Annotated in this window: 88 protein-coding genes, 7 pseudogenes and 1 other annotated feature (1 of these 96 running past the window's edge); of the genes and pseudogenes, 45 read left to right on the top strand and 50 right to left on the bottom strand. The window is 60.4% G+C overall.

The genetic code is table 11. The annotated features are described in order from the left end of the window. Positions 1-175: 175 nt before the first annotated feature. Positions 176-340 (top strand): annotated as a pseudogene (locus tag C5L12_RS15360) (IS3 family transposase); the annotation flags it as partial. Further along, positions 339-683: pseudogene (locus C5L12_RS15355) on the top strand (IS3 family transposase); the annotation flags it as partial. The pseudogenes C5L12_RS15360 and C5L12_RS15355, both read left to right, overlap by 2 nt. Continuing rightward, positions 388-503: a sequence feature (AL1L pseudoknot), on the top strand. (Overlaps the previous pseudogene by 116 nt.) A 109-nt stretch (positions 684-792) precedes the next feature. On the opposite strand, the gene C5L12_RS15350 reads toward C5L12_RS15355, so the two are convergent. Next, positions 793-1,923, bottom strand: coding sequence for an FAD-dependent oxidoreductase (locus C5L12_RS15350; RefSeq protein WP_105372911.1), 1,131 nt, complete (start codon positions 1,921-1,923; stop codon positions 793-795). 732 nt (positions 1,924-2,655) lie between these two features. Between C5L12_RS15350 and C5L12_RS15345 the strand changes: the two genes are divergently transcribed. After that, on the top strand, positions 2,656-3,948 hold the full coding sequence (locus C5L12_RS15345; RefSeq protein ID WP_105372910.1) for a hypothetical protein: 1,293 nt from the start codon (positions 2,656-2,658) through the stop codon (positions 3,946-3,948). 18 nt (positions 3,949-3,966) lie between these two features. Here the strand turns inward: C5L12_RS15345 and C5L12_RS15340 are convergent, their stop codons facing one another. The 4 genes from C5L12_RS15340 to C5L12_RS15325 form a co-directional block, all read right to left on the bottom strand. Beyond that, positions 3,967-4,539 carry a hypothetical protein gene (locus C5L12_RS15340; RefSeq protein ID WP_105372909.1) on the bottom strand — a complete coding sequence of 191 codons (573 nt, stop codon included), beginning with the start codon at positions 4,537-4,539 and terminating at the stop codon, positions 3,967-3,969. After that, on the bottom strand, positions 4,529-5,092 hold the full coding sequence (locus C5L12_RS15335; RefSeq protein ID WP_105372908.1) for a hypothetical protein: 564 nt from the start codon (positions 5,090-5,092) through the stop codon (positions 4,529-4,531). The genes C5L12_RS15340 and C5L12_RS15335 overlap by 11 nt, the downstream gene beginning before the upstream one ends. Next, positions 5,089-5,601, bottom strand: coding sequence for a hypothetical protein (locus C5L12_RS15330; RefSeq protein ID WP_157949056.1), 513 nt, complete (start codon positions 5,599-5,601; stop codon positions 5,089-5,091). Before C5L12_RS15330 ends, C5L12_RS15335 begins: the two co-directional genes overlap by 4 nt. 179 nt (positions 5,602-5,780) lie before the next feature. Next, a complete protein-coding gene (locus C5L12_RS15325; RefSeq protein WP_105372906.1) occupies positions 5,781-6,395 on the bottom strand; it encodes a CGNR zinc finger domain-containing protein in 615 nt (204 codons plus the stop codon). Positions 6,396-6,473: 78 nt separating this feature from the next. Between C5L12_RS15325 and C5L12_RS15320 the strand changes: the two genes are divergently transcribed. Next, positions 6,474-7,400, top strand: a complete 927-nt coding sequence (locus C5L12_RS15320) for a DMT family transporter (protein WP_105372905.1) — start codon at positions 6,474-6,476, stop codon at positions 7,398-7,400. Positions 7,401-7,496: 96 nt separating this feature from the next. Here C5L12_RS15320 and C5L12_RS15315 read toward each other — a convergent pair whose 3' ends face one another. Then, the gene (locus C5L12_RS15315) at positions 7,497-8,531 is read right to left on the bottom strand and encodes a TerC family protein (RefSeq protein WP_105372904.1); all 1,035 of its coding nucleotides are present in this window, start codon (positions 8,529-8,531) and stop codon (positions 7,497-7,499) included. A 453-nt stretch (positions 8,532-8,984) separates the two neighbouring features. Continuing rightward, complete coding sequence (locus C5L12_RS15310) at positions 8,985-9,938, bottom strand: LysR family transcriptional regulator (protein ID WP_105372903.1); 954 nt, start codon at positions 9,936-9,938, stop codon at positions 8,985-8,987. 93 nt (positions 9,939-10,031) lie between these two features. Between C5L12_RS15310 and C5L12_RS15305 the strand changes: the two genes are divergently transcribed. After that, positions 10,032-10,991 carry an MBL fold metallo-hydrolase gene (locus C5L12_RS15305; protein WP_105372902.1) on the top strand — a complete coding sequence of 320 codons (960 nt, stop codon included), beginning with the start codon at positions 10,032-10,034 and terminating at the stop codon, positions 10,989-10,991. 195 nt (positions 10,992-11,186) lie between these two features. Here the strand turns inward: C5L12_RS15305 and C5L12_RS15300 are convergent. Continuing rightward, positions 11,187-11,393 (bottom strand): annotated as a pseudogene (locus C5L12_RS15300) (integrase core domain-containing protein); the annotation flags it as partial. Positions 11,394-11,652: 259 nt separating this feature from the next. Between C5L12_RS15300 and C5L12_RS15295 the strand changes: the two are divergent. After that, entirely contained in the window at positions 11,653-14,424 is a 2,772-nt protein-coding gene (locus tag C5L12_RS15295) for a GAF domain-containing protein (RefSeq protein WP_105372901.1), read from the top strand. Positions 14,425-14,749: 325 nt separating this feature from the next. Here the strand turns inward: C5L12_RS15295 and C5L12_RS28795 are convergent, their stop codons facing one another. From C5L12_RS28795 to C5L12_RS15265, 6 genes are all read right to left on the bottom strand, one after another. Next, the gene (locus C5L12_RS28795) at positions 14,750-14,944 is read right to left on the bottom strand and encodes an SDR family NAD(P)-dependent oxidoreductase (RefSeq protein WP_245422918.1); all 195 of its coding nucleotides are present in this window, start codon (positions 14,942-14,944) and stop codon (positions 14,750-14,752) included. A 226-nt stretch (positions 14,945-15,170) separates the two neighbouring features. Then, positions 15,171-15,575, bottom strand: coding sequence for a periplasmic heavy metal sensor (locus C5L12_RS15285; protein WP_105372900.1), 405 nt, complete (start codon positions 15,573-15,575; stop codon positions 15,171-15,173). Further along, on the bottom strand, positions 15,572-16,018 hold the full coding sequence (locus C5L12_RS15280; RefSeq protein WP_105372899.1) for a hypothetical protein: 447 nt from the start codon (positions 16,016-16,018) through the stop codon (positions 15,572-15,574). The genes C5L12_RS15285 and C5L12_RS15280 overlap by 4 nt, the downstream gene beginning before the upstream one ends. Further along, entirely contained in the window at positions 16,015-16,635 is a 621-nt protein-coding gene (locus tag C5L12_RS15275) for an RNA polymerase sigma factor (protein ID WP_105372898.1), read from the bottom strand. The genes C5L12_RS15280 and C5L12_RS15275 overlap by 4 nt, the downstream gene beginning before the upstream one ends. Before the next feature lie 6 nt (positions 16,636-16,641). Next, the gene (locus C5L12_RS15270; RefSeq protein ID WP_105372897.1) at positions 16,642-17,019 is read right to left on the bottom strand and encodes a hypothetical protein; all 378 of its coding nucleotides are present in this window, start codon (positions 17,017-17,019) and stop codon (positions 16,642-16,644) included. A 51-nt stretch (positions 17,020-17,070) separates the two neighbouring features. Next, complete coding sequence (locus C5L12_RS15265) at positions 17,071-17,577, bottom strand: EF-hand domain-containing protein (protein WP_245422916.1); 507 nt, start codon at positions 17,575-17,577, stop codon at positions 17,071-17,073. A 159-nt stretch (positions 17,578-17,736) separates the two neighbouring features. Between C5L12_RS15265 and C5L12_RS15260 the strand changes: the two genes are divergently transcribed. Then, a complete protein-coding gene (locus tag C5L12_RS15260) occupies positions 17,737-18,162 on the top strand; it encodes an EF-hand domain-containing protein (RefSeq protein WP_105372895.1) in 426 nt (141 codons plus the stop codon). A gap of 92 nt (positions 18,163-18,254) precedes the next feature. Here C5L12_RS15260 and C5L12_RS15255 read toward each other — a convergent pair. Beyond that, positions 18,255-18,445: pseudogene (locus C5L12_RS15255) on the bottom strand (dienelactone hydrolase family protein); the annotation flags it as partial. Positions 18,446-19,030: 585 nt separating this feature from the next. Next, the gene (locus C5L12_RS15250; RefSeq protein WP_157949055.1) at positions 19,031-19,438 is read right to left on the bottom strand and encodes an SH3 domain-containing protein; all 408 of its coding nucleotides are present in this window, start codon (positions 19,436-19,438) and stop codon (positions 19,031-19,033) included. Positions 19,439-19,776: 338 nt separating this feature from the next. Here C5L12_RS15250 and C5L12_RS15245 point away from each other — a divergent pair, with 338 nt between their 5' ends. Continuing rightward, positions 19,777-20,958, top strand: coding sequence for an MFS transporter (locus C5L12_RS15245; protein ID WP_170109100.1), 1,182 nt, complete (start codon positions 19,777-19,779; stop codon positions 20,956-20,958). A gap of 176 nt (positions 20,959-21,134) precedes the next feature. Beyond that, positions 21,135-23,105: a methyl-accepting chemotaxis protein gene (locus tag C5L12_RS15240; protein WP_245422921.1), complete on the top strand. Its 1,971-nt coding sequence runs from the start codon at positions 21,135-21,137 to the stop codon at positions 23,103-23,105. A gap of 196 nt (positions 23,106-23,301) precedes the next feature. Here C5L12_RS15240 and C5L12_RS15235 read toward each other — a convergent pair. The 5 genes and pseudogenes from C5L12_RS15235 to C5L12_RS15215 form a co-directional block, all read right to left on the bottom strand. Next, positions 23,302-24,006 (bottom strand): annotated as a pseudogene (locus C5L12_RS15235) (IS6 family transposase). Between the two features lie 69 nt (positions 24,007-24,075). Continuing rightward, entirely contained in the window at positions 24,076-26,076 is a 2,001-nt protein-coding gene (gene fhuB, locus C5L12_RS15230) for a Fe(3+)-hydroxamate ABC transporter permease FhuB (RefSeq protein ID WP_105372892.1), read from the bottom strand. After that, the gene (locus tag C5L12_RS15225; protein ID WP_105372891.1) at positions 26,060-26,944 is read right to left on the bottom strand and encodes an ABC transporter substrate-binding protein; all 885 of its coding nucleotides are present in this window, start codon (positions 26,942-26,944) and stop codon (positions 26,060-26,062) included. The genes fhuB and C5L12_RS15225 overlap by 17 nt, the downstream gene beginning before the upstream one ends. Before the next feature lie 62 nt (positions 26,945-27,006). Continuing rightward, the gene (locus C5L12_RS15220) at positions 27,007-29,157 is read right to left on the bottom strand and encodes a TonB-dependent siderophore receptor (RefSeq protein WP_105372890.1); all 2,151 of its coding nucleotides are present in this window, start codon (positions 29,155-29,157) and stop codon (positions 27,007-27,009) included. 163 nt (positions 29,158-29,320) lie between these two features. Beyond that, complete coding sequence (locus C5L12_RS15215) at positions 29,321-30,205, bottom strand: helix-turn-helix domain-containing protein (RefSeq protein WP_105372889.1); 885 nt, start codon at positions 30,203-30,205, stop codon at positions 29,321-29,323. Between the two features lie 140 nt (positions 30,206-30,345). Here C5L12_RS15215 and C5L12_RS15210 point away from each other — a divergent pair, with 140 nt between their 5' ends. From C5L12_RS15210 to C5L12_RS29225, 3 genes and pseudogenes are all read left to right on the top strand, one after another. Continuing rightward, the gene (locus C5L12_RS15210) at positions 30,346-31,161 is read left to right on the top strand and encodes an ATP-binding cassette domain-containing protein (protein ID WP_105372888.1); all 816 of its coding nucleotides are present in this window, start codon (positions 30,346-30,348) and stop codon (positions 31,159-31,161) included. 60 nt (positions 31,162-31,221) lie between these two features. Further along, positions 31,222-31,419 (top strand): hypothetical protein, encoded by a 198-nt coding sequence (locus C5L12_RS15205; RefSeq protein WP_105372887.1) that lies wholly within the window; start codon positions 31,222-31,224, stop codon positions 31,417-31,419. 240 nt (positions 31,420-31,659) lie between these two features. Further along, positions 31,660-32,023, top strand: a pseudogene (locus C5L12_RS29225) (IS110 family transposase); the annotation flags it as partial. 212 nt (positions 32,024-32,235) lie between these two features. On the opposite strand, the gene C5L12_RS28790 reads toward C5L12_RS29225, so the two are convergent. Next, positions 32,236-32,448: a hypothetical protein gene (locus tag C5L12_RS28790; protein WP_245422915.1), complete on the bottom strand. Its 213-nt coding sequence runs from the start codon at positions 32,446-32,448 to the stop codon at positions 32,236-32,238. Between C5L12_RS28790 and kdpA the strand changes: the two genes are divergently transcribed. The 6 genes from kdpA (at position 32,447) to C5L12_RS15155 (ending at position 41,989) form a co-directional block, all read left to right on the top strand. Then, a complete protein-coding gene (gene kdpA / locus C5L12_RS15185; protein ID WP_105372884.1) occupies positions 32,447-34,156 on the top strand; it encodes a potassium-transporting ATPase subunit KdpA in 1,710 nt (569 codons plus the stop codon). The two genes, C5L12_RS28790 and kdpA, sit on opposite strands and share 2 nt — an antisense overlap. A gap of 9 nt (positions 34,157-34,165) precedes the next feature. Further along, positions 34,166-36,202 carry a potassium-transporting ATPase subunit KdpB gene (gene kdpB, locus C5L12_RS15180; RefSeq protein WP_105372883.1) on the top strand — a complete coding sequence of 679 codons (2,037 nt, stop codon included), beginning with the start codon at positions 34,166-34,168 and terminating at the stop codon, positions 36,200-36,202. Positions 36,203-36,204: 2 nt separating this feature from the next. After that, positions 36,205-36,771, top strand: coding sequence for a potassium-transporting ATPase subunit KdpC (gene kdpC / locus C5L12_RS15175; protein WP_105372882.1), 567 nt, complete (start codon positions 36,205-36,207; stop codon positions 36,769-36,771). A 10-nt stretch (positions 36,772-36,781) separates the two neighbouring features. After that, the gene (locus C5L12_RS15170; RefSeq protein ID WP_105372881.1) at positions 36,782-39,472 is read left to right on the top strand and encodes a sensor histidine kinase; all 2,691 of its coding nucleotides are present in this window, start codon (positions 36,782-36,784) and stop codon (positions 39,470-39,472) included. After that, positions 39,469-40,158: a response regulator gene (locus C5L12_RS15165; protein WP_105372880.1), complete on the top strand. Its 690-nt coding sequence runs from the start codon at positions 39,469-39,471 to the stop codon at positions 40,156-40,158. The genes C5L12_RS15170 and C5L12_RS15165 overlap by 4 nt, the downstream gene beginning before the upstream one ends. A gap of 433 nt (positions 40,159-40,591) precedes the next feature. After that, positions 40,592-41,989: an MFS transporter gene (locus C5L12_RS15155; protein WP_105372879.1), complete on the top strand. Its 1,398-nt coding sequence runs from the start codon at positions 40,592-40,594 to the stop codon at positions 41,987-41,989. On the opposite strand, the gene ftrA is transcribed toward C5L12_RS15155, so the two are convergent. Then, a complete protein-coding gene (gene ftrA, locus C5L12_RS15150) occupies positions 41,955-42,953 on the bottom strand; it encodes a transcriptional regulator FtrA (RefSeq protein WP_425350793.1) in 999 nt (332 codons plus the stop codon). The genes C5L12_RS15155 and ftrA overlap by 35 nt on opposite strands. A 69-nt stretch (positions 42,954-43,022) precedes the next feature. On the opposite strand from ftrA, the gene C5L12_RS15145 reads away from it, so the two are divergent. Continuing rightward, positions 43,023-43,403, top strand: a complete 381-nt coding sequence (locus C5L12_RS15145; RefSeq protein WP_105372877.1) for a nuclear transport factor 2 family protein — start codon at positions 43,023-43,025, stop codon at positions 43,401-43,403. Positions 43,404-43,432: 29 nt separating this feature from the next. Continuing rightward, positions 43,433-44,032, top strand: a complete 600-nt coding sequence (locus C5L12_RS15140) for a gamma carbonic anhydrase family protein (RefSeq protein ID WP_105372876.1) — start codon at positions 43,433-43,435, stop codon at positions 44,030-44,032. A 170-nt stretch (positions 44,033-44,202) separates the two neighbouring features. Here C5L12_RS15140 and C5L12_RS15135 read toward each other — a convergent pair whose 3' ends face one another. From C5L12_RS15135 to C5L12_RS15100, 8 genes and pseudogenes are all read right to left on the bottom strand, one after another. Next, positions 44,203-44,376, bottom strand: a complete 174-nt coding sequence (locus tag C5L12_RS15135; RefSeq protein ID WP_425350792.1) for a hypothetical protein — start codon at positions 44,374-44,376, stop codon at positions 44,203-44,205. A 300-nt stretch (positions 44,377-44,676) separates the two neighbouring features. Then, positions 44,677-45,606 (bottom strand): sugar kinase, encoded by a 930-nt coding sequence (locus tag C5L12_RS15130; protein WP_105372875.1) that lies wholly within the window; start codon positions 45,604-45,606, stop codon positions 44,677-44,679. A 3-nt stretch (positions 45,607-45,609) separates the two neighbouring features. Continuing rightward, positions 45,610-46,665 carry an ABC transporter ATP-binding protein gene (locus C5L12_RS15125; protein WP_105372874.1) on the bottom strand — a complete coding sequence of 352 codons (1,056 nt, stop codon included), beginning with the start codon at positions 46,663-46,665 and terminating at the stop codon, positions 45,610-45,612. Positions 46,666-46,710: 45 nt separating this feature from the next. Beyond that, positions 46,711-47,531: pseudogene (locus tag C5L12_RS15120) on the bottom strand (carbohydrate ABC transporter permease). 14 nt (positions 47,532-47,545) lie between these two features. Then, positions 47,546-48,481 carry a carbohydrate ABC transporter permease gene (locus C5L12_RS15115; RefSeq protein WP_105372873.1) on the bottom strand — a complete coding sequence of 312 codons (936 nt, stop codon included), beginning with the start codon at positions 48,479-48,481 and terminating at the stop codon, positions 47,546-47,548. Then, positions 48,481-49,812, bottom strand: coding sequence for an ABC transporter substrate-binding protein (locus C5L12_RS15110; RefSeq protein ID WP_105372872.1), 1,332 nt, complete (start codon positions 49,810-49,812; stop codon positions 48,481-48,483). Before C5L12_RS15110 ends, C5L12_RS15115 begins: the two co-directional genes overlap by 1 nt. A 52-nt stretch (positions 49,813-49,864) precedes the next feature. Further along, positions 49,865-50,524 (bottom strand): GntR family transcriptional regulator, encoded by a 660-nt coding sequence (locus tag C5L12_RS15105; RefSeq protein ID WP_105372871.1) that lies wholly within the window; start codon positions 50,522-50,524, stop codon positions 49,865-49,867. A gap of 18 nt (positions 50,525-50,542) precedes the next feature. Further along, positions 50,543-51,427 (bottom strand): dihydrodipicolinate synthase family protein, encoded by an 885-nt coding sequence (locus C5L12_RS15100; RefSeq protein WP_105372870.1) that lies wholly within the window; start codon positions 51,425-51,427, stop codon positions 50,543-50,545. Between the two features lie 251 nt (positions 51,428-51,678). Here C5L12_RS15100 and C5L12_RS28150 point away from each other — a divergent pair, with 251 nt between their 5' ends. Beyond that, complete coding sequence (locus tag C5L12_RS28150; protein WP_157949053.1) at positions 51,679-51,855, top strand: hypothetical protein; 177 nt, start codon at positions 51,679-51,681, stop codon at positions 51,853-51,855. A gap of 126 nt (positions 51,856-51,981) precedes the next feature. On the opposite strand, the gene C5L12_RS15095 is transcribed toward C5L12_RS28150, so the two are convergent. Further along, positions 51,982-52,995 (bottom strand): helix-turn-helix transcriptional regulator, encoded by a 1,014-nt coding sequence (locus tag C5L12_RS15095; RefSeq protein ID WP_105372869.1) that lies wholly within the window; start codon positions 52,993-52,995, stop codon positions 51,982-51,984. 278 nt (positions 52,996-53,273) lie between these two features. Between C5L12_RS15095 and C5L12_RS15090 the strand changes: the two genes are divergently transcribed. The 5 genes from C5L12_RS15090 to C5L12_RS15070 all read left to right on the top strand — a co-directional run bounded on the left by C5L12_RS15090 (position 53,274) and on the right by C5L12_RS15070 (position 58,927). Continuing rightward, a complete protein-coding gene (locus C5L12_RS15090; protein WP_105372868.1) occupies positions 53,274-54,320 on the top strand; it encodes an ABC transporter substrate-binding protein in 1,047 nt (348 codons plus the stop codon). 71 nt (positions 54,321-54,391) lie between these two features. Beyond that, the gene (locus C5L12_RS15085) at positions 54,392-55,213 is read left to right on the top strand and encodes an ATP-binding cassette domain-containing protein (RefSeq protein WP_105372925.1); all 822 of its coding nucleotides are present in this window, start codon (positions 54,392-54,394) and stop codon (positions 55,211-55,213) included. Positions 55,214-55,221: 8 nt separating this feature from the next. After that, positions 55,222-56,472: a sugar ABC transporter permease gene (locus C5L12_RS15080; protein WP_105372924.1), complete on the top strand. Its 1,251-nt coding sequence runs from the start codon at positions 55,222-55,224 to the stop codon at positions 56,470-56,472. 21 nt (positions 56,473-56,493) lie between these two features. Next, a complete protein-coding gene (locus C5L12_RS15075; protein WP_105372867.1) occupies positions 56,494-57,222 on the top strand; it encodes an SDR family oxidoreductase in 729 nt (242 codons plus the stop codon). Between the two features lie 55 nt (positions 57,223-57,277). Next, on the top strand, positions 57,278-58,927 hold the full coding sequence (locus tag C5L12_RS15070) for an FGGY-family carbohydrate kinase (RefSeq protein ID WP_105372866.1): 1,650 nt from the start codon (positions 57,278-57,280) through the stop codon (positions 58,925-58,927). Between the two features lie 164 nt (positions 58,928-59,091). Here the strand turns inward: C5L12_RS15070 and C5L12_RS15065 are convergent, their stop codons facing one another. Both C5L12_RS15065 and C5L12_RS15060 read right to left on the bottom strand, forming a co-directional pair. After that, positions 59,092-61,185, bottom strand: coding sequence for an ATP-binding protein (locus C5L12_RS15065; RefSeq protein ID WP_105372865.1), 2,094 nt, complete (start codon positions 61,183-61,185; stop codon positions 59,092-59,094). Further along, positions 61,182-61,922 carry a response regulator gene (locus C5L12_RS15060; RefSeq protein ID WP_105372864.1) on the bottom strand — a complete coding sequence of 247 codons (741 nt, stop codon included), beginning with the start codon at positions 61,920-61,922 and terminating at the stop codon, positions 61,182-61,184. The genes C5L12_RS15065 and C5L12_RS15060 overlap by 4 nt, the downstream gene beginning before the upstream one ends. A gap of 220 nt (positions 61,923-62,142) precedes the next feature. Between C5L12_RS15060 and C5L12_RS15055 the strand changes: the two genes are divergently transcribed. The 6 genes from C5L12_RS15055 (at position 62,143) to C5L12_RS15030 (ending at position 69,248) form a co-directional block, all read left to right on the top strand. Next, the gene (locus C5L12_RS15055) at positions 62,143-63,165 is read left to right on the top strand and encodes an ABC transporter substrate-binding protein (RefSeq protein ID WP_105372863.1); all 1,023 of its coding nucleotides are present in this window, start codon (positions 62,143-62,145) and stop codon (positions 63,163-63,165) included. A 117-nt stretch (positions 63,166-63,282) separates the two neighbouring features. Then, entirely contained in the window at positions 63,283-64,308 is a 1,026-nt protein-coding gene (locus C5L12_RS15050; RefSeq protein WP_105372862.1) for an ABC transporter substrate-binding protein, read from the top strand. 72 nt (positions 64,309-64,380) lie between these two features. Further along, the gene (locus C5L12_RS15045) at positions 64,381-66,603 is read left to right on the top strand and encodes an ABC transporter permease (protein WP_105372861.1); all 2,223 of its coding nucleotides are present in this window, start codon (positions 64,381-64,383) and stop codon (positions 66,601-66,603) included. Next, positions 66,600-67,661 (top strand): ABC transporter ATP-binding protein, encoded by a 1,062-nt coding sequence (locus C5L12_RS15040; protein ID WP_105372860.1) that lies wholly within the window; start codon positions 66,600-66,602, stop codon positions 67,659-67,661. Before C5L12_RS15045 ends, C5L12_RS15040 begins: the two co-directional genes overlap by 4 nt. 34 nt (positions 67,662-67,695) lie before the next feature. Then, complete coding sequence (locus tag C5L12_RS15035; RefSeq protein WP_105372859.1) at positions 67,696-68,361, top strand: HAD family hydrolase; 666 nt, start codon at positions 67,696-67,698, stop codon at positions 68,359-68,361. A gap of 89 nt (positions 68,362-68,450) precedes the next feature. Beyond that, positions 68,451-69,248 (top strand): inositol monophosphatase family protein, encoded by a 798-nt coding sequence (locus tag C5L12_RS15030; RefSeq protein WP_105372858.1) that lies wholly within the window; start codon positions 68,451-68,453, stop codon positions 69,246-69,248. A 117-nt stretch (positions 69,249-69,365) separates the two neighbouring features. On the opposite strand, the gene C5L12_RS15025 is transcribed toward C5L12_RS15030, so the two are convergent. The 6 genes from C5L12_RS15025 to C5L12_RS15000 all read right to left on the bottom strand — a co-directional run bounded on the left by C5L12_RS15025 (position 69,366) and on the right by C5L12_RS15000 (position 75,832). After that, positions 69,366-70,112, bottom strand: a complete 747-nt coding sequence (locus tag C5L12_RS15025) for a ribonuclease activity regulator RraA (protein ID WP_105372857.1) — start codon at positions 70,110-70,112, stop codon at positions 69,366-69,368. A 21-nt stretch (positions 70,113-70,133) separates the two neighbouring features. Then, positions 70,134-71,297 (bottom strand): mandelate racemase/muconate lactonizing enzyme family protein, encoded by a 1,164-nt coding sequence (locus C5L12_RS15020; RefSeq protein WP_105372856.1) that lies wholly within the window; start codon positions 71,295-71,297, stop codon positions 70,134-70,136. A 30-nt stretch (positions 71,298-71,327) separates the two neighbouring features. Further along, positions 71,328-72,425 carry an ABC transporter ATP-binding protein gene (locus C5L12_RS15015; RefSeq protein WP_105372923.1) on the bottom strand — a complete coding sequence of 366 codons (1,098 nt, stop codon included), beginning with the start codon at positions 72,423-72,425 and terminating at the stop codon, positions 71,328-71,330. 11 nt (positions 72,426-72,436) lie between these two features. After that, the gene (locus C5L12_RS15010; protein ID WP_105372855.1) at positions 72,437-73,324 is read right to left on the bottom strand and encodes a carbohydrate ABC transporter permease; all 888 of its coding nucleotides are present in this window, start codon (positions 73,322-73,324) and stop codon (positions 72,437-72,439) included. Further along, positions 73,321-74,280: a carbohydrate ABC transporter permease gene (locus C5L12_RS15005; RefSeq protein ID WP_105372854.1), complete on the bottom strand. Its 960-nt coding sequence runs from the start codon at positions 74,278-74,280 to the stop codon at positions 73,321-73,323. The genes C5L12_RS15010 and C5L12_RS15005 overlap by 4 nt, the downstream gene beginning before the upstream one ends. A 73-nt stretch (positions 74,281-74,353) precedes the next feature. Then, positions 74,354-75,832: an ABC transporter substrate-binding protein gene (locus tag C5L12_RS15000; RefSeq protein ID WP_105372853.1), complete on the bottom strand. Its 1,479-nt coding sequence runs from the start codon at positions 75,830-75,832 to the stop codon at positions 74,354-74,356. Positions 75,833-76,038: 206 nt separating this feature from the next. Between C5L12_RS15000 and C5L12_RS14995 the strand changes: the two genes are divergently transcribed. The 5 genes from C5L12_RS14995 to C5L12_RS14975 all read left to right on the top strand — a co-directional run bounded on the left by C5L12_RS14995 (position 76,039) and on the right by C5L12_RS14975 (position 80,964). Further along, a complete protein-coding gene (locus tag C5L12_RS14995; protein WP_105372852.1) occupies positions 76,039-76,749 on the top strand; it encodes a GntR family transcriptional regulator in 711 nt (236 codons plus the stop codon). A gap of 54 nt (positions 76,750-76,803) precedes the next feature. Continuing rightward, positions 76,804-77,970, top strand: coding sequence for a mandelate racemase/muconate lactonizing enzyme family protein (locus C5L12_RS14990; protein ID WP_105372851.1), 1,167 nt, complete (start codon positions 76,804-76,806; stop codon positions 77,968-77,970). Positions 77,971-78,031: 61 nt separating this feature from the next. After that, positions 78,032-79,393 carry a mandelate racemase/muconate lactonizing enzyme family protein gene (locus C5L12_RS14985; RefSeq protein ID WP_105372850.1) on the top strand — a complete coding sequence of 454 codons (1,362 nt, stop codon included), beginning with the start codon at positions 78,032-78,034 and terminating at the stop codon, positions 79,391-79,393. Positions 79,394-79,429: 36 nt separating this feature from the next. Further along, positions 79,430-79,756 carry an NIPSNAP family protein gene (locus C5L12_RS14980; protein WP_105372849.1) on the top strand — a complete coding sequence of 109 codons (327 nt, stop codon included), beginning with the start codon at positions 79,430-79,432 and terminating at the stop codon, positions 79,754-79,756. Positions 79,757-79,764: 8 nt separating this feature from the next. Further along, positions 79,765-80,964 (top strand): mandelate racemase/muconate lactonizing enzyme family protein, encoded by a 1,200-nt coding sequence (locus C5L12_RS14975; RefSeq protein WP_105372848.1) that lies wholly within the window; start codon positions 79,765-79,767, stop codon positions 80,962-80,964. A 309-nt stretch (positions 80,965-81,273) separates the two neighbouring features. Here the strand turns inward: C5L12_RS14975 and C5L12_RS14970 are convergent, their stop codons facing one another. Together C5L12_RS14970 and C5L12_RS14965 are read right to left on the bottom strand one after the other, a co-directional pair. Next, positions 81,274-82,110 carry a phosphoenolpyruvate hydrolase family protein gene (locus C5L12_RS14970; RefSeq protein WP_105372847.1) on the bottom strand — a complete coding sequence of 279 codons (837 nt, stop codon included), beginning with the start codon at positions 82,108-82,110 and terminating at the stop codon, positions 81,274-81,276. A gap of 9 nt (positions 82,111-82,119) precedes the next feature. Further along, a complete protein-coding gene (locus C5L12_RS14965; protein WP_105372846.1) occupies positions 82,120-83,316 on the bottom strand; it encodes a Tm-1-like ATP-binding domain-containing protein in 1,197 nt (398 codons plus the stop codon). 133 nt (positions 83,317-83,449) lie between these two features. Between C5L12_RS14965 and C5L12_RS14960 the strand changes: the two genes are divergently transcribed. From C5L12_RS14960 to C5L12_RS14930, 7 genes are all read left to right on the top strand, one after another. Continuing rightward, positions 83,450-84,115 (top strand): GntR family transcriptional regulator, encoded by a 666-nt coding sequence (locus C5L12_RS14960; RefSeq protein ID WP_105372845.1) that lies wholly within the window; start codon positions 83,450-83,452, stop codon positions 84,113-84,115. A gap of 86 nt (positions 84,116-84,201) precedes the next feature. Continuing rightward, positions 84,202-85,455 carry an ABC transporter substrate-binding protein gene (locus C5L12_RS14955; protein WP_105372844.1) on the top strand — a complete coding sequence of 418 codons (1,254 nt, stop codon included), beginning with the start codon at positions 84,202-84,204 and terminating at the stop codon, positions 85,453-85,455. A gap of 166 nt (positions 85,456-85,621) precedes the next feature. After that, positions 85,622-86,467 carry a carbohydrate ABC transporter permease gene (locus tag C5L12_RS14950; RefSeq protein WP_425350795.1) on the top strand — a complete coding sequence of 282 codons (846 nt, stop codon included), beginning with the start codon at positions 85,622-85,624 and terminating at the stop codon, positions 86,465-86,467. Continuing rightward, the gene (locus C5L12_RS14945) at positions 86,464-87,291 is read left to right on the top strand and encodes a carbohydrate ABC transporter permease (RefSeq protein WP_105372842.1); all 828 of its coding nucleotides are present in this window, start codon (positions 86,464-86,466) and stop codon (positions 87,289-87,291) included. The genes C5L12_RS14950 and C5L12_RS14945 overlap by 4 nt, the downstream gene beginning before the upstream one ends. A 2-nt stretch (positions 87,292-87,293) precedes the next feature. Beyond that, positions 87,294-88,385 (top strand): Gfo/Idh/MocA family protein, encoded by a 1,092-nt coding sequence (locus C5L12_RS14940; RefSeq protein ID WP_105372841.1) that lies wholly within the window; start codon positions 87,294-87,296, stop codon positions 88,383-88,385. A 14-nt stretch (positions 88,386-88,399) separates the two neighbouring features. Next, entirely contained in the window at positions 88,400-88,780 is a 381-nt protein-coding gene (locus C5L12_RS14935) for a cupin domain-containing protein (protein ID WP_105372840.1), read from the top strand. Positions 88,781-88,802: 22 nt separating this feature from the next. Continuing rightward, the gene (locus tag C5L12_RS14930; RefSeq protein ID WP_105372839.1) at positions 88,803-89,924 is read left to right on the top strand and encodes an ABC transporter ATP-binding protein; all 1,122 of its coding nucleotides are present in this window, start codon (positions 88,803-88,805) and stop codon (positions 89,922-89,924) included. Positions 89,925-90,087: 163 nt separating this feature from the next. Here the strand turns inward: C5L12_RS14930 and C5L12_RS14925 are convergent, their stop codons facing one another. Next, complete coding sequence (locus tag C5L12_RS14925) at positions 90,088-91,323, bottom strand: glycosyltransferase (protein ID WP_105372838.1); 1,236 nt, start codon at positions 91,321-91,323, stop codon at positions 90,088-90,090. Positions 91,324-91,483: 160 nt separating this feature from the next. Here C5L12_RS14925 and C5L12_RS14920 point away from each other — a divergent pair, with 160 nt between their 5' ends. Next, positions 91,484-92,164 carry a DUF2161 domain-containing phosphodiesterase gene (locus C5L12_RS14920; protein WP_105372837.1) on the top strand — a complete coding sequence of 227 codons (681 nt, stop codon included), beginning with the start codon at positions 91,484-91,486 and terminating at the stop codon, positions 92,162-92,164. A gap of 77 nt (positions 92,165-92,241) precedes the next feature. Here the strand turns inward: C5L12_RS14920 and C5L12_RS14915 are convergent, their stop codons facing one another. The 7 genes from C5L12_RS14915 to C5L12_RS14885 form a co-directional block, all read right to left on the bottom strand. Continuing rightward, positions 92,242-93,450 carry an MFS transporter gene (locus tag C5L12_RS14915; protein WP_105372836.1) on the bottom strand — a complete coding sequence of 403 codons (1,209 nt, stop codon included), beginning with the start codon at positions 93,448-93,450 and terminating at the stop codon, positions 92,242-92,244. A gap of 61 nt (positions 93,451-93,511) precedes the next feature. Next, positions 93,512-94,501, bottom strand: a complete 990-nt coding sequence (locus C5L12_RS14910; protein WP_105372835.1) for an AraC family transcriptional regulator — start codon at positions 94,499-94,501, stop codon at positions 93,512-93,514. 86 nt (positions 94,502-94,587) lie between these two features. Continuing rightward, positions 94,588-96,237: an FAD-dependent monooxygenase gene (locus tag C5L12_RS14905; RefSeq protein WP_245422913.1), complete on the bottom strand. Its 1,650-nt coding sequence runs from the start codon at positions 96,235-96,237 to the stop codon at positions 94,588-94,590. Between the two features lie 46 nt (positions 96,238-96,283). Further along, positions 96,284-97,723: an aldehyde dehydrogenase family protein gene (locus tag C5L12_RS14900; RefSeq protein WP_105372922.1), complete on the bottom strand. Its 1,440-nt coding sequence runs from the start codon at positions 97,721-97,723 to the stop codon at positions 96,284-96,286. Positions 97,724-97,734: 11 nt separating this feature from the next. Then, a complete protein-coding gene (locus tag C5L12_RS14895; RefSeq protein ID WP_105372833.1) occupies positions 97,735-98,751 on the bottom strand; it encodes an amidohydrolase family protein in 1,017 nt (338 codons plus the stop codon). Positions 98,752-98,918: 167 nt separating this feature from the next. Beyond that, on the bottom strand, positions 98,919-99,698 hold the full coding sequence (locus C5L12_RS14890; protein ID WP_105372832.1) for an IclR family transcriptional regulator: 780 nt from the start codon (positions 99,696-99,698) through the stop codon (positions 98,919-98,921). After that, on the bottom strand, positions 99,695-100,065 hold the 3' end of the coding sequence (locus C5L12_RS14885) for a TRAP transporter permease (RefSeq protein WP_105372831.1). The gene runs 1,573 nt beyond the window's last position; 371 of the gene's 1,944 nt are visible here — the last part of the coding sequence; its start codon lies off the right edge, out of view; the stop codon is at positions 99,695-99,697. Before C5L12_RS14885 ends, C5L12_RS14890 begins: the two co-directional genes overlap by 4 nt.

Here is a 100,065-nt window from a genome sequence, read left to right as displayed (position 1 = left end):
CCGCTTAGCTCCATACCGGCCAGCAGTAAATTCCAGACTGCATCAAAGGCCTGATACATGACCGCATCCAATCACACGTTCAAACCGCTCAAAGAAAAACTTGCATGAACGGGGGCATCCATACATGAGCCGGTGGGGCTGCGGACGAAAACTCGGACCGCCAAGGAGGTAGTTCATGTATTCCTACGCAGACAGACTTCGAGCGGTTGAGCTCTATATCCGGCTTGGCAAGCGGCTTAACGCGACCATTCGCCAGCTGGGATATCCCACCAAGAATGCGTTGAGGGGCTGGTACCGCGAGTACGTACAGCATCTCGACCTGCGTGTTCAGCCGGTAGCGTGAGAACCGCGAGCTTCGTCAAGCCAACGAGATTTGCGAAAGGCGTCGGCATATTTCGCGATGGCGGAGCTCGACCGCCCCTTCAAACGATGATCTCGTTCATCAACAAACACCGTGGCGTTTTCGGGGTCGAGCCGATCTGCAGACTGCTGCCGATTGCCCGTCAACCTATCACGAGAATGTCGCCAAGCGCCTGGACGTAGATCGCCTGTCGATCCGCGCCCGCAGCGATATCAGCCTGAAGATCGAGATACGCCGCATCTTTGAGCAGAACTTCCGCGTCTATGGTGTTCGGAAAGTCCGGCGGCAATTGAAGCGTGAAGGCTTCGATGTCGCCCGCTGCAGACCACACGATCTGGCAGATGTTTGAGGCCGAACGCGGCAGTCTCGTCCACTATGTCGGTCCAGTGAGATCGTCACGGTTGGCCGGGCAATGACTCAGGGGCGGGGCCCTATACAAGATGCGGCCGAAACAGCGCCACGACGCTTTCAGGGGCGCCCTCGCCAAAGAACCAGTCCAGATTTTTCGCCGTCAGAGACGCGATACGGGCACTTCGAGGAAAGAGCTTCTCCTCATAGCGAGCAAGGGCCGCTTCCAGGTCGTCCGGCGACGCGACGAGCGCCTCGGCGAGGTCTGCACCGTCATAAAGCGCCAGATTAGCCCCTTCCCCTGCAAAGGGAGACATGAGATGCGCCGCATCGCCCAGCAAAGTCACGCCGGGCCTGCGCGACCAGCGGTGCTCAACCGGCAGCGCATAGATCGGACGGAACACGAGCGCGGTGTCGCTCTCGGTCGCAAGCGTCAGCAAAGGCTCCGACCATCCTTCGAAGTCGACGGCAATCCGAGCCAGGGCCCCCCTGGTATCGGTCAGGTCTATCGACTTCGTCCAATCCTCGGGCTTGCGCAGGGCGATATAGGTATGGAGCGTTCCGTCCGCATGACGATGGGCGAGGATGGCCTGACCGGGCGCGACAGCCATCAGCGTGCCTTCTCCAATTGCCTCGGCAATGGCCGGGAACCGCCGATCCCCATCGAGCAGCATCGTTTCGATGAATGAGATCCCCGAGTAAATTGGCTTCGCATCGGAGACAAGCGGACGAACCTTCGACCATGCGCCGTCCGCCCCCAAAAGGAGATCGGTCTCTACGCTTGTCCCATTGGCAAACGTGGCACGACGGCGGCCTCCCTCCAGAGACGTGACGGATGTCAGCTTGTGCCCCCACTTGATCGCATCGGCCGGGATCGAGTTGATCAGCATCGCGCGCAGATCGCCCCGGTCGACTTCCGGACTCCGGAAAGACCCGTCTCCGGGATGCTCGAACAGAACCGCACCATTCCTATCGACCACGCGTTTGGCGTCCTCACCGGGACGGACGAGACCGAGAAATTTTTCATAAAGTCCTGCGGCCTTGAGTGCGATCTGGCCGTTGTGTTCGTGAATGTCGAGCAGGCCGCCCTGTGAACGAGCATTGGCGGTGGGTTCGGCTTCGTAGATGATTACCGCAATAGCGTGAAGATGAAGAATTCGTGCGAGGGTCAGGCCGGCAAGGCCGGCACCGATAATCGTGATGGAATGACGCATGCAAGCGCTCCTGCAGATAGATCTGTTGCTTCGGGAGACGCTGGTGCGGCCAGGACAAAAGTCGTGACGGACGTATCTGCGACTGTCAGGACCGGCAGCCGATTTTCGCGACGGATGTAATCCTATATAAGCTAATCGGATCACGCAATGACACCGTCAAGTTAACAGGCTGCGGTCAAAAGCCTCGCCCGCCACTTTCGCTTACGCTGCCTGCAGGTGAGCGATTTCATTCCACTTCTGCATGGCTGCGGCTCTCAGTTCGCGATGATGGTCGGACGGTCACCTATCCTCACTGGCAGAGGTTCGCGGGTAGGAGGCCCCTCGATAATTTCTGTACCGAGTAAGGGACGTCCGCCACCCGGCCACCCAAGTACAATAGGAAGGTAGTGGAGCGTAAGAGGCTTCTCGCAACCTCGCCCGGAAAATTCGGGTAACGGAGGAGGCGCCGCTCGCAGCCACTACCTAGTGTTTGAGACGAGAGGAGGTTTGACTGCCGCCTCCCTCACAAAGGCATTTGATCAAGAGGTTTTGGTGAACCTTAGCGTACTGGCAAGGGTTCCAGCCCGGTCCACCAACGAGCGGGCATTCTGTCCAGTGATCAGCAGGCCGTTCTGAACCGGATAAAAGGTGGCTATAAACTGCCTGTCGCCGCGTCCCAAATGGTAATGCGCGCGCTGCATCTTCATGTTCTGAGCCGTTGGCCCGCAGTCAACGAAATGCTATTGGGAACAGATGTCAAATCCTGCTTCGTCGATCGGACTCAGCGCCGGTATTCGAACCGCCCTTCAACTATTGCATCTGACGGCCTCCCTGCTTTGGCGTTTCTGGCCGCAACTGGCGGCGCTCTGGCTGCTGGGGTTTATCGGCAATCTCCTGCTGAACGAGGCCGCAGCCATGATCGGGCGATGGAATTCGCTGGCCGGCCTGTCGGCGCTGGCGTTAGTGGTCCTGCTGAAGCTCGTCGTCGTCGTTGCTTTGTTCGAGACGGTCCGCCGCGGCCTGCCGGCCCTCGACGCGGCCTCGCGGACGCTGACGGGACAGCCGCATGCCGAGATCGAAACGGTTCCCGGCAATTTCGTGAGCGCTCTGGCTCTCACTCTGGTCCCCTTCTTCGCCTTCTACGCAGCCTGGGGTTTTCTGGGCGACACCGTGCGCGACTACTCCCGCCTGTCTCTCAGTCTCCTTCTTTCGGGCGAGGCAGTCGGCCTGCTTGACGTATCGGGTAGCGCATGGCTGATCGCGCCCGTGGTCGTCGCCTGGGCCGTGCGCCGTTTCGCAAAGGCTATGCACAAACGTTCGCGCGCCTCGATATGGCCGATCCTTATCGTGATTTGCGAAGCCAACTGGGCTTTTATCGGCCTCTTCGTCCTCTCTGAATGGGAGGATGACGTTCGAGCCTGGTTCAGCCATCTGCCGGAAACGATGGGCATGCTGCTTGGCTTCCTGACGCCGGTAACAGACGCCGCCGCACAGCAAGCCATTCCGCTGCCTCCAGAATTTTCCCCCCTGCCGCTTCACACACGACTAGTCGGGCTATTCTTCTATTCGCTCTACCCCGTGGTCTGGTTGACGTTCGCAGCTCTTGTCTACGGCTATGACATCCACGGCGAGCGCGCGTTAGGTGAGGGGCGTTTCGCTCGTGCCGTTTCCCGCTGGCAGACGCTGCCGAAATCCGTACGCGACTTCATTTCGCACTTCGTTGAGGGCACACTTAAACGGTATCGCGCCCTCGCCGAGGGCGTCGGCCTCGCGCTGAACTCCGGCATCGTCGCGATCCTCGCCGCCATTCTTGTCTATCGCCTGCTGGATTGGGGATCCGCTTGGGCCTGGTACGGTCTCACGCAGTTCATTGGCCCACATGACCTGTCGCTCTGGCAGATCATCGCGCAGACCATCTCACCCTTCATAGGCACGCCAAGCGAGCCGGGCGAAGGACTACTGGTGACGCCGATCAAGATTTGCCTTCTGGCGGCCACGCTCGAGATCGGATTCGCACAAGGGCGAGAGTGGAGGGGCCGAAAATGAAGGCGGAGCGCCGCGACTTCAATTCAAATCAAGAGCAAAACCGATTGCTTTCGGCCGCAAGGCAGCTGTGCTCAATTTGACCGAGAGGACCGGAACTGCCTCAGCCGGAACCACGAACTTCTCTTCGATCAGGGCAGCATGATCCTTTGGAGGCGGTTTCAGCGACGTGATACCGCAGCCACTTACGGGTTCCCTGCCAGGATCGAGGTCGCGGCTGATATCGTTTGACAGGCTGACGTCGAGCGGCAACCAGCGACGCCCCGTTCCATCCGTCAGGCTGACCTCGCATTGTCCCCAGGCATCACCGATGTCGCGCGTGGCGGTGGCTACCAAGCGAACGATGACAAGTCGCATCTGACCGGGAAGGCGCAGTTTGGCGTCCCGGCCATCACCAAGCAAGCGTACGTTTTCGAGCCGCCACGTCGCGCCTGCGTAATCGAGGTGATCCGGCCCTTGCGTGATATCGGTCTCGATGCGGTGCCTGTAATTCTCGATATTGCGCCAGGCATTGATCACGACGGCGGCAGCGACGAGCGCTGGCAGGCTGGCGAGCGAAAGCCACCACATCTTCCGCTCGCGGTCAAACACCATCTTTGCCAATCTCCAACCTGTCGCGCGAGGCCGTTCCATCGTCTTCGAGAAACACGCCGATCTCGTCCTTCAGTTGTGGATCATATTGCTCCGAAAGCACGAGCTTCATGCCTAGTGTCTCGTCGTCGGGGAGCTCGAAAACGAAAATGCCTGTCGTCGGCAAGCCCGGCTGAACGACTTTCGCCGAGAGAATGCCTGGAGCCTCCCCTGCGCGCCGAGACTGGCGATACGATCGGCCGGAGGCGCCGATGAGGGTCGCTGCGCGAACCGGCATCGTTTCCTGGAAGGCCCGCAGCTCGGCGGAGACCACGATCCAAACTCCGGAAGTCTGCAGTTGGACTGCCCGCCCGAACCGCGTGTAGGCAATCGTTCCGGCCTTCAGTACGCGATGGACCTTCACGCCGAAGGTCGTGCTCAAAACCGTCTCGGTCTGGTGCCCTGTCGTGCGGATCGGCCCGGTCAGCATGGCATAGGGCGGCGTCGTTGCTTGCAACGCCGCGAGGAGCGCAGCGACGGGGACTATTGTGAGGACCATCGGGGCTGGCCGCGTCATGGCTCAATCCCCACTTTGAGGGGCAATGCTACCTCCGCAACGCTGCCCGAAGGAAACCAGCCGGGCGCGGCATAGAGATTGTCCCGCGGTTTGAAGATGGCGCCCTCGATCCGTAGCCGCAAAACAGTCGGTAGCGAAAGTGTCGCCGGAACCTCCCAGACTGCAGTTACAGCTTCAGGCATTCTCGGATGCAAGTCCCACAATATGGCCCGGTCACGCTTCAAATAGTATTGTGGCTTTGATGCATCGTGGACATTGGCGAGCTTGATCAGGTTGCCATAGAGGTTCGAGCTTTCCGCTGAGATATTCTCTAGCATCATCTCGGCGACGATCGCCTTCTTGCCTGGCGATATTCGTGCCCCGTTCGGCATCGCTGCGTCGATAGTGCTTCTGCTGACGGAAACCTTCCAGCGTCCGGCCTCAACCGGCGTCGCCGCTTCCACCTGCGGAATCATGTCGGCTTCGCGCTGCTCGTATAGGGAATATCCTAGGGAAAGCGCTGCGGCCAACAGCCCGCCCGCACCGGCGAGCAGCTTTGTGAGCCAAGCCCTGCTCATCTTCCGCGTCATTGCCGGCTTCGGTCCGCAAAATCGATCATGCCGAGATAGATAGTCGAAGTCTCCCGTTTTTTCGACCCGATGGGTTGTTTTATGCACCGACCCTGCTGCACAGCGGATGTATGCCGGCCCTAATTCTGGGGGTCTGCTTTTCTTCGAAAGCGTTTGACCCTTGCGTGCGTGCCGCAGGTTGCATTGGAACACCAAAGACGGCGCCCGCCCTTCGAAGTGTCGAGAAACAGCCAGCCGCAATTATCGCCTTTGCATTCTCGCACCGGACGGCGCTCATGTCGCCTGATGAGCAGTTCAGACGCCTGCCAGGCGAACAGGTCCACAAGGTCGGTAAGTTCGCTAATCGGCTGCAGCCACTGAAAGCCTTCTTTTGTTTCGAAAAGGCGCTGCCGCGCACGCGCGCGCCTAGCCCTCTCGTGGATAACTGCAAACGGCTTGTCCGGGTAGGGCTGATTGGTGTCTTCCACCACGAAGAGGTCGTATATCGCCTCCCGCAAGCTGATCGCCTCTTCAACTAAGGTTCCTGCTTGTTGCGGCCGCCTCTTAGCAAGTTGGTCAAGGATGACCGCCTGCTTCTCATCGATCAGGCCAACCCGCGCCGCCAGGACGATAAGGTCGTCGCAACACCGCAGCAGGTCAGGGCCCCATCGTCCCCTTCGGCTGTCAACCGTGTTGACGAAGTCAAGAGCCGGATGGCCGCCATTCAGCGGCATGTCTCTCGTCGAAGTCGCCATGTCACCACCGGAACAAGTTCGCCGGCACCTTGTTGTAACGCATGTAATGCATTTAAACCGTTACATAGGACAAGCCCAGTGACATCTGTTGGCAACTTCACCAAGTTCCTCATCCTTTGCCTCGTTTGGGGACTGACATGGATCGCCGTCAAGATCGGCGTCACAACCGTTCCTCCGATGCTCTTTGCCGCGACACGTTTCATCTGCGCAGGGATCGTGCTCCTGGGATGGGGTGCGATCCGGCGCTCCCTGACGCTGATGCAGGGGCAGCACGTAGTTCGGCTGCTCGTCACCAGTCTGCTTATGATTACCCTTTGTTATGGTCCCTTGTTTTGGGGGATGAAATTCGTCCCCTCCGGCACGGCCGCCGTGCTGGAGATGTCATTGACGCCGCTGGCTCTGCTTGTTTTCGGCATCGCGCTGAGTGAGGAGGGCTGGAGCATCGTTCGCTTTGGCGCCATGGTGCTCGGCATGGCTGGACTGGCCGTTCTCTTCGCACCTGCGCTCGCGGCGACCAATGCAGGCTCGTCGGCAGTGCTCGGTCTTGTAGCGGTTGCCTGGGCAGCGATCTCCTCGGCATGGGGATCGGTCCTCGCGCGACCGCTCATATCGCGCTATGGAAGCGTGGTCCTGTCTGGATCGACGACGCTGATCGGCGGTGGCGTGCTGCTCGCAGCTTCCTTCATCATGGAGCCGGATGCCGCGGCCGCCATCGGGACCATGTGGAGCTGGCGCGCAATCGCGGGATGGCTCTTTCTTGTCATCTTCGGTTCCTTGATCGGATACAGCATTTACATGCAGCTCTTGCGGGACATTGGCCCGTCGCGAGCCGGCAGTTTTGCCTTCGTATCTCCGGTGATCGCCGTCGGCGTGGGTGCTTTGCTGGCAGGGGAGGCGATCACCCTGCAGAGCGTCACCGGAATGATCTTGATGATGCTGGCCGCGGGGGGATGCCTATTCGCCGACCGGCTTGAGAGCCTTCTTCTGGCGGCAAGGAAAGCATGAGCGACAAACGGCTGCCGGACCTTCGTTACGGTCCGGCTTCGAAGTTCGAGTCCGGCGCGAAATGCTGTGTCTCGCCAACCGAGCCACCACCTGACCTTATGGTTTAGGGTCTGAGATGCGGGCTGAGCCCTTTGATCCCGCCTCTCTTGGCCGGTCCGGCTCCGGCTCGCTACGTGTTTGCCACAGCGAATACGCAATACCGGCTGCGATCAACGCGAAGGTGACGCCAAGGCTTACCGCAGGCGGGAACTTATCTCCTCCGAGCCAGAAGTCAGCGACGAAGATCTTTGTTCCGATGAACACGAGCACCGCCGCAAGCGCGTATTTCAGGTAGTGGAAGCGGTGCACCATGGCCGCGAGCGCAAAATAAAGCGCGCGCAGACCCAGGATCGCCATGATGTTGGAGGTGTAGACGATGAATGTGTCGGTGGTGATTGCAAAAATGGCCGGCACGCTGTCCACCGCGAACACGAGATCCGCCAAGTTGATCACGACGAGCGCGAGGAACAGTGGCGTCGCCGCAATGACCGGCTTGCCCGTCTTTCCGTCCCGCACACGCGCAAAAAAGCGCTGGCCATGCAGTTCCCTGGTGACCGGTATATGGGTCGAGATGAACCGTACCGCGCGGTTGTTCGCGACGTCCATCGGCTGGTCGCCCGCAAAGAACATCTTCACGCCTGTGAAGATCAGGAATGCCGCAAAGAGGTAGAGGACCCAATACGCCTCATTCACCAGCGCCGCGCCACCGGCGATCATCAGGCCGCGCAACACGATCACAGCAAGGATGCCCCACAGCAGCGCCCGGTACTGGTATTTGGGCGGGATCGCGAAATAGGTGAAGATCAGGCTGATGACGAAGACATTGTCGATCGAAAGCGCCTTCTCGATGAAGAAGCCGGTGAAGTATTGCATGCCGGGTTCAGGCCCGCGCGCATACCAGACCCAAGCCCCAAACAGCAGGGCAATCCCGATATAGAAGGCTGAGAGCTTCAAGCTCTCGCTGATCCCCATTTCGCGATCCTCCTTGTGAAGGACCCCGAGGTCGAATGCGGTGAGCGCGGCGACGAGGCCAAGAAATGCCAGCCAGAACCAGACAGGCGTGCCAAGCAAGTCGGTGAAGAGAAAATCCATTTTGTCGCTCCTCTTGATCGGAAATGATCGGAGCGACCGCACATGACTGTGGCGCGAATGCCGGGCTGTCAGAGCATCGGGATCGTTCCGATGCGGTCCGACATCACGAGGCTTGATCAGCCTCCGCGAGAGGGGCCCGGTCCGCAATAGCCAGATAGGTTTGCATGCTCTTTGGATCAAGGATCGATCGCGAATTTTCCCGACAGTGGCTGCAGCGTCGACGACTCCCCAAAAATCTCGGAGCTGGGTTGGGCCGCATTTCCTGCAATAGCACCTAAACCACGGATGGCGACCGCGGTGCGCTCTATGATGGCCGGGATCGTCCAGACTTGGTGATCGAATATCTTCCGGCCCAAATCCCTTCAACGGCCAGATTTCAGAATGCCTAGATAGATGGTTAGGTCCCCCATTAGGCCGGATGGCGTTCAAACGCACGCTGCTCATTATGGAACGTCAGGCCGCAACATCCACGACATTGCCCCCGTTCGTCGTCAGCATCGCCTCACGGATCTGTTGCCGTAACCATATGCAGCCAAGATCGCTATCCATCTGAAGCGGCCAGACCATTGCGACCGGTGGAAAAGAAAGCGCCAGTGGCACCGGGCTGACCTCAAGGCCCAGCAGCGGCCCGTAACGAAGCGCAATTCGCGATGAGACGGTGGCAATCACCGCTGATGAATGTGCAGTCGCCAATACCGACATGAAATCGGGAGCTGCCGCCACCACTTCCAGTTCTGCACCCGCATGCTCCAGCGCATCCTTGACACAGCCATGCAGGCTGTCGGTTTGCGAGATCACCGCATGCTGTGCTGCCATATAGGCATCAAGGCCCACCGGATTGGAAAGCTTCAGCAAATGCGGATTGAAACAGCACAATACGCTGGACTGATACAGCGGCTCGCAATGGTGCCGTGAGTCCGGTAGATAGCTGCACCCCACAGACAGATCGATGACGCCCGCATCCAGCATCGCGTCGACCTCTGCCGCATCACCTCCGCGAGCCAGAATGCGTATGCCCGGTGCGGTTTCTCGCAGGCGTGCCGTCAGATCGGGCAGCAACAGCAGTTCCACTTCGCTGGAAAGTCCCAGCCGGAACGTGCGTTGCTCGGTGGCCGGATCGAATACGTCCGCCATCAAGACGGCCGCTTGCGCCTGCCGTAGAGCTTGCCGTACCGGACCGGCCAGATTGAGCGCTCGTGCCGTGGGCTTCATCACCTGTCCTATACGGATGAAGAGCTCATCCTGAAACAAGGTCCGCAGGGTCGATATATTGTGGCTCATGGCAGGCTGCTGAATTTTCAGCCGCTGCGCTGCACGGGTGACGCTCATTTCTTCCATCATGGCATCGAAAGCTACGAGAAGATTGAGATCGAATGAACGTAGATTGAAGTGATCGATGACTTGCATAAGTGGTATCGATTTGATTGCTGATCGAGACATCCTTAGCTGATGACGAGGAACTTGCAAGTCACTCCGCACCCTCAATCAAGGATCAAATTTATGCCATCCCGCCGTTCCATTCTCAAAAGCGCTCTGACCGGCCTCGTCGTCGTACCTTTTGTCGTGCCGTCAGTCACTTTCGCCAAAGCACCCTTTGCAGCTGTTCAAGCACCCGGATTCTACCGGTTAAAAATCGGCACTGTGGAGGTTACGGCCCTGTCGGACGGAACTGTAGCCCTGCCGCTTGCCAAGCTCTACACCAACACCAGCGAGCACGATGCACAAAACGCGCTGAAAGATGCGTTTCTGCCGGACATGGTCCCAACCTCCGTCAACGCTTTCCTTGTCAATACTGGAGAAAGACTGGTGCTGATCGATGCAGGCACCGGTGCCTATCTAGGGCCATCGCTCGGCAAACTCGTGTCCAGCATTGAGGCTTCCGGTTACAAGGTGGATGACATCGATGATGTCGTCCTCACTCATATTCATACCGATCACTCCGGCGGGTTGATGAGCAATGGCAAACGTACCTTCCCGAACGCCATGTTGCGGGTCAATGAACGAGAGGCAAAATTCTGGCTGAGTGCGGCGAATGCGAAGGCAGCCTCGGGCATCGTCAAGCAGCAGTTCGTCGAGGCGGATCAATGTGTAACACCATATGCTGAAGCTGGAAAATTCGAGACCTTCGCGGATAACGCGGCACCTGTTCCCGGTCTCGGTTCCATTCTTTATGCGGGGCATACGCCGGGTCACAGCGCCATCACGCTGGAAAGCGAAGGCCAGAAGATCGTATTCTGGGGCGACATCACCCATGGCGATATCGTGCAATTCGATGAACCGGGCGTCGCCATTGAATTCGACATCGACCAGACAGGCGCCGTGGCCGCACGCGACATTGCCTTCAAGCAGGCGGTGGAAGGCAGATATCTTGTGGCAGGCGCGCATATCGCCTTTCCGGGCATCGGCCATGTGCGCCAAGACAGCACGAATTACGACTGGCTGCCGATCAACTACGGTTAAGGTCCGACAACGGGCGATCACCCGATAAAACAGGTGGCTCAGGCAAATGCATGAAGAGGCTCAGCAACAGCCTCTTCCGCGATGACGAACGTCGTCTTGCCGAGGGTTCCTGCTGATTTAGACTTTTGAATGTGTACAAATGCTCAACAGGCGCCGCCTGCTCCCCGTGCTAGCCTATCCCGGCATAGCCTGCTAGGTCTGGTATCCAAGCGATGGGTGCGGTCGGAAATGGTTAAAATCCTCCGGCCATTCTTCGATGGTGCTGCGGGCACGATCAACGCCGAAGAACAGGCTTTCGTACAAGAGATCGCCACGCATACGGCCGGTGGAGGACGCGACATAGCCGTTCTGCCTCGGCTTTCCCGGTGCGATGTAGTGCCACTCGACCTTGTGATGTCTCGAAGAGCCGCACTCTCCGGCCGTGCGTTGTCGGCATAAACTCAGCGGCCGACATTCGGACGCTCAGTGAAGATCCGTCGGAAAGTGGTGATGATGCCAGGTAAATCCGGCCACCGGCTCAGGTAAGTCCCTGGCATTACTACGATCACTCGCATCAGCAAGATAGCGGGCGTCCGCGTCTGAGATTGTGAACTTGAGTTTAGCTGGCGGAACTCTGTCGCGCTAACAGACGTTAAACAGCGTTGATGCGCCGGGGGTGCTAATGACTAATGCGTGGATCGGGATCGATGACGGATTGATGGATTCCGGGCCAGATATTCTGCAGGCGCCTCTTACTCTACATCCGGTTGCCGAACTCCTGAAAACCGTTGACTTCGCACGCACATCCCTTGGCCCGCCGGACTGTTGGGATCCCTCTCTCAAATCGGTGATAGCCCTGATGGTCGATAGCCAGTTCCCCATGTTCGTGGCATGGGGTGACGAACTGGCCTTCCTTTACAACTACGCCTATGCGCAGATACTCGGTGGAAAGCATCCGGCCGCCTTTGGCGCGCGGTTCAAGGATATATGGCACGAGATTTGGGACGACATCTTCCCTCTTATTGATAGAGCGATGAGGGGCATCGCCACCTTCAGCGAGGACCTTCCGCTGATTATGAACCGCGCCGGCTATGACGAACAGAGCTGGTTTACCTTTTCGTATTCGCCGGTACGGGATCAGCATGGCGCCGTGCGGGGAATGTTCTGCGCCGTCACTGAAACCACCCAGCGCGTCATGCTGGAGAAGAGGCAAGCCTTTCATCTCGCGTTGGAGGAAACGCTGAGGGATATCGCAGATCCAGTTGCAGTGATGGCCGCAGCTTCCGAAGCACTGGGCAGAGCGCTCGGCGTAGCAAGAGTTGGTTACGGTGAAATCGATGATGAAGAAGAACACGTCATCGTGGAGCGCGATTGGACAGACGGGCGAATCGCGAGTGCTGCTGGCAAATACCGCATGAATGACTTCGGCCCGTCGATCATCGAAGAGCTCAAACACGGTCGGGTCCTGTGCGTAGACGACGTCGACCAGGATGATCGGATCGGGAGCATGGCTGCGGTGTTTCATGCAATCGGATCGCGAACCGTCTTGGCAGTGCCCCTGATCAAACATGGCCAATTAAGAGCTATATTGTTTCTTCACCATCCGCTTCCACTCAAGTGGACGCATAACGATGTTGCTCTTGCGACCGAGGTTGCCCAACGGACGTGGTCGGCTGTCGAGCGCGCAAAATCGGAAGCTGAAAAGGCACGGTATACGGCGCGGCTGGATTTCCTCGATGCGCTAGGAAAGACGACGTCTCCGCTAAAGGATGCGGACGCCATATTGGAAACCAGCACCCGTATGCTCGGCGAACAACTGGGCGTATGCGTTTGCGCCTACGCCGACATGGACGCTGACGAGGACGGCTTCACCATACGAGGAGACTGGGCGGCCCCCGGTTCCGACCACATTACTGGCCGATATCATCTCAGAGATTTTGGCAGATTGGCCGTTGACGAGCTTTCTGCGGGACGCCCCCTCGTGATCAGTGACAATTTGAAGGAACTTGCCCCGGAAGAAGCAGCCACGTTCAGGCAAATTGGCATCGCGGCAACGATCTGCTTGCCACTGGTGAAAGATGGAAAACTTACGGCTCTCATGGCCGTCCATCACAAGCTGCCGCATAATTGGACGTCTCATGAACTCGCGCTGGTCCAGGAAGTCACTGAGCGCTCATGGGCCCATATTGAACGCGTAAGATCAGAGGCCGAGTTGTTCGCGAGCCAGGCGGAGTTGCGTCGCGCCAACGAGTCATTGGAGGCAACGGTCGCGGAACGCACTGGCGAACTCATGGCAGCGGAGGAATCTCTGCGGCACGCGCAAAAGATGGAGGCCGTAGGGCAACTCGCCGGCGGACTGGCCCATGACTTCAACAATCTCCTGGCAGGTATCCTCGGCAGTCTCGAGGTGATGAGGAGCCGCGTGGCAGAGGGGCGTTTGAGCGATATCGATCGTTATCTGACTGCTGCAACTGGCGCGGCCGCGCGCGGCGCATCTTTAACGCAGCGTATGCTCGCGTTCTCCCGGAGACAAACGCTTGCTCCCAAGCCCACGGATGTCAACAAGCTCATAACTTCGATGGAGGAGCTGGTGCGTCGGAGCGTTGGCCCTGCAGTCGCCGTCGAGGTCGTTCAGGGATCCGGAGCATGGCCGACACTTGTCGATCCGGGTCAATTGGAAGGCGCGCTTCTGAACCTGTGTATCAACGGACGCGACGCGATGCCATCCGGCGGCACGTTGACGATCGAAACGGCAAACCATTGGATTGATGATCGCATGGCGCCTGCTCTGGGGTTGAAGGCCGGTCAATATCTATCGGTTTCTGTCTCGGACACGGGTACGGGCATGGCACCAGAAACAGTCGCCCGCGCCTTTGATCCATTCTTTACTACGAAGCCCATCGGCGAGGGGACCGGCCTCGGCTTGTCGATGGTATGGGGGTTCGCCGGCCAATCCGGCGGCAGCGTTAGGATCTTTTCGGAGCTGGGCGAAGGTACGGCTGTATTCATCTACCTGCCTAGGTTCACGGGTGAGGTTGGCGCGGACGAGACGATACCTGCCGGCAGGCCGACTGCCGCGGCGCCAAGTCAGACAATCCTTCTCGTGGACGACGAGCCTCTGATCCGCATGGTCGCTGCTGAACAACTGGAGGAATTGGGTTATGTGGTCATTGAGGCTGGTGACGCACGTGAGGCAACCAAGGTCCTGGAAGCAGATCGACGGATCGACCTGTTGCTGACCGATGTGGGGCTGCCAAATGGCATGAATGGCCGCCAGCTTGCAGATCGTGCCCGCGAGACGCGGCCGAACCTACCTGTCCTGTTTGTGACGGGCTACGCGGAGAATGCAGTGTTAAACCAAGGGCATCTATTGCCGGGCATGCAGGTTTTGACCAAGCCGTTCGACATGAATACGCTGGCACGACGGGTGAAGGTGTCCATCGAGGGTGAATAGCCCACGCGAGATCCCAGCCTTACGACCGCCCGCTTTCCAGCACGCTCTGGCCGAAAACCGATATCGCTGGTCCAACTCCCATTAAGGTGTGAGCAGCTGTTAAGGCAATCCGGGCGCCGCGACCGGCGGCATTGAGCTGTTGTTGTGGCAACACCGGACTTGCTTATGCAAGCGCCTAAACCCATCAGAAGGTCTCCGACGTCAGTCTGCCTTCAGCGCCGCACTGCAGTTCCAACATAAGCTCTCGCCCGAGAGCGTGGTAACGCGATCGAGCGTCTGGTTATTGCCGAACGAAACCCGAAGGCAGCGACCTGATCTTCTTGTGTCACGTCAAGAACGGCAGTGCGAAGTCGTGAACCCTCACCAGCACACTTTTTGCGGCTTCAAGCCTCTGCTGCGAGCGACCCACAATGGTCACATTCGCGCCCTCGAGAAGGAGCCGCCGCGCAAGCGCCAGCCCCATGCCGGAGCTCCCACCCACAATAACAATCTCTGCGTTTTCGATCTTGATATCGTTCATGTGCATCTCCTTTTCCGATGGTAAGAAGATGTGTTGCTTCGACCGGAAAATAAAACGCAATGTTCCGATTGTGCCATCGGTTTGTCCGATGGACGCTTTGCCCAATATAGTCCCCTTCGCATAGAGGGCGACAACGCGCTTCAGCCAATTATATGACTGCATGCGTCCTTGGAGGCTTTGAGGGTGCAGTTGGTCTCCATTCCTTTGCGGGCAGACAGCCCGTGCCTCACTTGGTATCGCTAGCCCGCCCTCGCTCTGTCGCCCGAAGGGCCTCGAGTAGCAGACTCTGCATGAGACGCTGGAGTGCATCGGTCGCCTCCCGAACATCGGCCATTGCCTTTCCTACTTCCACTTCCTTGAGCGGCAGGGCACTTGCCGACGCAAGCTCACGCCGCGCCTCGCGCAATTGGCGAAGCGCCTGAACGGTTTGCTTTCGGTTTTCTCGCAAGAGCCGACGAAACTCCGTGCGGACATCATCCGGATATGCCGAAAACGCGCCTTCAGCCAAAATGGACATTGCGGGGGCGTCACGATCCCTTTTGAACACGTAGCCCAGGGAGAAGGCATTTCCGAGCAGCGACGCTATGAAGACGGCCAACAGGAGTAAGCGAGGCCAGGTAAATCGTTTCACGGGCGGCTTCCTTCTTCTTGTCTGAAGATCGACGTATGCGCCACTTCGGAGGGGGGGACGCCAATGGCAAAGGCCAGAAGGGCGTCGTCGGAAATGTCTATTCGCGCCCCCGCTGCCCAGTAGCCACTGGCCGCAGACAGTGTGATGACAAATGCCATGCTTGCCGCTGTTGCCGGGATCGACCACCATCGAGGGCCAACCGTAGGCCCAAACCGGCGCCTGGACTTTGCAACTCTTGTCATCACATGGCGAACGAGCACGGTCTCGTCGACCGACGTTTTCGCCGCGTCGAGAACAAGATAATCGAGCGTTTCATCGTCGCTGAGCGCAGCAAGCCGGTGCCCAGTCAGAAACCGTGACGCCTCCTGTCGAAAAGGCGCCGGCCACGTCGCGGTGTCGGGCCCAAACCTGACTTTCAGGTTCTCGAACTCGTCTGTGTTCATTTTGACAGCCTTTCATCCCTTGGTTCGAATTCACCAACCTTCGCGAGCCGGGCGCGCAGCGTCCGCCTTGCCCGCACCAGCAGCTGCTCTACCGAACCGGCACTGGTTCCCATAGCTTCGGCGATCGAGGTGACGTCAAGGTCTGCAACAGCGCGCAGGAGCAGCGCCATGCGCTGGCGTTCCGGTAACGTGTCGAGACCGGCGCGGACGATGGCCAGTTCCTGGCGTGCGCCGATCAGCGTATCCGCTGGCGGATCGTCTGATGCAAACACATCGTCGGTGTCGTCAAATCCGAGAAACAGCCGGAACCGGCGCCACCGCTTCACGTCGATGCATCGGTTAACAGCGATCCGGTAGATCCAGGTGGTCGCGCGTCCTTTTGCGGGATCGAAACGCTTTGCGTTATTCCAGACGGAAAAGAAGACATCCTGAACGACATCCTCCGCCTCATCGGCTCCGCCGAGATAACGTGCAGCGAGTAGCTGCAGGCCCCGTCCGTGTCTGTCTATCAGTTGCCGGAGGGCAGGCTGCTCGCCAGCAGCAATACGGGCGAGCAGCTCCCCGTCATCGAGGCGCTCCGGCAGCCCAGCTGGTTCCGGGACACGCGCCTGGCTCACGCGGATTTATCTCCAATGGCGGCGGATGACGCCGACTGTTCCGCCGGGGCCATTGTGAACCCCGATGGAACGCACGCGATAGGGACCTCGCGCCGTCGCAGTATTGCCTGAGTACGTCCGGCCATCAGGACCCGTGGCCGAGTAACTGCGGCGGCAGCGATCGACCACACCATCACGGCAGGTCGAACTCGAGGTGTAGGTCGCGCCGTTCGGTCCGACGCGCGTCGTTTGTCCCTGATAGATGTTCCCGTCTTTCGTTCCGTTGCGGGTGATCTGACCGCCGCTTCGCGTATCCCGCGTCAACTCGGCCGACATCGCCGGCATCGGGACCAACGTTACGACAACACCCAGTGCGGCAAAGATTGTCTTCCAGCAAGTCATCATCGTCATCTCCTTATTACCAATGGAATTTTTTGGTTTGTAACTGCAATCAACTCAACGGTTGAACAGAATGCTGCGAATGACGAGAAATTCGCCGTCCGACAGCTTCTCATCCCCGTCCCGGTCAGCGAGATCGAAAAGGGGCGTGCGCGCTCGAAACTCGTCTGCGGACACCTTGCCATCGCCACCGGTATCCAGACGGAGCATCTGATTTCCGAGAAACGCTTGCATCGCCATCGCGTGATCCATAATCGCGTCACGGAGCCGTTCCGTTTCATCCTGGTCGATTGCGCCGTCTCCGTTGGCGTCGAGGCGCGCGAACAGTTTCCCGCGCGCCTCCTGGATCTCGTCGCGCGTAACAGCATTGTCCTTGTTCTGGTCAAGCCGCTGCAGAACAGGCAAACTTGTTTGCGCCTCCGCCGAGAACGCTGGCACTGAAAGCGCCGCCACCAGCGCCGCGATGCGTGCGTATGGCTTCAGTTTCATTGGTCGTGGTCCTTTTGTTGCGTTGTTTCCGGCCGCCGATGGGCAGCGACACGAACTGATACGACGCAGCTGCATGCCTCCTACGCCATCGCCTTCCGAATTCGACAGGCGGAGCACGCAGCAGAGAGCCTTCCCCTCAAACAGAAAAAAGCGAGACCGCTCGTAGGAACCCCGGTCAGCGCCCGTAGAAGAGGGCATTGATGCCAATCCCATCTGAGAAAAGGGGAGAATAGAATGAACGTGAAACCGCTGGCTTGCGTGATGATTTTTCTGGCGACCGGGAGCGCTTGTGCGGCAGACGGACAAGAGGCCCGTCAGGCCTTCCGCCAAATGGATCAAAATGGTGACCGATCACTTCAGTTCAGTGAGCTGCAGGCGGCGCGCGCCATTGTGTTCGATCGTCTGGACGCAAATCGAAATGGCGTGTTCGATAAAGATGAGGCAAAGGTCGCCCTTGAGCGTGCGAGAGCGGGCGGCAGGTTTCAAATGGCAACCGCTGGGGGCTTGGAAACGCAAGCACACCGGATGGACACGAATGGCGATGGTCGAATTGCGAGGGCCGAATTTGCTCAGTTCGTTCCTGATCGTCTTCTGCACGCAGACAGCAACGGCGACCGCAGCCTTTCCCTCTCTGAACTCAGGGCTCTGCGCAAACGTTAATCGCCGCCCTCCCTCTCAAATGGAGAGATCCAAAACCATGAGTAAGACAATCACCGCATTGGGCACAGCTACATTGCTGGTTTTAGCCTATGCCGCTCCCGCATTTCGTCGAATCCGATCTTACCGATGTAGGCTAGACCCTCGTCGATCTTCTGGAACGTGCGTCCGTCGAACAGGTCCGGCGTGTGCACGATGTGACCGCTGTGGCCCGCAAGTCGTCGGCGAACGCGCGCACACCCTTGGTCAGCCCCTGTGGGTGGTGGAACAGCAAGACCTCATTCATACAGGCCTCCGGGTGAGATGGTTTGGTGCACGTTCGATCAGTTTCCCGGTTTTTTGTACTGCTCAAGCCAAGCTCGTTGCGGTCTTGAATGCCAGATCTCTTCGCGCCGAACGCCGATGTCCACCGGAATATGTTCGGACTGAAAGAACAATGGATCTGATCGGGAGCATCCCTTGGAGCTTATTGAGGGGAGAGAAGTGGGTCCATTCCGTTGCTTGCTCTTAATAAATAACCGATAGAAGATTCTTTTCACCTTCATTTTCCACAAAGTCATTCGTGTTTCCCCCACGCGCGCCAGCCGGCAGCATCTTTCCAGCGAGGATGCCCCGGTGGTGAGCATTCAAGAGTTTCGGTCATCCGGTCCCTTAGTCGTAATCAGCAGCCGTGAGCTGCGGACATGGGAATAATAGGAGGAGTTCGCCCAGTCGGGCGAACTCTGCACAGGCAATCTCCAGACGCGTTATCCGAGTCTTTGGGTATGGAGCGCCTTAAGGATTGAGCATCTCGGGCGCCCTCTCCGAAGTAAAACATCGAAGCCGCGGCATTCAGGGCATGTGACTAGCGCTTCACCCGGACGCGTGTTCCTCAATCAGTCCAACGCTCCCAACGACGATCCATTCTCCGGTGAACCCGATATTCGATCCTTGCATCGCGCCGTGCTGCCGCTCTCGGATTGTAGTAGGGCTGACCGACGTAATAGCGCTCGTAGACGACGGGGTCATAGGTGATCATGGGTACGCGAACGTGCACCGCCCCAAGATAGGTGCCGCTCAGCCAGCCGCGATATCCATTCCAGCTTACGTCGCACCAGCGGCCCTGATCGAGACATCCGAACACAGTGACGGTCCGGCCCACTGGGACCGTGGTGATTGGCTGATACCCAACGCCTGGGCCTGTCCTCAAATTGAGGTCTGCCTGCGTGACTGCCGATGCGGCCAAAGCTGATGTAGCGGTGAAAAGAAGTAGAAAAAGGGACAGTGATTTCTTGAGCATGAGTGTCTCCAGCATCTCGGTTAAAGGGATGAGTTCGCCGTGATACGTCCGACTGACTAAACTCCTACGCGGATATGAGCATCTCCATCGACGGTGCAGGGGCGTTGTCACCTTGTTTCACTGGGGCCGGACGAGGCGCTTTGGGGAAATTTCCCGTCGACGTGAACGTCCGAAATGGAGGCGCAAAGCGGAAATCACTTCCGCTGTCGGCCCAAAGCAAACCTCCGGTCACGCAGAATCTTTGGTAGTGGAGGCCCAGGAGACGTCCGCCCCAGCCAACTCATCAACCAATTTGTTCGGTCCCATAAGTGCAGGGTGATAGGTCCGACTTTTGTCGAATGATATACGGGGCCATGATCCGATCTGCATCGCCCGCCTTCATGTTTTCGCTTATTGCGTTTGGCACAATCCTCGGTATCGCCGGCACTGACCTAGTCCTTCCCGCGGTTCCCACGATGCCACGCGAATTGGACGGCACGCCCGCTTTAGCCCAGATGGTGCTGGCAGCCTATGCCGCAGGGACTCTCGTGGGCCTGCTGACATTCGGCGAGCTTGGGGCGAGGTATTCCCCTCGCAAACTCCTGATCTGGTCGCTGACCCTATTTGCTTTCACCTCCATCCTGGCAGCATTCGCGCCTACGCTGGAGTGGCTGGTGGCATTCAGGTTCGCTCAAGGAGCTTTCGGCTCTGGTCCTGCAGTATTTGCTCCAGGTTTCATCCAGGGTCTCTTCACTAGTGACAAGGCGGCCGGAATGTTCGGACGACTTGGCTCGATCGAATCTCTTACCCCGGCGCTTGCCCCGGTGGCAGGGGCGTTCCTGCTCGGCGTGAGCGGCTGGGAAACATCCTTCCTGGTTCTTGGAGGTTTTGCGATCTTCTGCGCCATTGCCTGCGTGGTCTACAGCCACTCGCTTCCCGATCGGACCATAGCCCTCGAAACGCACTGCAGCTACCTATCGATCCTGCGGGACGGGGTGTTCCTTCGGCACGCGCTGAGCCAGGCTTTCTCCCTCGCCGCAATCCTCATCTTCGTCTTTGGCGCACCGGTCGTGATGACAGAGATCATGGGTGGCGGCATTGAGGATTTCATCCTTCTGCAGATTTGCGGAATAGCCAATTTTATCCTGGCGTCGAACCTTTCAAGCAACCTCGCAAGCAAGTTCGGGGTCGAACGCATGATCTACCTCGGAACGGGAGTCTTGCTCACTGCCTTCCTGCTGATCCTTGCCTATGTTCAGTTCGGTGGAAGCAGCCTTGCTGTCATCGTGCCCATCTGGGCCATCACCAATGGGGCGTTCGGTCTGCGTGGTCCGATAGGCTTCCATCAGGCCATAGTAGCCTCCAAGGGCGATCATTCTCGTGGCGCTGCACTGGTTGTGGCAGGCATCTTGGGGTTCACGGCGGCAGGTACCGCTATCGCCGCGCCGTTCCTTGGCCTTGGTTGGTGGCCTCTCGCCCTGGCGAGCTGCCTTTCGGCAGCCCTTGCCTTCCTCTGCCTAGCAGTCTTTCCAATAGGCTGAACAGCTCTTTCGACGCAAGAAGGTAGGCGTGATAGGCAGAAACGTCCACTGTATGCTTTACACAGTTTAAATAAAAACCCCCTAATATAAGGGGGTCGCGATGAAGGCGGCCATGCCCTTTTCCCCCTCCTGCAGATGAATCTGCCTGAAGCGGGAACCCGCATTCATTGGAGAATATGGTGTTCGCATATATTGCTAACCTTCGGACGATGGCCAAGCTGATCGTCTCATTCAGCCTCGTCCTTTTGGTCGGTCTTACCGTCAATCTCATCAGCGTCAGGTCTTCCGCCACCCAGCAACAAGCGACCGGTTGGACCGAGCATACATATCAGGTTCTTCGAACCGTCGATGACATGATTTCGGGGATGGTCAATCAGGAGACTGGTCTGCGCGGCTACCTCTTGGCCGGAGACGAGCGGTTTCTTGAGCCCCAAAAGGCGGGAGAAGCCCAGTTTCGATCAGCATTCGATCGAGCCAAAAGTCTGACGGCCGACAATGCGTTGCAACAGAAGAGGCTCGCGGATCTACAGGCTCAGGTCCATAGCTGGAGCAGCGAGGTGATGGCCAAGGAAATCGCCTTGATGCGGGATGCAGCGACTGTCGACCAGGCTCGATCCATGGAGATTTCTGGTGCCGGCAAAAAGTATATGGACGCTATCCGTGCGATAGCGAAGGAAATATCCGATGCAGAAGCGTCGCTGCTCGATGAACGTGCGGCGGCGTCTGCGGATGCAGCAAATCGTACTTTTTGGAGCATCGTGGTTGGTTTAGCCGCCACCGTTGTTGTCATAGCTATCTCGCTGATATTGCTGTCGGCAACCATGATTCGCCCCATCCAAGCGATTACCGCGTCCATGAATAGGCTTGCGGGCGGCGATGCCGACACTCCGATTCCCTTTGCCGGCAGGACCGACGAGGTGGGTGAAATGGCGGCAGCAGTAGAGGTATTCCGGACCAACGCGCTGGAGAACCGCCGCCTTGAACGAGAGGCCAATAACCAGCGCTCTCTGTCTGAGGAGCAGCGTCGTACCATCGCCGAAGAAGAGCGCATCCGTGCCGAGGCGATGGCGCAGGCGACCAACGGTCTTGCGGATGGTTTGAAGCAGCTTGCCGCAGGCAATCTCGCCGTCCAGGTTACCCAGTCCTTCGCCGAGGAATTCGAGGGCCTGCGGGTCGACTTCAACCAGGCCGTTGCCCAGTTGAAGGACACGATGGCGTCGGTCGCGGAAGCCACGAGCTCTATTGACTCCGGCTCGCGCGAGATCAGCCAGAGCGCTGAGGATCTGTCAAAGCGCACCGAGCAACAGGCCGCATCCCTGGAGGAAACGGCCGCAGCGCTGGATCAGATCACCGCGAATGTCGCGAACTCATCCAAACGCGCGGAAGAAGCCCGCATGGTAGCAATACAGGCGAACGAAAGTGCCCGCAATTCAGGTGCCGTCGTCGCCAATGCCGTCGATGCAATGGGCAAGATCGAAGAGTCGTCCAATCAAGTCTCCAACATCATCGGCGTCATCGATGACATCGCCTTCCAGACCAACCTGTTGGCACTGAATGCAGGTGTGGAGGCGGCGCGCGCTGGCGAAGCCGGTAAGGGCTTTGCGGTGGTAGCGCAAGAGGTGCGGGAACTCGCACAACGCTCCGCCACTGCTGCGAAGGAGATCAAGGACCTGATCCGCAACTCTTCGGTGGAGGTCGGCAATGGCGTTAAGCTTGTCAGTGATACTGGTGAGGCGTTGAAGACGATCGAAACCTATATCGTCACGATCAATCAACACATGGACGCCATCGCCACCTCCTCTCGCGAACAGTCGGTTGGGCTTTCGGAGGTCAACACCGCAGTAAACCAGATGGATCAGGTAACCCAACAGAACGCAGCTATGGTCGAGGAGGCGAATGCGGCTGGGGCGACCCTGGCAAATGAGGCGAGCCGTTTGCGAGGTCTGATTGGTCAGTTTCAGCTCGGTGCCCCGGCGACCGACCGGCGCGTATCGGAACACCGGACAAACGGCGTCACAAAAGGAGTGTCCCGATCGGTGCCGGTTGCCTCGCCCCCCCGCCGTATGTTGGGCAAGATCGCGTCTACATTCTCCGCCAATAGAGCTGCAGCCGTGGCAGTCAGCAACGAACGCTGGGAAGACTTCTGAGTGACCGATGCAGGCGGGGGCAGTTGCCTCCGCCTGCATCTTGAGATCGACTCCATGACGGTAGTTGTCCTCAGCAGTCGTGCGAATTTCCGCGCCGGGAGTGACACTACCTTTCCCCCGTCTCCTTGGGGTGGGTTGGCGACCGGGTGATGTCACGTTGTTTGACTGAAGCCGGGCGAATGGCTTGCCGTTGAACTCAGGCAGCTGCGCCGGTTACGGCCCTCCACTGCGCCATTGCGCGGATTCGATGAATGTGGGTGGCGAGGGCGGTGTGCTTATGGTGGGACGGGACAAAGTGATTTCTGATTGCCGAAAAGACCGCGGTGAATCGTTGCAATCCGCCGGAGGCTCGGAAGCCTTGCATCATCCGTTCTCGCTTTCCCAGCGGCAGGTGTGAATTTTCCGCGCGATTGTTCAGGCCTTTATGCGATCGATGTTCGACAGAAGGCATCACGTCCCGCTTTGCCGCTCCATATGAGCCCAGCTTGTCGGTGATGATCCGCTTCGGCGTGAGGACTTACTTCTTCAGCAGCCTGACCAGCAATCGCCTGGCAGCCTTCGTGTCGCGACGAGCCTGCACGATTTCGTCGAGAATATATCCGTCCTGAGCGACGACTCGCCAAAGCCAGTGTTTCCGGCCGCCAATGGAGATAACCACCTCGTCCAGATGCCAGATGTCCTTTCGCGACGACTTCTTCCTTCGCAACTGCTTTGCGTAGGCAGCACCGAACTTGCGGCTCCATCGCCGGATCGTTTCGTAGGAGACAATGATGCCACGCTCCAGAAGCATTTCCTCGACCAGCCGCAGGCTCAGAGGAAACCGGAAATAAAGCCACACGCCATGGGCAATGATCTGCGGTGGAAAACGATGATTCTTGTAGCTGACGATCGACGGGTTCATCGCACCGGCTTAGCCTTCAACCGTTAAGGTCGCCGATAAAGTGACCTCACCGCGTGAAGCGTTCTGCCATCATGCAGATCTTTCCTTTCGCCCGAGCAGCCAGAGAAGGTAGGGACCGCCGATCAGCGCGGCAAAGAGGCCGACCGGCACCTGATAGGGATAGATGACAACCCGCGACAGCCAGTCGGCCATCATCATCACGCCTGCGCCGATCAGGATCGCCGCGGCAAGATTGTATTGCAGCTTCTGGAAGCCGAGAAGCCGGGCGAGATGCGGCGCGATCAATCCCGCCAGGCTCAAGGGGCCAATCAGGAAAGATGAGATCGCCGTCATCAATCCAGCAAGAATGGCGAGCACAAGGCGGGACAGCAGGACATGAAGACCGATGCTGCGGGAGAGGCTGGTGCCGAGCGGCAGGATGGCGAGCCAGCGGGTCATCAGGAAAAGCGGTGCTGTCAACACGACGAGCGTGATCATTGCCGTCCAGGCTTCGACAGCGCCAGCGCGATTGGTCGATCCCGACATCCAGGTGAGCAGGGCATAACTGCGCATGTCGCCCTGGGCGAGCACCATGCTGACGATTGCCATGCAGAAGGCGCTGATGGCGATGCCGGCAAGCAGCAGCCGTTCGGCCGAAAATCCGGAGCGGCCGGCAATTGCGATCGTCACCAGGAAGGCGCCAAGCGAGCCGAGCGCCATGCTGAGAAGCACGACTGCAGGTGACGGGACACCGAAGACGAAGAGAGCGATCGTCAAACCGGCGCCGCCGCCGCTCGAAACACCGAGTACTTCAGGGCTTGCGATCGGATTGCCGGTCACCCGCTGCATGGTGAAACCGGCTGCTCCGAGCAGCGCGCCGGCCCCGCCGGCTGCCAGGATACGTGGCAGGCGAAAGGGCAGGAGCTCGGAAAAGAGCGGGCCAAGTGCAACGCTCAAGCCCCTCTCCGTTGGGCCCAAAGTCAGCACGAGTGCGAGGATGACGGCAAACGCCGCTGCCAGGAGCGACAGTGCGACGGCAGGCTTTCGAAACTGTCGCGAGGTGGCATCGGCTGTTGCGGTCATGGCAGAGAATCCGTTGACGCGCGGCAGAAGGAGAAGAAGCAACGGCCCGCCGAGCAGCGCGGTTGCGGCACCTGTCGGTACGAGATCGGAAAAACCTGGACCCAGCAATTGCGTCAGGCAATCGGCCAGGAAGAGAACCGTGGCTCCCGCGAGAGGAGACGTTATCATCACCTGTCCGGTTGTTCGCGCGCCGCAGAGCCTTGCCATGGCGGGCGCTGCAAGCCCCAGAAAGCCGATGATGCCGACTGTTGCCGTGACCGAGGCGGATAGCCAGACGGCGAGGATAAGGATCGAGAACCGGACCCCGTGCAGCGCCACGCCGAGGCTTTTAGCACTGGAATCATCAAGTGCCAGGACATTCAGCGGTCGCAACAACATCGCCGCGGCGACGATGCCCGCTCCGAGCCGCGGCGCGAGCGAGTTGACGCCACTCCAGTCCTGCTGGTTGAGGGCACCCGCACCCCATATATGGATCGACATTGCATATTCGCCGCGCGCCAGGATGAGCGTCACGCTGAGCGAGGCGGTGATCAGGCTGACAATCATCCCCGAGATCGCTACCGTGACCGGATCGAGCCCGCGCCGCCAGCTCAGCGCCAGCACGATGGCGACCGCCCCAAAGCCGCCGGCAAAAGCGATCAGCTCGCGGGAGATGCCGCCCAGAAGCGGCAGGAAACCGAGACTGAAAACCAGCGCCAGTTCCGCACCCGATGCGATGCCAAGGGTCGAGGCATCGGCGATCGGATTGCGCAGCACCCTTTGCAGCAGCGCACCGGAAAGGCCGAGCGCGGCACCGGCGATCAAAGCGATTGCAGCGCGGGGCAGAAGGCTGTTCCACAGCAGGATTGCGTCGAGCGCCGCGGTCGGCGCTGCCTCCCCCGGAACGTGCGGGCGAAACGCCAGCAGCAGAATGAACGACGTAACGCAAGCGATGCCGAGCACGACGGCAGGGAGAAAGTGGGGCAGGCCGGTGCGCATGGGCATGGGGAGATTAACCGCTCCGGACATAAGAAAACCCTTCCGCCAGGAAATCGGCAAAGCGGCTTGCTGCGGGGAGAGCCCCGTAGGGATTGATCGATCCGACCGTCAGAACGCGGTTTTCCCGCACCGCCGGCAAGGCCTTCCAGAACACGCTTTCGGTCAGTGCCGCAAAGGCATCCTCCGGATGCGGAGGAATGAGGACGATCCAGGCTTCGGGCATCGAAGCCAGCGTCTCAATGCCCATCGGCGCCATGGCCGAATAGCTGGTCGCGCCTGCCCATGCATTGGCCAGCCCCATGCGTTTCAGCACCTCGCCGAACAGGCTGTCGGACCCGAAGACCCTGTAGTGGCGCGCATCGCCGAGGTTGATCGGCAGGAGGGGACGGCCGTCACCCTTGGCAAAGAGGTTCTTATAGCGATCGAGCCTGTCCGCGAGATCCTCGACCAGCCGGCGGGCTGCGGGGAGCCGCAGGCGCTCGCCGATCGCCAGCGTCGCCTGCTCTGCAAGGATGTATGGGCTTTCGCCGGGCTTATAGATCGGATGACTTTCGACCGGCGCGATACGGTTCATCAGCGGATCGGCCCAGGCATAGAAGTTCGAGTTGAAGATCAGGTCGGGGCGGGCGAGACGCAGCGCCTCGAAATTCGGCGTGCCCCGCAGGCCGAGATCGGCGACGCCCTGGGGCACATCGGGCTTGACTGCAACCTGGCGGAACTGGCGAAGCTCGGTTGCAGCCACGACATTGGCGCCGATCGCAAGCAGCGTTTCAAGAAGTGCCCAGTCGAGAGTCGCAATCCGCGGACCCGCATCTTGCGCGCGCAGGACGCGCGCCGCAGCCGACGCAGCGGCGGCTGAAAGGATGGCTCTGCGGCTAAATCGGTGCACTCTTGACATGTCTCCCAAGGCACAGGAAGGCCAAAATGGCCTTCCTGCAAAACTTGTCTAAGATTGTCAAATTACCAGACCTTGCTGATCTTGAAGTTGACGGTGCGTGCCTCGCCGTAGCCGCAGAAATATTGCGTGTTGCAGCCTGCGACATATTCCTTGTCGAACAGGTTGGTGACGTTGAGCGACGCCTTCCAGTCGTTCTTCTCGTAGTGGATCGCTGCGTCGAAGACGGTCGCATCCGGAACGCGCAGGGTATTCGCATTGTCCGCCCAGGACTTGCCGCGGTAGCGCACGCCGGCGCCGAAGCCGAGCCCTTCCAGCGGTCCTTCCGTGACGGTGTAGTCGAGCCAGAGCGAGGCCAGGACATCTGGCACGACATTGGGCGTCTTTCCAATCAGCGTCGGATCGTCCTTGGTGATCTCGATGTCGGTATAGGACGCTGCCGCTATGACTTTCCAGTTCTGGTCCAGGTTGAACTTGCCTTCCACCTCGATACCGCGAGAGCGGACTTCGCCGATCTGGCTGGTTATCCCGCCGGTCGTGATCGTGTAATTTTGCTTGGTGATCTCGAAGACGGAGGCCGTCAGGCTGCCATCGAGCCAGGTCGGCTCGTATTTGACACCTGCCTCGAGCTGATAGCCTTCCTCGGGCTTCGGCGCGGCGCCCCCCGTCAGGCCGACGATCGGGCTGAAGAAGCTTGCGGCGCTGACATAGGGCGTCAGGCCGTTGGCGAACTCGTAGGCCAGGCCCGCGCGGCCGCTCCAAGCACGATCGTTACTGGAATAGTTCTGCGTTCCCGCGAGCAGGTCCTCGATCTCGTTGTGGACGTAATCGTAGCGGCCGTTCAAGGTGACGATCCAGCCGTCGCCGAACTTGATCTGGTCCTGGGCGTAAACGCCGACCTGGTTGATCGTATAGACCTGGTGCAGGTTGCGGGCGACCGGCGGCAGGGCGACGCCGTAGGCGGGGTTGGCTGGATCGAAAGCGGGCACTGATCCGAAGGCGCTCGCGAACTGGTCGGTATCGAGGCGGTAATACCGATAATCCAGGCCCGCCATGACCTTGTGCGAGGCGCCGCCCAGGTCGAATTCGTTCTCAATCCGGTTGTCCACGTTGAAGGCGTTGGCCTTCGAAGTGATGTCCTCGCTATAGCGGCCGACCACCGCGTCCGTCTGGTCGATATCGAACGGATAGACGTATTGCTCCCGCTTGAAGAGGTTGGAATAGCGCAGGTTCTGCGTGAACTTCCAGCCGCCTTCGAATTCGTGCTCGAACTCGTAACCAACCATCTTCTGGACGACCGTGCCGTCGTCGAAATTGGGGTCTCCGAGGAACATGTCGCGCGGGATCTTGCCGTAGCCGGCGCTGACGACCGTGCCGCCGTAGGGCAGCAGGCCGTTGGTCGTGTGGACTTGATCCAGACCGCTGATATAACCCCAGACCGTCAGGCTGGTGCCCGCGTCCGGCGAGAAGGTGAACTGCGGCATGATGAAGCCGCGCAGGTCCTCGCTGTAATCGGTATAGTTGTCACCGCCCGCCAGCTTGCCGGTGAGGCGATAGCTGAAGCTGCCGTCAGGCGTGATCTTGTCCGAGAGATCGAAGCCGAAGAAGGCGTTGCCGTTCGTGTTGATGCCGGTCTCTGTGTAGTAATAAGGCTCGTCGGTCGGGCGCTTGCGGATCAGGTTGACGACGCCGCCGGCATTGGCGCCGCCGAGCAGGACGGAGGCCGGTCCCTTGAGGACCTCGACGCGCTCGAGCATGAACGGATCAAGCTGGAAGCCGCCGTAGGAGTGACTGGTGAGCGCCAGGCTGTCGAAGAACACGCCCGTCTGCGATGCGTTGAAGCCGCGAACATAGATCCAGTCGGTGTCTGGATCGGAGCCATAGGGCTGACCGAACACGCCAGGCGTGTAGAGGAGCACCTGGTCGATCTTGCTGACGGCGCCGCGGTCGTCCATCTCTTCCCTGCCGATGACCGACACGGATTGAGGGATTTCCTTGAGCGGCATATCGGTCTTGGAGCCGGTCGTCGATTTCTTCGCGACGTAACCTTTGACCGGGCCGGTTCCATCGCCTTCGCCTTCGCCATGAAGAACGATCGGCGCCAGTGTCGTATCGGCATTCTGCGCATGCGCCGCCCAGGCGGCGCAAAGGGTTGCCAGTGCCACACCCGCACCCAGTCCTAGCCTTGCCCCCAAGGCTGCTTCTCTCTTTTCCATTCCAAGCCCCACTCAGACGAACTTTTCCGCCGCTCGCGAGAAGCGGCATCGCAATAAGATGAGCAGCTAGCTCATATTTAAAGTTTCGGCTTGGTTCGATCGGCGGCAATTGGACGTTTTTGGGCAAATTCAGAAACAGCGGGCAAATATATGCAAAAATGCATCACTCCTGCTTCGCCTTCCGCCAGCGGGCCGGGGTCGTTCCGACATGCTTGCGGAAGACCTTGGTGAAATGCGCCTGATCCGAGAACCCGGTTTCGGCAGCGATTTCTGTCAAAGGATAGGCATCTGACACCAGTAAATTCTTCGCATGTTCCAGCCGGGCATTCATCTGCCAGTCGTGGGGCGCCATGCCAGTCGACGCCTTGAACGAATGGCTGAAATGCGATGGTGACAGCCCCGTCAAGTCCGCGAGTTCCTGCAGACGGATATTGCGCATGCAGTTTGCGGTGATGAAATCCGTGGCGCGCTGAAGCTGGGAGATTGCCAGCGTTCCCCGCCGCCGCGGCGGTGTCTTCACCATTTTCAGGACATCGATGAGGAGCGCCAGGGTAAGCCCGTCCCCGTAGAGATCGTGCAACGGCTCGGGATTGCAAATCTCGGCGGCAATCAGTCCGGCCAGCGCCATGACGCGCTGGTCCGAGAACAGCAGTTGGGGGTCCTTGAGCTTTTTTGAGTCGATTTCTTCCATGAGCCGACGGCCGAGGATATCCGCGTCGAAGTGGATATCGAGATGACGTACATACTGCACGTCGGCAAAGTCCATCCAGAGATCCATGCCGGCGGGAATGTACGAGATCGGGCTCTGGTTGCTGTCCTGTGGGGCGCCGCGGGATTTCGGCGAAAGCTTGACCAGAGGACGCCCGTGGCCGCGCTGGTCGAGCAGGATGAACAGTCTTGGATCCCGTGCCACATAGTGGCCGCCCGCATAGGCGGCGCATTCCACGTCCCACAGGTCGGCGGTCATGCCGTTCCAGTAGCGGCGCTTCAGCCCGCCCATCACCGAAAAACCCTCGATCCTGTTCTGCATTCGTGGCTGGAAAGTCATGCAGCTATCCTGATCGAATAAACATGTGTATAGTTATCAACTTTAATGCAGGGTATCAATCCTGCCTGCGTGTGGTCTTCAAGCAGGCCATCTGTTGATAACAAAGGAAGCCTACCCTTGCAGTTTATGGATGATGCACTATGCCGCTGAACGCAAACGAGCGTGAGATCGCCAAGCCAAGTCCTCCTCTCCTCTCATTGAAGGAGGTGAGCTTTGCAATCGAAGGTCGCGTCCTGTTGCATCCGCTGACGGTCGATCTTCGGGCAGGCCGGTCCATTGCTCTGATTGGTCACAATGGCTCCGGCAAATCAACAATGTTGAAGTTGATCGGCCGGCAGCAGGCGGCGAGCGCGGGCACTATCCAGTTCGAAGGCAAGCCCCTTGAAGGCTGGGGTACACGGGAACTCGCCCGCCGGCTCGCCTATCTGCCGCAGCGGACGCCGGCAGCGCCCGGCATGTTGGTCAAGGAGCTGGTGGCGCTGGGCCGTTATCCCTGGCACGGCGCGCTCGGCCGGTTCCGCGCCATCGACAGGCAGAAGGTGGAGGAGGCAATTGAACTCACCGGTATAGGTCCTTTTGCCGAGCGCATGGTGGACAGCCTGTCGGGCGGCGAACGCCAGCGTGTCTGGCTTGCCATGCTCGTGGCGCAGGATGCCGCCTGCCTTCTGCTCGACGAACCCATTTCCGCACTCGACATCGGCCATCAGCTGGACGTCCTGTCTCTGACGCACGATCTTTGCCGCGACAAGGGCATCACCATCATCACCGTACTGCACGACATCAACATGGCCGCCCGCTTCTGCGATGAGATTGTTGCCCTGCATTCCGGCCGGCTGATCGCCCATGGCACTCCGGGAGAGGTCATGACGACCGAGGAACTTGTTCGCATTTACGACGTCCGGATGGACATCATGCGCCAACCTTCAAGCGGTCGGCTGGCGGCTCTGGCTCAGTAATCTCAAGAAGGCTCTGTCGCAATTTGGTATGGATGTCATACAGCGGGATCGTGGGAGGCGATGCCTGTTCTCGGGGCGCAGATAAGGACTTATCCCTCGCGCAGCTGGCGCCCGGCGCTCGTCATCCGGCGTGGGCCGATCATCATCTATCGTTCGCTCCTTGTCGATCCAGCGTGCGATGGCTTCAAGGCCTGGCAGCAGGTTCTTCTTAAGCGCCGCCGTCAGCTCGTCTTCGAGACCGCATGCATCGCTGATTGAACGCCAGTTGATGCAGTTCATCCGCATCGGCGGGTGTTTGCGGTAGACGATTTTGCGGTAGATGATCAGGCTAGTCAGGTACGGCTTGATGTTGTCCAGTGTTCATTTCGAGACGAGCGGGGCCAGGCGGACGTTGCAGAATTCGGCAATTTTACGCGAAAAGGAATGGATGAAGCAGTTTGGTTTCTCATGCCGATCTTGGATTCGTATTTAGTTGCCGGCACCAATGCCGGGGCGGGGATCGAGGAGGCACTTGCATTCCTGCAGCAGCAGCGCCAGTCGGTGGTCGATGCTATGGAAGCATGCCTCAAGTCGGATGAAGGCCTTGCCCCTCAAGGCGAAGGTTCTCATGTCGCTCAAGAGCATCGATCTGCGAACCGCATGCTTCCTGATTGCCGGCCTTCCCGAACTGGGGCTGATTGGCAAAGACGAGATTGCTAAGCTGGTCGGCGTTACGCCCGTCAATCGCGACAGTGGTCTGATGCGCGGCAAGAGGATGATCGCAGGTGGTCGCAAGCCCGTGCGAGACGCCCTTTACATCGCAGCGTTGCCCACTATCCGCTTCGATCCCGCCATGAAAGCCGTCTTCGAACCACTGAAGGCGGTTTGAAGGCGACCGCCGCGAAGCGGGCAGGTGATCCGCCAGCCAACCGGCCCTCCGGCTCGGACAGACGAAGCCTGGTTGGTAGCTGTGGCTATCACTGGCAATGGGTCGATACTCGACCGTTGGGGGTGCATCCTTATGTTTTCTTTATCTCCACCACGCGCCTTCCCAATCGAAGCCTAACCCGAAGCGCCCTTAATCCTGTGTCGGTATCAACAGGAGAAACGGACATGTCCGACTTCATCTTCATCGCGCTTGGCGGCGGCACCCTCCTCGTGCTGGCCCTTTATGCCCGCGCGCTCGACCGGCTTTGAGGGATTCCGATGATTGAACCCCTCTTCGGCCTCGCCGTCGCCGTCGCCCTCGGCGTCTACCTCGTCGTGACGCTCCTGCGTCCCGAACGCTTCTGATCGGAGCAGATCCATGACCCTTGTCGGCTGGCTGCAGATCAGCCTCCTCTTCCTCGCCGTTATCATCGTCATCAAACCACTCGGCCTCTACATGGCGCGGGTGTTTTCCGGTGAGCGGACTTTCCTGTCACCCGTCCTTGGCCGCGTGGAGCGGGATCTCTACCGGGTGAGCGGCATCAACCCTGAGAAGGAGCAGAGCTGGCTCGGCTATACGCTCGCCATGCTCGCCTTTTCGCTCGCCGGCTTCCTGGCGCTCTATACGATGCTGCGGCTGCAGGCCTATCTGCCGCTAAACCCTCAAGGGTTTCCGGGCGTGCCCTCGGATCTCGCATTCAACACGGCAGTCTCCTTCGTCACCAACACCAACTGGCAGAACTACGGCGGTGAGACGACGATGAGCCACTTCTCCCAGATGGCCGGCCTCACCGTGCAGAACTTCCTCTCGACCGCGACCGGCATGGCGCTGGCCGTCGCGATTACCCGCGCACTAGCCCGATCCAAGGTCGCAACGCTCGGCAACTTCTGGGTCGATATGACGAGAGCCACCCTCTACGTCCTGTTGCCGCTCGCCATTGTCGTCGCCCTCGCCTTTGTCGCCATGGGTCTGCCGCAGACGCTCGACGCGTCCGTCACCGCGACCACGCTTGAAGGCGCCAACCAGGTGATCTCGCTGGGCCCCGTCGCGTCTCAGGAGGCGATAAAGCAGCTCGGCACCAATGGCGGCGGCTTCTTCAACGTCAATGCCGCGCATCCTTTCGAAAACCCGACCGCCTGGTCGAACTATCTCAACATCTTTGCCATGCTGTCGATCTCGTCCGCTCTGGTCTACACCTTCGGTCAGATGGTCGGAAACCGCAGGCAGGGCTGGGCGCTGATCTCGGCCATGGCGATCCTGCTGATTGCAGGCGTGGCCGTCACCTACTGGGCCGAGGCCCAGGGCAATACCATCCTGACGGCGATCGGCGTCGATCCAGCCCTCGGCAATATGGAAGGCAAGGAAGTCCGCTTCGGCCAGGCCATGACAGCACTTTATGCGGCTGTTACCACAGGCCTCTCGAATGGCGGCGTCAACGGCATGCACGGCTCGTTCACAGGCCTGGGCGGCCTGGTGCCGATGTTCCTGATCCAGCTCGGCGAAGTGCTGCCCGGCGGCGTCGGCTCCGGTCTCTACGGCATGCTGGTCTTTGCAATTCTGTCCGTCTTCGTCGCGGGTCTGATGGTCGGACGCACGCCGGAATTCCTCGGCAAGAAGATCGAGGGACGCGAGATGAAGTTCGCCATGCTCGCCGTGCTCATCCTGCCGCTGGTGATCCTCGGCTTCACCGCTGTGTCGGCCATGCTGCCCGTTGCTGTGGCAAGCATCGGCACGGCTGGCCCGCACGGCCTGTCCGAAATCCTCTATGCCTATACCTCGGCTGCCGGCAACAACGGCTCGGCCTTCGGTGGCCTCACCGGCAACACGGTCTGGTACAACACCACGCTTGGCATCGCGATGCTGCTCGGCCGCTTCGCCTATGTCGTACCGGTCATGGCGATCGCCGGATCGCTTGCCGCCAAGGTGAAGTCACCCGCTTCCGCTGGCACTTTCCCGACCGACGGCCCTCTGTTCGTCGGCCTCTTGATCGGCATCATCCTCATTCTCGGCGGCCTGCAATTTCTGCCTGCACTAGTGCTCGGCCCCATCGTCGAACACTTCGCCATGCTCGCCGGCCAGACCTTCTAAGGAACCACCATGTCAAAAGACCATAAAGCCCCCGGTCTTCTCGACCCGTCGATCCTGTTCCCGGCGATCCGCGATGCGTTCGTCAAGCTCGATCCGCGCAAGCTCCTTCGCAACCCGGTCATCTTCGTGACCGAGATAGTCGCCGTCGTCGTGACGATCCTCTTCATCCGCGACCTCGCCGTAAATCCCGGCGAGGCCGGCTTCTCCGGCCAGATCGCCGCCTGGCTCTGGTTCACCGTGCTCTTCGCCACCTTCGCCGAAGCCGTGGCGGAAGGCCGTGGCCGCGCCCAGGCCGACAGCCTGAAGAAGACCAAGTCTGAACTCGTCGCCCGCAGGCTTGGCGCCAACGGCAAGGCGGAAACCATTCCGGCCTCCAGCCTCAAGGTCGGTGACATCGTGCTCGTCGCAGCCGGCGAGTTGATCCCGGGTGATGGCGAAGTGATCGAGGGTGTCGCCTCGGTCAACGAAAGCGCCATCACCGGCGAATCCGCCCCCGTCATCCGCGAATCCGGTGGTGACCGCTCGGCGGTGACAGGCGGCACGCAGGTTCTGTCAGACGAGATCAAGATCAGGATCACCGTCCAGCCGGGCTCGTCCTTCGTTGACCGCATGATCGCGCTAATCGAAGGCGCACAGCGCCAGAAGACGCCAAACGAAATCGCGCTGTCGATCCTGCTTTCGGGCCTGACTCTGGTCTTCCTGTTCGTCTGCGTCGCGATCTGGGGCCTGGCCGGTTATTCCGGCACCGTGCTCTCGGTCACCGTGCTGGCAGCCCTGCTGGTCACGCTGATCCCGACCACGATCGGCGGCCTGCTCTCGGCCATCGGCATCGCCGGCATGGACCGTCTCGTCCGCTTCAACGTGATCGCCACATCCGGCCGCGCGGTCGAGGCCGCAGGCGACGTCGACACGCTGCTCCTCGACAAGACGGGCACCATCACCTTCGGCAACCGCATGGCGAGCGACTTCCTCGCCGCTCCCGGCGTCACGCCGACAGAATTGGCGGAAGCCGCACTCATTGCCTCACTGTCCGACGAAACGCCTGAGGGGCGCTCCGTGGTGGCGTTGGCAACCGGCGAGTTCGGTGTTCCCATGCCGAAGGCCGAGTTCAATGCAGTCATCGGCTTCACCGCTGAGACGCGCCTTTCGGGCGTCGACATCGGTCAGCGCCGTCTGCGCAAGGGCGCCGTCGATGCCGTGCTGAAATTTGCCGGCCTCACCGAACAGGATGCGCCTGCCGAATTCCGCCGCGCCGTCGACCAGGTCGCCCGCACGGGTGGGACGCCGCTCGGCGTGGCCGACGGCGACCGTCTGCTTGGCGTTATTCACCTGAAGGACGTCGTCAAACCCGGCATAAAGGAACGCTTCGCGGCCTTGCGCGCCATGGGCATCCGTACCGTCATGGTGACCGGCGACAATCCGGTCACGGCCGCCGCCATCGCGTCCGAAGCCGGCGTCGACGACTTCCTCGCCCAGGCAACCCCGGAAGACAAGCTCGCCTATATCCGGCGCGAGCAACAGGGTGGCCGCCTGATCGCCATGTGCGGCGACGGGACCAATGATGCGCCGGCACTTGCTCAGGCCGATGTCGGTGTGGCCATGCAGACCGGCACCCAGGCCGCCCGCGAAGCCGCCAACATGGTGGATCTCGATTCCAGCCCGACCAAGCTCATCGAGATCGTCGAGATCGGCAAGCAGCTGCTGATGACGCGCGGATCGCTCACGACGTTTTCGATCGCCAACGACGTCGCCAAATATTTTGCCATCATCCCGGCGCTGTTCGTCGCCACCTATCCGGCGCTCGAAGCCTTGAACATCATGGGCCTTGCCTCGCCGCAATCGGCGATCCTTTCGGCCGTCATCTTCAACGCGCTGATCATCGTGGCGCTGATCCCGCTGGCTCTGAAAGGCGTGGCTTACCGTCCGTCCGGTGCCGCGGCACTGCTTCGCCGCAATCTGCTGGTCTACGGCGTCGGCGGCCTGATCCTGCCCTTTGCAGGCATCAAGGTTATCGACATCGCCGTCAGCGCTCTTAATCTGGTGTAATCATGCTCAACCAACTCAGACCCGCCCTCACTCTGGTCGTCGCCCTCACCGCCCTGACGGGGCTTGCCTTTCCGCTGGCGATCACCGGCATCGCCCAGGCCGTCATGCCTTCGCAGGCCAATGGCAGCCTGATCGAACGGGACGGCAAGGTCGTCGGTTCGACCCTGATCGGTCAGGCCTTCACCTCCGACCGCTATTTCTGGCCGCGCCCCTCGGCGACCGGCCCCGACGCCTACAACGCCGCGGCATCCTCCGGCTCGAACCTCGGCACGACTTCGGTGAAGCTAAAGGATCGTGTCACGGCAGATGTTGCGCGGCTCGCGTCGACCGGCGTTGCCCAACCCGTCCCAGCTGACGCCGTGACGGCTTCGGGCTCTGGCCTCGACCCGCATATCTCGCCTGCATTTGCCGAGGCTCAAGTCGCGCGAGTGGCGCAGGCGAGGGGGCTACAGCCCTCAGCCGTCGCTGCAATCGTGCAGCAGGCGACTGAAAAATCCGACTTCGGCGTTGTCGGCGAAGCAAGGGTCAATGTGCTAGAGCTGAACCTGGCGCTCGACGCCCGGAACTGATGAGATATTGATGGCGGATGACGACCGCAGGGACGAACGGCGTCCCGATCCCGATGCATTGCTTGCCCTGGCGGAGAAAGACCGCCGGGGCAAGCTCACCGTTTTTCTGGGCGCCGCACCCGGTGTCGGCAAGACCTATGCGATGCTGTCGCGCGCCAGACGCCTGAAGGCGGATGGCGTTGATGTCGTCGTGGGCCTTGTCGAGACCCATGGCCGTGGCGAGACGGCGGCCTTGCTCGACGGGTTGGAGATTCTGCCGCGCCGGCGTGTCGCCCATCGCGGACGCATGCTGGAAGAGTTCGATCTCGATGCGGCTCTCGCAAGGCGGCCGCGCATCGTCATCGTCGACGAACTCGCGCATTCCAACCCGGAAGACAGCCGCCACCCCAAGCGGCATCAGGACATCGAGGAACTGATTTCGGCCGGCATCGACGTCTGGACGGCGCTCAACATCCAGCACCTCGAAAGCCTGGCCGATCTCGTCGCACAGATCACCGGGGTGACCGTGCGCGAGCGTGTGCCCGATGTCGTGCTCAAGCGCGCTGACGAGGTTCTGCTGGTCGATCTTGCGCCATCCGAACTCATCGAACGCCTGAAGGATGGCAAGGTCTATCTACCCGAAAGCGCCAATCGCGCCGTCGATCGCTTCTTCCGGCTCGGCAACCTGACGGCGCTGCGCGAACTCGCGCTGCGCCGCACCGCCGACCGGGTCGACGACCAGATGGTCGACTACCTGAAGCAAAATGCCATCGACGGCCCCTGGGCCACCGGCGAACGGCTCCTGGTCTGCGTCGGTTCGGATCTGCTCTCGGAAAAGGTGGTGCGCGTGGCAAGCCGTCTCGCCTCGGGTTTGAACGCACCGTGGCTTGTCGTTTCGATCGAGCGGGCCGACCGAGAGGTGGAGACACCGGAACGCTTGCAGCGGATTGAAACGCTCTTTCGTCTCGCCGAGCAGTTGGGCGCGGAAACGCGCCGTGTCGTCGGCAATGATTTCGTTGAGGAAATCCTGAAGCTCGCGCGTCGAGAGCATGCGACCCAGATCGTCATCGGCACGCGCAAGCGCAGCCGCTGGCAGAAGCTCGTCTCCCGCTCGCTGCCCGATGCGCTGGCGCGCGAGGCCTCAGGTCTCGGTGTCCACATCGTCACACCGGAGGGGTCGCCCCCTGAACGCGCGCGGCCCTCAGTCAGCCTGCCGAGGGCTTCCGCGCTCAGGCAATCGGCAATCTGGGCTCTCGGTTTCGTCGCCCCGACGACGGTCGTGGGCAAGGGGATCGACGTCTTCGTTGAGTTGCCGAACATATCGCTGCTCTTTCTCCTGGCAGTTCTCGGAGCCTCGGTGGTCGGCGGCTATGCTTCGGCATTCCTGGCCGCTATCCTGTCGGCGCTGGCCTACAACTTCTTCTTCATCGATCCCCGCCACACCTTCACCATCGCGGCCCCGCACGAGGTCTTCGCGCTCTTCGTCTTTCTTGCCGTTGCCATCATTGCTGGCGGTCTAGCCTCGCGCATCCGCGAACAGGCGGAGGTGGCGCGGATCCGCGCGGCCGCGCTGCAATCACTTTACGATTTCTCCCGCAAGCTGGCGACCACGGCCAAGGGCGACGACGCCATATGGCTCGCCGTCTCGCAATTGCAGGCAAGCCTCAAGCGCAAGGTCGTGCTTCTCGTGCCGCGTAAGGGAGACCTTGCCGTGACGGCCGCCTGGCCGCCGGACACCGAACTCGACGTGACCGACATGACCGCCGCCCGCTGGACCCATGATAAGCGCGAGCCCGCCGGCCATGGCACCGGGACGCTGCCGAACAGCCGCTTCGAATTTCGGCCGCTTCTTGGACCGCACGGCATTGTCGGCGTCTGCGGCATCGAGCATTCGGGCGCGAGCCTCGATCTCAACGCTGAACGTTCGCTGACTGCCATTCTCGACCAGACTGCGATTGCACTGGACCGCGCGCGCCTCGCCGACGAGACGGTGGAGCAGGCAGCACGCCTTGAAGGGGAGCGTTATCGCGAGGCGCTCCTCTCTTCCATCTCCCATGATCTGCGCACGCCGCTTGCGACCATCACCGGTGCCGTGACCGGCCTTCGCCAGCTCGGCGGGCGGATGACGCAGGAAAACCGTGACGACCTCCTCCAGTCGATCGAGGAGGAAAGTGGCCGCATGAGCCGCTTCGTCGCCAATCTGCTCGACATGACACGTATCGAGGCGGGTACGCTTAAGCCAAAACAGGACTGGGTTGACATTGCCGACGTCGTGCAGTCCGCCGTCGAGCGGACCCGGAAACATGCGCCGGGCCGCATCATCGAAACCGGCATCGCCGCTGATCTGCCGCTGATCCGTGGCGACAGCGTGCTGATCGGCCAGGTGCTGTTCAACCTCTTGGACAATGCCGTGAAATACGGCGGTGAAGAGCCGATCAACGTCTATGCAAGACGTGACGGCAGGGACGTGCTGATCTCGGTCACCGATCAGGGTAAGGGCATTCCGCCCGAAGATCTGGACCGCATCTTCGAAAAATTCTATCGCAGGGGAAAGCCGGACGGGCGCGCGCCGGGAACGGGGCTCGGGCTTTCCATTGCCCGTGGCTTCGTCGAGGCCATGGGTGGCAAGATTCATGCGGAGAGCCCGGCCTTGAAGAAGAGGGGCACGCGAATCGTCATGCGCTTTCCAGCAAGCAGTGAAGCCAGGGACGACGTCAGATGAACCAGTCCCGCATCCTGGTTGTCGACGACGAGCCGCAGATCCAGCGTTTCCTCAAACCTTCTCTCTCCGCTGCCGGATACGAGGTGGTCGAGGCCGGCACGGGCGCCGAAGCGCTGAAGGCCGTGGCGACCCAGGCACCTGACCTGGTGATCCTCGATCTCGGCCTTCCCGACATGGATGGCAAGGAAGTCATCACCAGCCTGCGCGGCTGGTCGGACATCCCGATCCTCATCCTGTCGGCCCGTGACCGCGAAAGCGAAAAGATCGCGGCGCTCGATCTTGGGGCAGACGATTATGTCGAGAAACCGTTCGGCATCGGCGAACTGACCGCCCGGATCCGCACCGCGCTCCGCCACCGCGGGCGGCGCGACGCGATCCCGGCCGTTACGGAGATCGACGGTTTGACGATCGACCCGATCAAGAGACGGGTCACCCGCGATGGCGAAACGGTTCACCTGACGCCCAAGGAATACGACCTGCTTTTGCTGCTTGCGCGCCATGCCGGCCGCGTCGTGACACATCGTGCTCTCCTGACGACCGTCTGGGGTCCCGCCCATGGTGACGACTTGCATTATCTGCGTGTCTTCATCGGTCAGTTGCGCCAGAAGATCGAACGGGATCCGACGCAGCCGAGGATCGTCAGGACGGAGCCTGGCGTGGGCTATCGAATGGCCGAGCAAGAGTGAAGCCGAAATCTAATGACCTGTATCAGGTGTCGTTCCAGGAGTGACCTGGATATGAACTCGTGCTGTCCGCAGGAGGACTGGAGGCCGAACGGGCAGTGCGGGCACGTGTTGTCGCGGAATGCAAAAGAAGTCCGCGACGAACTGACCCGGCTACCGGCGAACGGAGTCGCCGATAGCTAGTGCCATGAGGCAGCCGGCAAGCAAGTGACCACTCATGAGGCGTGGTTGCGTTACATCCGCAATCGATTCGATAGCAGACGTCACCCGCGCTTCTCTTCTCGCCCGAAAAGCGCGTCAATTGATGATAGTCGTGAAAAGCGATGCAGCAAGATTCCGGCCTTCATACGTTGCAAGAATCCAGGTCATCTGACGGAAGATCGGATAGGCTAGCGCGGGAATCGCTTCATTCGACAGTAAATCCCTGAGGGCGCAGATGACGTATGATAGACAACGACTGAACTATGTTCTGCTCCTCATTGCGGGCTCCGGATTCGTGACCATCGCCCGCGCCATGACGCTGTCGTTCCTCGCTATCAAATTGCAGCAGTCATTCGGGCTCGGTCCGGCCATGATTGGTGCGCTTCTCGGGATCGGCCCCCTGCTTGGCGCTCTCACGGCTCCCTTCGCAGGCACACTGTCCGATAGGGTGGGGCGCAAGACAGTGCTGGTGCTTACCTTGCTTTCAATGGCTCTTGCCTTGGTTGGTATGGGGCTCGCCGAAACGGTTGTTGCATTTTGCATTGCTCAGATCGCTGCTGCCGTCGCTCTTGCGATCTACGAGCCGATTTCACGCGCCCTGATGAGTGATGTGTGCCCCGAGCCGCTGCGTCTCAAATATTTTTCGTGGCGTTATACCGCCACGAATGTCGGCTGGGCCGTTGGACCATTGATGGGGATCGCTGCCGGTGCAGCGTCCACCACCCTTTTCGTTATTGCGGGCTTTATCTATGCAATGTTCGCGCTGGTCCTGCATCTATTGAAGGTACCGATGTACCGGCGCGATGGTGTTTCCAAAGCATCGGCCTCCTTGCCGTTGATCGAGAGTCTGAAGGCGGCGGTCCGCGATCCACGGTTGGCTTTCTTTGTCGGTGGCGGCACATTGCTGATTGCAGTTTATGGCCAATGGTCGGCGACGCTTGCCCCCTACCTGACGGGAAACGTCACCGGGGGCATGGAAATCTACGCCTATCTCGTTTCGATCAACGGTGCGGTCGTCCTGATCGGGAACCCGTTCGCCCGCCGCATCATCGAACGCGCGGGCGCCCTCAACGGTCTTGTGGTCGGCTGCGTCCTGTTTGCGCTGGGTGAGATCGGTTTCCTTGGTGCTGTCGGTTTCTGGGGGCTGGCGTTCTCGATGATCGTGTTCACGATCGGCGAGATCCTCGTCGTGCCGTCTGAATATATGCTGGTCGATGGTATCTCCAACAATCGGAACAGAGGCAGCTATTTCGGCGCGCACTCGTTTTCGACCATCGGCAATTTCATCGGGCCGACTCTCGGCGGCTTCATGCTCGGCGCTTTTGGCGGACCTGGCATGTTCCTGCTGTTTGCCGGGTTTGCGGCCGTCAGTGCAGTTCTGTTCGCGATCGGCACGCGCATGCCACCGCCGAAAGCCGCCAAACAGCGTTCCCCGGCAGGCTCGCCGGAGCTGCAACGGGGCCACATTTGCGGGGCGCCTATCCTGCTTCATGAACCGAGACATTCGCGGGGAGGAGCTGCAATTCGGTCACCCCGAAAATGGACGGTTCACGACGTTCTCCGCGGCGGTTCAGAGGAGACAGGCCCATTTCAGCGCGCTATGCAAAACGATGACGATAGGTCAACGGGCTGACGCCATAATGTCGACCAAACTGCAGCCTCAGGTTTTCCGCGCTTCCGAGTCCGGTCACGCTTGCGATGTCATCAGGCTCGGCAGAATCAGTCTCCAGCAGGATGCGGGCTTGCTCCAGCCGCTCCCTGAGGATCCACTTGAGCGGTGGTAGGCCGGTCAGGGCATGAAAGCGACGCTGAAAGGTGCGTTCGCTCATGCCCGCGTGGTGAGCGAGAGAACTTATCGTATGTGGATGGTGAAGGTTGGCCAGAATGTGGTCCAGGATCGAGGATAACCGATCGGCCTCCCGCCGGAGCGGCACGGGGCGCTCGATGAACTGGGATTGCCCGCCCTGGCGATGGCTATACATCACGAGGCGACGCGCCACCGTATTGGTGAGCTCTGCCCCGAAATCCGAACGGACGATATGCAGGCACAGATCAATGCCTGCCGAGCTGCCCGCCGAAGTCAGAATGTCACCCTCATCGACATAGAGACAGCTCGCGTCGATCTCGATAGCAGGATAGCGGCGGGCCAGATCCTCTGCGAAACGCCAATGCGTCGTCGCACGGCGGCCATCGAGCAGGCCGGCGGCCGCAAGCACATAAGCGCCCCCGCAGATGGAAACAATGCGAGCGCCGCCCTCGTGAGCGTGAACCAATGCCTTACAAATCTGTTCCGGTACCGGTTCATCGGGTCCCCGCCAACCGGGGACGATGATTGTTCCGGCCTGATGCAGATCGGCTTCAGTGCCTGTTGCTGCGATCGTCAGACCACCACAGGCATGAAGAAACTGATCCTCCAGCGAGACCGATTTGAACTGATACCAGTCGGGCCCCGCTTCAGGGCGGTCCAATCCGAAGACTTCGGCCGTGATCCCGAACTCGAAGGTACAGAGGCCGTCGTAGACGAGGCTGACGACACGTCTGTTTGCGGGAAGGCGTGGATTCTCAGTTTTTGGCATGAATGCCGTCTTATCTGGCAATCCTGCCGCTGGCAACTCGAACTGCCGGTGTGCGAAACGGTCACTCGCCAACAAATCCGGAGAAGCCAGATGAGCCGCGATACAGAGCTGCTAAACGCCATCCAAACCTATTTCGATGCCCTCTACGCCTGCGATCTCTCGCTCTTTGATCAGGTCTTTCATCCGGCCTCAAGCCTGTTCGACGCTGACGAAGGCGCGATCACGGTGGACCCGATCGCAGATTATCGGCAGGTGATTGCAAAGCGCGAATCTCCCGCAAGTCGCTCGCAGGAACGTGAAGACGAAATCATCCTGATCGATTGGCTTTCGTCGGCTGCAGCTACCGTGAAGGTCAGGCTGCGGATCCACGCGAACGTCTTCGTCGATCACCTTTGCTTCGTGAAAGGGACTGAGGGCTGGCGGATCGTCGCCAAGGTCTGGCATCTCGAATCTGTGAAGACAACATCATAGCAGCCGAGATTGTGAGAGGAGAGTAAAACATGATTTTGTCTTACGACGAACGGTCGCCATCGGTCGATTCCGACGCCTGGGTTGCGCAGGACGCGACGGTCTGCGGTGATGTTATCATCGGTGCGGGTAGCAGAATCATGCATGGAGCTCGCCTGGTGGCGGAAGCCGGCGGCTCCATCCTCATCGGACGGAATTGCATCGTGCTCGAGAATGCGGTGATCCGCGCCACCAGTCGCCATGCCTGTTCCATTGGGGACCATTGCATCGTCGGTCCTAACAGCCACGTGGTTGGTGCTCAAATCGACGGGGAAGTTTTCATCGCCACCGGGGCAGCCGTATTTCACGGGGCGCAGATCGGGCGCGGGTCCGAAGTTCGCATCAACGGAACCGTGCACCTGCGAACCCGACTGGAACCGGGCTCGACCGTGCCGATCGGATGGATCGCTGTCGGTGACCCGGCACAAATTCTGCCCCCCGACCAGCATGAAGCCATATGGGCGCTTCAAAAGACCTTGGATTTTCCGGGTTTTGTTTATGGTGTAGATAGAAGCTCGCCCGATCTGATGAAAAACATTACGTCGCGCTTGTCGGATGGTCTTGGGATTCATCGAGCCGAAAGCAGTTGTTAGATGTCTGCTTGTTAACGCGGTCGCAGAGGTTATTTGTGTTTCTGTTCAGTAGGTTACACGTCGGCGAGAGTCTGGTTAGCGGTTCGGATCCCTTTTAAATGCAGGAATGCGGTCAATAGGCTGGGACGGGTGCGCTGTCACCAGATCTACAGGCTTGCTGAGGACGCTTGCTACGGCACGACGCTCTTCAAGCGGACTCTGCCGACGTACCCCTTGCTGCCCTCGATCAGGGTGCGGGTGTAGGGATGTGCCACAGTGCCCTTCAACAACTGAGCCCTTGCCGCCACCTCCACGGAACCGCCGTTCTGCATGATGGCAACGCGGTCGCAGAGATGGGCGACCACGGCGAGGTCGTGGCTGATTAGGATGTATGTCAGCTTCTCGCGGTCGCGCAGGTGTCATTAATGGAATAAGGCCGGGATTATGCTCAACGAGCTCCGGTAGCCCACAATTAAGACCCTCTGACCGTAATTTGCCGAATATGCCGATCGGGAAGGATGGTCAGCCGCTCGCTTCCTATCGGCAATCACCGAGCGCGAACTGAGCGAGCGTGCCCACCGCAGGATCGAGATGCATCTCGGCGAAATGAAAGTCTCGATGTCCTACCGATACACTCTTTCAAGGCGCATTCGGAAAAAGCTCTCTTAGACGTAGAAATTACAAGGAGCCAGTTGCTGAAGTGCGGCTTCGGTTTCAGCGCGCGAGGGCATGCCGATGCGTCCCCCGAAAACGGTGCATTTCAAAGCTGCTGCAACTGAGCCCAGCCGCACGGCATTTTCCACATCGAGGCCCTCGGCAATGCCAAGAGCGAAGGCGCCGTGAAATGCATCGCCCGCAGCAAGCGTATCGACCGGAACGATCGGCAAAGCAGGCTGGTGAAACAAAGTTTGGTTCGGGAGATCTTGCCAATAAGCACCGCCGGCTCCGAAGGTTACGCACACAAGGGCATGAGGAAAACGTTCGGCAAGGGTGCGAACAAGTTCGCCTTCTTCGCGAAGGTCGCAAAGCGAGCGCGCCGCAGGGTCCGAAAAGATGATGCGGTCCGCCTCATGGGCGAGACGTTCCAGCGTTTCCACCGGAGCGACATCACCATCCAGAATGGCAGGAATACCCGCCTCTCGGGCTAGTTTCAGCACTTCGAGCGCGAGCGCAGGCCAGCGCACATCCACCAACACCGCATTGAAGCGGCCAATCTCCGCCCTGGTGACCGGTGGCAAGGTGGCGTGAAGCCGGGTATCGTAAAACGGCACAATCAGCCGATCGCCCCGGTCGTCCAGCAGAATTGTGGAAATTGCTGAGGGCGCGCCGTCCACAATTGTCATTTCGGTGACGTCGATACCGTCGCGAGCCAGATCGCCGCGTATTCTTTTACCCGTTTCATCTGTTCCGACGGCGCCCCAAAGCGAGGCGCTGCCGCCCAACCGTACGATGGCGTAGGCGGCGCTGGCGGCCATGCCTTCCGCAATCTGCACCATCTGCGAAGGCAGGATCTTGCCTTCGCCCTTCGGCAATTCGTGGACGCGAAAGATCGTGTCGAGTACAGCTGCTCCGACGCAAAGAACGCGCTTTTGCATAGATCAGAGCCTGCGGCCGGTCTGCTTATCGAACAGATGCACGCGAGCCGGATCGATAACCATATGGACCGTATCGCCAAAGCGGATGTCGAACCTTTCGCGGAACAGGCAGGCAATATCTTCACCCTTGGCATCCAGCCGGGCGAAAATCTCCGATCCGGTGCCTTCCACAAGGATTGCCCGGCCTTCGATACCTTGCGGCTCGGCGCGAATATGTTCCGGACGAATACCATAGATCAGCTCGCGGCCTCCCACATCGGCAGGCAGGGATTGCGGCAGCGGCAGAATGAGCCCCTTGGACGTGCGGAATGCACCTTCTTCCATGCGACCGTCGATGAGGTTCATGGCGGGCGAGCCGATGAAGCCAGCCACGAAGATGTTGGCTGGGCGGTCGTAAAGCTCCAGCGGCGCGCCGATCTGCTCGATATAGCCGTCGTGAAGAACGACGATCTTGTCGGCCATTGTCATGGCTTCCACCTGATCATGCGTGACGTAGATCGTGGTGGTGCCGATCCGCTGATGCATGGTCTTGATCTCGCCGCGCATTTGCACGCGCAGTTTCGCATCGAGATTAGAGAGCGGCTCATCGAACAGGAACACCTGCGGATCGCGGACGATGGCGCGTCCCATGGCGACGCGTTGGCGCTGGCCGCCGGACAATTGTTTCGGATAACGGTCCAAAAGCTTCTCAAGGCCGAGAATGGCCGCTGCCCGTCCCACCTTGGCGCGGATCTCCGACTGATCGACCTTCTTCAGTTTCAGCGCAAAGCCCATATTGTCGGCCACCGTCATGTGCGGATAAAGGGCGTAGTTTTGAAACACCATGGCGATGTCGCGATCACGCGCGGGCATATGCGAGACTTCGCGCGGCCCGATTCGGATCTCGCCGCCGCTTACCTCCTCAAGACCGGCGATCATGCGCAAAAGCGTGGACTTGCCGCAGCCGGAAGGGCCAACGAGAACCACGAACTCGCCATCCGCGATGTCTATATCGACGCCATGGATGACCTTCACCGCGCCGTAGTTCTTCTGGATATTTTGAATGTTCACGGTTGCCATGGTCGTTTCCTGAGATCTGTGGGGACTGGCGAGAAATTGGTGCCTTCAACCGCCCTTGACGGCACCGGCGGTGAGACCGGCCACGATCTGCTTTTGCGCAAACATGGTCAGCAATAGCACGGGCAGGGTGACGATCAGGGCTGCGGCTGCAAGCGGCCCCCAGCTGACCTGCTCGAAGGAGAGCATGTTGTAGACGGCGACCGGCAGCGTTCTTGTTTCGCGATTGGCAAGCACTATGCCGAAGACGAAGTTGTTCCACGAGAGATGAGCGCCAGAATGAAGGAGACGACGATACCCGGCTTGGCGATAGGCAGTGCCACCATCCGGAAGACCTGCCACGGTGTCGCGCCATCGATACTGGCGGCCTCTTCCAGTTCCATTGGTGTCGTTTCGAAGTAACCGATCATGATCCAGACCACGATGGGAACCGTGACGACGAGATGAATGATGATCTGCGGCCAGAGCGTGCCGATGAGGCCAGTCCATTGGAATAGCAGGAAGAGGGGGATGAGGAAGGAGAGGCCGGGCGTCATGCGGGCGATCATGATCACGACAGCCGATTTTTCCGCCTTCAACCGGGCAATCCCATAGCCGGATGGCACCCCGATGATCAGCGCCAGCAGCGTGGCCGAACCTGTCACCAGAACGGAATTCCAAAAGTAGAGGAGGAAATTGTTTTCCTCGAACACCTTCGCATAATTCGACCAGGCGAACGTTTCAGGGATGAGGATGGGCGGATAGGCACCGTTGTCGATCTCGTATTTCAGCGACAGCGAAATCATCCAGAGAAAAAACAGGATGACGGGCGAAACCATGACGAAGGCAACGAAAAGAAGGCCGACCTGATCGAGCGTCTTCTCGCGAATGATGCGGCTGGTCATCAACGGTCCTCCATATCCGACCACTGAGCGCGCTGGCGAACCATCAGAAGAACGAAGGAGAGCGCAATGATGATCAGGAAAAAGACCACGGCCATGGCTGAGCCGTAACCAATGTCATAATAGGCGAATGCCGTATTGTAGAGATAAATATTGATGGTTTCCGAGGCCGTGCCCGGTCCGCCCTGCGTCATCGCATAAATGATGTCGAAGCTCTTGATCGCATCGATGGAGCGGATGATGACGGCAATCATCAGAAAGGGCGCGATCATCGGCATGGTGAGGTAGCGGAATTTCTGCCAGGCATTGGCACCGTCTATTTCCGCGCTTTCATAGGGTTCGCGCGGCACGGCAGCCAGCCCGCCCAGCACGATCAGCATGACGAGCGGTGTCCACTGCCAGGTTTCGACAAGCACCAGGGACGGAATGACGGTGAACTGGTTGTAGATCCATTCCTGCGGCCCGACACCGATGAACGATAGCATATAGTTCAAAACGCCAAGCTGCGGGTGGAACATCATCGTCCAGACCAGTGCCACGGCCACCGGCGTCGCCATCATGGGCATCACGAAGACGCCGCGGAGCAAGCCGCGGAACGGGAATTTTGCATCGAAAACCAATGCTGCCAGCGTACCGAAGAACAGCGGGAGGACAACGGAAAGGGCGGTGTATGTCGTGGTATGCCACAAAGATTCCCAGAACCGCATATCCTGCGCCAGCCGCACAAAATTGGCAAAACCGATGAAGGTGCGTGGCTGCCCCAATGTCCAGCTATTGACGCTCATCCACAGCGTGAAAAGCCATGGAAAAACGATGACCGCCGACACGACCAGCAGGGATGGGAGAACGAAAGGCCAGTAATTGGGAGCAAGCCGTGATGGCTTGCCCCTCTTTGCCTTGCCGTCAGCCATCGAGTTTTCGATGCCCAACGATGCCATTATCCCTCGCTTCGCGCCAGAACCGGCTCGAACTGGGCCGTGGCGTTCTTCAGTTCTGTTTCAGGATCGGCACCGCCGATCATATTGGTGAGCGCAACCCCGTAGATATCGCGGAATTCGGTAACCGGGATCACGACCGGCAGCGCGAGCTTGGAAATCTTGCCGGAACCAGCGACCGCATCCAGCCATGCACCCGGCATCTTTACGCCTTCGCGCACCTTGGGATCGGACAGGATGGACTGCCGGAACGGAACCCCGGCACCGGCCTGCAACAGGCGTGCGCCCATATCGTGCGAGATGGCCCACTGGCAAAACAGGTAGGCTGCCTCCTTGTTGGCGGAAGCTTCGACAACCCCAAGGCCATCGCCGAAGGTGCCGGAAGCCTGTGCCACCGGACCCTTGGGCATCACGCCATAACCGGTCTTGCCGACCACCCGCGACTTCTGGGGATCCTCGATTGGCGGCGCAAAGCCCACGCCATCGAACCACATACCGATCTTGCCCTGAAGGAAGGCCGATTGTGCTTCCGCCCAGTTGAAGCCGGAGACGCCGGGAGGGGCCGCCTTGGTCATCAGCCGCTGGTAGAGTTTCGCCGCCTCGACCGCTTCCTTGGATGTCGTGTTCACCTTGCCGTCGGCACCGATGGGGGCCGCTCCGTAACCCAACATCAGCGAAGTCCAGACCGGGGTATTCGCATTCTTCAGGCCGCGCGCGACGAAGCCGTAGGTGTTTGACGAAGGATCAGTAATCTTCTCGGCAGCGGCAACCATTTCCTCGAATGTGGTGGGGTAGGAAAGCCCCTTCTTTTCGAAGAGATCCTTGTTCCAGTAGACGATCCAGTAATCCACTGAGAAGGGCAGCGACCGCAGAACGCCCTTGGCATCCTTGGCAAACAGCAGACCTGCTTCGGCAAAATCGCCTTCCGTCAGGGAAGGATCAGTTAGCGACGGGTCTTTCAGAAAGCCGCTGATATCGGCCAACCAATTGCCCTTTTCGAACTGGCGCTTCTGCACGTGATAGCTCAGATGCACCACATCGAAGCTTGGCTTGCCGGTGCTGAGTTCGATCACCGTCTTCTGGCGCTGCTGCTGTTCCGGCGTTGCTTCGGCATTCACCTTCATGCCGGTGAGGCTTTCGAACTCCGGAAGATACTTGATGAGGGTTTCGCTGCGCGGGCTCTTGACCAGGTTGACGTTCAGCGTCTTGCCGGCAAAGCGCTTCCAGTCGACAGCCGCGGATGCCGGTCTTCCGCCCAGCATGGCTGCGCCGCCCAATGCCGCGCTGGCCGCCAGAAACGAGCGACGCGTCGGCTTCATGATCGAAGTCGTCATATTATCCTCCCTTTGAACGACCGCATCTCCTCCGAGCGGCCGATTGACAAAATCACACTGCGAGTGCGCGATCCCTCGCATTTCCGATATGTGCCACAAGGCGCTGGATCGCGTCTTCAACCGATCGGCGTTCGATGGCTTCGAGCACCGCTAGATGTTCCTTCATGACCGGGCCCACGCGCCCTTCGATGCGGATGCGCTCCTGATTGATCAGCCGCATCTTGATGGCATTCACGCGATAGGCATTCGAGATGATCGAATTGCCCATGGCATCGATAAAGGCATTGTGCATGCCCCAGTCCGTTGCCTGTGCATGCTGTTCCAGCTCGGGTGAAGGGCCGTTCGCCTCAATCCGCTGCACGATATCCCGATGTTGCTCCAGCAGTTGCTGGACCGCCTGATCGCCTGCATTGCGGGTGAAGAAGACGACCGCCTCTTTTTCCAGCACGATGCGGAACTGAAAGGCTTCGCGGATCAGGCTGAGATCAATATGAGCGATCTGAAGCCCGCGCTGCGGCACGGTCTTGATCAGCCCTTCCGTTTCCAGCCGCGGAATGAGTTCACGGATCGCACCGAGGGTCAGCCCCGTCAGTTCCACCAGCTGCCGCTGCGAAATAAACTGGCCGGGGCGAACATCCCGCGCGAGCAGATGACGCGTGAAGCTTTCATACGCCTTTTCCCGCAACGGAACCTGTTCGCCTGTCTCCTCCATGAACGTCTCCATTGAGCCTCAGGCGGCCCGCGTTGCGAAAGCCTGATCGAATGCCAGAGCAATCCGTTCGCGATCCTGCGGCGCGACGGTAACGAGCGGAGGCCTCACGTTCAGCCATAGCGTGTTCCCGCTCGTATGGGCAACCAGCGCCTTGACGGACGGGGTGACCGGATATTTCAGGATGACTTCCACAAGATCGGTGACGCGGCGATCATCCTTGCCATCCACGGCCATGGCGCGCACTTCAGCGCCCAAGAGGTTGGCCATGCCGGAAATGGCGCCCTGGCCGCCCATGCGGGTGCCTTGGGCCAGATGACGTTCATCGCCGATCATGATCGCCAGGTCGCCGTGGCCCTTCAAAAGATGCTCCGTATACGTCCAATCGCCGCCAGAATCCTTGACGCCGACCACGATGGCCGGAAAAGCCGCCCGCATCCGCGCAACAAGCTCAACCGAGATCTTGACCATGGTGACCGAGGGTATGTTGTAGACGATCACATCGCGCGCCTTGGAGCCTAGTCCGGCAAAGACTGCGGAAAACCATCCGAACAGGCCGTCATCGGAGACATTCTTGAAATACGAAGGCGGGGCCAGCAGAATGTTCCGCGCTCCGGCATCCAGTGCCTCAGCCATCTGCTCCACCGCATCCAAAACAGAATCCACGAGAACACCCGCAACGATCTGTCTGCCGGAAATACCGGCGGACGTCAGCGCCGAAAGAACCTTGCCGCGCTCGTGGGAGCCAATCGAGCTGCCTTCGCCGGTGGTGCCGAACACCGTGACGCTATCGCAACTATGAGCGAGGCAAAACTTCGCATGTTCCACGAGGAGGGGGAGCAGGATTCTGCCGCTTTCGTCAAACGGTGTGGTCAGCGCCGCTGACAGGCCGAACTTCGTTCCCAATAGACTGCTCCTCCGAACTAACATCGTTATAATATGCACTTAACATGTTAGTTGTAAATACCTGATTCGCAGTAATAGGTGTCGGTCTTGATGCCGTCTAAACCGGAGTTTTATCGAGTAGACTCAATAGCTTTGTTGCATCTTCTGGAGGTCAAAGAATTTTAACTCCTGTCCAAGGGACGGGAGTGGTAAGCGCCGTGGGCAACGGCGGGGAGTTTCGTGTCGGTGGATGTGGCCGCGTAGCGCCAAAGATGGACGGCGTGCCCGGAGGGGTGCTGGAAATTAAAAGGGCGGGCGCGTTCGACCAGCTGCTGCGCAACTTTTTCGACTTGCGCTTTGCCGACGCCCGCTTTCACCGGCAGATCGCTGAGGTAAAGCCCGCAGCAAAGATCCCGCTTGCTTTGACCGACGTGATTCCTGCCGCATAACAACGGCTTCGTTGGTTTAGATTCCATCGATATCCGCCCGTCCGCTTCTGCGTCCATTGTGGAGATACCTGCACGTCCCTCTTCCCTAGGAAGTCCCTTGGGTTGGACAACCCACTCTTGTCTGGCTCACGCAAAGATAGGCGGAATCTCGATTAGATTCCTGGTATCATCGCCACCCTTTTCGAGGATGTCGAAGGCGGCCGTCAGCATGCCGGGCACGTCCTGTCGCGCCATCTCGATGTCTTGACCAAGCAGCGCGACGAACGGATCCCAGTCGAAGCAGCCGATGATGGGAGGCGCTCCGTTTAAGTGCGGCGACGACTTGATCCACCGCATGACGCCTTCCAGCGAGATGGTCGAATTGACGAACATGCCGCGCGGCACGCTTCCTTCCCTTGCTGCCATCGCGCTTAGCGCTTGTGCAGCCTTTTCCGGGGCGTAGCCGCAGGCAAGGATATGCTGTTCCTCGATCGGGACGCCGAGATCTTGGTGCGCCACGCGAAAACCGCGGATACGCTCAGCGGTGTTATGGTCTGAGCCCCGCCCGCCGATAAAGAGTAGTGGCGACATCACGCCAGTCTTGCGCTGGTGATTGATGAGGGTGCGCCTGGTCAGTTCGCGCGCGCCGGCGAAATTGTCAGAGATGACCGAGGGCGCTTTGGTTCCCGGCAGATCGAGATTGAGACTGTGGGCACCGGCTGCAAGGCAGATGTCGGTAATCCGGTCGGGATTGGTTGCGCCGGTCGAGATCAGCCATTCGACCTGGTAAGATAGCATGGTTCGAGCTGCCTCGACCTCAAGATCCGGATCGCGCAAAGTGCAGGTGATGATAGGGAACAGGCCGCGTTCCCGCGCCATGATTTCGAAGGTTTCGACGATCGAGCCGAAATAGCGGTTGTCGTATTTCGGCACGATCATGCCGATGATCTTTGACTTGTCGCGCCGCAACAGGCTCGCCTGCATGTTCACCGCGTAGCCTTGCTCCTCGGCGATCCGGGTGATCTTCTCGGCAAGCTGCGTGCTGATCCGGCGCTTTTTCCAGTTCCCGTTTAGCACGGCGCTCACCGCGCTCGCCGACGTTGCGGCAAGTTCGGCCAGATCGTAGATCGTCGTCTTTTTCTGCGGGCGCTGCTGATTCACGACTTCCTCCTGCTGAACCCAACTTGACATCAAACGAGAGAAGTGGCAATTGATGCTTCATCGATTGAGCAATGTTGCTCCATCGATGATGCAGGTTGGCTGTGGAGAGTCAGCCGGGAGGCGTTCTGTCAGTGCCCATGTCTTGCGGCGCCGATGTGTTCGGCGACGAACGATGAACTGCGTCCTCATGTCAGGCGACGCGGAATGGGTATGGGGAGCGATGATCCGGGGCAGTCTCTTTAAGGCGAGCTGTTCCCATTCAAGGAGGAGAATGAGACATGAAAATTCGTTCCATGCTGCTGGCAACCGCCGGTCTCGCCGCAATGGTTTCCGGTTCCGCTCTCGCGCAGGAGGGGGCAACCGTCGCCTTCCTGATGCCCGACCAGGCATCGACGCGCTATGAAGAACACGACTATCCGGGCTTCAAGGCCGAGATGGCCAAGCTCTGCCCGTCCTGCACCGTCATCTATCAGAATGCCAATGCGGACGTCGCACTCCAGCAACAGCAGTTCAACTCGGTGATCGCGCAGGGCGCCAAGGTCGTTGTTCTCGACCCGGTCGATTCCGCTGCGGCTGCTGCGCTTGTCGAAATCGCCCAGTCCCAGGACGTCAAGGTCATCGCCTATGACCGGCCGATCCCGAACAAGGCTGCCGACTACTACGTTTCCTTCGACAACGAAGGCATCGGCCATGCGATTGCCAAGTCGCTCGTCGATCACCTGAAAGCGAGTGGTGTTCCGGGCGGCTCGGGCGTCCTGCAGATCAACGGTTCACCGACCGATGCGGCGGCAGGCCTCATCCGTGACGGTATCCATCGCGGGCTGAAGGACTCGGACTACAAGACGCTTGCCGAATTCGACACGCCGGAATGGGCGCCGCCGAAGGCACAGGAATGGGCGGCGGGCCAGATCACCCGCTTCGGCGCCAAGATCAAGGGCGTGGTTGCCGCAAACGACGGGACCGGCGGTGGCGCGATCGCCGCCTTCAAGGCCGCCGGCGTAAACCCGGTTCCGCCGATCACGGGTAACGACGCGACGATCGCTGCCCTGCAGCTCATCATCTCGGGCGACCAGTACAACACGATCTCCAAGCCTTCGGAAATCGTCGCCGCTGCCGCCGCCAACGTCGCGGTCAAGCTCCTGAAGGGCGAAACCCCGGAAGCCAAGACCACGCTCTACAACACGCCGTCCGAGCTCTTCGTGCCGGCCGTTGTGACCGCGGAAAACATCAAGGCTGAGATCTTCGACAAGGGCATCCAGAAGCCCGAAGAAATCTGCACCGGCGAATATGCCGAGGGTTGCAAGAAGCTCGGTATCACTCAGTAATGATCTCCCAAGGCGCTCGGCCGGGCTTGCTCCGGCCGGGCGTGACCCATGTCGAAAGAAGAGCGCCCGTCATGCAACGAAATGTCATCGGTCTGCCTCCAAAGGGCACGACCATCCTGAAGCTGAGCAATGTCTCGAAGAATTTCGGTGCGGTATCCGCTTTGTCCGACATCGAGCTGGAGGTGAAGGCGGGCGAGGTCGTCGCTCTGGTCGGGGACAACGGCGCCGGAAAGTCGACGCTAATCAAGGTTCTGGCGGGCGTCCATCGGCCGAGCTCCGGCCGGATTGAGTTCTGTGGCCAGGAAGTCTCGCTCGACAGCCCTAGCCGCGCGCTCGAACTCGGCATCGCGACGGTGTTCCAGGATCTGGCGTTGTGCGAAAATCTCGACGTCGTAGCCAATCTTTTTCTCGGTCACGAGATTTCGCCCTGGAACCTCGACGAGGTGGCGATGGAAGTGCGAGCCTGGACCCTGCTTCGGGAGCTCGCGGCCCGTATCCCTTCGGTCCGAGAACCGATCGCCTCGCTCTCCGGCGGCCAGCGCCAGACGGTCGCGATCGCGCGCTCGCTGCTGCTCGACCCGAAGATCATCATGCTCGACGAGCCGACCGCTGCCCTCGGTGTCGCCCAGACGGCGGAGGTTCTGAATCTGATCGAGCGCGTGCGTGAGCGCGGCCTCGGCGTCATCATCATTAGCCACAACATGGAAGACGTACGAGCAGTCGCTGACCGCATCGTGGTCCTGCGTCTCGGCAAGAACAACGGCGTCTTCAGTCCGGACGCGTCCAGCCACGAACTCGTGGCCGCCATCACAGGGGCCACGGAAAACGCCGTCTCGCGCCGTATCGGCCGCAAGAGCGGCGAGCAGGCAGCAACCGGCGGGAGCCACGCATGAGCACCGACATGTCCCCCAATTCCAAGCCCACTTCGCTCGCACTCGATCGCAGCGACGAGCGTGTCAGCCACGCCGACGGCATTGGCGGCACGATCCGCGCCTTCATCAGCCGCGTCCGCTCCGGCGATCTCGGCATGCTACCGGTTGCGATCGGCCTGATCGTCATCTCGACGGTCTTCAGCATCCTCAACCCGATCTTCCTTGCACCGAACAATCTGGTGAACCTGCTGTTCGATTGCGCCACCGTCGGCATCATCTCGCTCGGTATCGTCTGCGTCCTCATCCTCGGCGAAATCGACTTGTCGGTCGGCTCGATGAGTGGTCTCGCCTCCGCGATCATTGGCGTGCTCTGGGTCAATTTCGGCATTTCGCTGCCGCTCGCCATTGGTGCCGCCCTGGTCACGGGCGCGGCAGTCGGTGCACTCTACGCCATGCTTTACAATCGTCTCGGCATGCCGAGCTTCGTTGCCACGCTTGCAGGTTTGTTGGCATTGCTTGGGATGCAGCTCTATATCCTCGGCCCAACGGGCAGCATTAATCTGCCTTATGCTTCGCCGCTCGTCCGCTTCGGCCAGATCCTCGTGATGCCGGACTGGCTGTCCTACCTGCTCGCCCTGGTCCCGGGTGCCGTCCTGATTGCTGCCGGTCTGGTGATCAGGAAGCGCCGTCAGGCGGTCAATCTCTCCTCGCAGCCGCTGAGCAGCCTCGTCGTCAAGGCCGCCGTTCTGACTTTGGTCCTGGAAGCTGCCGTCTACTACCTCAATATGGGGCGCGGCGTGCCATGGATGTTCGGCCTCTTCGTGGCTCTTGTCGTCATCCTCAACTATGCACTGACCAAGACTCAGTGGGGTCGGTCCATGTTCGCGGTCGGTGGCAACCGCGAAGCCGCCCGCCGCTCCGGCATCAATGTCCGCCGCATCTACATGAGCGCCTTCATGCTGTGCTCGACGCTGGCCGCGCTCGGTGGCACGCTCTCGGCAGCCCGTCTCGCCTCGTCTAGCCAGCAGGCGGGCACAGGTGACGTCAATCTGAACGCCATCGCCGCAGCCGTCATCGGCGGCACCAGCCTCTTCGGCGGTCGCGGCAGCGCTTACTCGGCACTTCTCGGCATCATCGTCATCCAGGCGATCTCGAACGGCCTGACGCTGCTCAACCTCAGCTCGTCGCTTCGCTACATGATCACCGGTGCCGTTCTCGCCATCGCCGTGATCGTCGACTCGCTCGCTCGCCGTTCGCGCGTCAGCCATGGCCGTGCCTGATATAAAGACTGGAGACCTGTTATGACTGAACTGATGAAGGGCAAGGTTGCGGGGATCACCGGCGCAGCCTCAGGTATCGGGCTTGAATGCGCCCGCACACTGATCGCCGAAGGCGCGACCGTCGTTCTGATCGACCGCGCCAAGGACAAGCTCGAGACGCTTTGCCAGGAATTCGGCGAGCGCGCAAAGCCCCTGGTGGTCGATCTCTTCGACGGTCCTGCCGTCTCCAGCATGCTTCCCCGCATCCTGGAGCTTGCTGGCCGGCTCGATATCTTTCATGCCAACGCCGGCGCCTATATCGGTGGGCCGGTGGCCGAGGGAGATCCGGATGCCTGGGACCGGATGCTCAATCTCAACATCAATGCCGCCTTCCGCTCGGTGCATGCGGTCCTGCCGCACATGATCGCGCAGAAGTCGGGCGACATCCTGTTCACCAGTTCGATTGCCGGGGTGGTGCCGGTGGTCTGGGAGCCGATCTACACGGCATCGAAGTTCGCAGTCCAGGCCTTCGTGCATTCGACCCGCCGTCAGGTCGCTCCGCATGGCGTGCGTGTCGGTGCGGTCCTGCCAGGGCCAGTCGTCACGGCACTGCTCGACGACTGGCCGAAGGCCAAGATGGAGGAAGCGCTTGCCAATGGCAGCCTGATGCAGCCAAAGGAAGTGGCCGACGCCGTGCTCTTCATGCTGTCGAGGCCGCGCAACGTAACGATCCGCGATCTCGTGATCCTCCCGAACAGCGTCGATCTCTGACGCCGGCGTGATCCGGAAGCACGCACACTACAAGCCGACAGCAGAGCGTAAGATCATGACCCCAGCCCAAAACTCGTCCGAGGGAGCCCAGCAATACGTCATCGGCGTTGATGTCGGAACGGGAAGCGCGCGTGCGGGTCTGTTCGACCTCTCCGGCAAGATGCTGTCGGTTGCCAAGCGCGACATCACGCTTTTCCGCGAGGCCGGCTCGATCGTCGAGCAGTCGAGCACGGAAATCTGGAACGCGGTCTGCGCGATCATCCGTGAGGTTGTCGCTTCTGCCGGGGTTGATCCGGCCCAGGTCGTCGGGCTCGGCTTCGATGCGACGTGCTCGCTCGTCGTGCTCGGGGAGGGCGGCAAGCCGCTCGCCGTCGGGCCGTCGGAGAAGGCCGAACGCAATATCATCGTCTGGATGGACCATCGCGCGGTTGCCCAGGCCGAGCGCATCAACGCCATGGGTCATGACGTGCTGCGCTACGTCGGCGGGCGCATTTCTCCCGAGATGGAGACGCCGAAGATCCTGTGGCTGAAGGAAAACCGCCCCGCGACCTTCGCGGCCGCCTGGCAATTCTTCGACCTTGCCGATTTCCTCACCTGGAAGTCGACCGGCGATCTTTCCCGCTCGACTTGCACCGTGACCTGTAAGTGGACCTATCTCGCTCATGAGGCGCGCTGGGATGAAAGCTATTTCGAGAAGATCGGTCTCAACGAACTGGCGGCTGAGGGCTTTGCCCGCATCGGTACGGCGATCGTCGAGCCCGGGACCCGTCTCGGCCAGGGGCTGACGGAGGAGGCGGCAAACGAAATGGGGCTGAAGCCTGGCACGGCGGTCGCGGCCGGCATGATCGACGCCCATGCGGGCGGGATCGGTACGGTCGGGATCGGCGGCAATCCCGCCGAGAACCTCGCCTATGTCTTCGGCACCTCCTCCTGCACCATGACCTCGACCGCAGAGCCGGTCTTCGTGCCCGGCGTCTGGGGGCCTTATTACTCGGCCATGGTGCCCGGCATGTGGCTGAATGAGGGCGGTCAGAGTGCGGCTGGCGCTGCGATCGACCAGCTTCTCTCCTTCCATCCGGCTGCAAGCGAGGCGACAGCCAGGGCGCGTGTAGCGGGCAAGTCGCTTCCAGCCTTTATGGCCGAAATCGCCACGGGCAAGGTCGCGAATGCCTCGGAGGCGGTCGAGCTCGCGGCCGGCCTGCATGTCGTCCCGGAATTTCTCGGCAATCGCGCGCCCTTCGCCGATCCACATGCCCGCGCCGTCATCGCGGGGCTTGGAATGGAGCGCGACCTCGACAACCTCGTCGCTCTCTACATCGCCGGCCTTTGTGGCATCGGTTACGGACTGCGCCAGATCATCGAGACCCAGGCCAAGGCCGGTGCTTCGGTGGAACGGGTCGTCATCAGCGGCGGTGCGGGGGCAAGTCCGCTGGTCCGGCAGATCCTCGCGGATGCCTGTGGCAAGCCGGTCCTCGCCCCAGTCGCAGAGGAACCGGTCCTGCTCGGCTCGGCCATCCTCGGCAGTGTCGCTGCCGGCGTCTATCCCGATGTTCGCCACGCCATGGGCACGCTCTCATCAGTTGCCTCGGTGTATGAGCCGAGGGACCAGGATATGGTCGGGGCCCATGAACAGCGTTACCAAGCTTTTCTCAGTCTTCAGGAAATTTCGAGAAAGATACGACCTTCGACGGCGCTCGCGATTTGAAATTGCTCATGCGTGTCCTGATGCCGCTCGTCATGTGAGGCGGCTAGGTGCCATCAACTGGGGCGCGGTGCAGGCCGGCGCGATGAAACAAAGAAAGTGAGCCGATGGACACGACCAGCAAAGGTCGTAGGATCGTCGGTCTCTTCAAGAGCGGATGGCAGGTTTCATGCGGGAAAGAAAAGTTCAACGACTGTTCCCTTGCCCGGCAGAGAGGTGATGCGAGCGTCTCCGCCGCTTTGGCGTACGAAGCCGTAGACCACAGCGAGGCCAAGACCGGCGCCGCCTTCGGCGTCCCGGGTGGTAAAATAAGGTTCGAAGGCCTTGTCGATGGCTTCGGGTGTCATGCCGATACCGTTGTCCGTCACGCTGACGCTGACGCCGGCATCGCCGCGGGAACAACCAATAACAATTGTACCGCCCGCCGGCAGAGCCGCAGCGGCATTCAGGCAGAGATTGAGGATCGATTGCTCGAAGAGTGCTGCGTCGATGAGGACGGTGGGCAGGTCGTCGTCAATCTCGAAGGAAAGCCGGCATTTTTCGCCGATGGCGATTTCCAGCACGTCGGCCATGCCGCGCAGCACTGCGCCGATCTCCACCGGGCCAGGATTGCTCGGCTGCTGGCTGCCGATCGAAAGCATGCTTCCGGCGAGGGACCTGCCGCGGTCGGCAGCCTTGCGGATGCGGGCTATGTGCCGCTTTTGCCGGTCATTGAAACCGGTTTCGCGCTCCAGCAGGCCAAGGCTGCCGGTGATGATCCCGATCATGTTGCCTACCTCATGGCTCACCTGATGGGTCATGCGCATGATGCCGTCGAGGCGCTGGATCTTCGCTGCCTCGGCCTCCTGCCGATCCATGTCGGTAATATCGCGTGCGAGAAGGATGATCCCGCCATCCGGCTGGCGCGATAGCGAAACTTCCGTCACCCGGCCGGCATCGGACCGATGGCGCAGCACGGACCGGTCGCGGAGCAGTCCGGCATCGTTCTCGGCCGGCAGAAGTGCCGGATCGATCTCTTCAAGGGGCGCGACGAAACTGCGGAGCGGCAGTTTCCGGGCTGAGCCGGACCAGCCGACCAATTCGATGACGCGCCGGTTCATCGTGATTGGCCGGCCGCGCGGATCGAACAACGCGATGCCCTCGTTCATGCTGCGGAACGTGGAACGGATGGTACGGGCGGCCGCCTCGGCCGTGCGCCGCAGCCGCGTCACGCGCTCGACACTCTCCCGGAACGCACGGAACGCTTCGAGCAGACGGACCAGTTCCGTCTCCGTGCCCTCATAGCTCGGCGTCTCTACATCCTTGCGTCCTTCGGCCAGCGCGTTCATGCCGGTGGAGAGCGCGACGATTCCGCGCGAAACGCGCATGACGGAGCGGATGGAGAAAATCGCCATGACCAGTACAAGCAGCGACGCCAGGGCGACGATGACAAGCAAGCGGCTCAGAGCGTCGGACGTCGAAATGAGATCTTCGTTGAGACCCCGGGCGACGGCCTCGCTCTGGGTCTCGGTCGCATGCGAGAGATCGCGAGAAACGGAATGCAGGCGCCCCACTGCGGCGCGGATGGAAAACATTTCAAGCAGATAACGTGTCTGAGCCTCAAAGACCCGCTCATAGGGTCTCAGCTCGCCGGGGGAAATCCGTGAATCCGGGGCTGAGCGTTCCAGGCGCGGCGTCGTCTCTGAGACATAGCGGCGGCGCAGTTCCCCGAGCTGGAAAAGACTGTCCGAGTTCGACGCCGACTGCACGATATCGTTGAGCTGTCGCCGGAAATCGGCGTCTGCGATCCCGCTGCCGGTGGCAATTTCCCCAAGCGCGGCCGCGGCCTCTGCCTTGTGCTGCTGAGCCGCTTCCGCATCGCCGGCAAGTGTCGTCGTCTGCATGCGGATCGTCTCCAGCAGCTCGACGATGTGGGCCCCGGCAAACCCCTTCATAACCGTCTCGTCGTGTTTCGGCTGCATGGTGAGAAGCAGCGCATCGACCTGGGCGACGACCGACCTGCTTTCGCTGGAGACCCTGTAAGGCGACGTGGCGTTCATCAGGAAAGGCGCGCTGGACACCAGATCGGAGACCTGCCGCGAGACAAGTGATGCCTTGGCGAGACTTGAAAACGCCTGCAGGCCGTAAGCCGCCATCTCCTCGCGGGCGCGCTGGAGGCCGTAGACTGCGACCGTGGCCAGACTGAAGACAAGTACGCAGATGAAGACAATCGCGAAGGGCAGCCGAAAGGCGATCGAGGAGAGAAACGGGCGACTGATCACGGCGAGAGCTCGCCGTCGTCGGTACTCAGTACATAGCCCTTGCTGCGGCGTGTCTGGATGTGGCGCGGCAGGTCCGGATTGCGCTCGATCTTGCGGCGAAGGCGCAGCACGAGCACGTCGACATTGCGGTCGATATAACGCTCGCTTTCGGCGCCAAGCCTGTCGAGGATGTGAGCGCGGCTGACGGGCAGGTTCGGGGTCTCGGCAAGAATTTCGAGGAGGGCAAATTCGGCGCTGGTGAGGGATTTGGCGGGATCATTCAGGCAGACGGCGCGCCGGTTTTTAAGATCGACCGACCAGTCGCCGAGCCTCAGCGCCGCCGGTTCATGCTTGCGGTCGATTTCCGGCTCGTGCTTCAGCGAGGGGATCGTCCGGCGCAGCACAGCCTTGATGCGTGCCGTCAGCTCGATCGGCTCGAAGGGTTTGACGACGTAGTCGTCCGCCGCCGTTTCCAGGCCGAGCACCCGGTCCGCTGCGCTGCCGGCGGCCGTCACCATGACGATGCCGATATTGGTCTGCGCGCGGAGGCGTTGCGCGAAGGTACGACCGGAGGTGCCGGGAAGGTTGTGGTCGACTAGAACCAGATGCACGGTTTCGCGGCTGATCACGCCGGCGGCCTCTTCTGCCGACGGCGCGGTAAGCGGCGTCCAGCCCTCCGCCTCTACCAGGTCGGAGATGAGCTCTGCCATATCCGGATCGTCCTCGACGATCAGAATCCTTATCCTCTCATTCAACATATGCACGTCCTCCCGCGCCCATCATAGGCGGGGCCATCGCAATCTTCAAAGCGGCTCGCATTATGGGGCCTGTCATATTTGTAATCTTTGTCACTTTCGGGATGTCGGTCGTGCCTGCCGTTGTAAAAACGGTAACCATTCTGCGGGTTGCGGCGGGTGGCAGATATGGCATCCTGAGTACGGAGATTGGGACGTTCACCGTTCCAAATGGGAGGATATCGTGAGAGGTAAAAGCGCTTTCGGCGCGGGCGTTGCATTGTGGTTGTGCAGCGTTTCGTCTGGCATGGCCGCCCCATCGCTCACCGTGCTATGCGGTGTCGATGAAGCGTGGTGCGCCGAGATGAAGACGGCCTACGAGACGAAAACCGGCCTCGAAATTGCGATGACCCGCAAGAGCACCGGAGATATTCTCAACCAGATCCGTGCCGAGAAGGCGGCCCCGACAGTCGACGTCTGGTGGGGCGGCACTGGTGACACGCATCTGCAGGCGGGTTCGGAAAACCTGCTCGAAACGTATCAGCCGGCGCATGAGCGAGACCTGCTGCCCTGGGCGCTGAATTTTTTTGCCATGTCCGGTAGCCGCTCGGCGGGCATCTATGCCGGAGCACTCGGCTTTGCCTACAACGTCGACCTTCTGCGTGAACTGAAGCTGCCTGCACCGACCTGTTGGAAGGACCTGACGGACATCGCCTACCGCGGCCGTATCCAGAGCGGCAATCCTAAGTCGTCGGGGACCGCGTTCACGACGCTTGCGACGCTCGTGCAGCTTTTCGGCGAAAACGAGGCTTTCCGCTTCCTTGCGGCTCTCAACCGCAATATCGACCAGTACACGACCGCAGGTGCCGCACCGGTCAAGGCGGCGGCGCGCGGAGAAACCCTGATCGGCATTTCCTTCATGCATGACGCCGTGACGCAGAAACAGGCGGGATCGCCTCTCGTCATCGTCGCCCCCTGTGAGGGTACCGGATACGAGATCGGGGCTGTCAGCATCGTCAAGGGTACCCGGCATCCGGAAGAGGCAAGGCAGTTCGTCGATTTCGCCCTGAGCCCGGAAGGTCAGGGGACCGGTGCCGCTGCCGGCCAGAACCAGGTCCCGTCCAACGCGAAATCGACCTTGCCGCTCGCCGCCCCCGATATCTCGTTGATCAAGATGGTCGATTACGACTTCGCTACCTTTGGCTCGCCGGAAGAGCGAAGTCGGCTGCTCGAACAGTTCGACGCGGTGATATCAGCGACTAACTAACTGCCAACACCAACCACGACCCGAACTTCGTGAACGCGCCGCTCGCAAGCAGGCCGAAGGCCCTGCCGTGTCTCGTTCGCACCAAAATCGGAAACCAGGCAACAGGAGGATGCCCCGATGAAACAGACCCTTTCCCTTATGCTCTTCGCTGGTACGGCGCTTGCAGCTCTCCCGGCGCAGGCGGCCGGCGACCTCAACCTCATTTGCTCGGCGGACGTCGTCATTTGCGAGCAAATGAAGGGCGATTTCGAGAAAGCCCATGGCGACATCAAAGTGAACATGGTGCGCCTCTCATCCGGCGAGACCTATGCCAAGGTACGTGCGGAAGCGCGCAACCCAAAGACGGACATCTGGTGGGCCGGGACGGGCGACCCGCATCTGCAGGCCGCTTCCGAAGGCCTGACGCTCGAATACAAGTCGGCAAAACTCAACGAGTTGCACGACTGGGCCAAGAGTCAGGCGGAAAGCTCCGGCTACCGCACCGTCGGCGTTTACGCCGGCGCGCTCGGGTGGGGCTACAACACGGAAATCTTCAAATCGAAGGGGTTCAAGGAGCCCGTTTGCTGGGCGAACCTCCTGGCGCCGGAACTGAAGGGTGAGATCCAGATCGCCAATCCAAATTCGTCCGGTACGGCCTACACGGCGCTGGCCTCTCTGGTGCAGATCATGGGCGAGGATCAGGCTTTCGATTACCTGAAGAAGCTCAACAATAACATCTCGCAATACACAAAGTCCGGTTCCGCGCCGGTCAAGGCGGCCGCCCGCGGAGAAACAGCGCTCGGCATCGTCTTTGTGCACGATGCGGTGGCGCAGACGGCAGAAGGTTTCCCGGTCAAGTCGGTTACGCCGTGCGAAGGCACCGGTTACGAGATCGGCTCCATGTCGATCATCAAGGGTGCGCGCAACCTCGACAATGCCAAGATCTGGTACGACTGGGCGCTGACCTCGGAAGTCCAGTCGCGAATGAAGGATGCAAAATCCTTCCAGCTCCCCTCCAACAAGAGCGCCCAAATCCCCAAGGAAGCTCCGCGCTTCGAGAACATCAAACTGATCGACTACGACTTCAAGACCTACGGCGACCCGGCAAAGCGCAAGGCGCTCCTCGAGCGCTGGGATCGTGAAATCGGCGCCGCCGCCAACTGATGGTGTCCTGAGTGGCGGCGCCCTCCTTCTGGGGTGCCGCCTCCTTTCAACGCAATGACAGCGAGGTCGGCCATGATGCATGGCAATCGCAGGCTGGACGTCGTCCTGATCCTGGGCGCGGTCGCTCTGATCCTTCTGCCCTGGTACCGGTTCGACGGTGGCTTCTACGGGCTGGGCTGGGTGGCCGGTTTCCCCTTTTCTTCCGCAGCGGCGCCAAATCTGGTGCAGGTCGGCGTGCACGGCCGGCTCTGGCTTGCCGGTGCCGTCCTGCTCCTCCTCATCGCCGGTGCTGCCCGCGGTATGGGAGATCCGATGCGCCGGGGCGTCGTTCTGGCTTGGGTAGGCGCGCTGGGCATTCTGTTCCTCGCGTTCCAGGGCTTGGCCATCGGCCTCACCGGCTGGACATGGACTATCAGCGGGACGCTGTTCGGGCCATTGTCCGACGGCCAACCGGCGATGGGCGCCGGTGCCGTCCTTTCCGCCATCTCCTTCGTGCTGCTCTTTGCCTTTGGTCTTGCCGAGCGTGGCGTGATGAAGGGAGATGCCTTCGTCGTCAGTGCGATCTCGCTCCTCGTCTTCCTCGTCATCGTCTTCGTCTTCTACCCGATCGGCAGCATGTTCATCGGTGCGGTGCAGGATTTCGACGGCTCGTTCAATCCGGATAACTTCACCCGCAACGTGCAGGATTCCGGCATCTGGAGCCTCGGCTGCCTGACCGGTGGCGCGCGCTGCGGCGTCGCCTGGCGCACGCTCTGGCTTGCCATCATGACCGGCCTCGGTTCGACACTACTCGGCCTTGCCTTCGCGCTCGTCGCCACCCGTACGCGCTTTCCCTACAAGAAGGGCCTGCGCCTGCTGACCATCCTGCCGATCATCACGCCGCCCTTCGTCATCGGTCTTGCGCTGACCCTGCTCTTCGGCCGTGCCGGCGTCATCACGCAGGGCCTGTCCGACCTCTTCGGCATCGAGCCCGGCCGCTGGCTTTACGGCCTCACCGGCATCTGGATCGCGCAGGTGCTGTCCTTCACGCCGATTTCCTTCCTCGTGCTGATCGGCGTCGTCGAGGGCGTCAGCCCGTCGATGGAGGAGGCTTCGCAGACGCTGCGGGCCGGCCGTTGGCGTACCTTCTGGCGCGTTTCGCTGCCGCTGATGAAGCCGGGCCTCGCCAACGCCTTTCTCATCGGCTTCATCGAGAGCATGGCCGATTTCGGCAATCCGCTGGTGCTCGGCGGCAGCCATGGCGTACTCTCGACGGAAATCTTCTTCGCCGTCGTCGGTTCACAGAACGATCCCTCGCGCGCCGCCGTGCTCGCCATGGTATTGCTCGCCTTTACACTGTCTGCCTTCCTTGCCCAGCGTTTCTGGCTTTCCGGCAAGAATTTCGCAACCGTTACGGGCAAGGGTGACAGCGGGGCGCATATCGCGCTCCCGCGCGGTGTCTCGATCGGCGTACACGCTCTCGTCATCCCGTGGGGCCTCTTCACGCTCGTCATATACGGAATGATCCTCGTTGGCGGCTTCGTTAAGACCTGGGGGCTCGACAATTCCCTAACCCTCGACCACTACGCCAAGGCCTTCTCGATCAGCTTCGACAACGGATTTGTCTGGACGGGCGTCGCCTGGAACTCGTTCTGGACAACCATGGAGATCGCGCTCATTTCCGCACCGTTGACGGCGGTCGTCGGCTTGCTGACAGCCTATATCATCGTGCGCCAGAAGTTTGCCGGCAAGAACGCCTTCGAATTCGCTCTGATGATGAGCTTTGCCATTCCCGGCACGGTCATCGGCGTCAGCTACATCATGGCGTTCAACCTGCCGCCGCTCGAAATGACCGGCTCGGCACTGATCCTGATCGCCTGCTTCGTATTCCGCAACATGCCGGTCGGCGTACGCGGCGGCATTGCGGCGATGAGCCAGCTCGACAAGAGCCTGGACGAAGCCTCGCTGACGTTACGCGCCAACAGCTTCCGCACGATCCGCAAGATCATACTGCCGCTCCTGCGGCCTGCAATCACGGCGGCGCTGGTCTATTCCTTCGTCCGCGCCATCACCTCCATCAGCGCCGTCATCTTCCTCGTCAGCGCCGAATACAACATGGCGACCTCCTACATCGTCGGCCTCGTCGAAAACGGTGAATACGGGGTGGCGATCGCCTATTCCTCCATGCTCATCGTCGTCATGGTCGCCGTCATCACCGGCTTCCAGCTTCTTGTTGGCGAACGGCGGCTTCGGCGCGAAAACCGCGTCGCCGGCATTACCCCGTCCGCCACTCTTCGTCAGGAGAAAACCGCATGATTACCCAGAAAGCCGGCTCCGTGGTCTTCCAGAACGTGAAAAAGACCTTCGGCGCCTTCACCGCCATTGCCGACCTCTCGCTCACCATCGAGCCCGGAACGCTCGTCACCCTGCTTGGCCCCTCGGGCTGCGGCAAGACGACGACCCTGCGGATGCTCGCCGGCCTTGAACATCCGACGGCGGGGAGAATCCTCATCGGCGGCAAGGACGTCACCATGCTGCCGGCCAACGAGCGCGATGTTTCCATGGTTTTCCAATCCTATGCGCTCTTTCCGCACATGAGTTCGCTTGAGAATGTCGCCTATGGCCTCGAATCTTCGGGCCTGTCCCGCAGGCAAGCGCGGGAGAAGGCGGAGGAGGGGCTGGCGCTCGTTGGCCTGGCCGGCATGGGACAGCGTCTGCCGGCCGAACTCTCTGGCGGACAGCAGCAGCGCGTCGCGGTGGCTCGTGCGCTCGTACTGGAGCCGCAGGTGCTTCTGCTCGATGAGCCTCTCTCCAACCTCGATGCCCGCCTGCGCCGCCGGGTGCGCACGGAAATCCGCGAACTCCAGCAGCGCCTCGGCTTCACCGCCGTCTATGTTACGCATGATCAGGACGAAGCGCTTGCCGTCTCGGATCGCATCATTGTCATGAAGGACGGGCAGATTGCCCAGTCGGGAGCCCCGCGCGAGCTTTATGAATCGCCCGCTTCCTCTTTCATCGCCGATTTCATGGGGGAAGCCAATGTGATCCCGTGCGACGTGCTCGGCATCGATGGCGCCGACGCAGAAATCCGTATCGGCGGATTCCTGCATCGGGTGCCTGCGGGCAGGGCGAAGCCTGGTGCAGCAAGCCTCGCCGTCCGCCCGAGCGCTGTCTCGCTGTTGGAGGGGCGCGGGCAGGGACTTGCCGGCCGCATTCTGCATTCAGCCTATCTTGGAGACCATGTCGAATACGAGGTCGAAACGGAGGTCGGCACGCTCTTCATCGTTGACCATGCCGTTGACCGTATCCTCCCTGCCGAGTCCGAAGCCACACTAGGCTTCCGCGGTCGCGGCATCGCTCTTATCAGCGCCTAAGAGCCCCTGAGCCAATGCGCAAGAAGGAGCAAGTATGATTGATATTCTATCGCTCGAGAATAATTTCGAGGCTGTCATTTTCGATTGCGACGGCACGCTCGTGCACACTCCCCCCGTCTATGCGGACGCATGGGCCTCCGGCTTTTCACTTTCCGGCAAGCTGATGAGCCATGCCTGGTACTTGGCGCGTGCGGGGATGTCTGAAGCGGTTCTCATGGATGCCTTCGAACGAGAATTCGACGTTGTGCTCGATCGCGAATGCGTCATTGCCACGATGCGATCGCGCTTTCTCCGGAATGTACACAATGTGCGCGAAGTTCGTGTTGTTGCCGCAACTGTTCGCCGGCTGGCTGGCGTGCTTCCGATGGCCGTTGCCTCTGGTGGTTCCCGAGAAATCGTTACAGCCACGTTACAAGGAACTCGTCTACGGGAGTATTTCAGCGAGGTGGTCACGATAGATGATGTGGCTAATCCAAAGCCGGCGCCGGACCTGTTCCTGAAGGCGGCCGCTTTGTTGGGAATTGAACCAAACCGATGTGTCGTGTTCGAAGACAGCGAGCAAGGAATTGAAGCAGCTCGACGGGCGGGAATGAGCGTCATTGATGTAAACAGCTTCGCTCTCCACGAGCCGCAATGCGAGACCACAGTAGGCGGCAGCTCGATGCGCAACCCTGACGAACATCGGCAACGATCCTCCTAGTCACCTTTGCCATCTCACCCCGGCCTCGCAAGCTGACGGCATCGACCTCTTAAACAGTCAACGACCAGAACCATTCAAGGAATACCAGCATGACGTTACAAGAAACCGGACTTGATACGCGCTTCGCTCTCGCCAAAGCGATTGCACGTGAGGCGGGCGCTATGGCGCTCGATTACTTCAACCGGCGCGAGACGCTCGTGATCGAGACGAAGCGGGATCTGCAGGACGTCGTGTCCATTGCCGATCGCAATGTCGAGACATTCATACGACAGCGCGTGGCGGAAGCTTTTGGGGCAGACGGATTTCTGGGCGAGGAAGACGGTTACCAGGAAGGACAGTCGGGATTGACGTGGGTGGTCGATCCGATTGACGGGACGGCGCCGTTCGTCAATGGCATGCCGACATGGTGCGTGTCGATCGCAGTTCTGCACCGCGGTGTGCCGGTGATCGGCGTAATCCATGTTCCATGCGATGATGAACTCTACGCGGCAGCAGCAGGCGCGGGCGCGAGCCTGAACGACAAGACGCTCAGCCTCGATCCGTCAAGAACTTTGCAAAACGGCATGACCGGCATTGGCTGCAACACCTATGTCACGCCGGAACGGGTAGGTGCGATTGTCTCCGCCTTGCTCGGCAAAGGCGGAAATTTCATCCGGAACGGCTCCGGTGCCCTGATGCTGGCCTATGTGGCCGCGGGCCGGCTTGTCGGATACTACGAGCCGTACATGCGCGCCTGGGATTGCATGGCCGGCTATTGCCTCGTCAAGGAAGCCGGTGGAAACCATCTGCCTTTCCCGGCTGAGGGAGAAGCCCTGTTGCAGGGCCATCCGGTGCTGGCGAGTAATCAGACAGCCTACGCCGATCTGCTGGCAATCCATGCCGGTTGAACTCCCAGCCGTCCAACCGACAGGATGATTCGTTTCCCTCAAGGCGGCCAAGGACTGAGGGTGGCGTTCGATTGTTGGGTCCCAGAAATCCGACGCCCGCCCAGGGTAATCCATCGGCTAAATTGTTCCCAAGCGGTTTGTCTTGCGCCACTCTTCGTATTCTCCTTGCGCATCGTTATGCAGCGGATAATAGCGCTGCAACGACCCCCCTTCCATAAGCTTCGCTCGCGAGAACTCCTCCCATTCGTGATGCTTTTGCGACTCCTTGATTACCTGCGACGCCATTGCCACTGGAAGCACCACTACCCCATCATCGTCGGCGACGATGATGTCGCCGGGGATGACAGTGACACCGCCGCAAGCGATCGGAACGTTGACGGCATTGGGGTAGATGCTGGTCTGGACATGATAATTGGGCGTCCAGCCGCGCAGCCATAATGGGAGATCCAGTTTCTCCACATTGGGCCGATCGCGCATGCACCCGTCGATGACGATGCCGGCGCCGCCTCTGCCTTTGAAATACGTCGACATCATATCGCCGAACACGCCCGAACTCATGTCGCCGCGCGCATCGACCACGACCACGTCGCCCTCCTGCGCGTGATAGAGCACATGCCGGTGCAACTGCGTCTCCGGATCGGCATATTCGCCCTCAGTGAAGAGGTCCGGTCGCTGCGGCAGGAACTGGAGCGTCAGCGCCGGCCCGACGATCGACTTCCCGTGGTTCTGCGGCACGGGACCGACCATGTGCGGATTGCGGAAGCCCATATGGCCAAGCGTGCCGGCAACCGTCGCGGCGCCGATGTCCTTCAGCGCGTCGATCAGGTCCTTGGGCGGCCGCGTAATGTCTGGAATATGCGTCATTTGAGACTCCGATGGATGAAACTACCAGTTCGTAACGGAACCGTCGCGGCGCCTCAGGTGAGGCGCCTCCCAGAAACGAAAGCTCTCCGCCTTGACCGCCTCTTCGTTGACCTCGACGCCGAGCCCCGGCAGATCGCTGACGGGGTAGTCGGGACCATCGAGCCGTGGCTGCACGGGGAAGAAGTCGGAATTATCGAAACCCAGCTTTGTTTCGGGTGCCCTGGTCTCGAGCCAGGCGAAATTCGGCACCGCGGCGGCGAGATGGATGGTTGCGGCCGTGCAGACTGGGCCTAGGGGATTGTGCGGCATCAGATCCACGTAATGCGCCTCGCTCCAGCCAGCGACCTTCATGGCTTCGGTGAGCCCGCCGACATTGCAGACATCAAGCCGGTTGAACTGATGAATGCCGCGCTCGATATAGGGCAGGAACTGCCACTTGCTGGCAAATTCCTCGCCGATCGCGAAGGGGATGTCGGTCATCTTGCGCAGGGATTCATAGGCCTCCGGCGTCTCGTCTCGTATCGGTTCTTCGAGGAAATCAAGTACGCCACGGCCGAGTTTGTTGCAAAAGCTCGCCGCCTCCGCCACCGACAGCCGATGGTGATAGTCGATCCCGAGAACGACGTTGTCGCCGAGCGTTTCGCGCGCCTTGTTCAGCATCCGTGCGGTCGCGCCGATCGACTCCCGCGGCTCAAAGATATCCCTGCTGCTTTGCCCGATGGGGAAGAAGCGGATCGCCTGCCACCCCTGTGCGCGCAGCTCGCGGGCCCGTTCGATGGCAACTTCGCCCTCGGCCTCGTCACCGGTCGAAGCGAAGGTGGGAACGCGGTCACGCTGCTTGCCACCCAGCAGTTCGTAAACGGGAACCCCCAGCGCCTTGCCCTTGATGTCGTGAAGGGCAATGTCGATGGCGGAAATCGCCGCCTGGAGAACGCGCCCGCCTTCGAAGTATTGGCTGCGATAACTTTCTTGCCAGATCCGACCAATCTGCATCGGATCGCGGCCGATGAGAAACTCGCGATAGTGCTCGATCGCGCCGACAACTGCCTTCTCGCGACCGCTCAAGCCGCTCTCGCCCCAGCCGACGATGCCCTGGTTGGTCTCGACCTTGACGAGCATCTGGTTGCGTGTCCCCACCCATACAGGATAGGGCCTGATAGCGGTTATTTTGAATTTCGTAGTCATCCATGCCCTCGTTCACGCGTCCGCTCTGTCTCAGTGGGCCTTGAGGGCCATTTCTGTTTCGCCGTCGAACAGATGCATCCGCTCCTGGTCGAACTCGAGCCAGATCTGCTCATCGGGCGCGACGGCAATGGTCGGCGGCATGCTGATATTGACGAGGGCGCCGGACAGGAAAGCCTGTACGAAAGTGACGTCTCCGGTCGGCTCCACCGTGTAGGCCTTCGCAGGGATGCTTCCTGGCACCGCACTCTTGTGCAGCTTGATCGTCGAGTGACGTGCGCCGAGCACGATTTTCCTGGTTTTTGCCTTCGCGACCTTCTGGGCGTTGTGTGGCGAGAGCTCGAGGCTCCAACCCTCCGCGCTGGTCAACACGGACTTGCCGTTTGCCGTCGATGCCTCCAGCGGAACAAGGCTCATCGCCGGACTGCCGACGAAGCTGGCGACGAACATGTTCACCGGGTGGGCAAAGACTTGCGCGGGTGAATCGTATTGCTGCAGGTAGCCGCCGTTCATCACTGCCATCCTGTCGGCCATGGTCACGGCTTCGAGCTGGTCGTGCGTCACATAGATGATCGTCGCCTTGAGGTCCTGATGAAAACGCTTGATTTCCGACCGCATCTGCACGCGTAGCTTCGCGTCGAGGTTGGAGAGCGGTTCATCCATCAGGAATACCGACGGATCGCGAACGAGGGCGCGGCCTAGCGCCACGCGCTGTTGTTGCCCGCCCGAAAGTTCCCGCGGCTTGCGTTCGAGCAGCTCGGTCATGTCGAGCACTCGTGCTGCTTCCCTGACCTTCCTGTCGATCTCTTCCTTTGGCAGCCTGCGCATCTGCAGCGGGAACGCCAGATTTTTGTAGACCGATTTCTGCGGATACAGCGCGTAGTTCTGGAACACCATTGCGATGTCCCGGTCCTTGGGATCGAGGTCGTTGACCACCCGATCACCAATGACGATGTCGCCAGATGTGATGGGGATGAGCCCCGCCACAAGGTTGAGCGTGGTTGTCTTGCCGCAGCCTGAAGGACCGACGAGCGCAACGAATTCGCCGTCGTTGACCGTCAGCGAAACATTGTTGACAGCTTTGAAGCTGCCATAGGTCTTGACCAGATCTTTAAGGACCACGTGGGCCACCGGCAACTCCCCTAGTGCTTGACTGCGCCTTCCGTGAGAGCGCGTACGAAGTATCGTTGCAGGACGAGGAACAGGACCACGACGGGCACGCTCATCATGAAGCTCGCCGCCATCAGGCCCGGAAAGTCCGTGGTATTTTCCGAGAAGAAGCGCTGGATGCCGACCGGCAGTGTCAACTGCTCATTCTTGGAGAGGAAGGTGTAGGCGTATATGTACTCGTTCCACGCGCCGATGAAGGAATAGATCGCTGTGGCGATGATTCCCGGCGCCGAGAGCGGCATCACGATCAGGACAAAGGCCTGGAACCGGGTTGCCCCGTCGATGCGCGCCGCCTGCTCGAGTTGCACCGGGATGTTGTCGTAGAAGCCCTTGAGGAGCCAGATTGCCAGCGGCAGGCCGAATGTGAGGTAGGTGAGAATGAGCGACCCATGCGTGTTCACCAACCCGATCGCGCGCATCAGGATGAAGAGCGGCACGAGAAAGATCACTGCTGGGAACATGTTGCGAAGCAAGACGGCGAAGAACAGAAAGTTCCGGCCCGGAAACGTGAAGCGCGAAAACGCGTAGGCCGCAGGAACTGCCACGATCACCGAAAGTATGGTCGTGGCTGTCGAGACGAAAAGGCTGTTCCAGAAGAAGCGCAGGAAGTCCTGGCCGACGCTGTTTTGCGGATCGAGCAGCTTCTGGTAACTGGCGAGGGTAGGTTGGTCCGGCCACCATTGCGGAGGGAACTGCATGGCCGCGAAGCCGGACTTGATCGAGGTGATCAGCATCCAGATCATCGGCAACGCGGTGTAAAGCAGTATGAACACGAGGAAGATGCGGCCGCTCCATCGCCATCCGTCGATGCGCCGACGACGGGCCTGACCTCGAGAAGCAGTCCCGGCAATCGCGCTCATACGCTCCCGTCCTTTCGCTCGTTGCCGCTTAGCGCACGGACATAGAAGTAGCCGAGCGACATTACGATCATGAACAGCAGCACCGAATAGGCCGATGCCACCCCCCAGCGCTGGCGGCCGAAGGCGAGTTCATAAATATGGGTGATCCAGATATGGGATGCGTTCGACGGCCCGCCGCCGGTCATGATCCAGGGGATGATGAAAGAATTGAAGTTGGCCACTGCCAGCAGAAGGATCGTCACCGTCGAAACGTTTCTCAAGTGCGGAAAGGTGACGTGGCAGAACCGCTGCCACGCATTGGCTCCGTCGACTTTCGCGGCGCGCAGCAGTTGGTCGGGAACCGTCTGCAGGCCAGCCATCATCATGATCATGGCAAACGGAAACTCTCGCCAGATGTTGACGACGATCAGCGAGGGCAGCACCGTGCTGACGCTGTCGATGAAATTCGGCGGCCGATCGGCCAGGCCGAGGCCGACCAGCACCGCGCCGATGATCCCAAAGTCCGAATGGTAGATCCACTTCCAGATATACGACGCGGCGACCGCGCTGATGACCCAGGGAATGATCAGGATGGCGCGGAGGATGCCGCGACCGGCAAAGTCGCGATGGAGTGCCAAGGCGCAGGCAAACCCCAGGACAAATGCGATCAAGGTGGATGCCAGTGTCCAGATAAGAGTGTTCGAGGTGACCTTCCAGAACACCGGGCTTTTAAGGATGGCGGTGTAGTTGTCGAGCCCGGTGAAAATCTTGTCCCGGAGTTGCAGGCCAGGCGGCGTGTTAAAGAACGACAGCTCGATCGTGTAGTAGACAGGGTAGGCTATGACGATGAGCATTACGACGATTGCGGGAAGCACATACGCGTAGTCAGCGCGATGCGACCAGATCTTTCGCAGCATGCCGGACTTATCGGATTGAAGTCTTCGGTGAGCCTCGGCCTTGCCAGTCAAGATCGTCACTGTACGGTGCCCTTATTCTTCGGAACGAACCGGCTGCAATTGGGGTGCAGCCGGTGAGATCGTCAGGTTTGGACTAGAGTCCGCCGTCCATCAGTTCTTTTACCTTCTTGGCTGCGTCATCCGCGGCCTGGTCGACCGTCATGGCTCCGGTTAGGGCATTCTGCAGCATATCCGGGACGATGATGTTCATGATTTCGGGGGACTGTGGCAGTGCCGGGAAGGGGATGCCGTATGGCAGCATCGAGGTCGTGACATCAAGGAACTTGATGCTGTCCAGACGTTCCTTCATCCATTTGGTCTTGAAGCCGTTAAGGTTTCCTGGGTTTGAGCCGGCATAGGCCATCTTCAGCGACCATTCGGGGCTCGTCCACATGCAGATGATAGCCTTTGCCGCCGGCTCGTCCACCTTGCCTCCCTCGACATATTCCGGCTTCAGGATGTGAATATTGGAGCCGCCGAACACGACTGCACGCTTGCCGTCGGGGCCCGTCGGAATGAGGCCGTAACGCATGTTGTCGATCACGGTCTGCGCCTTGTCCTTGTCGGTAGCCGTCGCCTTTTTCTGGAGGTCGAGCATGACGTTGTAGTCGGACGGGTGCGAGATCATCATGCCGAGCTGGCCAGCGAGGAAGAGCGGCTGGTTGTCGGCCTGCTGGTTGGTGAGCGCCGAAACCGGAACCGACTTGTCACGAACATACATATCGTAGGAGGCCTGCAATGCCGTCTTGCTCTGCGGACTATTGAGCTGGACCTCCTTATAGGTCGGGTTGGCGGACGCTTCGTCGAAGACACCGCCGCCATAGGCCCACAGCTGCGGCATGAAACGGTACGGCGTATTGCCGGCATTCTTGCGCGCCACGAGGCCGTAACCGGCGACGCCGAGCTTATCATGGATTTGCTTGGAATATTTGACAACGTCGTCCCAGGTTGCCGGAGCCTTGTCCGGATCGAGACCCGCACGCTTGAAGATGTCGGCGTTCCAGATGAACGCCATCGTCTCGTTGTTGGTTGGAATGCCGTAGGTCGTCCCCTCCCAGGTTACAGCCTTCATTGCGCCGGGCCAGAAGTCCTCGGTCGAATACCCTACATCCTCGGGTTTGAGCGGCTGCAAATAGCCCTTTGAGGCAAACTCGGTACCGCCCAGGATCTGCAGGCGGACCGCCATGGGTGCCGCATTGCCAAGGAGGGCGGTCCGGAATTTGTCGAGCAGGTCGTTATAGGTGAGGGCTTGTTCTTCAAGCTGGATGTTTGGGTAGGTTTTTCGGAAGTTCTCGAAGAACTCCTTGTAATACTGGCGCAGGAGGTCGGGGTCGCCCTCGAACACGCCCTGATACCAGAAAGTCAGGCGCCCCTTGTAGTCGAGCGGAGTGACCTTGGCGCAATCGCCCGCCGTATCAAAATCCTGTGTGCCGGCGATGGAACGCACGTATTCCGGCGACCACTTGCTGAGGTCGACCGGCGCACCCAGCGCAGACCCAGACATCAACGATACCATCAAAGCAGTCGAGACAGTGCCGTGCAGGACGGCACGACCGAATGAAATCCTCGTCATAGGTAACCTCCCAGGTTCTCTCCCATGCCGCTCTGCGTCGAGGCGAGCGGTCTTGCTCCCCGGCCGCGGGACCTCCTCTAATGTATCCCTTTGACCTGATCATACGTTTTCAGATCAGAGATTTCCTGTCAATGAGGGAAATCGTACATTGTTTGCCGAACATTCGCGTGTTATCCCGATAATGTGTGTATTTAATGGGGATAATTTTGGCTGAGACCACTGAATTTAAGGCGCAACCACCCGAGGGCATCGACGCTATGGGGGCCTCTAGCGAGGGCGCCTCGCTTTACCAGCAGATCAGGGATGACATCATCGAAGGACGGCTTACGGCCAACGAACGGCTTGTCGTGACCGATCTCGCCCGGCGCCATGGCACCTCAACCAACCCTGTGCGCGAGGCCCTGCAACTGTTGCGGGGGGAGGGTTTTGTCACCTTTGTTCCCAACCGCGGAGCGCGTGTAAGGCCCATAGATCAGGATTTCGTTCGGGACATCTACGAGATTGGGGTCTTGATCGAGCCGGCGCTGACGAAGTGGTTCGTGAATATGGCGACCGTCGAGGACATTGCCGAACTCGAACGCATCCAGGGCTTGATTGAAGAGAACAACTTTGCCGATCCGTTCAGGCACAGCGAGCTGGACACCGCCTTTCACACCGTCATGTACCAGAAGCATTACAACCGCCATGCCGCCGAGCTTTGGTGGAAGCATCGCGAAGTGCTTCGAGCCGTGAGCCGGCGTTTCGACTTCACGCTCGCCCGGCGCGCTGCGATCCTGAGCGAACATCGCGAACTCATCGCGCATGTAAAAGCAGGCCATGCGAACGAGGCAGCCGACCTCATTGCACGCCATGTCGAGGGCTCCGGCCGGCACATCCTCGAACACATGCGTGCGCGAAATGCCGCTCGGGCGGGATAAATTCCATAACCGTTAAATATCGTTATCCCACTACTTCAGCTAAAGGCAGTCGAGATGAAAATCACCAGCGTTCGGCCGTGGCTCATCAAATCCGATGCTTCTTATTGGGGAGAGTTCCTGTTCGTTGAAGTGACAACCGACGAGGGAGTGAGCGGTTGGGGAGAGATCACCACCACGACAAGGCTCGCCAATCGCGCCCTCTGCACGATCCTGCGGCAAATCGGTGCCGCTTTGACAGGCGAGGACCCGGCGCGGATCGAGTATCTGTGGCACAAGATATTCCGCAGCTTCACCTATATGGGCAGTCGCGGCGCCGCAGTCGAATGCGTAAGCGCCATCGACATAGCTCTCTGGGACATCCGAGGCAAAGTTCTTGGCAAGCCGATTTACGAACTGCTGGGCGGACCGGTGCGCGATGAAATTTCGCTCTACACCCACCCCAACCAGGCCAAGTTTACCAGCAAGGAGGCGGTGGTTCGCGAGATCAGGGATATTGTCGAGTCTGGCCATACTGCGCTCAAGTTCGATCCCTTCCCCTACCAGGGCAGCGCCGTCGGTGGACTGCCGCGCGAACAGCGGGACGGCTACCTCGATGGCAGCATGACCCGCAGGCAAGTGCGCGAAGCTGCCGAACTCACCGCGCTGATCCGCGAGACGGCGGGCGCTGATGTCGACATCCTCATCGATGCGCATGGCCGGTTCGATGTTCCCACGGCCATTCGCCTTTGTCGGAGCCTTGAGGAAGCCGGCCAGATCGACTGGTTCGAGGAGCCCTGTCCACCGGAGAGCCTCAACGCTCTCAGACAGGTCCGCGAGAAGGTCAGCGCACCTATCTCGTGGGGCGAGCGCGGCCACACGAAGTGGGATTTCGTGCCGGTGCTGGAAAACAGGCTCGCCGACTACATCATGCCCGATGTCACCTGGACCGGTGGCATTACCGAACTCAAGAAGATTTCTGCCCTCTGTGAAGCCTATTACATCCCGGTCTCGCCGCATGACGCCGCAGGGCCGATCAACGTGGTCGCGGGCGCGCAGGTGATGATGACCGTTCCCAATTTCTACAAACTGGAAACGTCGGAGTGGAACCTGGGCAAATACGATCACCTCATCGACAGGCCGCTCGACGTCTCCAACGGCAGCCTGAAGCTTACGTCAATGCCTGGTCTCGGCGTTGAGATGAACCGCGATTACCTTCAAAACCACGAGATAGAGCTGAACTAGCAACACTCTATGCCGCCCCGCGTGCGCGACGACCACCCCACGACCGAAACGAGGATAGATCATGCCAGAGGCATATGGAGCCGACGAGGCGCTCAATCGGGTGAACACGCATTCCAAACCGTCCGACCTTCGCATAACCGACATGCGGATAGCCGAAATCGACGGTGCCCCCTTCTCCTCCGTTCTGCTCAAGATTTACACCAACCAGGGCATCGTCGGGCTCGGTGAGGTACGCGACGGCGCCAGCGCCACTTATGCGTTGATGCTGAAGAGCCGGTTGCTTGGTGAAAATCCTTGCAACATCGATCGCCTGTTTCGGCGGATCAAGCAGTTCGGCGGGCACGGCCGGCAAGGCGGCGGCGTATCGGCGGTCGAAATTGCGTTGTGGGATCTCGCCGGCAAGGCCTATGGCGTTCCGATCTACCAGATGCTCGGCGGCCGTTTTCGGGAGAAAGTGCGCATCTACTGCGATACCGACGCCACCGTGCCGAGTGGCACCGAGACCGGCAAGCGCCTCAAGCAGCGCATGGAGCTCGGATTCACCTTCCTCAAGATGGATTTGGGATTGATGCAGATCGCGGATGTGCCCGGTGCGGTCGTGTCTCCTGCCGGCTCACTTGAAGGGTATCGTCACCACCCCGGCCGCGGCCCGCTGAAAACCATTGAAGAGCGTCGTATCCGTAACGCTGCGTACGATCTGCATAACGTCCCGCACCCGTTTACCGGCCTCCATTTTTCCGACAAGGGCCTCGACTTCCTTGAGCAATACATTGCCGAGGTTCGTGACGTCATCGGCATGGATATTCCGCTCGCCATCGACCACATCGGCCATATCTCAGTGCAGAACGGCATTCGGCTTGCCAGGCGGATTGAAAAATACGTGCCAGCATGGCTCGAGGATGTGATCCCTTGGCAATACAGTGAGCAATACCGACAACTGCAGGACTCCACCACGGTGCCGATCTGCACTGGCGAGGACATCTACCTGAAGGAGGGCTTCGAGCCTCTGCTCAAGAGCGGCGGCGTCTCTGTTATCCATCCGGACCTGCTCACCAGTGGGGGAATCCTCGAGACCAAGAAGATCGGCGATATGGCGCAGGACCATGGTGTCGCCATGGCCATACACATGGCGGAGAGTCCCATCGCCGCAATGGCAGCCGCACATGTCGCGACGGCAACCGAGAACTTCATGGCGCTCGAATACCACTCCGCCGATGTCGACTGGTGGGACGATATCGTCACCGGCCTTCCCAAGCCGCTCGTCAAGGATGGCTTCATCACTGTTCCGGACAAGCCGGGCCTGGGGATCGACGACGTCGTCGATGAGGTGATCTCGCAACATCTGCAGCCGGGCGTCACCGGCATCTGGCAGCCTACCGATCGCTGGGACGATGAATATTCCTGGGATCGCACCTGGAGCTGACCGGCTGGAAAAACATAACGAACGTCAGGAGCGACCATGATCTACGAACTTCGTATCTACGACTGCCTGCCGGGTCGGCTGCCCGCACTTCTCAAGCGCTTCAACGACCACACCCTGGCCCTGTGGGACAGGCATGGTATTCGGCAGGCCGGGTTCTTCACAACAATCGTCGGCGAACCCGGTCAGCGCCTCACCTACTTCTTGGCCTGGGAATCGCTGGCCGAGCGCGAGGTGAAATGGAAGGCGTTCACCGCAGATCCGGCATGGCTAAAGGCGCGCGATGAATCCGAGGCCGACGGCCCGATCATCGCCAATATCAGCAATCAATTGCTGGCGCCGACTTCCTTCTCCTCGGTGAAATAGAGCGCGCCATGAAAATCACCGACCTGCGCTGCGCCGTTATCGGCAAACACCCGATCGTCCGCATCGTCACCGACGAGGGCCTTTATGGCTTGGGCGAAGTCGAATTCACCAAGGCCTATCTCAAGCCCTGGGTGCTGCATTTTCGCGAGGCGCTGATCGGCGAGGACCCCACCGACGTCGAGAGAGTGATGCTGAAGATCCGCCAACGCGGCTCTTTCAAGCCGTATGGCGCGGCGGTGAGCGCGATCGAGCATGCGCTGTGGGATGTTGCCGGCAAGGCTGCAGGCGTGCCCGCCTATAAGCTGCTCGGCGGCAAGGTGCGGGACAAGGTGCGCGTTTACAACGGCTCGATCCGCCAGATACGCACGGGCGATCGGCCGGAGGATTACGCCGCCGATGTCAAATGGATGATGGAGCAGCCGCAGAACTTCTTCATGGTCAAGCAGGGAATCTCGTTCCACTCGAACATGAAGGACAGTATCGAGGGCTTCCACTACGGCGTGACGCAGAGGAAGGCCGGCTATCACGGTGCCATGGATCAGGGTGTGATCAGCGAGCGCGGTTTCAATCACATGCTCGACTGCGTGGCCGCGATGAAGGAGGTGCTGGGCGACAAGGTCAGCCTGGCGCTGGACTGCGGTCCGGGCTGGATGCTGCCCGATGCGATCAGGTTCGCGCGCGCGGTGGAGAAATACAATTTGATGTGGCTCGAGGACATGCTGACCGGCGACTATGTTCCGTGGGTCAATCCGCAGGCCTATCGGGAACTGACGATCTCAACCTCGACGCCGATCCACACTGGTGAGCAGATCTATCTGCGGCACAATTTCAAGGAACTGATCGAGACGCAGGCTGTACGCGTCATCGGTCCGGATCCTGCCGATATCGGCGGCATTGCCGAACTCAAGTGGGTCGCCGAGCACGCCTATATGCATTCGATCCTGATGGCGCCGCACGGCACCGCCAACGGCCTGCTGGGGCTTGGCGCGTTGATCAATGTCTGCGCCACGTTGCCGGCAAATTATATCGCCTTCGAATATCCGACCGCCTCCGACCCCTGGTGGGAGGATCTGATAATCGGCTTACCGCCGCAGATCGTGAAGGACAGCATGGTGGACCTACTGGAGGCGCCGGGGCTAGGCCTCGATATCGACGCTGAGGCGGCCAGGAAATATCTCAGGGAAGAGGATGCGGGCTTCTTCCTCTGAACTCCCTCCACCTGCCGTGCATCTTCCGCGTCGTCGGGACGTAGCGGCGCACCTCTCCCTCGATGCGGGCCGCCTTGAAGCGCCAGCTGTCCCTGCGGTTGCTTGCCGATATGATGACGAGGTCGCAACTCGGTTTCCCAGCCTCTTGACGTCACGCGGGCTCAACCCTTGTCCATGCCCTATCTCTGGTCGTCTCAGAAGACCGCCGTTGAAAGGCAGTGGCGCCATGGCTGGCCCGGAGGTTGCCGGGATGGCGGTGTGCGTGTCCAGGGCCTGAAGTACTAACGGTGCCGCCATCGCCGCGTATCCTTATCGTATACCGGGGAGACTGCTGAAAGCCTCTATCTGGGCCTTGATCGCCAGTTCCGTCGGCAACCGCTCCATCGAGCTTGCACCATAGAATCCATCGCATCCCTTGCATCGGGAGAGCACATAGGCCGCATCATCAGGCATGGCGATCGGACCTCCGTGGCAAAGGACGATGACATCTTCCCGCACCGATCGCGCCGCGTCCGCCCAGGCGTCGATCCGCTCGACGCATTCGTCGAGCGTCACGGCAGTTTCAGCCCCGATCGCGCCGCCGGTCGTAAGGCCCAGATGGCACACCACGATATCCGCACCGGCCTCAGCCATGGCGACGGCATCCTTGCCACTGAAGACATAGGGTGTCGTCAGCATATCCTTGGCATGGGCGCGCGCGATGATGTCGATCTCCAGGTCGAAGCTCATGCCGGTCTCCTCGAGATTGGTGCGGAACGTGCCATCGATCAGGCCAACCGTAGGGAAGTTCTGGATGCCGGCAAATCCCATGGCCTTCAACTCGTCCAGGAACAGGTCGGGCAGCATGAAAGGGTCGGTTCCGTTGACGCCAGCCAGCACCGGTGTGTGGCGTACCACAGGAAGCACCTCGCGCCCCATCTCCCGCACGATATCATTGGCGTTGCCATAGGCCAGCAGGCCAGCAAGCGAGCCGCGGCCCGCCATGCGATAGCGGCCGGAATTGTAGATCACGATCAGGTCGATGCCGCCCGCCTCCTCGCTCTTGGCGGAAAGGCCCGTGCCGGCGCCGCCGCCGATGATTGGTCGGCTCTCGGCGATCTTGCGGCGCAGGCGGTCCAGGATGTCGTTGCGTGAATGACGTGTCATGATTTTTCCTCAGGCGGTGATGGCGTGGAAATTGGCCGCGAGCGCCGCTGCGAATTCGGGGCTGTTGATATGGGCGTCGAGTTCGATCAACTGCCGGTTCGGAGCCGCCTTCCAGCCGGCGCGGATGGTCGAAAACAGGGCTTCGTCGGCTGCCGGATCGTGAAACGGCTGTCCCGGCGCGTCGATCGCAGATATGCCCTGCAATGGCAGCAGAAAACGGACCGGCCCCTCCATGCGGTTCAGCCTCTCGACGATGAATGCACCGATGCGCCGGTTCTCCTCCGGCGTGGTGCGCATCAGGGTCACCTGGGCATTGTGCACATGCAGCCTGCGGTCGCGGAATGCAGCAGGCACGGTCTCTTTCGCACCGAAATTCACCATGTCCACGGCCCCGACCGAACCGACATAAGGAATTCTCGTGCGGATGATCGCGCCGAAGCGGTCCTCGGTGGCGGGAAAGACGCCCCCGACCAGGAGGTCAGGCACTTCCGTCGTTGTGACATCGATGACCGCCTGCAACAGGCCTGAATCGACCAGCTTCTCCATTGATTGGCCGCCGACGCCGGTGGCATGGAAGACGAACAGCTCGTAAGCATCTCCCAGCATATCCCTTAGTTGCGTGACGCAGGCGGTCGTCACACCGAACATCGTCATGCCGACGCCCGGCCGGTCGTCTGCGGACAGAGGCGGCGGATTAAGCGCCATTCCGGCCGCCGCATGGGCGGCATTGCCGATCACCTTGCGGGATATGGCGTTAAGGCCGGCGATGTCGACGACGGAATACATCATCGCAATGTCATTTGGCCCCACATAGGGGGCGACGTTGCCGGAGGCCACCGTCGATACCATGAGCTTCGGCACACCTACGGGCAGGTCGCGCATGGCTCGGGTCACGAGCGCTGTATTGCCGGTGCCGCCAAGGCCGAGGACGGCGCCGATATCGTTGCACTCCTGAAGGAAGATGGTGAGCGCCTCGGCCATGGCCGATATCGCCTTGCCGCGATCGGCCTGGCTGAGCACCGCAGCCGCACCCGAGGGGTGGTTTGCCGCCACCTCTCTGGCGGCGATGTCGGCGCCGGGATGGGCACTTTGAGTGCCCACATCGACCAGTACCGCCTCTGCGCCGGCCTGCCTGGTAGCGCTCCGCGCATAGTCCAGCTCGGCGAACTTGGTGTCGCAAGTGCCGACGATATAAACCTTTTTCATAATTTTTCCTCCCGTTTTCGGCGCCGCCTCCTCACTGACGGCGCGGAATTTTTCGCAAAGCTGCATTTTGCATATTGTATATTATTTTGGATATTGCATACTTAACCATCGAAATCCAGACGGAAATGACGCCATGAATGCTCCGCAACACCAGACTCTCCGCGAGCGGATCTATGAGGAGATCGTTCGCCTGATCGTATCGGGAGAGTTGCCGAGCGGCGTGTCGATCGATGAGAAGCTTTTGACGGAGCGGCTCCAGGTGAGCCGCACACCGTTCCGCGAGGCGATCGGCACGCTCGCCAAGGAGGGCCTGATCGAGATCAAACCCTATCGCGGCTTCTTCGTCAGGAGCTTCAGCCGCAAGGAAGTCAGCGATCTCTACGAGTTGCGCAAGACGCTGGAATGCTTCGCCGTCGAACTGGCGGTGCCGCAGATGAGCGACGCCCACATCGCCGGCTTTGAGCGCATCCTGGACGAGGCCGTGGCGGCGCTGCGGCGGGGCGACCTTGAGACCTATGGCGCCCGCGACCGGGAGTTCCACGAGACCATCGCCGAGTTGTCAGGCAGCGCGCCTCTCATCGAAACGCTCTCACGGCTGGCCCTGCAAATCCAGATCTGCCGCGCCATCGCCAATGAAAGCAAGGAGTTCGCCGAACGCGCGGCAGAGGAACGCGATCAGATCCTGCAGGCCTTTAGGGCCCGGGATATCCCGCAGGCGAAGGCCCTGATGCATGCACATATCAGCGACGTGCAACAGGCGGTGCTCGCGCGCTTCAGGAAGGAAAGCCCGGCGACCTAGCCGGGCGACGGGAAGGGGAGGGAGGTTCCCCTTTTCCAGCAAAACGGGAGGCGGTCCATGGCGTGGCCGCTCAAGAGGAGGAAACAATGCTGAAATTTCTTGCAGCCGGTGTGGCCGCGCTCGCCATTTTCGCCGGCGGTGCCGTGGCCAATGCGCAGACGCTGAAAATGTGGGGGCCGGAGCAGATCACCGAGCCGCTGGTTGCCGAACTCTGGAACGGCATCAAAGCGGATTTCGAAAAGGCCAATCCAGGGGTGACGGTGGAGTTCATGCCGCCGACCGGCACGATCAGCAACGGCGCCGTGCAGTCGGCCATCCAGTCCGATGCCGGGCCGGACGTCATCCTCACCAACTCCGGCATCGGCCGCATCAGCATCGTCAAGAATGCCGGGCAGGTCATGGCGCTGACCGAGCAATACGAGAAGCGCGGCTGGAAGGACCAGATCTATCCCTGGCTCTATGCGGAGCTGAAAGGCCAGTTCGGCGGAGAGATCTACGAGGTGCCCGACGGCCTCGATGCGCTGGGCATCTGGTATCACAAGGACATGTTTGCGCAGGTCGGCTGGAAGATCCCGGCTACTTGGAAGGAGTTCGAAACCCTGCTGGCGGCCATCGAGGCCAAGGGCCTGCAGCCGATCGCCATCGGTCCGCGCACCACGGGCAGTGCCGGCCATCTGTTCGGCAACCTGCTGCAATCGGCCAGCGGCAAGGAGGCGATCGGCAAGGCATTGCGCAAGGAAATCGCCTGGGACGATCCGAAGATCGCGGCCGGTGCCGTGCGGCTGCAGAAGCTGGTCGAGGCCGGCTTTATCAAGAAGGAGATGGCGGGTCTCGATCTCGAGGGTGCCTCGCGGCTGTGGTTCAACAAGCGCGCCGCCATGTTCGTCGCCGGTCCCTGGTTCACCGCCAATGCGCGCAAGGCGGGATACGATCTTGCCAATGCCGGCTATGCGCCTATGCCCTCCGATCTGCCGGGCGAGGCGATCCCGACCGGCGGCGTCGGCTGGAGCTGGCTCGTGCCGGTCAATTCCAGGCAGCCTGATCTCGCTATGAAATGGATCGATTTCGTGTTGTCCGAGCCCGTGATGAAGAAGCGCGCCCAGGCGCCGGCCAGCACCATGATCTATCCGCGTGAACTCACCGGCATCGAGCCGCCGACCCCCGTGCTCAAGGAAATCTTCGCGGTCGCGGCCGGCGGTGTTGGCTACAATCCCAGCGTTTACCTGCCTGCCACCGTGCTAGACACCTATTTCCAGGTGATCCAGGGCCTGATTTCCGGACAGGTTACCGGCGAGGCCGGCATGCAGCAGATCCAGGCGAAAATGGCAGAGGCGAAATAGCGTGATCACCAGTGAAACGCCCGGGAGCAGCGCTGCTGCTCCCCTTGGCACCCCCGTCGACGGGCCGAGGCCAGCAGGTGCCACCCAATCCCGGCATCATCCTGCCAGGTCAGCGCGTAAGGAAGACAGTGGCGGCAACTCCGACAGCCATGACGCCCGCAGCGCAATAGGGCTTATGGCGCCCGCTCTGGTGCTCTACGCCGTCTTCAGCCTGCTGCCGATCGCCGCCACCTTCTGGCTCAGCTTCAACAGTTCCGCTGGTTTCAACACCGCGTCCGCCTTCGTGGGCTTGGACAACTATGTGGCTACGGCGGCCGACCCCATCGTCTGGCAGAGCCTTTGGCATACGTTCCTGTGGCTGATCTACCATGTGGTGCTGGCCGGCGGCCTCGGGCTGGCGCTGGCTCTCGCCATCAGCCGGCTGAAGGTCACACAGGTGTTTTTCCGCACCGCCTTCTTCCTGCCGCACCTCGTGTCGCTGGCCGTGGTCGGGGTCATCTGGGCCAATATCTACGATCCGTTCTATGGCCTGCTCAATACCGCGCTGACGGAACTGGGGCTCGGGGCGTTGACGCAGGGTTGGCTGTCCGATCCCGCCCTGGTGCTGTTTTCCGTCAATGTCGCGAGCTCGTGGCAGGGGTTCGGCCTCTATATGCTGCTGTTCATCGCCGGCCTGCAGAATATCGACCACTCGCTCTACGATGCGGCGGAGGTCGACGGCGCCTCGAGCTGGCAGAAGCTCGTATATGTAACGTTGCCGGGGCTTAGGGAGGTAACCACCTTCGTCATTTCTCTGGCCATGATCAACGGCTTGAAAGGCTTCGCTACCGTCTTTGTCATGACCAATGGCGGGCCGTTCTACCAGAGCGAGCTGATCACCACCTATATCTACCGGCTCGCCTTCCAGTCTCAGGATCACGGGCGGGCGGCCGTGCTCTGTATCCTGCTCAGCCTGCTGGCGATCGCCATCACCCTTGTCTTCAACCGTTGGCGCGCGAGGCTTTCCCGATGAGTACCCGTCATCGCGAATGGCCCGTCGTGCTCGGCCTGGCGCCCGTCATGCTCCTCATCCTGGCCCCCTTTGCCTGGCTGATCGTGTCGAGCCTCAAGACCGAGGCCGAGATCGGGCAGGCCGATCCCTATGCCTGGCCCGCCGACCTGACGTGGCGCAACTACCAGGATGCCTGGCAGATAGGCGGCTTCGGCGAGCTGGTCGGCAACAGCCTGCTCAATCTCGCCGGCGTCGTGATCCTGTCGCTGCTGACCTGCGCCCCCGCCGGCTATGCCCTCGCCAAGATCCGCTTTCCGGGGCGCGAGTGGCTGTTCTACACTTTCATTCTAGGGCTGACGATCCCCGTCCAGGCCATTGTCATTCCGCTTTATCAGGTGCTGTTCGGCCTCAATCTGGTCAACACGCTGTCGGGCATCGTGCTGGCGCAGGTCAGCAGCGGCATTCCCTTCGGCATCTTCCTGATGCGCAGCTTCTTCATCAGCGTGCCGGACGAACTCGTCGAGGCCGCCAAGATCGACGGGGCATCGCATCTGCAGATCCTGACCAAGGTGCTTCTGCCGATCTCGACGCCGGCGATCCAGGCGCTGGTCATCATCAGCGCGCTATCCACCTGGAACGATTTCTTCCTGCCGCTGATCGTGCTGATCAGTCCCGAGGTGCAGACGCTTCCGCTCGGCCTGGTTAGGTTCGCCAGCACTTACGCTTCCGAATACCGGCTGGTGTTTTCCGGCACCGTCATTTCCTTCCTGCCTATCATCATTCTTTACATCCTAATGCAGCGCCGCTTCACCGAGGGCCTGACGCAGGGTGCAATCAAGGGCTGACCATGTCACATCATGTCCAGCGGGAAATCCGCTACAATTTCGAATTCGACAACCACATCAAGGCCTGCTTCATCGGCGCCGGCGGCCATGCCTATCGCAATGTCTATCCGGCCCTGCGCTATGCACCGGTCGAACTGCTCGGCATCTGCGATCTCGATATCGCGCGCGCGGCCAAGTTCGCCAAGCTGTTCGGCGCCGAGAGGGCCTATAGCGATCACCGCGAGATGCTGGCGAAGGAAAAGCCCGACCTTGTGTTCCTGGTCACCGCCTATCATCCCGACGGCCGCGTGCAGGCCACCGACCTCGCTTTGGATGCGCTGAACGCCGGTTGTCATGTCTGGATGGAAAAGCCGACGGCAGCGAGCGTCGAGGAAATCGAGCGGCTGATGTCCGCCAGTGCCGCCGCTGGGCGCATTGTCATGACGGGCCTCAAGAAGAGCTTCTTCCCGACGATCGAAAAGCTGAAGGATCTGGTCGGTTCGCCCGAATTCGGCAGACTGACCTCCATTAACGTGCGCTACCCCCAGAGCCTGCCGGCGCCCACCGAGCGCGGCGACCTGGTCAAGATGCAGAGTTTCCTCGACCACATCTATCATCCCGGATCCATCCTCAACTTCCTCGGCGGAGAGATCGAGCGGGCGAGCTATGAATGGGAGCCTGGCACCGGGGCGACCGTCACCAACATGAGATTTCGGTCGGGCGCGATCGGCACGCTGCATTTCGCGGCGGGCCAGTCCGGCGGCAGCATGTTCGAGCGGGTCGAGGTCATCGGCGAGGGTGCAAATGCCGTTGTCGAGAACGGCAGCAAGCTAACCTATTTCCGCAAGGCCGCATTGCCAAGCTACGGCCGGGCGGCGAGCTTCATCCAGCCCGATGCCAATGCTGCCCTTGTCTATGAGCCGGAACACTCGCTGGGGCAACTCTACAACAACAATCTCTTTTATCTCGGATACGTGCCGGAGATCCTGCACCTGACGGATGCGATCCAGTCCGGTCGCCCGATCACGAAGGGCACGCTCGAGGTTGCCCGCGAGATCATGAAACTTTTCGAATTCTACCGAAGCGCCGACGCCGGCGTCACGACAAATCTTTGATCCGGGAGCTGCATATGACCGAAAGCGACATCATTTTCAGGAAGGCGGGCGGCGAGTTCGTGCCGACATCCTGGGGCGAATTGAACTGGAAGATCACCGGGGAAGGCACGCCGGGAGCGGAAATGACCTTCGGCACCTGCCGCATCAATCCCGGCGAACGCAACCAGCTGCATTCTCATCCCGATTGCGAGGAAATCCTCTATGTCATCTCCGGCAGTTGCGAGCACAAGCTCGGCGACGCGCTCTACCTGCTCCATCAGGGCGATGCCATTCGCATTCCCCGCAACATCCACCATTGGGCGCGGGCGCTCGGCTCCGAACCGCTGTTTGCGCTCATCATGTTTTCGTCCGGTCAGCGCACGGCCGTGAACCACGAAGGCGAGGGCACGGCCTGAGGGCCTGCCGGGGAGGAGAGACATGGCTTCGATAGGATTGCAGAATATCAGGAAGAGCTACGGCAGCCTTCCCGTCATCCACGGCGTCGACGTGGCCATCGAGGATGGCGAATTCATCGTTCTGGTCGGCCCATCCGGCTGCGGAAAGTCCACCCTGCTCAGGATGATAGCCGGGCTGGAATCGATCAGCGACGGTCGGCTCTTGATCGGGGGAGCCGTGGTCAACGGCCTCAGATCCAAGGACCGCGACATTGCTATGGTGTTCCAGAATTATGCTCTCTATCCCCATCTCACCGTCGCGGAAAACATGGGCTTTTCGCTGAAGCTGCGTGGCGTGGCCAAGGATGAGATCGCGCGGAGGGTCGACAATGCGGCAAAGGTCCTGGCGCTTGAGTCTTATCTCGACCGCCATCCGCGCCATCTCTCCGGCGGTCAGCGCCAGCGTGTCGCCATGGGCCGCGCCATCGTGCGTGACCCCAAGGTCTTCCTGTTCGACGAGCCGCTCTCCAATCTCGACGCAAAACTCAGGGTCGCGATGCGGGCGGAAATCAAGGAACTGCACCAGCGACTGAAGATCACGACGGTCTATGTTACTCACGATCAGACGGAGGCGATGACGATGGCGGACCGTATCGTCGTCATGCGCGACGGGATTGTCGAGCAGGTCGGCACGCCGCTCGACATTTACGACAATCCCGCCACCACCTTCGTTGCTGGCTTCATCGGCATGCCCGCCATGAACCTGATCAAAGGCCGCGTACAAGCCGACGATCCCAGGACGTTTCGCACGACGGACGGCGTCCCGCTACCGCTGCCAGCGGAGCGCCCGCCGCTCTGCGGAGATCGCGAACTGATCTACGGCGTCCGGCCGGAAAAGCTTTCCATCGTGGGGCAAGGGGGCCTTCCCGCGCGCGTCGCCGTGGTTGAACTAACCGGATCGGAGACGCAGGTCATCGTCCGGGTGGAAGAGCAAGATCTAACCGTGCTGCTGCGCGAGCGCGTCGCGCTGCGCCCTGGCGAGACGATATTCCTTGATGTCAATGCAACAGACATTCACCTTTTCGACGCAGCGACCGGCCGGCGCCTTCAGGTAACACAAAACACTGCCACGCGTATCGTTGATCGGGTTGGCGCAGGTTCGTAGTGATCTCGCAGGTAACTGTCTTGCAGGCAGGCGCTGAGCATAGATCACCTTGCCTATGGAGGTGGCCTTATGCGGCGCGGCATGAGCAGGCGCCGATCAGGCCGGCGAAACACGCCGCCCAACCAGGTCTGGCAAGCCGAGCCAGATCTCCGTCCCATAGGCGTCAAAGGCAGTATCGCTCCAGCAGCGCAACCGCCGACTTCAGCCCTTCCTCCTGCCTGACCTGCTCGCCCAGCGAGGCGGCGCGATCGCGAAGCGAAGGGGCGTCCATCGCGTCGATTGCGCCGGCTATTGCCTCTGTCGTGATGCGCTTCCTTGACAACGGGGGCGGAGAGACGCCGAGATCGTACATCCGGCGCGCCCAGAATGGCTGATCGCCGAAGAACGGACATATGGCGCAGGGGATGCCTGCCTTCGCTGATGCCATAGTCGTTCCGGCGCCACCGTGATGCAGAGCCGAATGCGCGAACGGTAGAATGCGATCGTGCGGTGCATCTTGGAGGACATAGAGGTCAGGATCCTGCAACGAAGGGGAGATCGCGCCCCCTCCGCTCAACAGAAGGCCGCGCCGGCCGGTCAGGCGAAGAGCTCCGACGATTGCTTCGGTCAGCGTTTCAGACGACATTGCCGGCATGCTGCCGAACCCCACATAGACCGGCGCGCTCCCACCAGCGATAAAATCCTGCAGCGTGGACGGCATCGCCCAGTCTGGTCTTTCGAGGAACCAGGGACCGGTTACATGAACATCTTTGTCCCAGTCGGCGGGAATGGGAATTATGTGGCGACTATATGAGTATAGGGTTGCCTTTGGGCGGAGTGTTTGCGGACTGTCCGGGGGCAAACTCAGATGCTGGTGGCGCCACTCTGAAACCGTTCTGGCGAACAGACGCTGGCTGCCCCATGCGACGGCCCTGTGGCTGAGCCTGTTTAATGGGCCCAGAGAGCGGAAAGGAAGAATGGGGCTGGGAAAGGCTGACGTAGGCGTCAGGACGGGCAACGGCGCAGCGAGGATTGGGATCGAGCCAAGCTGTTCTGCTATATGAAGCGCGGCCAGCGACTTCGGATGGTAGACGATAGCATCCGGACGGAAATCCCGAGCCGCTTCCCATTCTGCAAGAAGAAGACCTTCGATCAATGGGCGGATATTTTTGAGCAGTCTGAGACCCGCTGCAAAACCCTCGCCCCCTTCAATCGCTGCTTTCCCCTCGGGCGTGTCGATAAGTGCCACCAGGTCTCCTGGCAGGGCCACATATGCAATCTCCCGATCTTTGGCGAGCGAAGCATATTGAACGGGTCCGGCAAGCTGGACATCGTGTCCGGCTGACCGCAATGCTAGAGCAAAGGCGACAAATGGCTGGACGTCGCCGCGCGTGCCGTAAGTATGGATCGCAACACGCATGTTATCCCTCGCCACCCTTGATGTGCAGCGTATTTAACGTGCGCAAGCAGAATAACGAGACCACGTCTCGAAACAACGATGTTGCCGCCATTGAAGCGGTGTCCTGGAGGGACAAATCGATGTAGGTATGGAGTGAACCTCCGCTTAATCCCGCAGGCATATGGAAACTTCGCTTTATCTGCCCGTCAAAGGCTTTCTCGAACAGGCAGGTTACGTCGTCAAGGGCGAGGTTGGCGGCTGCGATCTCGTCGGCTTGAGCGACAGTGATCCGGCTGTTGTGGTGATCTGCGAGTTAAAATTGAGCTTCAACCTGGAGCTCATACTGCAAGCCGTCGATCGCGCAGCTGTTGCTGACGAGGTCTGGATCGCGGCGCGAGTATCGGCCAAGGGCAAAGGTCGCGAGGCGGACAAGCGCTACCGCGATCTCTGCCGCAGGCTCGGAATCGGCATGCTCGGCATTTCCGATGCCGGTGACGTCAGCGTTATCGTCGGCTCCATATCGCCAATGCCGCGCACCAATCCGAAACGGCGTTCGAAGCTGATGCGCGAACACCAGAGGCGGCGCGGCGACCCGGCAGTAGGCGGGAGCACGCGTACGCCCCTCATGACCGCGTACCGCCAGCAGGCGCTCGGTTGTGCCGCAGCGTTGGCATCGGGGCCGCTGCGTGTGCGCGAAATCAGATCCGGCGTACCGGATGCCGGAAAGATCCTGCTTTCGAATGTCTACGGCTGGTTTGAACGGCTCGATAGAGGCGTCTACGGCCTGACCGACGCTGGGCGGGAGGCGCTGCAGCGATGGCCGCAGCAGGACATGCAGGCAACAATGGCTGTACCGGCTTGATGCCTTGGGGTTTGGGCGATGCTTCCGCCATGTGGAGAACGCACCGCCCGCCTGGTTACGCAACCCGCAAGCAAAGATCAGCTGCGGGGCTGCAGCAGCGCCAAGGCGACCGTCGATGCGGCCAGGGCGGCGGTAAGGACCAACGGCCCCATGGCGCCATAGTGGTCCACAACATAACCACCGAAAACCGCGCCGATACTGATGGCGACCTGGAAAGAGACGACCATCAGGCTGCCCGCTGCCTCCAGGGCGTCGGGTGCCTCGCGGGAAAGATTGGTCGGCAGTACCACCGGCGCCATGCCGAAGGCGAAGCCCCAGAGCGTGACGAAGCTGAAGGCAACGCCAATATTCGCACCCCAAAGCACCAATGCGAGTGCGGCAAATGCCATCAACACGGCGGTGACGGCGAGTGCCATGTGGATATTGGCGTCTGCCAGCCGGCCACCGGCAACGTTACCGATCACAGCGGCAATGCCAAACCCGAGCAGTGCCAAGGCAATCGGGCCGGTTTCAAGGAGCGTCACTTGTTCGAGGAAGGGACGCACATAAACCGAGCCGGCAAAATGCCCCGTCATCAGCAAAAGGATGGCCAGCATTCCCAATTGAACGCCACGCCGCCGTGTCAGCCGGAAAACATCGGCGAGACTGTTGCTTGTATTTGCAGGCAGCGTTGGCAGGCTGAGTACCTGCAGCAGCATGGCCAGCGCGGCAAGCCCCGCTGTCATCGCCATGGCGCTACGCCAGCCCAGCCAATCGCTGATCAAGGCGCCCATTGATGGTGCAGCTATGGTGGCGAGCGAGACGCCGAGGGTGACGATGGCCATGCCCCGACCCGTCGCATTGGCGCCCACCAGTCTCGCCACGACGGCGACCGAAAGCGCCCAAAAGCCGCTAAGCGCGATGCCCAACCCGGCCCGGCCCAACAACAACAGCCAGAAATCGGTCGCCAGCGCGGCAAGAATATTGGAACCGATCGCCAGCGCACTGAGGCCGACCAGCACCGTCTTGCGGTTCAATTTGCCTATGAGAACATTGCTCAGGAGCGCCGTCACCGCGCCGACGGAAGCCGTGGCGGTGACGACCTGTCCGGCCGTTCCCTCGGTAATGCCGAGATCGCGCGCCATGGGCGTCAACAGACCCGCCGGCAGGAATTCGGCCGATACCAGAGCAAAGCTGGTAGCCGCCATCGAAAGAACGGCGAACCAGGTGGCCCCGCTCCATGCGACTGGCTCGGCGGCATCAAGGTCCATCGTGGTGGATTCAAGCTGTGAAATTGTGTCCGTCATTGAGATATCCCTTTAGCTCAAGGGAAATTTCATAACCGAAGCCTTTAGGATGATATGTAGCTTAAAATCCGAAATCCATATCAATTCGTCCGGAATTTGTGCGGCGCACAAGGCCTGGTGAGACGCTCGTGAGGCGCTTGAACGCACGAGCGAAGGAAGCCTCGGATTCATAGCCCAGACGGGAGGCAACCTCGGCAACCGACAGGCCGTTTTGCCCCAACAATTCGCGGGCGAGCTGCATGCGCAGACGCGCCAGATAACGCGCCGCGCCTTCCCCTAAGACAGCGCTGAAGCGTTCAGCAAAGACGGATCGCGATTGGCCTGCCACGCCAGCGAGACTTTCGAGAGTCCAGTCATGGCCGGGGTCTCGGTGCATCGCTACCAGAACGCGGCCGATATGAGGATCGCGGATGGCGGCGAGCCAGCCGGTAGTCGAGGCTCCGCTGCAATTGACCCAGCAGCGGATAAGCCGCGCAACGAGCAGGTCCGCCATACGTGACAAGACGGTGGCGCTGCCCATTTGAGGCTGTGCAGCTTCCGCCGTCATAGCTGCAAGCAGGGGACCAACGATCGGGTCATTGCCAGCCACATCACAGCCCTTGATGATTGGCGGCATCAAAGCGATCAAAGGATTAAGCGCATAAGCGCCCAAAGTCATGGAGCCGCAGAAGAGGGTGCTGGTCGCACCCGTTCCTTCACGCACTACTTCGCAGACATTATCTCCGAGTTTTGTTACCTGGCACCCTTTGAGCGAGTCGCCTACAACATCCGGCGCGCTGGCCAATCGATGGGCGATGCCTTGCGGCAGCAGCACCAGATCGCCTTCATTCAACTCCTGCCATCCCTGGGCTTCGGTATGGATCCAGCATGGACCCTGGCTGACAAAGTGAAAACGAAGCAGCTGCTGTTGCGTAAAGGCGATGCTCCATGGATGCCGGAGTTCGCAGCGCCCATAATTCACCCCACTCAAGCGAAAGTCTTGCAGCACTTCGCTTAGTGCATCCATCGGAATGTGTGAAGGCGACGGCGGCCGGGACAAATGATCAAGCATTTGGCAAATTTAGGTGCAGAGCGTCCGGCTTGCAAGTCCAAACCTTGGCGAGCTTTCTGCGTTGCTCTTCGCGAAATCGTCGCCAGTCAGGCGTTTGGATTGAGCGTCTTGAGAGCGTCCGCTTCGCTTCTCTTCAAATGCCGGGTCATATCGTATGTTTCTGATCGACCTTGGCAACGAAGAAGAATTGATAGTGCAGAAGATGTCTCATCTTCCTCGGCCCAGGCGACAAATTGATCGGGTCGAACAAGCACATAACGCGCTTTGTAAGCGGATCTGGCCTCATCGCTGTCATCTGCGACGATCTTGAGTGGTAGATCCAGGCGTTCCGCGCCAATCCTGAAATCATCTAAAAGAGCAGGACTGGCTTTGAATGCGAGCAGCGTGAAACCGGGGCCGAGTTCTTCGTAGACATTGCGGCCTGAGGACAGCATCTGAGGAGGCAGGTGATGTCCGGCTTTGGCGCGCAGTTCGTGGCCACCGATGGCATTCGGCATGCCCTCGAAATCTCCCCAGATGACAGGAGAGCCCCGGTAGTTGGGCTCGAAAGCATTCACTTCCGCACGCGCCCCGGATCCCCGTGCCTGCCATTCCGCCTCGAATGCCGGACGGTCGCGGGCAGGGTCGAATGCCTCCAGGAAGGCCCTGTCGCTCTCGATCGCCTTCCCGATAAAATCGCGGGCAGTGGATATGAAGACCGGCCGGCGTTCCATATCATAGCTGTCGAGCAGGCGTTCTCCACCCCAGCCCTCTAGCGTGGCTGCAAGCTTCCAGCCGAGATTTCGGGCATCCTCGAAACCGGTATTGATCCCGTAGCCACCATAGGGCGGGTGGCTATGGGCCGCGTCACCCGCGATAAAGATCCGGCCATTGCGATAGCTGTCGGCGGTCGCGATCCGCAGATCCCAAAAACCAACATGCTCGAATTCTATGTCGAATTCCGCTCCGACGGCATGGTGGAGATAGCCGGCGAAATCGAAGTTGTCCTTTGTGGTTCCAGGCGGTACCGGCGCGTGAAAGAACCAGGTTTTGCCGAGGTCCACGCGGCCGAAGAACTGCCAATAGCCCTTCAGGTCCGGATGCAGGACATTGTAGAAGGACTTGCCTGGAAAACGCTTCAGGAGTTCGTGAAGCCCGGTCGAGCGGAAGACCAGGAGTACCATCAGCCGGTCGTGGTCGGATTTGGTCTGGGTGATGCCTGCCTTTTCGCGGATAACGGATCGACTGCCGTCGCAGCCCACGGCATAGGCGGCGCTGAGACTGCGCTGTTCGCTTCCGTCACGGCTGGCGATCGTGACCGTCACCCCGTCCTCGTCCTGCCTCACGTCCCTGCCGGTCCAGCCATAGAAGAGCTCCACCGCAGGCAGCTCCCGCACCCGTTCGCGCAGGACCTCCTCGGTGCGGTACTGCGGCAGGCGTTCGTTCTCGGTGAAATAGTAGGGGCGAACCAGTTCGCGCTGGAGCCAATCGTAGTGATAATCGCCGAGCAATGAACCATAGGCGGTGAGGCCGCCGATCCCATATTCCTTTGGCACGGTGCGGGCGGCGCGCAACTGTTTCTCCGCCCCCCAGAAGTGGAAGTGTTCCATCGTCCGCTGCGTCAGGTTCTGACCCTTGGGCACCTGTTGGGGAGAGGGGTATCGTTCGACCAGGATGGTGTGGATGCCCCGCTGACCGAGCTCGATTGCCAGGCCCGTACCAACCGGACCGCCACCGACAATGACAACGTCTGCCATTTTCTTCCGCATTTCCAAATACCTGTCGCTCCAGGAATTGCCGCAATCAGACGGTGCCGGCTTCGAGGTAGACGTGCTTGGTCTCGAGAAAGTCGTTGAGGCCTTCCGGTCCATGGAGCCGCCCGAGACCGGAATGGCGATAACCGCCGGTTTCGCCTTCGGCAAAAAGCCGGCCGTGGCAGTTGAGCCAGACTGTGCCGGCACGAATGGCACGGGAAACGCGGGTCGCGCGGTTGAGGTCGCGGGTGAAGAGGCTGGCTGCCAGACCGTAACGGGTGGCATTGGCCTTCGCGACTGCCTCCTTTTCGTCCTCGAAGCCCTCGATTGACACGATCGGGCCGAACAACTCTTCCTGCACCAGTTCCGATTGAAGGTTATCGATGCGGAAGAGACTGGGCGTCATGAAGGCGCCTTGGCCGAGCGGCTCGCCGCGCAGGACAAGCTCTCCCTCGTCCGCCGCTTGCTCGATGATGGAGGCAACACGCTTCTGGTTAGGCAGATCTATCAGCGATCCCATCTGGCTCTGCGGATCGGCTCCCGGCCCGGTGCGAACGGCGGAAAAGGCGGCCTTCATCCTTGCGGTGAACTCCTGCTCGATCGATTTGTGCACGAGAAAACGCGCGGCAGCGACGCAGATCTGCCCCGCCATCATCAGCGAACCGCTCGTCAGCTCGCGCACGGCCTGATCGAGATCGGCGTCATCGAAGACCACAGCCGGAGCTTTTCCGCCCAGTTCAAGCGACAGACGCTTCAAGGTGGGCGCCGCGCCAGCCATGATGCGCTTGCCCGTGGCGCTCGAGCCAGTGAAGCTGATGACGTCTACGTCGTCGGAAGCAACCAGCGCTTCGCCTACTTCGGTGCCGTTCTCGTTTACCGAATTGACCACGCCCTTCGGCAGGGAGGGGCAGTCGTGAAGGCATTGCATGACGCGCTGGTGAATGAGTGGTGTCTGTGGTGCGGGCTTGATAACGGTCGTGCAGCCGGCTGCGAGTGCCGGACCAAGCGAGCGGACCAGAAGCGTAACCGGGGCGTTCCAGGGGACAATGATTGCTGCGACGCCGGCGGCTTCGCGGTTCATCATCGAGAAATTGCCCGGCGCGGTTTCGATCGTGCGGCCAAGGATGGTGCGCGCAAGGCCGCCGTAATAGCGGGCCTCCGAGATCGCGCCGATCGTTTCCCCGAGCGCTTCGCGCCTCAGCTTGCCGTTTTCGGCGACGATGAGGTCGGCGATCTCGTCGCGCGCGGCTTCCAGCCGGTCGGCGAATTCGAACAGCACCGCCGCGCGCAGGCGAGGGGAGGAGGCCCAGTCGGTCTGGTCAAAGGTCTGGCGCGCAACGGCCACGGCCTGATCGGCGAGAGCCCTGGTGCCCGGCACGTAATGGCCGAGAACGCTGCCGTCGGCCGGGTTGGTGCTTTCGGCAGTTCCGCCGTCGGCGATCCATTCGCCATTGATGTAGTTGTCGGCTCTCCCAAGTTCCGCCAGCATCGTGAACTCCATCAGATGTTGAGGCCGAGCAACGCGACGGCATTGTCCTGGAAGAGCTTGCGCCGCACCTCGTCCGAGACGTCCAGTTCCTCCAGGATGCGGATCGTCTCGCGGATGTACATCGGACCGCCCTCGGGATCGAAGGGGGCATCGGACGCAAAGAGTACGTGGTCCTCGCCAAAGAACTCGATCGCGTGCTTGATCGCCATGCGGGATCCGAAGCTTGCCGTATCGGCGTAGAAGTCCTTGAAATATTCAAGGTGCGGCCGCTTGAGCGAGCGGCGGACCGCAGCGAGATCGCGATCCGTCGTGCGCTTGCCCATCTGGTCCCAGCCGGGGCCGACCCGACCTTCGAAGAAGGGGATCATGCCGCCGGCGTGATGGGTGATGACCTTGAGGCCCGGATATTTGTCGAAGAGGCCGGAGAAGACCAGGCGCGCCATTGCCGCAGAGGTCTCGTAGGGCCAGCCGAAGGTCCACCAGATCTCGTACTCGGAGCGTTTTTCGCTGAGATAATCGGGAAAGTTTTCGCCGCGCGCAGGGTGCAACCAGACCGGTTTGCCGGCGGAGGCCATATACTCGAAGAATGGCCCGAATTCCGGCAGGTCCAGCGGCTTGCCGCCGACATTGGTGAAGATCTGCATGCCAACGGCACCGAGTTCCTCGATCGCGCGCTTGGCCTCAGCCACGGCCGTGTCAGGATTGCTGAGTGCTGCGGTGCCGATGAAGGCGGGAAAGCGTTCCGGGTATTTCAGGCAGAGTTCGGCCATGGAATCCGAGCCGATCCGGCTGAGATCGAGCGCCTTTTCCGGCCCGGCGAGCTTTTCTAGCGGAGGTGAGGCGAGCGACAGGACCTGCTGGTAGTCCTCTCCGAACATATCCATCACCTCAAAACGCCGGTCGAGCTCCGTCATCATAGGCACGGCGCCGGAACGCATGGTGATGTCCGTCATCGCGCCGATATGGTCGATCAGCGCGTCGAAGAAGGGCTTCGGCCAGATGTGATTGAAAATGTCGATCTTCTTCATGGGAGACCTCCTCCTAGCCGTCCTGCAGGCGCCGGCGGGCATACTCGCCAGATCCTTTTCCAAATGGGGAGCCTGCCGTTGCGACGTCGACACAGCTCCTCCTCCCTTGGCCCCCAAGATGCTGGGGCGGGAAAGTCAAGTCAACACATTTTCTCTCTATATGAGATTTATTGCGTGGTAGCCTGATGTCGGTGGGATGCCAGTGCAGCGCTGATCTCGCTGCCTGAACGGCGAACGTGCTGCCCGATCTCGTCAATCGTCGTGCCGTTGACGAGGCTGCCGGAAATGGTGACGCAAACGCTTGCAATCGGGCTCCGGCCTGCATCGAAGACGGGGGCGGCTATTCCGACTACGCCTGGCGTCACCTCGCCATAGGCAACCGCAAACCCTGCCTTTTTTACCCGTTTCAGGCTTTCCAGTACTTCTTCTATAGTGCTTCCTAGGCCGACTGCCTTCATGTCCGCTATTGCCCTTTCGATCAGCGGCACGAGATGCCGCTTGGGAAGAAAGGCCATGATCGAGCGCCCGATCGCGCCGCGGCTCAAGGGCATCGGACGGCCGCGGGGATAGGAACTGACGGGGTTCTTCACCGAACTGCGCGAATCGACACAAAGGATCTTTTCGCCGTACCAACGCACGACCAATGCGGTACAGCTGTATCGCGAAGTGAGATTCTCGAGATGTGGGGCGCCATTCAAGATCAGTGTGTCGGACTTCCTCAGGAGATAGTCCAGTTCAACGATCTTCGGCCCGAGCGTGAAACCCGTGTTCGGCATTGAGGTGAGAAGCCCCGCCGATTTCAGGATCTTGAGATAGCGATAGAGGGTGGGGCGGCTATAGCCCAACACCTCCATCATTTCTTCCGGCGTCCATTCGAGGCGATCTTCGCTGAAGACCTCCAGAACGGCCTGCAGACGTTCGAGACTATTGATCGCCTTTGTCGTCAAGTTATTGCATGCTCCACCACTTTTCTCCCGGTGACATAGGCGAATATCATCGCGGGTATCCCTACCACAAGTCCCACGGCATCGGTGTAGATCGCTCCCGGGAATGCGCCTGCGGGGATGAGCGAAAGGATGCCAGAGACGGCGAAAACGATCCGCATCAACGTAGATAAGCGGCTCGCGAAGTAACCGGCGAGTGCTGCCGACACCAGCCACATGCCGAACGTCGCGGTAAGGACCGCCCACGCCACCTCGCCAGTCTCTCCAATCAGCAGCAAGCTGGGGGAGTAGGCGAACATGAACGGGATCACGAAAGCGATCCAGCCGAACTTGCACGAGGCAAGCCCAGTCTTGATCGGATCCGCTTTGG

This window comes from Neorhizobium huautlense, assembly GCF_002968575.1.
In the GTDB taxonomy this organism is placed as follows: domain Bacteria; phylum Pseudomonadota; class Alphaproteobacteria; order Rhizobiales; family Rhizobiaceae; genus Neorhizobium; species Neorhizobium huautlense.
Note: the sequence above shows the minus strand (reverse complement) of the source record. Positions and strands in the feature narration are given on the sequence as shown.

What these genes read in the sequence shown, in the direction of transcription:
- C5L12_RS15350 (WP_105372911.1), bottom strand. Translation starts at nt 1,923, where the DNA reads ATGCGTCATTCCATCACGATTATCGGTGCCGGCCTTGCCGGCCTGACC.
- C5L12_RS15345 (WP_105372910.1), top strand. Translation starts at nt 2,656, where the DNA reads ATGTCAAATCCTGCTTCGTCGATCGGACTCAGCGCCGGTATTCGAACC.
- C5L12_RS15340 (WP_105372909.1), bottom strand. Translation starts at nt 4,539, where the DNA reads ATGGTGTTTGACCGCGAGCGGAAGATGTGGTGGCTTTCGCTCGCCAGC.
- C5L12_RS15335 (WP_105372908.1), bottom strand. Translation starts at nt 5,092, where the DNA reads ATGACGCGGCCAGCCCCGATGGTCCTCACAATAGTCCCCGTCGCTGCG.
- C5L12_RS15325 (WP_105372906.1), bottom strand. Translation starts at nt 6,395, where the DNA reads ATGGCGACTTCGACGAGAGACATGCCGCTGAATGGCGGCCATCCGGCT.
- C5L12_RS15315 (WP_105372904.1), bottom strand. Translation starts at nt 8,531, where the DNA reads ATGGATTTTCTCTTCACCGACTTGCTTGGCACGCCTGTCTGGTTCTGG.
- C5L12_RS15310 (WP_105372903.1), bottom strand. Translation starts at nt 9,938, where the DNA reads ATGCAAGTCATCGATCACTTCAATCTACGTTCATTCGATCTCAATCTT.
- C5L12_RS15305 (WP_105372902.1), top strand. Translation starts at nt 10,032, where the DNA reads ATGCCATCCCGCCGTTCCATTCTCAAAAGCGCTCTGACCGGCCTCGTC.
- C5L12_RS15295 (WP_105372901.1), top strand. Translation starts at nt 11,653, where the DNA reads ATGACTAATGCGTGGATCGGGATCGATGACGGATTGATGGATTCCGGG.
- C5L12_RS28795 (WP_245422918.1), bottom strand. Translation starts at nt 14,944, where the DNA reads ATGAACGATATCAAGATCGAAAACGCAGAGATTGTTATTGTGGGTGGG.
- C5L12_RS15280 (WP_105372899.1), bottom strand. Translation starts at nt 16,018, where the DNA reads ATGAACACAGACGAGTTCGAGAACCTGAAAGTCAGGTTTGGGCCCGAC.
- C5L12_RS15270 (WP_105372897.1), bottom strand. Translation starts at nt 17,019, where the DNA reads ATGATGACTTGCTGGAAGACAATCTTTGCCGCACTGGGTGTTGTCGTA.
- C5L12_RS15265 (WP_245422916.1), bottom strand. Translation starts at nt 17,577, where the DNA reads ATGCAGCTGCGTCGTATCAGTTCGTGTCGCTGCCCATCGGCGGCCGGA.
- C5L12_RS15260 (WP_105372895.1), top strand. Translation starts at nt 17,737, where the DNA reads ATGAACGTGAAACCGCTGGCTTGCGTGATGATTTTTCTGGCGACCGGG.
- C5L12_RS15250 (WP_157949055.1), bottom strand. Translation starts at nt 19,438, where the DNA reads ATGCTCAAGAAATCACTGTCCCTTTTTCTACTTCTTTTCACCGCTACA.
- C5L12_RS15245 (WP_170109100.1), top strand. Translation starts at nt 19,777, where the DNA reads ATGATATACGGGGCCATGATCCGATCTGCATCGCCCGCCTTCATGTTT.
- C5L12_RS15240 (WP_245422921.1), top strand. Translation starts at nt 21,135, where the DNA reads ATGGTGTTCGCATATATTGCTAACCTTCGGACGATGGCCAAGCTGATC.
- fhuB (WP_105372892.1), bottom strand. Translation starts at nt 26,076, where the DNA reads ATGTCCGGAGCGGTTAATCTCCCCATGCCCATGCGCACCGGCCTGCCC.
- C5L12_RS15225 (WP_105372891.1), bottom strand. Translation starts at nt 26,944, where the DNA reads ATGTCAAGAGTGCACCGATTTAGCCGCAGAGCCATCCTTTCAGCCGCC.
- C5L12_RS15220 (WP_105372890.1), bottom strand. Translation starts at nt 29,157, where the DNA reads ATGGAAAAGAGAGAAGCAGCCTTGGGGGCAAGGCTAGGACTGGGTGCG.
- C5L12_RS15215 (WP_105372889.1), bottom strand. Translation starts at nt 30,205, where the DNA reads ATGACTTTCCAGCCACGAATGCAGAACAGGATCGAGGGTTTTTCGGTG.
- C5L12_RS15210 (WP_105372888.1), top strand. Translation starts at nt 30,346, where the DNA reads ATGCCGCTGAACGCAAACGAGCGTGAGATCGCCAAGCCAAGTCCTCCT.
- C5L12_RS15205 (WP_105372887.1), top strand. Translation starts at nt 31,222, where the DNA reads ATGCCTGTTCTCGGGGCGCAGATAAGGACTTATCCCTCGCGCAGCTGG.
- kdpA (WP_105372884.1), top strand. Translation starts at nt 32,447, where the DNA reads ATGACCCTTGTCGGCTGGCTGCAGATCAGCCTCCTCTTCCTCGCCGTT.
- C5L12_RS28790 (WP_245422915.1), bottom strand. Translation starts at nt 32,448, where the DNA reads ATGGATCTGCTCCGATCAGAAGCGTTCGGGACGCAGGAGCGTCACGAC.
- kdpB (WP_105372883.1), top strand. Translation starts at nt 34,166, where the DNA reads ATGTCAAAAGACCATAAAGCCCCCGGTCTTCTCGACCCGTCGATCCTG.
- kdpC (WP_105372882.1), top strand. Translation starts at nt 36,205, where the DNA reads ATGCTCAACCAACTCAGACCCGCCCTCACTCTGGTCGTCGCCCTCACC.
- C5L12_RS15170 (WP_105372881.1), top strand. Translation starts at nt 36,782, where the DNA reads ATGGCGGATGACGACCGCAGGGACGAACGGCGTCCCGATCCCGATGCA.
- C5L12_RS15165 (WP_105372880.1), top strand. Translation starts at nt 39,469, where the DNA reads ATGAACCAGTCCCGCATCCTGGTTGTCGACGACGAGCCGCAGATCCAG.
- C5L12_RS15155 (WP_105372879.1), top strand. Translation starts at nt 40,592, where the DNA reads ATGACGTATGATAGACAACGACTGAACTATGTTCTGCTCCTCATTGCG.
- C5L12_RS15145 (WP_105372877.1), top strand. Translation starts at nt 43,023, where the DNA reads ATGAGCCGCGATACAGAGCTGCTAAACGCCATCCAAACCTATTTCGAT.
- C5L12_RS15140 (WP_105372876.1), top strand. Translation starts at nt 43,433, where the DNA reads ATGATTTTGTCTTACGACGAACGGTCGCCATCGGTCGATTCCGACGCC.
- C5L12_RS15130 (WP_105372875.1), bottom strand. Translation starts at nt 45,606, where the DNA reads ATGCAAAAGCGCGTTCTTTGCGTCGGAGCAGCTGTACTCGACACGATC.
- C5L12_RS15125 (WP_105372874.1), bottom strand. Translation starts at nt 46,665, where the DNA reads ATGGCAACCGTGAACATTCAAAATATCCAGAAGAACTACGGCGCGGTG.
- C5L12_RS15115 (WP_105372873.1), bottom strand. Translation starts at nt 48,481, where the DNA reads ATGGCATCGTTGGGCATCGAAAACTCGATGGCTGACGGCAAGGCAAAG.
- C5L12_RS15110 (WP_105372872.1), bottom strand. Translation starts at nt 49,812, where the DNA reads ATGACGACTTCGATCATGAAGCCGACGCGTCGCTCGTTTCTGGCGGCC.
- C5L12_RS15105 (WP_105372871.1), bottom strand. Translation starts at nt 50,524, where the DNA reads ATGGAGGAGACAGGCGAACAGGTTCCGTTGCGGGAAAAGGCGTATGAA.
- C5L12_RS28150 (WP_157949053.1), top strand. Translation starts at nt 51,679, where the DNA reads ATGGACGGCGTGCCCGGAGGGGTGCTGGAAATTAAAAGGGCGGGCGCG.
- C5L12_RS15090 (WP_105372868.1), top strand. Translation starts at nt 53,274, where the DNA reads ATGAAAATTCGTTCCATGCTGCTGGCAACCGCCGGTCTCGCCGCAATG.
- C5L12_RS15085 (WP_105372925.1), top strand. Translation starts at nt 54,392, where the DNA reads ATGCAACGAAATGTCATCGGTCTGCCTCCAAAGGGCACGACCATCCTG.
- C5L12_RS15080 (WP_105372924.1), top strand. Translation starts at nt 55,222, where the DNA reads ATGTCCCCCAATTCCAAGCCCACTTCGCTCGCACTCGATCGCAGCGAC.
- C5L12_RS15075 (WP_105372867.1), top strand. Translation starts at nt 56,494, where the DNA reads ATGACTGAACTGATGAAGGGCAAGGTTGCGGGGATCACCGGCGCAGCC.
- C5L12_RS15070 (WP_105372866.1), top strand. Translation starts at nt 57,278, where the DNA reads ATGACCCCAGCCCAAAACTCGTCCGAGGGAGCCCAGCAATACGTCATC.
- C5L12_RS15060 (WP_105372864.1), bottom strand. Translation starts at nt 61,922, where the DNA reads ATGTTGAATGAGAGGATAAGGATTCTGATCGTCGAGGACGATCCGGAT.
- C5L12_RS15050 (WP_105372862.1), top strand. Translation starts at nt 63,283, where the DNA reads ATGAAACAGACCCTTTCCCTTATGCTCTTCGCTGGTACGGCGCTTGCA.
- C5L12_RS15045 (WP_105372861.1), top strand. Translation starts at nt 64,381, where the DNA reads ATGATGCATGGCAATCGCAGGCTGGACGTCGTCCTGATCCTGGGCGCG.
- C5L12_RS15040 (WP_105372860.1), top strand. Translation starts at nt 66,600, where the DNA reads ATGATTACCCAGAAAGCCGGCTCCGTGGTCTTCCAGAACGTGAAAAAG.
- C5L12_RS15035 (WP_105372859.1), top strand. Translation starts at nt 67,696, where the DNA reads ATGATTGATATTCTATCGCTCGAGAATAATTTCGAGGCTGTCATTTTC.
- C5L12_RS15030 (WP_105372858.1), top strand. Translation starts at nt 68,451, where the DNA reads ATGACGTTACAAGAAACCGGACTTGATACGCGCTTCGCTCTCGCCAAA.
- C5L12_RS15025 (WP_105372857.1), bottom strand. Translation starts at nt 70,112, where the DNA reads ATGACGCATATTCCAGACATTACGCGGCCGCCCAAGGACCTGATCGAC.
- C5L12_RS15020 (WP_105372856.1), bottom strand. Translation starts at nt 71,297, where the DNA reads ATGACTACGAAATTCAAAATAACCGCTATCAGGCCCTATCCTGTATGG.
- C5L12_RS15010 (WP_105372855.1), bottom strand. Translation starts at nt 73,324, where the DNA reads ATGAGCGCGATTGCCGGGACTGCTTCTCGAGGTCAGGCCCGTCGTCGG.
- C5L12_RS15000 (WP_105372853.1), bottom strand. Translation starts at nt 75,832, where the DNA reads ATGACGAGGATTTCATTCGGTCGTGCCGTCCTGCACGGCACTGTCTCG.
- C5L12_RS14990 (WP_105372851.1), top strand. Translation starts at nt 76,804, where the DNA reads ATGAAAATCACCAGCGTTCGGCCGTGGCTCATCAAATCCGATGCTTCT.
- C5L12_RS14985 (WP_105372850.1), top strand. Translation starts at nt 78,032, where the DNA reads ATGCCAGAGGCATATGGAGCCGACGAGGCGCTCAATCGGGTGAACACG.
- C5L12_RS14980 (WP_105372849.1), top strand. Translation starts at nt 79,430, where the DNA reads ATGATCTACGAACTTCGTATCTACGACTGCCTGCCGGGTCGGCTGCCC.
- C5L12_RS14975 (WP_105372848.1), top strand. Translation starts at nt 79,765, where the DNA reads ATGAAAATCACCGACCTGCGCTGCGCCGTTATCGGCAAACACCCGATC.
- C5L12_RS14970 (WP_105372847.1), bottom strand. Translation starts at nt 82,110, where the DNA reads ATGACACGTCATTCACGCAACGACATCCTGGACCGCCTGCGCCGCAAG.
- C5L12_RS14965 (WP_105372846.1), bottom strand. Translation starts at nt 83,316, where the DNA reads ATGAAAAAGGTTTATATCGTCGGCACTTGCGACACCAAGTTCGCCGAG.
- C5L12_RS14960 (WP_105372845.1), top strand. Translation starts at nt 83,450, where the DNA reads ATGAATGCTCCGCAACACCAGACTCTCCGCGAGCGGATCTATGAGGAG.
- C5L12_RS14955 (WP_105372844.1), top strand. Translation starts at nt 84,202, where the DNA reads ATGCTGAAATTTCTTGCAGCCGGTGTGGCCGCGCTCGCCATTTTCGCC.
- C5L12_RS14945 (WP_105372842.1), top strand. Translation starts at nt 86,464, where the DNA reads ATGAGTACCCGTCATCGCGAATGGCCCGTCGTGCTCGGCCTGGCGCCC.
- C5L12_RS14940 (WP_105372841.1), top strand. Translation starts at nt 87,294, where the DNA reads ATGTCACATCATGTCCAGCGGGAAATCCGCTACAATTTCGAATTCGAC.
- C5L12_RS14935 (WP_105372840.1), top strand. Translation starts at nt 88,400, where the DNA reads ATGACCGAAAGCGACATCATTTTCAGGAAGGCGGGCGGCGAGTTCGTG.
- C5L12_RS14930 (WP_105372839.1), top strand. Translation starts at nt 88,803, where the DNA reads ATGGCTTCGATAGGATTGCAGAATATCAGGAAGAGCTACGGCAGCCTT.
- C5L12_RS14925 (WP_105372838.1), bottom strand. Translation starts at nt 91,323, where the DNA reads ATGCGTGTTGCGATCCATACTTACGGCACGCGCGGCGACGTCCAGCCA.
- C5L12_RS14920 (WP_105372837.1), top strand. Translation starts at nt 91,484, where the DNA reads ATGGAAACTTCGCTTTATCTGCCCGTCAAAGGCTTTCTCGAACAGGCA.
- C5L12_RS14915 (WP_105372836.1), bottom strand. Translation starts at nt 93,450, where the DNA reads ATGACGGACACAATTTCACAGCTTGAATCCACCACGATGGACCTTGAT.
- C5L12_RS14910 (WP_105372835.1), bottom strand. Translation starts at nt 94,501, where the DNA reads ATGCTTGATCATTTGTCCCGGCCGCCGTCGCCTTCACACATTCCGATG.
- C5L12_RS14905 (WP_245422913.1), bottom strand. Translation starts at nt 96,237, where the DNA reads ATGGCAGACGTTGTCATTGTCGGTGGCGGTCCGGTTGGTACGGGCCTG.
- C5L12_RS14900 (WP_105372922.1), bottom strand. Translation starts at nt 97,723, where the DNA reads ATGCTGGCGGAACTTGGGAGAGCCGACAACTACATCAATGGCGAATGG.
- C5L12_RS14895 (WP_105372833.1), bottom strand. Translation starts at nt 98,751, where the DNA reads ATGAAGAAGATCGACATTTTCAATCACATCTGGCCGAAGCCCTTCTTC.